94 protein-coding genes (1 of these 94 running past the window's edge) are annotated in these 115,343 nt (G+C 67.8%); 57 read left to right on the top strand and 37 right to left on the bottom strand.

Annotation, left to right across the window (positions count from 1 at the left end):
- The 3 genes from cerR to spt form a co-directional block, all read left to right on the top strand.
- Positions 1-883, top strand: partial view of a ceramide reductase gene (gene cerR / locus ABDW31_RS12635; RefSeq protein ID WP_184718838.1) — the 3' portion only. Its footprint begins 59 nt before the window's first position; only the last 883 of its 942 coding nucleotides appear in the window; its start codon lies beyond the left edge, outside the window; the stop codon is at positions 881-883.
- A gap of 76 nt (positions 884-959) precedes the next feature.
- Positions 960-1,211 carry an acyl carrier protein gene (locus ABDW31_RS12630; protein ID WP_172273350.1) on the top strand — a complete coding sequence of 84 codons (252 nt, stop codon included), beginning with the start codon at positions 960-962 and terminating at the stop codon, positions 1,209-1,211.
- Between the two features lie 4 nt (positions 1,212-1,215).
- Positions 1,216-2,430, top strand: a complete 1,215-nt coding sequence (spt, locus tag ABDW31_RS12625) for a serine palmitoyltransferase (protein WP_184718836.1) — start codon at positions 1,216-1,218, stop codon at positions 2,428-2,430.
- Positions 2,431-2,490: 60 nt separating this feature from the next.
- On the opposite strand, the gene ABDW31_RS12620 is transcribed toward spt, so the two are convergent.
- Genes ABDW31_RS12620 through ABDW31_RS12610 form a run of 3 tightly spaced genes read right to left on the bottom strand, consistent with a single transcriptional unit; the run spans position 2,491 to position 5,413 of the window.
- Positions 2,491-3,378: a hypothetical protein gene (locus ABDW31_RS12620; RefSeq protein WP_184718834.1), complete on the bottom strand. Its 888-nt coding sequence runs from the start codon at positions 3,376-3,378 to the stop codon at positions 2,491-2,493.
- Positions 3,375-4,289 (bottom strand): diacylglycerol kinase family protein, encoded by a 915-nt coding sequence (locus ABDW31_RS12615; RefSeq protein WP_184718832.1) that lies wholly within the window; start codon positions 4,287-4,289, stop codon positions 3,375-3,377. The genes ABDW31_RS12620 and ABDW31_RS12615 overlap by 4 nt, the downstream gene beginning before the upstream one ends.
- Entirely contained in the window at positions 4,286-5,413 is a 1,128-nt protein-coding gene (locus ABDW31_RS12610) for a CDP-alcohol phosphatidyltransferase family protein (protein WP_184718830.1), read from the bottom strand. The genes ABDW31_RS12615 and ABDW31_RS12610 overlap by 4 nt, the downstream gene beginning before the upstream one ends.
- A gap of 77 nt (positions 5,414-5,490) precedes the next feature.
- On the opposite strand from ABDW31_RS12610, the gene ABDW31_RS12605 reads away from it, so the two are divergent.
- On the top strand, positions 5,491-6,375 hold the full coding sequence (locus tag ABDW31_RS12605) for a metallophosphoesterase (RefSeq protein WP_184718828.1): 885 nt from the start codon (positions 5,491-5,493) through the stop codon (positions 6,373-6,375).
- On the opposite strand, the gene ABDW31_RS12600 is transcribed toward ABDW31_RS12605, so the two are convergent.
- Positions 6,368-6,868: a DUF2141 domain-containing protein gene (locus ABDW31_RS12600; RefSeq protein WP_184718826.1), complete on the bottom strand. Its 501-nt coding sequence runs from the start codon at positions 6,866-6,868 to the stop codon at positions 6,368-6,370. The two genes, ABDW31_RS12605 and ABDW31_RS12600, sit on opposite strands and share 8 nt — an antisense overlap.
- A 64-nt stretch (positions 6,869-6,932) precedes the next feature.
- Between ABDW31_RS12600 and ABDW31_RS12595 the strand changes: the two genes are divergently transcribed.
- The 5 genes from ABDW31_RS12595 to ABDW31_RS12575 are packed head-to-tail and all read left to right on the top strand — an operon-like array spanning position 6,933 to position 11,563.
- A complete protein-coding gene (locus tag ABDW31_RS12595) occupies positions 6,933-7,370 on the top strand; it encodes an HIT family protein (RefSeq protein ID WP_184718824.1) in 438 nt (145 codons plus the stop codon).
- A complete protein-coding gene (locus ABDW31_RS12590) occupies positions 7,367-8,587 on the top strand; it encodes an LptF/LptG family permease (RefSeq protein ID WP_184718822.1) in 1,221 nt (406 codons plus the stop codon). The genes ABDW31_RS12595 and ABDW31_RS12590 overlap by 4 nt, the downstream gene beginning before the upstream one ends.
- Positions 8,584-9,645, top strand: a complete 1,062-nt coding sequence (locus tag ABDW31_RS12585; protein WP_184718820.1) for an LptF/LptG family permease — start codon at positions 8,584-8,586, stop codon at positions 9,643-9,645. Before ABDW31_RS12590 ends, ABDW31_RS12585 begins: the two co-directional genes overlap by 4 nt.
- On the top strand, positions 9,645-10,799 hold the full coding sequence (gene bcerS / locus ABDW31_RS12580; protein WP_184718818.1) for a ceramide synthase: 1,155 nt from the start codon (positions 9,645-9,647) through the stop codon (positions 10,797-10,799). Before ABDW31_RS12585 ends, bcerS begins: the two co-directional genes overlap by 1 nt.
- Entirely contained in the window at positions 10,703-11,563 is an 861-nt protein-coding gene (locus ABDW31_RS12575) for a nucleotidyltransferase family protein (protein WP_184718816.1), read from the top strand. The genes bcerS and ABDW31_RS12575 overlap by 97 nt, the downstream gene beginning before the upstream one ends.
- 2 nt (positions 11,564-11,565) lie before the next feature.
- On the opposite strand, the gene ABDW31_RS12570 is transcribed toward ABDW31_RS12575, so the two are convergent.
- The gene (locus tag ABDW31_RS12570) at positions 11,566-12,330 is read right to left on the bottom strand and encodes an NTP transferase domain-containing protein (RefSeq protein ID WP_184718814.1); all 765 of its coding nucleotides are present in this window, start codon (positions 12,328-12,330) and stop codon (positions 11,566-11,568) included.
- Positions 12,331-12,704: 374 nt separating this feature from the next.
- On the opposite strand from ABDW31_RS12570, the gene ABDW31_RS12565 reads away from it, so the two are divergent.
- The 5 genes from ABDW31_RS12565 (at position 12,705) to ABDW31_RS12545 (ending at position 18,805) form a co-directional block, all read left to right on the top strand.
- A complete protein-coding gene (locus ABDW31_RS12565) occupies positions 12,705-13,907 on the top strand; it encodes a glycosyltransferase family 1 protein (RefSeq protein WP_343698894.1) in 1,203 nt (400 codons plus the stop codon).
- Complete coding sequence (locus ABDW31_RS12560; RefSeq protein ID WP_184718810.1) at positions 13,904-14,899, top strand: lysylphosphatidylglycerol synthase domain-containing protein; 996 nt, start codon at positions 13,904-13,906, stop codon at positions 14,897-14,899. The genes ABDW31_RS12565 and ABDW31_RS12560 overlap by 4 nt, the downstream gene beginning before the upstream one ends.
- Before the next feature lie 72 nt (positions 14,900-14,971).
- Positions 14,972-15,940 (top strand): alpha/beta hydrolase, encoded by a 969-nt coding sequence (locus ABDW31_RS12555; RefSeq protein ID WP_184718808.1) that lies wholly within the window; start codon positions 14,972-14,974, stop codon positions 15,938-15,940.
- Positions 15,937-17,325: a glycoside hydrolase family 28 protein gene (locus ABDW31_RS12550; protein WP_343698893.1), complete on the top strand. Its 1,389-nt coding sequence runs from the start codon at positions 15,937-15,939 to the stop codon at positions 17,323-17,325. Before ABDW31_RS12555 ends, ABDW31_RS12550 begins: the two co-directional genes overlap by 4 nt.
- Positions 17,326-17,464: 139 nt before the next feature.
- The gene (locus ABDW31_RS12545; protein ID WP_184718806.1) at positions 17,465-18,805 is read left to right on the top strand and encodes an oligogalacturonate lyase family protein; all 1,341 of its coding nucleotides are present in this window, start codon (positions 17,465-17,467) and stop codon (positions 18,803-18,805) included.
- 42 nt (positions 18,806-18,847) lie between these two features.
- Here the strand turns inward: ABDW31_RS12545 and ABDW31_RS12540 are convergent, their stop codons facing one another.
- The 4 genes from ABDW31_RS12540 to ABDW31_RS12525 are packed head-to-tail and all read right to left on the bottom strand — an operon-like array spanning position 18,848 to position 22,343.
- A complete protein-coding gene (locus ABDW31_RS12540) occupies positions 18,848-19,612 on the bottom strand; it encodes a rhamnogalacturonan acetylesterase (RefSeq protein WP_184718804.1) in 765 nt (254 codons plus the stop codon).
- Positions 19,609-20,751 (bottom strand): FMN-dependent L-lactate dehydrogenase LldD, encoded by a 1,143-nt coding sequence (gene lldD, locus ABDW31_RS12535; protein WP_184718802.1) that lies wholly within the window; start codon positions 20,749-20,751, stop codon positions 19,609-19,611. Before lldD ends, ABDW31_RS12540 begins: the two co-directional genes overlap by 4 nt.
- 4 nt (positions 20,752-20,755) lie before the next feature.
- Complete coding sequence (locus tag ABDW31_RS12530) at positions 20,756-21,517, bottom strand: SDR family NAD(P)-dependent oxidoreductase (RefSeq protein WP_184718800.1); 762 nt, start codon at positions 21,515-21,517, stop codon at positions 20,756-20,758.
- Between the two features lie 22 nt (positions 21,518-21,539).
- Complete coding sequence (locus tag ABDW31_RS12525; RefSeq protein WP_184718798.1) at positions 21,540-22,343, bottom strand: IclR family transcriptional regulator; 804 nt, start codon at positions 22,341-22,343, stop codon at positions 21,540-21,542.
- 255 nt (positions 22,344-22,598) lie between these two features.
- On the opposite strand from ABDW31_RS12525, the gene rhmD reads away from it, so the two are divergent.
- The 11 genes from rhmD (at position 22,599) to ABDW31_RS12470 (ending at position 34,357) form a co-directional block, all read left to right on the top strand.
- Positions 22,599-23,777: an L-rhamnonate dehydratase gene (gene rhmD / locus ABDW31_RS12520; protein WP_184718796.1), complete on the top strand. Its 1,179-nt coding sequence runs from the start codon at positions 22,599-22,601 to the stop codon at positions 23,775-23,777.
- 22 nt (positions 23,778-23,799) lie between these two features.
- Positions 23,800-24,663: a fumarylacetoacetate hydrolase family protein gene (locus ABDW31_RS12515; RefSeq protein ID WP_184718794.1), complete on the top strand. Its 864-nt coding sequence runs from the start codon at positions 23,800-23,802 to the stop codon at positions 24,661-24,663.
- The gene (locus tag ABDW31_RS12510; RefSeq protein ID WP_343698892.1) at positions 24,660-25,409 is read left to right on the top strand and encodes an SDR family NAD(P)-dependent oxidoreductase; all 750 of its coding nucleotides are present in this window, start codon (positions 24,660-24,662) and stop codon (positions 25,407-25,409) included. Before ABDW31_RS12515 ends, ABDW31_RS12510 begins: the two co-directional genes overlap by 4 nt.
- A 13-nt stretch (positions 25,410-25,422) precedes the next feature.
- Complete coding sequence (locus ABDW31_RS12505) at positions 25,423-26,331, top strand: amidohydrolase family protein (RefSeq protein WP_184718790.1); 909 nt, start codon at positions 25,423-25,425, stop codon at positions 26,329-26,331.
- 75 nt (positions 26,332-26,406) lie between these two features.
- Positions 26,407-26,703 carry an L-rhamnose mutarotase gene (locus ABDW31_RS12500; RefSeq protein ID WP_184723834.1) on the top strand — a complete coding sequence of 99 codons (297 nt, stop codon included), beginning with the start codon at positions 26,407-26,409 and terminating at the stop codon, positions 26,701-26,703.
- A gap of 58 nt (positions 26,704-26,761) precedes the next feature.
- Positions 26,762-27,871, top strand: a complete 1,110-nt coding sequence (locus tag ABDW31_RS12495; protein WP_184718788.1) for a glycoside hydrolase family 88 protein — start codon at positions 26,762-26,764, stop codon at positions 27,869-27,871.
- 86 nt (positions 27,872-27,957) lie between these two features.
- Positions 27,958-29,535, top strand: coding sequence for an MFS transporter (locus tag ABDW31_RS12490; RefSeq protein ID WP_184718786.1), 1,578 nt, complete (start codon positions 27,958-27,960; stop codon positions 29,533-29,535).
- A gap of 84 nt (positions 29,536-29,619) precedes the next feature.
- Positions 29,620-31,902, top strand: a complete 2,283-nt coding sequence (locus tag ABDW31_RS12485; RefSeq protein ID WP_184718784.1) for an acyl-CoA dehydrogenase — start codon at positions 29,620-29,622, stop codon at positions 31,900-31,902.
- Positions 31,903-31,984: 82 nt separating this feature from the next.
- Positions 31,985-32,932 carry a UDP-glucuronic acid decarboxylase family protein gene (locus ABDW31_RS12480; RefSeq protein ID WP_184718782.1) on the top strand — a complete coding sequence of 316 codons (948 nt, stop codon included), beginning with the start codon at positions 31,985-31,987 and terminating at the stop codon, positions 32,930-32,932.
- Positions 32,933-33,035: 103 nt separating this feature from the next.
- The gene (locus ABDW31_RS12475; protein WP_184718780.1) at positions 33,036-34,178 is read left to right on the top strand and encodes a PepSY domain-containing protein; all 1,143 of its coding nucleotides are present in this window, start codon (positions 33,036-33,038) and stop codon (positions 34,176-34,178) included.
- Positions 34,175-34,357, top strand: a complete 183-nt coding sequence (locus tag ABDW31_RS12470; protein WP_184718778.1) for a hypothetical protein — start codon at positions 34,175-34,177, stop codon at positions 34,355-34,357. Before ABDW31_RS12475 ends, ABDW31_RS12470 begins: the two co-directional genes overlap by 4 nt.
- A 326-nt stretch (positions 34,358-34,683) precedes the next feature.
- Here ABDW31_RS12470 and ABDW31_RS12465 read toward each other — a convergent pair whose 3' ends face one another.
- Positions 34,684-35,202: a MarR family transcriptional regulator gene (locus ABDW31_RS12465; protein WP_184718776.1), complete on the bottom strand. Its 519-nt coding sequence runs from the start codon at positions 35,200-35,202 to the stop codon at positions 34,684-34,686.
- 546 nt (positions 35,203-35,748) lie between these two features.
- Between ABDW31_RS12465 and ABDW31_RS12460 the strand changes: the two genes are divergently transcribed.
- The 14 genes from ABDW31_RS12460 (at position 35,749) to ABDW31_RS12395 (ending at position 51,797) form a co-directional block, all read left to right on the top strand.
- Complete coding sequence (locus ABDW31_RS12460) at positions 35,749-36,369, top strand: lytic transglycosylase domain-containing protein (protein WP_221444663.1); 621 nt, start codon at positions 35,749-35,751, stop codon at positions 36,367-36,369.
- Positions 36,369-36,689, top strand: coding sequence for a TrbC/VirB2 family protein (locus ABDW31_RS12455; protein WP_184718774.1), 321 nt, complete (start codon positions 36,369-36,371; stop codon positions 36,687-36,689). Before ABDW31_RS12460 ends, ABDW31_RS12455 begins: the two co-directional genes overlap by 1 nt.
- Before the next feature lie 3 nt (positions 36,690-36,692).
- On the top strand, positions 36,693-36,980 hold the full coding sequence (locus tag ABDW31_RS12450) for a type IV secretion system protein VirB3 (protein ID WP_184718772.1): 288 nt from the start codon (positions 36,693-36,695) through the stop codon (positions 36,978-36,980).
- Positions 36,959-39,331, top strand: coding sequence for a VirB4 family type IV secretion/conjugal transfer ATPase (locus tag ABDW31_RS12445; protein ID WP_184718770.1), 2,373 nt, complete (start codon positions 36,959-36,961; stop codon positions 39,329-39,331). The genes ABDW31_RS12450 and ABDW31_RS12445 overlap by 22 nt, the downstream gene beginning before the upstream one ends.
- Before the next feature lie 2 nt (positions 39,332-39,333).
- The gene (locus ABDW31_RS12440; protein WP_184718768.1) at positions 39,334-40,512 is read left to right on the top strand and encodes a type IV secretion system protein; all 1,179 of its coding nucleotides are present in this window, start codon (positions 39,334-39,336) and stop codon (positions 40,510-40,512) included.
- A complete protein-coding gene (locus ABDW31_RS12435) occupies positions 40,509-41,252 on the top strand; it encodes a TrbG/VirB9 family P-type conjugative transfer protein (RefSeq protein ID WP_184718766.1) in 744 nt (247 codons plus the stop codon). The genes ABDW31_RS12440 and ABDW31_RS12435 overlap by 4 nt, the downstream gene beginning before the upstream one ends.
- Complete coding sequence (locus ABDW31_RS12430; protein ID WP_184718764.1) at positions 41,249-42,349, top strand: TrbI/VirB10 family protein; 1,101 nt, start codon at positions 41,249-41,251, stop codon at positions 42,347-42,349. Before ABDW31_RS12435 ends, ABDW31_RS12430 begins: the two co-directional genes overlap by 4 nt.
- On the top strand, positions 42,349-43,332 hold the full coding sequence (virB11, locus tag ABDW31_RS12425) for a P-type DNA transfer ATPase VirB11 (protein ID WP_184718762.1): 984 nt from the start codon (positions 42,349-42,351) through the stop codon (positions 43,330-43,332). Before ABDW31_RS12430 ends, virB11 begins: the two co-directional genes overlap by 1 nt.
- 79 nt (positions 43,333-43,411) lie before the next feature.
- Positions 43,412-45,124 (top strand): DUF1800 domain-containing protein, encoded by a 1,713-nt coding sequence (locus ABDW31_RS12420; RefSeq protein ID WP_184718760.1) that lies wholly within the window; start codon positions 43,412-43,414, stop codon positions 45,122-45,124.
- 8 nt (positions 45,125-45,132) lie between these two features.
- Positions 45,133-46,494, top strand: a complete 1,362-nt coding sequence (locus tag ABDW31_RS12415; protein WP_184718759.1) for a DUF1501 domain-containing protein — start codon at positions 45,133-45,135, stop codon at positions 46,492-46,494.
- 174 nt (positions 46,495-46,668) lie between these two features.
- The gene (gene kdgD, locus ABDW31_RS12410; protein ID WP_343698891.1) at positions 46,669-47,613 is read left to right on the top strand and encodes a 5-dehydro-4-deoxyglucarate dehydratase; all 945 of its coding nucleotides are present in this window, start codon (positions 46,669-46,671) and stop codon (positions 47,611-47,613) included.
- The gene (locus ABDW31_RS12405) at positions 47,597-49,171 is read left to right on the top strand and encodes an aldehyde dehydrogenase (NADP(+)) (protein WP_184718755.1); all 1,575 of its coding nucleotides are present in this window, start codon (positions 47,597-47,599) and stop codon (positions 49,169-49,171) included. The genes kdgD and ABDW31_RS12405 overlap by 17 nt, the downstream gene beginning before the upstream one ends.
- Positions 49,172-49,269: 98 nt before the next feature.
- Positions 49,270-50,175 (top strand): LysR substrate-binding domain-containing protein, encoded by a 906-nt coding sequence (locus ABDW31_RS12400; protein WP_184718753.1) that lies wholly within the window; start codon positions 49,270-49,272, stop codon positions 50,173-50,175.
- Between the two features lie 56 nt (positions 50,176-50,231).
- Positions 50,232-51,797 (top strand): carboxylesterase/lipase family protein, encoded by a 1,566-nt coding sequence (locus tag ABDW31_RS12395; protein WP_184718751.1) that lies wholly within the window; start codon positions 50,232-50,234, stop codon positions 51,795-51,797.
- Here the strand turns inward: ABDW31_RS12395 and ABDW31_RS12390 are convergent.
- From ABDW31_RS12390 to ABDW31_RS12380, 3 genes are read right to left on the bottom strand one after another with little or no spacing between them, the layout of a single operon-like run.
- Positions 51,794-53,317: a right-handed parallel beta-helix repeat-containing protein gene (locus tag ABDW31_RS12390; protein ID WP_184718749.1), complete on the bottom strand. Its 1,524-nt coding sequence runs from the start codon at positions 53,315-53,317 to the stop codon at positions 51,794-51,796. The genes ABDW31_RS12395 and ABDW31_RS12390 overlap by 4 nt on opposite strands.
- A 19-nt stretch (positions 53,318-53,336) precedes the next feature.
- Complete coding sequence (locus ABDW31_RS12385; RefSeq protein ID WP_184718747.1) at positions 53,337-55,184, bottom strand: hypothetical protein; 1,848 nt, start codon at positions 55,182-55,184, stop codon at positions 53,337-53,339.
- A gap of 5 nt (positions 55,185-55,189) precedes the next feature.
- Positions 55,190-56,506: an MFS transporter gene (locus tag ABDW31_RS12380; RefSeq protein ID WP_184718745.1), complete on the bottom strand. Its 1,317-nt coding sequence runs from the start codon at positions 56,504-56,506 to the stop codon at positions 55,190-55,192.
- 371 nt (positions 56,507-56,877) lie between these two features.
- Between ABDW31_RS12380 and ABDW31_RS12375 the strand changes: the two genes are divergently transcribed.
- The 3 genes from ABDW31_RS12375 (at position 56,878) to manD (ending at position 61,479) form a co-directional block, all read left to right on the top strand.
- Positions 56,878-59,664, top strand: coding sequence for a TonB-dependent receptor (locus ABDW31_RS12375; protein WP_184718743.1), 2,787 nt, complete (start codon positions 56,878-56,880; stop codon positions 59,662-59,664).
- Positions 59,665-59,811: 147 nt separating this feature from the next.
- Positions 59,812-60,180, top strand: a complete 369-nt coding sequence (locus tag ABDW31_RS12370; RefSeq protein WP_184718741.1) for a hypothetical protein — start codon at positions 59,812-59,814, stop codon at positions 60,178-60,180.
- A gap of 90 nt (positions 60,181-60,270) precedes the next feature.
- Positions 60,271-61,479, top strand: a complete 1,209-nt coding sequence (manD, locus tag ABDW31_RS12365) for a D-mannonate dehydratase ManD (protein WP_184718739.1) — start codon at positions 60,271-60,273, stop codon at positions 61,477-61,479.
- Between the two features lie 92 nt (positions 61,480-61,571).
- On the opposite strand, the gene ABDW31_RS12360 is transcribed toward manD, so the two are convergent.
- Both ABDW31_RS12360 and ABDW31_RS12355 read right to left on the bottom strand, forming a co-directional pair.
- Positions 61,572-64,994, bottom strand: coding sequence for a TonB-dependent receptor (locus ABDW31_RS12360; protein WP_184718737.1), 3,423 nt, complete (start codon positions 64,992-64,994; stop codon positions 61,572-61,574).
- Positions 64,995-65,143: 149 nt separating this feature from the next.
- Positions 65,144-66,016, bottom strand: a complete 873-nt coding sequence (locus tag ABDW31_RS12355; protein ID WP_184718735.1) for a rhamnogalacturonan acetylesterase — start codon at positions 66,014-66,016, stop codon at positions 65,144-65,146.
- Positions 66,017-66,378: 362 nt separating this feature from the next.
- Between ABDW31_RS12355 and ABDW31_RS12350 the strand changes: the two genes are divergently transcribed.
- Complete coding sequence (locus tag ABDW31_RS12350) at positions 66,379-67,818, top strand: nucleoside hydrolase-like domain-containing protein (RefSeq protein WP_184718733.1); 1,440 nt, start codon at positions 66,379-66,381, stop codon at positions 67,816-67,818.
- Between the two features lie 40 nt (positions 67,819-67,858).
- Here ABDW31_RS12350 and ABDW31_RS12345 read toward each other — a convergent pair whose 3' ends face one another.
- Positions 67,859-70,246 carry a TonB-dependent receptor gene (locus tag ABDW31_RS12345; protein ID WP_184718731.1) on the bottom strand — a complete coding sequence of 796 codons (2,388 nt, stop codon included), beginning with the start codon at positions 70,244-70,246 and terminating at the stop codon, positions 67,859-67,861.
- Between the two features lie 303 nt (positions 70,247-70,549).
- Here ABDW31_RS12345 and ABDW31_RS12340 point away from each other — a divergent pair, with 303 nt between their 5' ends.
- Positions 70,550-72,151, top strand: coding sequence for an MFS transporter (locus ABDW31_RS12340; protein WP_184718728.1), 1,602 nt, complete (start codon positions 70,550-70,552; stop codon positions 72,149-72,151).
- Here ABDW31_RS12340 and ABDW31_RS12335 read toward each other — a convergent pair.
- A complete protein-coding gene (locus ABDW31_RS12335; protein WP_343698890.1) occupies positions 72,148-73,029 on the bottom strand; it encodes an AraC family transcriptional regulator in 882 nt (293 codons plus the stop codon). The two genes, ABDW31_RS12340 and ABDW31_RS12335, sit on opposite strands and share 4 nt — an antisense overlap.
- Before the next feature lie 143 nt (positions 73,030-73,172).
- Here ABDW31_RS12335 and ABDW31_RS12330 point away from each other — a divergent pair, with 143 nt between their 5' ends.
- Positions 73,173-74,045, top strand: coding sequence for an oxidoreductase (locus ABDW31_RS12330; protein WP_184718724.1), 873 nt, complete (start codon positions 73,173-73,175; stop codon positions 74,043-74,045).
- A gap of 28 nt (positions 74,046-74,073) precedes the next feature.
- Here ABDW31_RS12330 and ABDW31_RS12325 read toward each other — a convergent pair whose 3' ends face one another.
- The 3 genes from ABDW31_RS12325 to ABDW31_RS12315 form a co-directional block, all read right to left on the bottom strand.
- Entirely contained in the window at positions 74,074-75,114 is a 1,041-nt protein-coding gene (locus ABDW31_RS12325) for an esterase-like activity of phytase family protein (RefSeq protein WP_343698889.1), read from the bottom strand.
- Positions 75,111-76,124 (bottom strand): LacI family DNA-binding transcriptional regulator, encoded by a 1,014-nt coding sequence (locus tag ABDW31_RS12320; protein ID WP_184718720.1) that lies wholly within the window; start codon positions 76,122-76,124, stop codon positions 75,111-75,113. The genes ABDW31_RS12325 and ABDW31_RS12320 overlap by 4 nt, the downstream gene beginning before the upstream one ends.
- A 126-nt stretch (positions 76,125-76,250) precedes the next feature.
- Positions 76,251-78,620 (bottom strand): TonB-dependent receptor, encoded by a 2,370-nt coding sequence (locus tag ABDW31_RS12315; RefSeq protein WP_184718718.1) that lies wholly within the window; start codon positions 78,618-78,620, stop codon positions 76,251-76,253.
- A 281-nt stretch (positions 78,621-78,901) separates the two neighbouring features.
- Here ABDW31_RS12315 and ABDW31_RS12310 point away from each other — a divergent pair, with 281 nt between their 5' ends.
- Positions 78,902-80,158 carry a nucleoside transporter C-terminal domain-containing protein gene (locus ABDW31_RS12310; RefSeq protein ID WP_184718716.1) on the top strand — a complete coding sequence of 419 codons (1,257 nt, stop codon included), beginning with the start codon at positions 78,902-78,904 and terminating at the stop codon, positions 80,156-80,158.
- On the opposite strand, the gene ABDW31_RS12305 is transcribed toward ABDW31_RS12310, so the two are convergent.
- The gene (locus ABDW31_RS12305; RefSeq protein WP_343698888.1) at positions 80,145-80,987 is read right to left on the bottom strand and encodes a carbohydrate kinase family protein; all 843 of its coding nucleotides are present in this window, start codon (positions 80,985-80,987) and stop codon (positions 80,145-80,147) included. The two genes, ABDW31_RS12310 and ABDW31_RS12305, sit on opposite strands and share 14 nt — an antisense overlap.
- A 75-nt stretch (positions 80,988-81,062) precedes the next feature.
- On the opposite strand from ABDW31_RS12305, the gene ABDW31_RS12300 reads away from it, so the two are divergent.
- Together ABDW31_RS12300 and ABDW31_RS12295 are read left to right on the top strand one after the other, a co-directional pair.
- Positions 81,063-81,719 carry a phosphoribosylanthranilate isomerase gene (locus tag ABDW31_RS12300; RefSeq protein ID WP_184718714.1) on the top strand — a complete coding sequence of 219 codons (657 nt, stop codon included), beginning with the start codon at positions 81,063-81,065 and terminating at the stop codon, positions 81,717-81,719.
- The gene (locus tag ABDW31_RS12295; RefSeq protein ID WP_184718712.1) at positions 81,716-82,630 is read left to right on the top strand and encodes a nucleoside hydrolase; all 915 of its coding nucleotides are present in this window, start codon (positions 81,716-81,718) and stop codon (positions 82,628-82,630) included. The genes ABDW31_RS12300 and ABDW31_RS12295 overlap by 4 nt, the downstream gene beginning before the upstream one ends.
- Here the strand turns inward: ABDW31_RS12295 and ABDW31_RS12290 are convergent.
- The 7 genes from ABDW31_RS12290 to ABDW31_RS12260 form a co-directional block, all read right to left on the bottom strand.
- Positions 82,627-83,322, bottom strand: a complete 696-nt coding sequence (locus ABDW31_RS12290; RefSeq protein WP_184718710.1) for a response regulator — start codon at positions 83,320-83,322, stop codon at positions 82,627-82,629. The genes ABDW31_RS12295 and ABDW31_RS12290 overlap by 4 nt on opposite strands.
- A gap of 7 nt (positions 83,323-83,329) precedes the next feature.
- The gene (locus ABDW31_RS12285) at positions 83,330-85,999 is read right to left on the bottom strand and encodes a sensor histidine kinase KdpD (protein WP_184718708.1); all 2,670 of its coding nucleotides are present in this window, start codon (positions 85,997-85,999) and stop codon (positions 83,330-83,332) included.
- Complete coding sequence (gene kdpC / locus ABDW31_RS12280; RefSeq protein ID WP_184718706.1) at positions 86,000-86,593, bottom strand: potassium-transporting ATPase subunit KdpC; 594 nt, start codon at positions 86,591-86,593, stop codon at positions 86,000-86,002. It abuts the gene before it with no gap.
- Positions 86,594-86,606: 13 nt separating this feature from the next.
- Positions 86,607-87,401 (bottom strand): transporter, encoded by a 795-nt coding sequence (locus ABDW31_RS12275; protein ID WP_221444662.1) that lies wholly within the window; start codon positions 87,399-87,401, stop codon positions 86,607-86,609.
- A 115-nt stretch (positions 87,402-87,516) separates the two neighbouring features.
- Entirely contained in the window at positions 87,517-89,553 is a 2,037-nt protein-coding gene (gene kdpB, locus ABDW31_RS12270) for a potassium-transporting ATPase subunit KdpB (RefSeq protein ID WP_343698887.1), read from the bottom strand.
- A gap of 11 nt (positions 89,554-89,564) precedes the next feature.
- Entirely contained in the window at positions 89,565-91,280 is a 1,716-nt protein-coding gene (gene kdpA, locus ABDW31_RS12265; protein WP_184718700.1) for a potassium-transporting ATPase subunit KdpA, read from the bottom strand.
- 283 nt (positions 91,281-91,563) lie between these two features.
- Entirely contained in the window at positions 91,564-92,496 is a 933-nt protein-coding gene (locus tag ABDW31_RS12260; protein ID WP_184718698.1) for an iron-containing redox enzyme family protein, read from the bottom strand.
- Between the two features lie 193 nt (positions 92,497-92,689).
- Here ABDW31_RS12260 and ABDW31_RS12255 point away from each other — a divergent pair, with 193 nt between their 5' ends.
- Positions 92,690-93,439 carry an exonuclease domain-containing protein gene (locus tag ABDW31_RS12255; protein ID WP_184718696.1) on the top strand — a complete coding sequence of 250 codons (750 nt, stop codon included), beginning with the start codon at positions 92,690-92,692 and terminating at the stop codon, positions 93,437-93,439.
- A gap of 3 nt (positions 93,440-93,442) precedes the next feature.
- Here ABDW31_RS12255 and ABDW31_RS12250 read toward each other — a convergent pair whose 3' ends face one another.
- The gene (locus ABDW31_RS12250; RefSeq protein WP_184718694.1) at positions 93,443-93,889 is read right to left on the bottom strand and encodes a pseudoazurin; all 447 of its coding nucleotides are present in this window, start codon (positions 93,887-93,889) and stop codon (positions 93,443-93,445) included.
- Between the two features lie 204 nt (positions 93,890-94,093).
- Here ABDW31_RS12250 and ABDW31_RS12245 point away from each other — a divergent pair, with 204 nt between their 5' ends.
- Complete coding sequence (locus ABDW31_RS12245) at positions 94,094-94,564, top strand: PAS-domain containing protein (protein ID WP_184718692.1); 471 nt, start codon at positions 94,094-94,096, stop codon at positions 94,562-94,564.
- Positions 94,565-94,568: 4 nt separating this feature from the next.
- On the opposite strand, the gene ABDW31_RS12240 is transcribed toward ABDW31_RS12245, so the two are convergent.
- Positions 94,569-95,903: an MFS transporter gene (locus tag ABDW31_RS12240; protein ID WP_184718690.1), complete on the bottom strand. Its 1,335-nt coding sequence runs from the start codon at positions 95,901-95,903 to the stop codon at positions 94,569-94,571.
- 133 nt (positions 95,904-96,036) lie between these two features.
- Between ABDW31_RS12240 and cyoA the strand changes: the two genes are divergently transcribed.
- The 5 genes from cyoA to ABDW31_RS12215 are packed head-to-tail and all read left to right on the top strand — an operon-like array spanning position 96,037 to position 100,908.
- Positions 96,037-97,170, top strand: a complete 1,134-nt coding sequence (gene cyoA, locus ABDW31_RS12235) for a ubiquinol oxidase subunit II (protein ID WP_184718688.1) — start codon at positions 96,037-96,039, stop codon at positions 97,168-97,170.
- 4 nt (positions 97,171-97,174) lie between these two features.
- Positions 97,175-99,175 carry a cytochrome o ubiquinol oxidase subunit I gene (gene cyoB, locus ABDW31_RS12230; protein ID WP_184718686.1) on the top strand — a complete coding sequence of 667 codons (2,001 nt, stop codon included), beginning with the start codon at positions 97,175-97,177 and terminating at the stop codon, positions 99,173-99,175.
- 1 nt (position 99,176) lies between these two features.
- On the top strand, positions 99,177-99,818 hold the full coding sequence (cyoC, locus tag ABDW31_RS12225) for a cytochrome o ubiquinol oxidase subunit III (protein WP_184718684.1): 642 nt from the start codon (positions 99,177-99,179) through the stop codon (positions 99,816-99,818).
- Positions 99,815-100,213, top strand: a complete 399-nt coding sequence (gene cyoD / locus ABDW31_RS12220; RefSeq protein ID WP_184718682.1) for a cytochrome o ubiquinol oxidase subunit IV — start codon at positions 99,815-99,817, stop codon at positions 100,211-100,213. Before cyoC ends, cyoD begins: the two co-directional genes overlap by 4 nt.
- The gene (locus tag ABDW31_RS12215) at positions 100,210-100,908 is read left to right on the top strand and encodes an SURF1 family protein (protein WP_184718680.1); all 699 of its coding nucleotides are present in this window, start codon (positions 100,210-100,212) and stop codon (positions 100,906-100,908) included. Before cyoD ends, ABDW31_RS12215 begins: the two co-directional genes overlap by 4 nt.
- Here ABDW31_RS12215 and ABDW31_RS12210 read toward each other — a convergent pair.
- The 5 genes from ABDW31_RS12210 to ABDW31_RS12190 form a co-directional block, all read right to left on the bottom strand.
- Positions 100,905-101,249 carry a hypothetical protein gene (locus ABDW31_RS12210; RefSeq protein WP_184718677.1) on the bottom strand — a complete coding sequence of 115 codons (345 nt, stop codon included), beginning with the start codon at positions 101,247-101,249 and terminating at the stop codon, positions 100,905-100,907. The genes ABDW31_RS12215 and ABDW31_RS12210 overlap by 4 nt on opposite strands.
- A 171-nt stretch (positions 101,250-101,420) precedes the next feature.
- The gene (locus tag ABDW31_RS12205) at positions 101,421-103,208 is read right to left on the bottom strand and encodes a CIA30 family protein (RefSeq protein WP_184718675.1); all 1,788 of its coding nucleotides are present in this window, start codon (positions 103,206-103,208) and stop codon (positions 101,421-101,423) included.
- Positions 103,209-103,278: 70 nt separating this feature from the next.
- Positions 103,279-103,824 (bottom strand): RidA family protein, encoded by a 546-nt coding sequence (locus ABDW31_RS12200; RefSeq protein WP_184718673.1) that lies wholly within the window; start codon positions 103,822-103,824, stop codon positions 103,279-103,281.
- Positions 103,821-106,331, bottom strand: coding sequence for a zinc-dependent metalloprotease (locus ABDW31_RS12195; RefSeq protein ID WP_184718672.1), 2,511 nt, complete (start codon positions 106,329-106,331; stop codon positions 103,821-103,823). The genes ABDW31_RS12200 and ABDW31_RS12195 overlap by 4 nt, the downstream gene beginning before the upstream one ends.
- A 22-nt stretch (positions 106,332-106,353) precedes the next feature.
- Positions 106,354-107,673 carry an MFS transporter gene (locus ABDW31_RS12190; protein WP_184718670.1) on the bottom strand — a complete coding sequence of 440 codons (1,320 nt, stop codon included), beginning with the start codon at positions 107,671-107,673 and terminating at the stop codon, positions 106,354-106,356.
- Between the two features lie 380 nt (positions 107,674-108,053).
- Between ABDW31_RS12190 and ABDW31_RS12185 the strand changes: the two genes are divergently transcribed.
- Positions 108,054-108,974 carry a LysR substrate-binding domain-containing protein gene (locus tag ABDW31_RS12185; protein WP_184718668.1) on the top strand — a complete coding sequence of 307 codons (921 nt, stop codon included), beginning with the start codon at positions 108,054-108,056 and terminating at the stop codon, positions 108,972-108,974.
- A 38-nt stretch (positions 108,975-109,012) separates the two neighbouring features.
- Here the strand turns inward: ABDW31_RS12185 and ggt are convergent, their stop codons facing one another.
- Positions 109,013-110,794: a gamma-glutamyltransferase gene (gene ggt, locus ABDW31_RS12180; protein ID WP_184718666.1), complete on the bottom strand. Its 1,782-nt coding sequence runs from the start codon at positions 110,792-110,794 to the stop codon at positions 109,013-109,015.
- A 61-nt stretch (positions 110,795-110,855) separates the two neighbouring features.
- Complete coding sequence (locus ABDW31_RS12175; protein WP_184718664.1) at positions 110,856-113,915, bottom strand: TonB-dependent receptor; 3,060 nt, start codon at positions 113,913-113,915, stop codon at positions 110,856-110,858.
- Positions 113,916-114,416: 501 nt separating this feature from the next.
- On the opposite strand from ABDW31_RS12175, the gene ABDW31_RS12170 reads away from it, so the two are divergent.
- A complete protein-coding gene (locus tag ABDW31_RS12170; RefSeq protein WP_184718662.1) occupies positions 114,417-115,205 on the top strand; it encodes an IclR family transcriptional regulator in 789 nt (262 codons plus the stop codon).
- The last annotated feature ends 138 nt before the right edge of the window (positions 115,206-115,343 follow it).

Here is a 115,343-nt window from a genome sequence, read left to right as displayed (position 1 = left end):
AGCTCTGGCCCAGGACGGCTGGACGCCCCGGTTGCTGGTGCGCCGCGACCCCATCCACCCGCTGTGGCGGGACATCGATCTGGAAGTCGTCACCGGCGACCTCAAGACCCCCGGGGCGCTGGATCGCCTGTGCCGGGGCGCCAAGGTCGTCATCCACGTGGCCGGCCTGATCAAGGCCGCCACACTGGAGGGCTTCAACGTCGTCAATCGCGACGGCGCCCGGGCCGCCGCCCTGGCCGCGAAAGCGGCAGGCGCGCGCTTCATCCTCGTTTCGAGCTTGGCCGCCCGCGAGCCGCAACTCTCTAACTACGCCGCCAGCAAGCGCGCCGGCGAGGACGCGGTCCTAGAGGTCTTGCCCGAAGCGCTGATCGTGCGCCCGCCGGCGATCTACGGCCCCGGCGACACTGAAACCCTGGCCCTGTTCGAGCTTGCGGCTAAAAGTCCGATCCTGCCCGTGCTGTCGCCAGACTCGCGAATAGCGATGATTCACGTGCAGGACGCCGCGGCCAAGCTTGTGGACTATTGCAAAAGACACTCTACGGGGGTCATCGAGCTCTCGGATGTGCGGCGCGACGGATACACTTGGACGGAAATCATGCGCGCCGCGGGGGTGGCGATGGGCCGAAATCCAAGCCTGGTAAGGCTTCCCGACGCCGCCATCAGGGCCGCCGGAGCCCTTGCGGATACTTGGTCTTCAGCGACCCGGACGCCCCTGGTGTTCGGCTCGGGCAAGGCCAGGGAATTGATTCACGCCGATTGGACCCTATCTAGCGCTCCGATGGCGGAGGGAGTACCCAGCGTGTTCGGTCTGACCGACGGGTTTCAGAACACCGTCGACTGGTACCGAGCAGAGGGTTGGTTGCCAAAAAACATCGCCGCCTGAGCGAATTGGGCGGATATCTGACAGACTCGCCGTTACAGTAGTGTCACGGGTGGGGCTCCCGGAGGTTTGATTTAGTATGGAAACGGTGACGGATCTCAGCTTGCGCGAGATCGGGGTTGCGACGAGCAAGGTTCTGGGTCGCCCGGTCGAGGTGCACGCAGAGTCGCATATCGGTCGTGATCTCGCCGTGGATTCGCTGGCCCTCATGAACATCATCATGGAGCTCGAAGACACCTTCGATATCTCCATTCCGCTGGATCGCCTGGCCTCTGTCGAGACCGTCGGCGACCTTTCCAAACTGATCAACGATCTCCGGACTAGGGCTTAACTTAATGGGGCTGTTTGATAAGCACCTGGCCTATCGCGATGCGTACAAGGCCATTCAGGACGCCGGGGCCGACCCGTTCAAGGTCCGCTTCGACGCCGTGACCTCGCCGACCGAAGGCGTCGTCGAAGGCCGTCCGACGATCCTGCTCGGCACTAACAACTATCTGGGCCTGACTTTTGACGAAGAAGCGATCGCCGCTTCGGTCAAAGCTGTACAGGAACGCGGCACCGGCACGACCGGTTCCCGCATCGCCAACGGTTCGTTCGAGGCTCACGTCGAGCTCGAACAGGAACTGGCCAAGTTCTATGGCCGCAAGCACGCCATGGTCTTCACGACCGGCTACCAGGCCAATCTGGGCGTGCTGTCGACCCTGGTGGGTCGCGGCGACCACCTGATCCTGGACGCCGACAGCCACGCCTCGATCTACGACGGCTCGCGCCTGGGCCACGCCGAGGTCATCCGCTTCCGCCACAACGACCCCGAAGACCTGGCCAAGCGCCTGCGTCGCCTGGGCGATGCGCCCGGTGAGCGCCTGATCGTCGTCGAAGGCGTCTATTCGATGATCGGCGACGTTGCGCCGCTGAAGGAAATCGCCGCCGTGAAGCGCGAGCTGGGCGGCTACCTGCTGGTCGACGAGGCCCACTCGATGGGCGTCCTGGGCGCCACGGGCCGCGGCCTGGCCGAAGCGGCCGGCGTCGAAGACGACGTCGACTTCATCGTCGGCACCTTCTCCAAGAGCCTGGGCGCCATCGGCGGCTTCTGCGTCTCGAACATGGACGACTTCGACGTCATGCGCGTCGTCTGCCGTCCGTACATGTTCACCGCCTCGCTGCCGCCGGCTGTTGTGGCCTCGACGGTCACGGCCCTGCGCCGCATGGTCGAGCAACCCGAACTGCGCGACCGCCTGAACCGCAACGCCCAGCGCCTGTACGACGGCCTGACCGCCATGGGCTTCCACACCGGCCCGACGGCCAGCCCGGTGGTCGCCACGACCATCCCGGACCAGGAACGCGCCATCGCCATGTGGAACGGCCTTCTGCAGGCCGGCGTCTACCTGAACCTGGCCCTGCCGCCCGCCACGCCGGACAGCCGTCCGCTGCTGCGCGCCAGCGTCAGCGCCGCCCACACCGACGAGCAGATCGACGCCGTCCTGAACGCCTTCGCCGAAATCGGCGCGGCCTTCGGCGTCATCGAGCCCCTGAAGCGCGCCCGCGCCTAAGGCTTCCGCTCCGCTGGAAACAGAAACGCCCGGACCGAAAGGTCCGGGCGTTTTCGTTTGTCAGGTCCGCAAGGCTTTTCGCCGGGCGCTCCAGATCTGGAACAGCACCCCCGGCGCCGCCAGCACCGGGAAGCGCTCCTTCCACGGCGTCAGCTGCACCTCGACACCGGTGTGGCGCTGGATCTTCCAGACGGCGTAGCGCGCCGCGCCCTGGAAGGTGAAGGACGCCTTGATCAGCCGGGCCACGTTCAACGGCTTGCCCAGGGCCTTGCGGACGCTCCAGGCCTTCCTGAGGCGGGTTTGCTCCCCCTGCCCCATCGCCGCGCCTTCGTCGCGCTGGACGGCCTCCATGACGCGCTCATAGCGGCCCGGGTCGTAGGTCAGGATCGAGACCTCGCGGCCGGCCTTCTCGACCCGCAGCTCGGCCTTGTAGGTCTCCTGGAACAGCGCCGTCCACAGGGTCAAGGGCGCGCCGTCGACGGGGCCCAGAGCGATGGCGAAACGGGCGGCGGTGCGGCAGGCGCTGGTCACCGCGTCGATCACGCTGTCACGCGCGCCATCGGCGGCCCAGATCAGGGCGCAGGGCTGGACGAAGCGGGCCCAGATCGTGGTGTCGATCCCCGCCCCGCTCGTGGCCTTCTGGAACTGCGCCAGGGTCATGGAGGCGACCTTGGCGCGCAGCACCGTGCCGTCATGCTCCAGCTCGTGATAGCTGACGTCCGGCCACAGGATGCGGGTGAACAGGCCCCGCCAGCCGGCCGGCGGCCGCTCGGTCAGGACGTAGTAGTCCAGCACGCCCGACAGGTCGCCGGTGCGCAGGATCGAGCCATAGAACAGCACCCCCTGGGCGCCGGGAAACAGCGTCGTCAGATGCTGGGCGAAGGCGGTGATCGGCGCGGGGGTCGGCGTGGAGAGCTCGGCCGCGACCAGGTCGCGAAGGCCGTTCATCCGACTAGGAACCGCAGCGAGGGGCCCAGGCCGATCGTCAACTCGCCGCCGTCAAAGATCTCGCCGTCCAGCACGAACGGCGCGCCTCCGGCCAGGGTCACCGTGCGCGGGTCGCGGCGGCGATAGCCCATGCTCTCCAGCTTGGGCTCGGCCTTGCCACTCAGCACCAGCGGTAGGGCCTTCAGGAGGCGCTTGGGCGGGGCGTCGACGTCCAGGATCTTCAGACCCTCGCGCGGCGCGCCGAAGGGCTTGAGGCCGAACGGCAGGCGCTTCAGCGCCGTGGCGACCACCGCGAAACGCTCGCCGCCAGGCTGGGTTTCGCCGTCCAGAGCCAGGCGGGCCGGCACGCCTTCGCGCCATTCGTCCCGCGCGCCGCCGAACAGCGCGCCCAGGGTGGCGGTAAAGATGGTCACGGCCACCGCCAGATTATGGAAAAAGCCGACCTTGTGGACCCGCTGCGACAGGCTGGTGGCCTTCACCGGCGCCCCGACGCCGAAGAAGAAGCCCTGCAGGCACGGGCGCTCGTCGGCCCAGGAGACCCGCAGCGGCGGCCGCGATTTGATGCGCGGCTCCAGCTGGCGAGCGGCGACCAGGGCCTCCTCCAGCCGCCAGTCGTTGGGCGTGCCCAGGTCGATGGCCAGCACGTTGGTCTTGCCCGACGGCAGCACCGCCAGCAGCGGCAGGTCCTCGCCGAAGGTGTGCGGCAGCAGGCTGATGACGTCGCGCACCGTGCCGTCGCCGCCGTCTATGATGAGCAGGTCCAGGCCGTCCTTGGCGAAGTCGTCCAGGGCCGTCTTCAAGGCCTCGCGTCCGAAGGGCTCGACCAGGCGCACGCCGTCGGGCGTGGGCCCGGGCGGGTGCACACGGTTGCCGTGGCTCTTCGGATTGCGGACGACCCCGATGCGCGTCATTTCGCCAGCCAGGACTGGATGGAGCCCTTGGGCGCGAACAGGCCTTGCACGATCTGCACGGCGTGGACCACCAGACACAGGCCCGTCCAGATCGCCACCAGGGTGAAGCCCACATCCGGACGGCCGACCAACGCGGCGCCGGTCAGCAGGATCAGGTTCGGGTTCCGGCGGGCGGTGATCAGGCGGAAGAAGCTGTCGAAGGGCCGCCAGGCGTGCACTTCCAGCTTGAACAGCGCCAGGAAGATGCCCTCCTCCACCCGCTGCAGGACGTAGCCGGCCAGAACCACCGCCAGGCTCAGGCCCGCATAGGGAATGTCCTGGCCGACCGCATAGACGCCGACGAACCAGGCCCACCACCAGAACGGCGGATGGACCAGGTCGATGCCGTGGTCGAAGACGTTGCCCCACTTGGACGAGGTCAGGGTCACGCGGGCCAGCTTGCCGTCGACTGTGTCCAGGAAGGTCATGATCCAGGCGCAGACCAGGCCCCAGCCGAAGTGGCCGGTCCAGAAAAGGTACATGGCCGCCAGCACCAGCAGGAAGCCGATGCCGGTCACCTGGTTGGGGGTCATCTTGGCGATGGCGCACCAGCGCGTCACGACCCGGGCCGGCGCGGGCCAGACGTACTTGGTGACCAGGTCGGTCACGCCTTTATACGAGCCTTGGAACAGGCGCTTTTCGACGGCGCGAACGGTATCTGGCGTCAGGCGCTCCAGCACCGGCGGCTCGCGCTTGCGCAGGGCGCTGTTGTAGGCCGAGCCCAGCTCCAGCGCGGTCAGGCGCACCAGGCGCGGGTCCAGGCCCGACGGGTCCTGGCCGGCGTTCAGCGAGTCGGCGGCGGCCTGGGCCAGCCCGGCCGGCGCATGGACGGCCACGGCGCGGCCGGAGTCGTCGACCAGCACAGCGCCCTCGCGGCCCGCCAGCGCCTTGATCAGCGACTCGTCGAACACCCAGCCGGCGTCGACCGCGACCACGGCGTGCGACAGGTCGACCGTCGGCGTCTCGACCAGGCCGATACGGCGATAGATGCGCGACAGGCGCTCGGCCGAGGTCATGCCCCAGATGCGGCCGCCACCCTGGCCGACTGTGACCGCGCGCGGTCCGCTTTGCATTTCGCTACTCAAAGACAGATAAACCCCTTGAAACCCGAGCCGCTTGATAAGCGGCTTCGCCCGCTTCGACCAGAACGACCCGAACCGCCTTGTCCATATACCGTATCGCGCATCTCTCCGACCCCCACCTGCCGCCGCCCGCGGGGGCTTTCGGCTGGAAGGACGTCTTCACCAAGCGTCTCTTGAGCCGGATCGCCTGGCGCAAGAAGCGCAAGGTCCATCGGCCCGAGGTTCTGGCGGCCCTGATCGCCGACCTGAAGGCCGCCGCGCCCGACCATGTGGTGATCAGTGGCGATCTCACCAACTTTGCTTCGCACACGGAAATTGCCGCCGCCACGGCGTGGCTCAAATCCCTGGGCTCCGAGCGCGATTTCACCGTCAGCCCCGGCAATCACGACGCCCTGGCCGGCGCTGGCGGGCCTGAGCGCTTCGCCCCCTGGACGCCCTGGCTGGGCGACGCCGGCGAGACCGTGTTCCCCCAGGTGCGCCTGCGCGGCCCGGCGGCGATCTTCAACCTGTGCTCGGCCGTGCCGACCGCCCCCCACCTGGCCACCGGCCGCCTGGGCAACGACCAGCTGCAGCGCCTGGACGCTGCCCTGGCCGATCCGGCCTATGCCGACCGCTTCCGCATCGTCGTGCTGCACCACCCGCCGCACAAGGGCGCGGTGTCCAAGCGCAAGGCCCTGGACGACCAGGAGGCCCTGCGCGCGGTCCTCGCCAAGCACGGCGCCGACCTGATCCTGCACGGCCACGCCCACGAGGCGCTGGTCGGCTCGGTGCCGGGTCCGAACGGCTCGGCCATTCCGGTGCTGGGCGTGCCGTCGGCCTCGGCCAAGCCCAGCGGCCACTCGCCGGCGCGCTGGCATTCCATCGAGATCGAAGATCATCAGGCGCGGATCGTGGTGCGCGGCATAGAGCCCGGCCGCGAAGGCCTGGCTGAGTTGGGCCGCTACAGCCTGGCCGACCTCACCTAGCGGGGTAGCGGACCTTCACGCGGATCGTGGTCTCGCCGGGCTTTACCCCGAAGCGGACCGCGTCAAAGGCCGGCGCGCCGAACTTGGTCGGGGCGTCGTTCGAGAAGCCGTAGCCCTCGGTCGGCATGCCGTCGGGGCTGCGGGTCAGGTCGCCGTTGCCGTCGGCGTCATGGTAGATGACCACCGCATAGGCGTCGGTCTGCGACGGCAGGAAGAAACAGGCTTGGCTCATCGGGGCCGAGGTCTTGATCTTGGCCCGCCCCACCTTGCCCTTGGCGGTCATGAAGCGGCTGGGATCGCCCGGATAGACGGTGATGATGACGCTGCCGGCGTTCGAGCGCAGCGCGCCCACCTGCACGTTCAGGCGCGTCGGGGTCTTGCGACCCACGCATTCCTTGTCCGTCAACGCGCGGGCGACGCCCTCCGCATGGGCCCCCTGCGCCGTCGCGACCGTCGCGAACATCGCGGCGACGAGAACGGATCGTGCTTTCATCTAAAACGCCGCATCCCTATTGTTACGCGTGGGGCAATCTCTGCCCGAAATTCCCGGCTTTCTCATGACCAATCCTACCGCCCTGGCGTTCGGCTACCCCGCTTCGAAAGTCGCGGAAACCGATCACTGGCTGATTCTGGTTCGTCCGAAGCAACCGACATTTGGGTCCTTGGTGCTGGTGTGCAAGGAAGCTGTCCAGGCGTTCTCCGAAGTGAGTCCCGCCGCCTTCGCCGACCTGCAGGTCGCCGTGGCGGGGATCGAACGTCTATTGAAAGCCCAAGTCGACTACGAAAAGATCAATTACCTGATGCTGATGATGGTCGATAAGGACGTCCACTTCCATGTGCTGCCCCGCTACGAGGGCGCGCGTGAGGATGATGGCGTCAGCTTCCCCGACGCCGGCTGGCCCGCCGCCCCGGCCTTGGGGACCGCTGTCGAACTGTCTTCCGAAGCCGTCGCGCGCCTGGCCGGCCGCTTCGCCCAGGCCTGGACCCAAGCGTGAGCGCCAAGGACCTGACCGCCGGCCCCGTGCGGCTGCTCGACCGCTACCTGCTGCGTCTGCTGATGTGGCCGCTGGTCGGCTGCCTGGGCGCGACCGTGGTGGCGCTGTTGCTGGAACGAATCCTGCGTCTGCTGGACGTGCTGTCGCAAAGCAGCGCCCGCTTCGGCTATGTCGCCCAGCTGGCCGCCAACCTGGTGCCGCACTATCTGGGCCTGGCCCTGCCGGTGGCGTTCTTCGTGGCGCTGTTCATCGTCATCGTGCGCCTGTCGGACGGCTCCGAGATCGACGCCCTGCTGGCCAGCGGCCAGTCGCTGGAGCGCATCGCCGCGCCGTTCCTGGCCGTGGGCCTGTTCCTCAGCGTCTTCAGCATCGTCGTGTTCGGCTACATGCAGCCCTACAGCCGCTACGCCTATCGCGCCGTGATGCACGCGGCCGTCAACGCCGGCTGGAACGGACGCCTGGCCGGCGGTGCGTTCATCGACGACAAGGGCTCGCTGCTGACCGCCGACAGCGCCGACATGGCCGGCCAGCGCCTGACGCGCGTGTTCATCCGTCGCCTGGACGCGCGCGGCCGGGAAGAGATCATCACCGCCGCCTCGGCCGACCTGAAGATGGACGCCGGCGGCAAGACCATCACCATGGACCTGAAGGACGGCCGCCGCATCGGTCACGACTCCACCGGGGCCTACCGCAACCTGGCCTTCGACAGCCTGACCACCCAGACGCCGCTGGCGGCCGCCGCGGTCCTGCTGCGCGATCGCGGCGGCGACGAGCGCGAGCTGACCCTGGCCGAACTGGCCCAGCAGGCCAAGTCGCCCAATCCCGTCGTCTCCAAGGCCACGCTGGAGAGCGAGCTGTACGGCCGCCTGGCGCGGGCCCTGTTCCTGCCGTTCCTGCCGCTGCTGGCCTTCCCGCTGGGCCTGGCCTCCAAGCGCGGCAACCGGGCGCCGGGCCTGATCATGGCCGGGGTCATGCTGCTGGCCTTCCAGCACTCGCTGCTGCTGGGCCAGAGCCTGGCCAAGGCCGGCAAGATCGCCGCCCTGCCCGCCATCTGGATCCCGTTCTCGATCTTCGCGGGGCTGGGCGTCTGGCTGTTCATGGGCAGCCGCACGCGTCCCGGCGACACGCCGGTCTCGCGCACCGTGCGGCGCATCAACCATCTGGTCGCGCGCATCGTCCGCGCCCTGCCCCTGCCCAAGAAGCGACAAGCCGCATGAAGTTGCAGCTCTACGTCATGAAGACCGTCGCCACCCGCATCATCGGGGCGGCGCTGATCCTGATGTCCATCCTGCAGATCCTGGACCTGCTGGACGTCACCACCGACATCCTGGACCGCGGCCTGGGCGTGGCAGGCGTGTTCTTCTACGCCGGCCTGCGCCTGCCGCGCCTCTTCGAGCAGGTGGCGCCGATCGCCGTCCTGGCCGGCGGCCTGTTCGCCTTCTCGCAGCTGGCCCGCGAGAGCGCGGTCGTGGCCATGCGCGCCAGCGGCGTGTCGGGCTATCGCATCATCGGCATGGCCATCCCGGCGGTGCTGGGCGTGATGCTGCTGGACGCCCTGTGCGGCCAGGTGCTGGCGCCGCGCGCCGACCCGGCCCTGGCCGACTGGTGGAAGAACACCACCCCGGTCGCCGAGCGCAAGGAAGTCAGGCCCCGCACCTTCCGCGTGGGCGCCGACCTGATCATGGCGACCACGGCCTCGGCCGACGGCCGCCAGATCAACGCCATCACCATCTTCCGGCGCAACGACAAGGGCATCCTGATCGAGAAGGTCGAGAGCCCGGTCGCCCGCTATGACGGTCGCGCTTGGGTGCTGGACCAGCCCAAGACCACCCGCTTCACCGGCGATCTGGCCCAGACCTCGACGGCGGCCTCGAACACCTGGTCCACGGCCCTGCGCCCCAACGACGTCCAGGGCCTGCTGGGCGACGACACCGCGCCAACCGCCGCCTCGGCCCAGCGGGCGCTGCAGGACGGCGGCTCGGACCGTCCCGAGAGCTTCTACGCCACGCATCTGCAGGCGGCCTTCGCCGGCCCGTTCGTGTCGCTGGTCATGCTGCTGCTGAGCGCGCCCGTCGCCTTGGCCAATTTCCGCAGTGGCCAAGGCGCGATCCTGCTGACCGGCGGCCTGGCGGCCGGCCTTCTGTTCCTGGTGGCCAACGGCATGATGACCGCCCTGGGCGAGTCCGGCGCCCTGTCGCCATTCCTGGCCGTCTGGGCCGCTCCCGCGATCTTCGGCGCCCTGGCCGTCCGCACGTTCCTTGCCCTGGAGGGGTGATGGCCTTCGATTCCACCAATGCCGACCTGTCGGTCATACCGGTCAAGACGCCCCAGGAGCTGAAGCGCTTCATCGCCCTGCCCGCCCGCCTGAACGCCAAGGATCCCAACTGGATCACGCCACTGTTCATGGAGCGCACCGAGGCCCTGACGCCCAAGACCAACCCGTTCTTCGCCCACGCCGAGGTCCAGCTGTTCCTGGCCACGCGCGGCGGCCGCGACGTGGGCCGGATCAGCGCCCAGATCGACCAGCTGACGCCGCAGCCGACGCCCGGCCGCCTGGACGGTCACTTCGGCATGATCGCCGCCGAGGATGACCCGGCCGTGTTCCAGGTGCTGTTCCGCGCCGCCGAGGACTGGCTCCGCGCCCGCGAACGCACCCACGTGGTCGGGCCGTTCAACCTGTCGATCAACGAAGAGGTCGGCCTGCTGGTCGAGGGCTTCGACACCCCGCCGATGATCCTGATGGGCCACGACCCCGCCTATACCGGCAAGCGGGTCGAGGAGCAGGGCTACGCCAAGGCCCAGGACATGTTCGCCTACATCGCCGACGAGAACGGCGACATTCCCGAGATCGCCCGACGCCGGGTTGCGCGCGGCCTGCCGTCCGGCGTGGTGCTGCGCCAGCTGGACATGAGCCGCTACGACGCCGAGGTGCAGACGCTCACTGAGATCCTCAATGACGCCTGGTCGGACAACTGGGGCTTCACCCCGACCACCGAGGCCGAGACCGCCCAGCTGGGCAAGGCGCTGAAGCAGGTCATCGACAAGCGCCTGATCTGGTTCGCCGAGATCGACGGCGAGGCGGCCGGCGTCGTGGTCTTCCTGCCCAACGTCAACGAGGCCATCAGCGACCTGGGCGGCAAGCTGCTGCCGTTCGGCTGGGCCAAGCTGCTGTGGCGCCTGAAGGTCAAGGGCGTGAAGTCGGCTCGCATCCCGCTGATGGGCGTGCGCAAGAAGTTCCAGACCACCCAGCGCGGCCGCATGCTGCCGTTCTGGATGATGAAGGCCAGTCGCGATATGGCGATGAGCCTGGGCTACAACAGGTTCGAGATCTCGTGGGTGCTCGAGGCCAACAAGGCCATGTGCCACATCGCCGAGAACGTCGGCGGCACACACTACAAGACCTATCGCGTCTACGAGAAGGCGCTTTGACCTCGTTCAAGGCGCTGGTGCTCGCCGGCTCGCGTGGCGGCGAGACCGATCCGGCCGCCGCCTATGCCGGGGTCTCGCAGAAGGGCCTGATCGTCCTGCAGGGCCAGACCCTGCTCAGCCGCGTGCTGGGCGCGATCGAGGCGGCGGGTCCGGAGACCATCGGCGTCTCGGCCAATGACGAGGCCATCAAGGCCGCCCTGGCCGGTGCGAAGGTGGTGCTACTGCCCACCGCCTCGGGTCCCAGCCAGAGCGTCGAGCAGGCCGCACATCAGCTGGGCTTCCCGCTGATCGTCACCACGGTCGACCATGCGCTGCTGAAGGCCGAGTGGATCACCCAGTTCCTGGCCGACACGCCGCCGTCCGCCGACGTCGCCGTACTGCTGGCTTCCGAGGAAAAGGTCCAGGCCGCCGCGCCGCAGACCAAGCGGACTTATCTGCGCTTCCAGGACGGTCGCTTCTCGGGCTGCAATCTCTTCCTGCTGCGCAACGAGAACGCCCTGAAGGTGGTCGAGACCTGGCGCAAGGTCGAGGCGCTGCGCAAGCAGCCCTGGAAGATCGCCGCCATGCTGGGGCCGTCGTTCCTGATCCGCTATCTGCTGAACTGGCTGACCCTGGACCAGGCCGTCGCCAAGCTGGGCAAGCTGGCCGGCGTCAACGCCGCCGCCGTTCGCGCCCACGACGGTCTGGCGGCCATCGACGTCGACAAGCCGTCGGACCTGGATCTGGTGCGGGCGTTGGTGGGCGAGACGCCGCCCACCGCCTGAAGTCAGGCCGAGACCGCTTCCTTGGCGGCCCACTTCGCCGTCAGTTCCCGGTTGCCCACCAGGTCCTCGGGGAAGTCCATCTCGGCCCAGTCCAGGCCCTGGATCGAGCGCACGCGGACGGCGTCGTGGTTCTGGGCGATCTCGTTGATCACGCTGAGGTACCAGCGCTTCAGGCCTTCCGGCGTGCGCATGATCGCTTCCAGCGTCCGGATGAACAGCGCCGAGCCTTCTTCGTTGAAGCGCAGGAAGCCGATCGACTCCGCGTCGTACTCGGTGATGGTCTTGCCGATGGCGCGCAGGGCGTCGCCCTCGGTCAGCACCTTCATGTCGTCGCTGTCGTAGACGCCGTCGTCCTTGCGGTCGACCGTCACAGTGATCGGCGCGTCCGGCGCGCTGATCAGGCGCTCGGCGATGCCCGGCTCGAACAGGGTGTCGCCGTTGAGGATCATGAAGGGCCCACCGCGCATCTCCTCTCGCGCCAGCCAGCAGGTCGCGAGATTGTCGGTCACGCTGTAGAACGGGTTGTAGAGCGTACGAACGGTCATGCCCGGCAGGCTCAGACGCGCGACCTCGGCCTCGACGAGATCGGCGCGGAAGCCGGTGACGACCACCGCCTCGGTGACGCCGGCCTGATGCAGGTGACGCAGCTGCCATTCCAGGACCGTGCGCCCGGCCAGCTCGACCAGGCACTTGGGCCGGTCGTCGGTCAGGGGCGACAGGCGCTTGCCCTGGCCGGCGCTGAGGATGAGGGTCTTGACCGGCTGCATGACGTTTTACAAATCTCGCTGGATCGGGGCGACTTCGCCCCTCTAGGAATCGCTTCATCGCGACCAAGTCGGCCGCGCGCCGCATAACTGCGCACGAAGGCGCCTCACGGCAAGTGGCCGCGCCGTGTCAAAGCCGCGCATAGCGCCGCAACGCAAGCCCCCGCCCGCGCTTTTTCCGCCGCTGCGACCAAACGGTGACGGTCGCGCCACGCTAGGCACGCCCGTCGCCATGGTTCAGCTTGGGTTCAGCTTCACCGGAAAATTGTCGCCCCCTCGACATGACGGTCTTCCGTAAACTGAACCATTCCACCATATGGCCATTGTCATACGGAGGATTGGGCGGGGGCCTCGGAACGTAGATTTACGGAGGCGTTGTGCAGTTCGCGGAAAGATCGATTCGTCAGGCCACTGAGGAAAAGTCCGCCGAAGGCCTGCGCCTGGCGCTGTTCTCCGGCAACTACAATTACACGCGCGACGGCTCCAACCAGGCCCTGAATCGACTGGCGGCTTACCTGATCGACGCCGGCGCTCAGGTCCGGGTCTATTCGCCGACCACCGACACGCCCGCCTTCGAGCCGGCCGGCCAGCTGGTCTCCGCCCCGTCGGTCGCCCTGCCCGGCCGCGGCGAGTATCGCCTGGCCCTGGGCCTGACCCGCGCCCTGCGCGCCGACCTCGCCCAGTTCCAGCCGACCGCCGTCCACCTGTCCGCGCCAGACATCCTGGGCAACCAGGCCGGTCGCTGGGGCCGCCGCCAGGGCCTGCCGGTCGTGGCCAGCCTGCACACGCGGTTCGAGACCTATCTGACCTACTACGGCCTGGACTGGCTGCGCCCCAGCGCCGAGCGTTATCTGGACAGCTTCTATCGCGGCTGCGACCGGGTGCTCGCCCCCAATGCGCCTCTGGCTGAACTGCTGCGCGAGCAGGGCCTGGGCGAGCGCGTGCGCGTCTGGGGCCGCGGCGTAGACCGCGATCGCTTCGCCCCGGCTCGCAAGGACATGGCCTGGCGCCGGTCGCTGGGCGTGGCCGACAACGATATCGTCGTCGCCTTCCTGGGCCGCCTCGTCATGGAAAAGGGCCTGGACGTCCTGGCCGAGACCTTCGCGCGCCTGCGCGGTCAGCCGATCCGTCCCTTGATCATCGGCGAAGGCCCTGCCCACGGGTTCCTCGCGGACAAGCTGCCTGAGGCCATCTTTACCGGCCACCTGGACGGCGAAGCCCTGGGCCGCGCGGTGTCCAGCGCCGACATCCTGTTCAATCCCAGCGTCACCGAGGCCTTCGGCAACGCCACGCTGGAAGGCATGGCGGCGGGCCTGGCCGTGGTCTGCCCGCTGGCCCCCAGCACCAGCGCCCTGGTCGTCGACGGCCAGGACGGGGTGCTGACCGCGCGCGCCGACGCGGCCGCCTATGCCGACGCGATCGCCGGCCTGGTGGCCGAGCCGATGCGTCGCCTGCGGCTGGCGCGCGCCGCCCGGATCTCCAGCGCCCGCTACGACTGGAACACGATCTGCGCTGCCGTCCTGGACGTCTATCGCGACCTGGGCGCCGCGCCCGCCCAGCGCGCCCGCTCGGCCGCATGACGACCGAGGCTCCGGCCAAACCGTCCCCCTGGAAGGGTTGGCTGCTGACGCTCGGCATTGGCCTGCTGGCCGTGTTCCTGGCCACCCACGGGGCCGGGGCGGTCCGCGCCCTGGTGCTGGAGGTCGGCTGGCAGGCGGTGTTCGTCATCCTGGCCCACCTGCCGGTGACCTTCCTGGCTGGCGTGGGCTGGTGGGTGCTGATGCCGCCCGAGCGCCGGCCGTCCCTGCCCTTCATCTTCCGCCTTCGCCTGATCAAGGAAGGCGTCAACGCGCTGCTGCCCGTGGCCCAGGTCGGCGGCGAGGTGGTGCGCGCCAAGCTGGCCGTCCGCAACGGCCTGACGATGGCCGAGTCCACCGCCAGCTGCGTGGTCGACGTGCTGGCCGGCACGGTCGGCCTGTTCATGATCATCCTGGCCAGCCTGATCGTAGCCATGGTCACGCTGAACAACCCGGACCTGGCCATCGCCGGCCTGGCCATGCTGGGCGTGATCGCCGCGCTGGCCGGCGGCTTGTTCCTGGCTCACAAGGCGGGCGTCGGTCGGCGGATTGGCCAGTTCTCGCAGCGCTGGACCGCCATCGCCAGCCGGGTCGGCGAACTGGGCGAGGCCTTCCGCGGCATCGGCCGCCAGCGCGCCAACATCATCGCCTCCTGGGCCTGGCACATGGCGGCCTGGCTGGGCGGCGCTTTCGAGACCTATGTCGCCATGTGGGCCCTGGGCCTGCACCCAACCCTGCTACAGGCGCTGATCGTCGAAGGCCTGGCCCAGGCGGCCAAGGTCGTCGGCTTCGCCATCCCGGGCGCCCTGGGCGTACAGGAAGGCGGCTACCTCCTGATGGGCGGCGCCTTGGGTCTGACGCCGGACCAGGCTTTGGCTCTGTCGCTGCTGCGCCGGATGCGGGAGCTGGTTCTGGGCAGTCTCGGCCTCATCCTGTGGCGTACGACCCGCAGCGCGCCGGCTCCGCAAACTCAAACTCCCATATTGCAGGATTAATTCCCGTATTTTGACATTGAAAGCCATCAACGGCGTCGCTACCACTTTGCCCAAACGAAGTGGGAGGCGTTCATGGCGATCGAACCTAACCGTCGGGCCCTGCTGGGTCTGGCCGCCGGCCTGGCGACTACTCCCGCCCTGGCGCGCGCTGCGCAGCCACCAGCGCCCGCCTTGGACATCGTCGACCTGTGGCCCGGTCCCGCTCCCGGCGGCGAAAAGGTCACCGTCACCGAGACGGTGATCGCCCGCACGCCCAACGACCCGACCGACACCGCCTTCCTCAACATCACCAAGCCTTGGCTGACCATGCGCCGCCCTGCCAAGCCCAATGGCGCGGCCGTGCTGCTGATCCCGGGGGGCGGCTATCGGCGGGTAGCCACGCGCAAGGAAGGCGGGCCGATCGACGCCTGGCTGGCTGACCAGGGCCTGACCGTCTTCGCCATGGACTACCGCCTACCCGCCGACGGCTGGGCGGCGGGTCCGGATGTCGCCCTGCAGGACGCCCAGCGGGCCATGCGCCTGATCCGCGCTCGCGCTCCCTCGATCGGCGTGGATCCGGCCAAGGTCGCGGCCCTGGGCTTCTCGGCCGGCGGCCACGTCGCCGCGCGCCTGGCCACCCAGTTCGCCCGCGAAACCTATGCCCCCGTCGACGCCGCCGACACGCTGCCCACCCGGCCGTTCGCGGCGGGCCTGTTCTACCCCGTCATCACCATGACCGAGCCCTACGCCCACGCCGGCTCGGCCAAGGAGTTGCTGGGCGCCTCGCCCACCCAGGCCCAGCGCCTCGACCAGTCGGCCGAGCGCCACGTGCCCGCCGATACGCCCCCGACCTTCATCATGGCCCCCGCCGACGACGCCACCGTGCCGGTGGAGAACAGCGTGCTGATGTGGCAGGCCCTGCGCGAGAAGAAGGTCCCGGTCGAGGCTCACCTGTTCGAGGTGGGCGGCCACGGCATGGGCCTGACCGGCCCGGACGGCAAGGTGCTGGCCTGGACCGGCCTGCTGGACGCCTTCTTCAAGCGCCACGGCCTCTACGCATGACCTTGGGCATGAAGCTGGCCACCGACGCGATCAACGCGGCCATCGTCCACGCCAACGCCCGGGGCGGCGGCGAGGTCGTGCTGCCGGCCGGCCGCCACCTGTCCTTCTCGATCCGCCTGCTCAGCGGCGTGACCCTGAAGCTGGAGGAAGGCTGCGTGCTGGAGGCCGCCGATCCGGCCCTGCACGGCGGGACCTATGACCCCGCCGAGCCCAATCCGCACGACCTGTGGCAGGACTTCGGCCACAGCCACTGGCGCAACAGCCTGATCTGGGCGGACGAGGCGGAAGACATCGCCATCGTCGGCCCCGGCCGCATCGACGGCGCGGGCCTGACCCGCGAAGGCCCCGGCTCGCGCTGGAGCAAACAGGCCGGCGAGTTTCCGCTCAGCATGGCGGGCCTGTCGGCCGAGGTCATGGCCGAGCTGTCGCCGCAAGTTGAGGCCATGGCCAGCCTCGGCAACAAGGCCATCGCGCTCAAGCGGGTCAAGCGCGCCCGCATTGAGGGCCTGACCATATTCCAGGGCGGCCACTTCGCCGTGCTGGCCACCGGCTGCGAGGACCTGATCCTGCGCGACCTGATCGTCGACACCAACCGCGACGGCCTGGACATCGACGCCTGCCGCGACGTGCTGGTGACCGGCTGCCGGCTCAACACGCCCAATGACGACGCCATCGTGCTGAAGAGCTCCCTGGCCCTGGGCGAGGTCATCCCCACCGAGCGCGTGGTGATCGAGCACTGCGAAGTCAGCGGCTTCGACCCCGGCACGATGCTGGATGGCACGTTCGGACGTACGCAACTGATCTCGCCCGACCAGGACCGCGTCACCGGCCGCATCAAGCTGGGCACCGAGTCCAATGGCGGCTTCAAGGACATCACCATCCGCGACTGCCGCTTCGTACGCTCGCGCGGCCTGGCCCTGGAGACGGTCGACGGCGGCGTTCTGGAGAACGTCGTGGCCGAGCGTCTGACCCTCACCGAGGTCACCACCGCCCCGATCTTCCTGCGGGTCGGCGGTCGGCGGCGCGGGCCGGAAGGCACGCCGCTCAGCGCCATGCGCAACATCGTGCTGCGCGACATTGAGGCCACCGACATCCTGGCCGACTACGCCGCCACGATCGCCGGCCTGCCGGACTCGCCGATCGAGAACGTCACCCTGTCGAACATCCGCCTGAGCTATCGCGGCGGCGGCCCCGCCGAGTGGGCGCAGCGCCTGCCTGGCGATCTTCCCGACGCCTATCCCGAGCCCAGCATGTTCGGCCCCTCCCCGGTTCACGGCCTGTGGGCGCGGCATGTGCGGGGGCTGCGGGTGGAAAACCTGATCGTTGAGACGACCGAGCCGGACGCCCGTCCCGAGCGCCTGTATGAGAATGTCGAAGAGCTCTAAATTCTCATATGTTGAGATGATTTCTCGATTTATGGGAAGACAACGCGGCGGTTCCATGATGTAAAAGTCGCGATCCCTACCGGCGCGACCGGGAGAGCGGGCAAGCCGTCCAGGGGTCCTTCCAGGGAGGCCTCGCCAGATGACCTATCTTCTCGCCCGCCGCACCGTGACGGCTCTGCTGCTGGGCGCCGCCCTCACCAGCGCCGCCAGCGCTCAAGACGTCATGACCGCCGCCAAGCCCGGCGCGCCCGAGCCGCCGTTGGAGTGGATCGACAAGTCCACCGGCCACCGCTTGGTGCGCCTGTCGCGCGAGGCCGGCAGCTCCAGCCTCTATTTCAACTACAACGGCTACACGCCCAAGGGCGACCGGCTGGTGTTCTCGTCGCCGAACGGGATCACGGTCATGGACCTGAAGACCCGGGCCCTGACCAAGATCGTCGAGGGCAAGGTCCGGCTGCTGTTCGTCGGCCGCAAGACCGGCGCGGTCTACTACGAGAAGGCTCTGACCGACGATCCGGCCGGCCCCAAGGCGGTGATGGCCACCGATCCCTACACCAAGGCCACGCGCCAGGTGGCCAGGATGGATCGCGGCAGCTTGCAGACCCTCAACGCCGACGAGACCCTGCTGGCCGGCGTGGCGGTGCGCACCGACGTGCCGATCCCGCCGAACATGATGGAGGCCCTGCCCAAGAACCCTGACGACGTGAAGAGCGCCGACGGCAAGGAGCTGTCCTATGCCGAAGGCCGCGAGGTGCAGCTGAACGCCCGCCTGGACAGCCGCATCCCGATGGAGATCTTCACGATCGACACCAAGACCGGCGAGCGCAAGATCGTCCACCAGGCCACCGACTGGCTGAACCACCTGCAGTTCTCGCCGACCGATCCGGGCCTGCTGATGTTCTGCCACGAGGGTCCCTGGCACAAGGTCGACCGCCTGTGGCTGATCCGGACCGACAAGGCTGGTGATACGCCGGTCAAGATCCACACCCGGACCATGAACATGGAGATCGCCGGCCACGAGTGGTTCAGCGCCGACGGCAAGACCGTCTGGTACGACCTGCAGACCCCGCGCGGCGAGGACTTCTGGGTCGCCGGCTATGAGATCGCCACCGGCAAGCGGGACTGGCTGCACGTCAACCGCAACGACTGGTCGGTGCACTTCAACTCATCGCCGGACGGCAAGTGGTTCGCCGGCGACGGCGGCGACAGCGAGATGGTCGCCCATGCCCCGGACGGCAAATGGATCGTCCTGCTCAAGCCGCGCGCCATCCCCGACGTCGCCGGCATCCATGCCCCGGGCGCCGAGCACCTGACCCGTCCGGGCGTGCTGGACTCCGAGCGCCTCGTGGACATGCGCGATCACGACTACCGCCTGGAGCCGAACGTGACCTTCACGCCGGACCAGAAGTGGCTGGTGTTCCGCTCCAACATGCACGGCCCGAGCCACGTGTACGCGGTGGAGATCGCCAAGGCGAAGTAGGCGCAGTGCGTCCTTCGAGGCTCGCCTCGAAGGACGTAAGCCCTAAGGACAGCTAGGCCCGCCCAGCTTGGGCTGGTTATCCAGCGGCGCCGGCCGCACATGGCGCGAGATCGGCAGTTTCAGCTTGGCCAGGCTGGTGGCCACCAGGGCCGCGCCCAGGCGGGCCCCACGTTCGTTGACGTGGGTGTCGTCAGTGATGCCGTCCGGGAAGCGGGCCACGCCGTCATAGGGCGCGTAGAGCAGGTAGAAGCCGCGCGAAGCCAGGGGGCCCCTCGCCTGCATCGCCTTCATCATGTCGCCGTCCAGGTCGACCAGCGGGACCTTCAGGTCGGTCGCCACCCGGTGGATGGTCGCCGCATAGGCCGCATGAGCGTCCTTCAGTTGGCCGTCTTCCCACAGCCAGCGAGCGATCGGCGTGACCAGCACCGGCGTAGCCTTGGCAGCGCGGACGTCGGCCACGAAGCGGCGCAGATTGACCTCGTAGGCGCCGTTCGGATCGGTGAAGCGGACGATCTTCTTGGTGTCGGCGTCGTTGTGGCCGAACTGGATCAGGACCGTGTCGCCGGGCTGGAGCTGGGCCAGCAGCTGATTCCACAGCCCTTCCTCGATGAAGGTCTTGGTCGAGCGGCCGCCGCGCGCCAGGTTCACGACCTGGACATCCGGGGTCAGCGAGCACTTCAGCACCATACCCCAGCCCATCTGCGGATAGCTGGCCGGCTCGTAGTTGGCGGCCGTCGAGTCGCTGGCGATGACGATCCGCGGCGGGGTTGCGGCGACCGCGGCCGCCATTGCCAGCGCCTCGATCACGCCTTGAGCTCCGCCAGGATCGAACGGTCGATGCTGGCGACGTCGCGCACGCCCGTCAGGGCCATGGCCACGCGCATCTCCTTCTCGATCAGGTCCAGCAGCTGGGTGACGCCGGCTTCGCCGTTGGTGGCCAGGGCGTAGACGGCCGCGCGCCCCAGCAGGACGCCCTTGGCGCCTAGGGCCAGCATCCGCACGACGTCCAGGCCCGAGCGCACGCCGCTGTCGGCCAGCACGGTCAGGCGATCACCCACCGCGTCGGCGATCGCCGGCAGCGCGCGAGCCGAGGACAACACGCCGTCCAGCTGGCGGCCGCCGTGGTTGGAAACCACCACGCCATCCGCGCCGATGTCGGCGGCGGCCTTGGCGTCCTCGGGATCCAGCACGCCCTTGATGATCAGCGGGCCCTTCCAGAGGTCGCGGATCCACTCCAGGTCCTTCCACTGGATGGAGGGGTCGAAGTTCGCCCCCAGCCAGCCCATGAAGTCTTCCAGGCCCGAATTCTCGCCCAGCACCGGGGCGACATTGCCCAGGGTGTGCGGACGGCCCATGACCCCGACGTCCCAGGCCCATTGCGGCTTGAGCATCGCCTGGATCATGCGGCGGGCGGCGGCGTTGGGGCCGCTCATGCCTGAGTGGGCGTCGCGGTAGCGGGCGCCGGGCACGGGCATGTCGACCGTGAACACCAGGGCCGTGGCCCCGGCCTCGCGGGCGCGTATCAGCAGATCGCGCATGAAGGCCCGGTCGCGCAGCACGTAGAGCTGGAACCAGATCGGATTGGTCGAGGCCTTGCTGACCTCGTCGACATCGCAGACCGAGACGGTCGACAGGCAGTACGGCACGCCTTTCTTGGCCGCCGCGCGGGCGGCCTGGCACTCGCCGCGACGGGCGTACATGCCCGTCAGACCGACCGGGGCCAGGGCCACCGGCAAGGCCTGCTTGACGCCGAACAGGGTGGTCGAAGGATCGCCCGCCGAGACGTCCTTCAGCACCCGCTGGCGCAGGGCGATGTCGGCCAGGTCGGACACGTTGCGGCCGAGCGTGCGCTCGGCATAGGCGCCGCCGTCGATATAGTCGAACAGGAAGCGCGGCAGCTTGCGCCGCGCCGCCTCGCGGAAGTCCGTCGTCGAGGAAACGATCACCGGACTACTGCAGGTTCACGAAGGCGCCGCCGTCGACCAGCAGGGCCGCGCCGGTGACGTACTTGGCCAGGTCCGAGGCCAGGAACACGATCGGCCCGGCCAGGTCGTCGGGCTCGCCCAGGCGGCCCAGCGGGATGCGACCGGCCATGTATTCGCGCTTGGCGACGTCGGCCAGGTCTTCCTTGTTGATCGCCGTCTCGATGGTGCCGGGCAGCACCGAGTTGCAGCGGATGCCATACTTGCCCAGGGCGATGGCGGTCGATTGCATCAGGCTGTGCACGCCGGCCTTGGTCGGGGTGTAGTGGGTCTGCATGCCGCCGCCGACCAGGGCGCTGATCGACGAGACGGCGATGATCGCGCCGCCGTTGCCTTGGCGGACCATCTGGTTGGCCGCGGCCTGGACCATGTAGTAGGCGCCGAACAGATTGACCTTCATCGTCCGCTCCATGACCTCGGGCGGCATGTCGAGGAAGGCGTGGAACGGGCAGATGCCGGCGTTGTTGACGAACACGTCGACCTTGCCGAACGCCTCGACGGCGGACTGCACGAAGGCCGTGGCCGTCTCGACATTCGCCACGTCGCCCTTGATGGCGATGGCGCGGCGGCCCAGGGCCTCGATCTGGGCGACGGCGTCAGCGGCCCCGGCCTCGTCGGAGTGGTAGTTGATCGCCACGTCTGCGCCGTGCTGGGCGCAGCCGATCGCAGCCGCCTTGCCGATCCCCTGCGAGGCGCCGGTCACCAGCACCACCTTATCCTTCAGCAGCATGTCGTCCCTCTACTCTTAAGCCTCAGCGCGCTTGGCGCTTGCCGTTCCAACCCAGGTCACGGCCGATCGCATTGGCCGTGTCGCGGACGTCATCGACCAGTGCCGCCAGGCGCTCGTCGTCCATGTACTGGGCTGCGCCCGAGACGCTGATGGCGCCGACGATCTGGCCCGACGCGCCCCGGATCGGGGCGGCGACGCAGCGGATGCGGTCCTCGTTCTCTTCCAGGTCGAAGGCCACGCCGCGCTTGGCGTAGTCGCGCATCCAGTCGATCCAGCGCTTCTCGTCCGGCGCGCCCGGGGCCGGCGGGCCTTCCGAGCGGTACAGCGAGCGCCAGCGCTCCTCGTCGTCATCCAGCACCAGGGCCTTGCCCAGGCCCGTCGAGCGAACCGGCTGACGATCGCCGACGCGCGAGCTGATGTTGATGCGGCGACGGCCGGTCAGCTTGTCGAGATAGAGCGCCCGGTCGGCGTCCAGCACGCCCAGGTGGACGGTGTCCTCGGTGTCGTCCCACAGCTTTTCCAGGTGCGGGCGGGCCACGCGCGGCAAGTCCATCTGCTGGCTGGCCAGATAGCCCAGCTCCAGGAGCTTGCTGCCCAGGCTGTAGCCTTCGCGCGGCGCCTGCGAGAGCAGCCGGCGCTCGACCAGGGCGGTGGCCAGGCGGTGGGTGGTGCTGCGCGTCAGGCCCAGCTGCTTGGCCAGGGCCGGCAGCGCGATCGTCCCCGACTCGGCCACCACATCCAGCAGGTCGAGACCCCGAAACAGGGTCTGGCTGCCGCTGGGGGTCTTGGCCACCGCGGTGTCGTCATTGCTATCGGCGGCGCTCACCCGTTCCGTCCCCTTGACGCTGATCGTTTCATTTTGTAGCACTACCTCTCATATTGTGGAACGCAACGCAAGCGGACAGACGCCGACTCTAAACGTTGGCCGACACCCAGCGATAGCGTGTCACAGGTTGTGTTGGGGAGGTAGGCGCGGCCGACGGCGGCGCCAGGACATGGCGGAGCGGTCCGCCCTGCTCGCGCCTCTCCTTGTCCCGAACGTCGCCTGGGCGACGTCCTAAAGGTTGGAGCCTCGTCGCCCATGGCGTTTCCGGTCATCAAGCATGTTCGCGCCTTCGTGGTCCGTGGCGGCGGCGCCGACTATCACGACCAGGGCGACGGCCACTGGATCGACGACCACATCGCCACGCCGATGTCGCGCTATCCGGAATATCGCCAGAGCCGCCAGTCGTTCGGCATCAACGTGCTGGGCACGCTGGTCGTCGAGATCGAGGCCGCCGACGGCACGATCGGTTTTGCGGTGACCACCGGCGGCGAGCCGGCCGCCTATATCGTCGAAAAGCACCTGGCCCGCTTCCTGGAAGGCCGCGACCCGACCGAGGTCGAGAAGATCTGGGACCAGATGTACTTCTCCACCCAGTATTACGGCCGCAAGGGCCTGGTGGTGAACGCCATCTCAGGCGTCGACTTGGCGCTGTACGACCTGCTGGGCAAGCTGCGCCAGGAGCCGGTCTACGCCCTGCTGGGCGGTAAGGTGCGCGACGAGCTGACCTTCTACGCCACCGGCGCGCGTCCGGACCTGGCCAAGGAAATGGGCTTCATCGGCGGCAAGATGCCCCTGCACCACGGTCCGGCCGAGGGCGAGGAAGGCCTGCGCAAGAACCTCGAAGAACTGGCCACCATGCGCGAGCGCTGTGGCGAGGACTTCTGGCTGATGTTCGACTGCTGGATGTCGCTGGACCTCAACTACGCCACCAAGCTGGCCCACAAGGCCCACGAATATGGCCTGAAGTGGATCGAGGAAGCCCTCAGCCCCGACGACTACTGGGGCTATCGCGACCTGAAGAAGAACGCGCCCAAGGGCATGCTGGTCACTACCGGCGAGCACGAAGCCACCCGCTGGGGCTTCCGCATGCTGCTGGAGATGGAATGCTGCGACATCATCCAGCCGGACGTGGGCTGGTGCGGCGGCGTCACCGAACTGATCAAGATCGCCAACCTGGCCGACAGCAAGGGCGTGATGATGATCCCGCACGGCTCGTCGGTGTACAGCTACCACTTCGTCATCACGCGCCATAACAGCCCGTTCGCCGAGTTCCTGATGATGGCCCCGAAGACCGACGAGGTGGTGCCGATGTTCCACCCGCAGCTGATCGGCGAACCCGTGCCGGTGAACGGCAAACTCAAGCTCTCAGACGCGCCGGGCTTCGGCGTCGAACTCAATCGCGAGGTCGGTCTGCACCGTCCTTACGCCCGCTGATCCCTATCGAAAGCGTATCCCCATGAAACTGCTCCGCTACGGCCCGAAGGGCTCCGAGAAGCCCGGCCTGCTCGACGCGCAAGGCCAGATCCGCGACCTGTCGGGCCACGTAGCCGACATCACCGGCGCCCAGCTGTCGCCAGCAAGCCTGAAGGCCCTGGCCGCGATCGACCCCGCCACCCTCCCGGTGGTCGAGGGCTCGCCCCGCTACGGCGTGCCGGTGAACGGCGTCAGCAAGTTCATCGCCGTGGGCCTGAACTTCGCCGACCATGCCGCCGAGTCGAACCTGCCGATCCCCGAAGAGCCCGTGCTGTTCACCAAGGCCGTCAGCTGCCTGACCGGCCCGAACGACAACGTCATGATCCCGCGCGGCTCGGAAAAGACCGACTGGGAAGTCGAGTTGGGCGTCGTGATCGGTTCGCGCGCGTCCTACGTCACCGAAGCCGAGGCCCTGGACCACGTGGCCGGCTACGTGCTGATCAACGACGTCTCGGAACGCGCCTTCCAGATCGAGCGCGGCGGCACCTGGGACAAGGGCAAGGGCTGCGACACCTTTGGCCCCGTGGGCCCCTGGCTGGTCACCTCGGACGAGGTGGGCGACCCGCAGAACCTGGGCATGTGGCTGGACGTCAACGGCGATCGCAAGCAGGACGGTTCGTCCAAGACCATGATCTTCCCGATCAGCAAGCTGGTTTCGTACATCAGCGAGTTCATGACGCTGGAGCCGGGCGACCTGATCACCACCGGCACCCCGCCCGGCGTCGGCATGGGTCAGAAGCCCTCGCCCGTCTATCTGAAGGCCGGCGACGAAATCCGCCTGGGCATCGAGAAGCTGGGCGAACAGCGCCAGATCGTCGTGGCCTGGTCGAAGGACGGCGCCCAATGACCGTCTACGCAGAGCGCTTCGCCGGCCGCACGGCCGTCATCACCGGCGGCGCCTCGGGCCTGGGCAAGGACACCGCCAAGCGCCTGGTCGCCGAAGGCGCCAAGGTCGCCCTGTGGGACCTGAACGCCGACGCGCTGAAGGCCGCCGCCGAGGAGGTGGGCGCCAGCTTCACCTACGCCCTCGACGTCTCGGACCAAGCCGCGGTCGCCGCCGCGACCAAGGCCAGCCTGGACACGCTCGGCAAGATCGACGTCCTGGTCAACTCGGCCGGCATCACCGGCGCGACCGTTCCGGTGCACGAGTTTCCGCTCGACAGCTGGCAGCGCGTGATCGACATCAACCTGAACGGCCTGTTCTACTGCTGCCGTGAAGTGGTGCCGCACATGCTGGCGGCCGGCTACGGCCGGATCGTCAACGTCGCCTCGGTGGCCGGCAAGGAAGGCAATCCCAACGCCAGCGCCTATTCGGCGTCGAAGGCCGGTGTGATCGGCCTGACCAAGTCGCTGGGCAAGGAACTGGCCGGCAAGGGCGTGATCGCCAACGCCCTGACCCCGGCCACCTTCGAAAGCCCGATCCTGGCCCAGCTGCCGCAGAGCCAGGTCGACTACATGCGGGGCAAGATCCCGATGGGCCGCCTGGGCGAGATCCACGAGAGCACCGCCATGGTCTGCTTCATGGCGTCGGAGGAATGCAGCTTCACCACCGCTGCGACCTTCGACACCTCGGGCGGCCGGACCACCTTCTAGGGATACTGGAGCCATGGCGTACACCGGCCCCATCGTCGATCCCCACATGCACCTGTGGGATCTGGATCGGCACTACTACGCCTGGCTCCAGGACACCCCGCTGCCGAACAATCCGGCCGGCGACATGTCCGGGATCGCCTACAAGTCCTATGGCCTGTCGGACTATCTGGCCGACGCCAAGGGCTGGAACGTCGTGCAGACCGTGCATGTCGAATGCGGCCTGCCGCCCAAGGACCAGCTGTCGGAAACCGACTGGCTGCAAGAGATCGCCGACACGCGCGGCGTGGTGGCCGGTATCGTGGCCGGCGCCAACCTGGACGATCCCGATGTTGAGTCCATGCTGGCCGACCACGCGACGCGCCGGAGCGTTCGGGGCATCCGCCAGATCGTCAACTGGCACGAGGACCCGACAAAGACCTACGGGCCTTCCGACAAGCTGCTCGACACCCGTTGGAGGACGGGTTTCGCGCTGCTGGCCAAGTACGGCCTGTCGTTCGACCTGCAGCTCTACGCCTCGCAGATGGCCATGGCCGCCGAACTGGCCGACGCCCATCCGGACATCCCGCTGATCGTCAATCACGCCGGCATGCCGACCGATCGCGACGAGGCGGGGCTTCAAGCCTGGCGCGAAGGCCTGACCGTCCTGGCTCAGCGCCCGAACGTGACCTGCAAGATCTCGGGCCTGGCCATGGTCGATCGCGCTTGGAGCATGGAGAGCTTCAAGCCTTTCGTCCTGCGGGTCATCGAGACCTTCGGCGTCGAGCGCTGCATGTTCGCCAGCAACTTCCCGGTCGAGCGCGTGCATGGCAGCTTTGGCGCGTTCTACGCGGCCTATGATGCGATCACGGCGAGCTTCAGCGACGAAGAGCGCGAAGCCCTGTTCGCCGGCAACGCCCGGCGCGTGTACCGACTACCCCAATAAAAAGACAATAAGAACAATCGCCTACAGGAGGACTTTGTGAGCACGACACCCGAGGACCGTCCCCTCGCCTTCCGCATGCAGCTCAAGGCCGGCGTCGCCGCCGAGTATGAGCGCCGCCACGACGAACTGTGGCCGGACCTGGCGGAAGCCCTGCGCGACGCGGGGATCTACGATTATTCGATCTTCCTGGACGAGGAGACCATGAGCCTTTTCGCCGTGCTGCGCCTGCGTTCCGACCACAACAAGGACGCCCTGCCGCTGCAGCCGGTGATGAAGCGCTGGTGGGACTTCATGGCCGACCTCATGGAAGTCCATCCGGACAATAAGCCGGTCGAATGGCCGCTGAAGCCGGTCTTCCACTTCGCGGGCTAAAGCCCCGCCCCCTTTCGGCGCTCGCCGCCCTACCTGACTTTCTTTCGGAGACTTCCCCGTGCCCAATCTCGCCCATGGCCTGGACGCCAAGGACATCAAGGCCAAGATCGCCTCGCTGATCAGCAACCTCGTGGACATCACCGACGAGACCGGCGAGTTTCTGCTGCGCCTGGACGATGGCCGCGTCATCGACACCAAGGGCTGGAACGACTGGGAGTGGACCCACGGCGTGGGCCTGTACGGCCTGTGGAAGCAGTACGAGATGCACGGCGACGAGCGCGCCTTCGACATCATGACGAAGTGGTTCGAGGACCGCTTCGCGGCCGGCACCCCGACCAAGAACATCAACACGGTCTCGCCGTTCCTGACCCTGGCCTATCTGTACGAGGCTACCGGCGACCACACCTACATCCCCTATCTCGAGACGTGGGCCGACTACGTCATGTACGAGGGCCCGCGCACCGAGGAAGGCGGCTTCCAGCACATCGTCTTCAACAGCGAGAACCCGCAGCAGCTGTGGGACGACACCCTGATGATGAGCGTGCTGCCGCTGGCCAAGATCGGCTTGCTGCTCGACCGCCCCGACTTCGTCGAGGAGGCCAAGCGCCAGTTCATGGTCCACATCAAGTACCTGGCCGACCGCAAGACCGGCCTGTGGTTCCACGGCTGGACCTTCGAGGGCCGTCACAACTTCGCCGACGCCCTGTGGGCGCGCGGCAACTGCTGGGTGACGATCGCCATCCCCGAGTTCATCGAGCTGCTGGACCTGAAGCCCGGCGACGGCCTGCGCGCCTTCCTGATCGACGCGCTGGAAGCCCAGATCAAGGCGCTGGCTCAGTTCCAGGACCAGGAGTCGGGCCTGTGGCACACGATCATCGACGACAAGACCTCGTACCTGGAAGCCTCGGCCACGGCCGGCTTCGCCTACGGCGTCCTCAAAGCCGTGCGTAAGCGCTACATCAGCAAGGACTACGAGGCCGTCGCCATCCGCGCCATCAAGGGCGTGCTGGCCAATATCGATGAGGCGGGCGAGCTGCAGCAGGTCTCGTTCGGCACCCCGGTGTTCGACACGATCCAGGGCTATAAGGACATCCCGCTGACCTCGATGCCTTACGGCCAGTCCCTGGCCATGCTGGCCCTGGGCGAGTTCCAGCGCGCCTTCATCTAACGACGACCGCACAGTAGCCGGTCCGCCCAGGGGGACGGACCGGCGAAGGGGCGCAAAGACCCCGCCTCAAAGGGAAAGACACGCACATGGCCTCGTCGGACGCTCGCACGCCCACCTGGATCAACTACTGGGGCTGGGGGTCTGGCGACATGCTGGGGGCCGGCGCGCAGGCGGTGATCACCGGCTGGCTGGCCTATTTCTTCATCACCTTCTGCGGGCTGTCGCCGGTTGAGGCGGGCCTGATCCTGGGTTTGCCGCGCCTGCTGGAAGCGATCACCTGCCCGCTGATCGGCTACATCTCCGACAACCTGCGCCACACCTGGATCGGGCGGAAGATCGGCCGGCGCAAGGTGTTCCTGATCGCCACCATTCCGCTGTTGCCGGCCTTCGCCCTGATCTTCGTCAGCGGCCAGACCTTCACCTACTACCTGGTGACGTTCATCTTCTTCGAGTTCGTCTACACGATGTTCCTGATCCCGTGGGAGACACTGGCCGCGGAGATGACCAAGAAGTACGAGGAGAAGGCCAAGTTCGCCGGCGCGCGGATGATGGTCGCCCAGAGCTCGGCGATCCTGGCCTCGTATCTGCCGACGCTGATCATCAACAATTTCGGCGGCAAGGACTCGCCCAACACCTTCCTGATCATGGCCGCCATCTTCGGCGTGCTGTTCAGCTTGGTCGTGACCCTGGTGGTTTTCCTGTCGTGGGAGCGCCCCTACACCGAGGACGAAAAGCTGATCCAGCCCGAGCCGATGGACTGGAACAAGGCGGCGATGATTCCGGTCAACATGTTCCGCGACCTGTTCTCGACCCTGAAGATCAAGGCCTTCCGCCAGCACCTGTCGCTGTATCTGGGCGGCTATATCAGCCAGGACATCTTCAACACCGCCTTCCCGCTGTTTGTGGCCACGGTGATGATGGGCGCGACCCTGGTGATCTCGCAGCTGATGACGACCATGTACGTGGCGCAGCTGATCTCGGTGATGGTCGCCGTCAATGTCGTGATCCGCACCGGCCCGGTTGTGGCCTATCGCATCGCCATCAGCTTCTTTGGCGCGGCCCTGGCGCTGTACCTGGCCTTCTACCTGACCAAGCCGGCAGGCTTCGCCGAGGGGCTGTCGGCCCTGGGCGGCAATCTGCTGGGCGGCGGCGCCAGCCCGTTCCTGCTGTTCTGGCTGTTCGTGCCGATCATCCTGGCGGGCCTGGGCCGCGGGACGCTGAACTTCGTGCCGTGGAGCGTCTACAACTACCTGCCCGACGTCGACGAGGCCGTCACCGGCCAGCGCCGTGAAGGCATCTTCGCCGGCGTCATGACTCTGACCCGCAAGGTCGCCCAGTCCGGCGCGATCGTGCTGACCACCAGCCTAATCGGCCTGGGCGGCTTCGTCGCCGCCGACAAGGCCCACCCCGGCGCGGTGATCGTCCAGACGCCGCAGGCCGTGCTTGTGCTGGTGCTGGTCATGGTCGGCGGACCGGCCCTGGTCATGCTGGCGGGCCTGGCCGCGTCGTGGTCGTTCCGCCTCAACGCCCGCACCCACGCGGTGCTGGTGCACGAGGTCGAACGCCTGCGCGCCGGCGAGACCGAGGCCGAGACGCCGGAGTCCAAGAAGATCGTCGAGGACCTGACCGGCTGGCGCTTCGAACGCTTGTGGGGGCGCGGCTGATCCCACGCCCTTAAGGCGAAGTTTCGTCGGAGCCTGAGCGGCCGACCGGCGTTTGACACCTCGAGTAACTATCGAGGCAGCGTCATGACCAGCAGCTCTTCCTTCCGCCGGGACACGATCACCCGCCCCATCTACCAGTGGGCCAAGGGCGTCCTGCCCGCCCTGTCGGACACCGAGCGCGACGCCATCGAGGCCGGCGACACCTGGTGGGACGCGGCGCTGTTCACCGGCGATCCGGACTGGAACGAGCTTCTCTCGTTCCCGAAGCCGCAGCTGACGCCTGAAGAGCAGGCCTTCTTCGACGGCCCGGTCGATACGCTGTGCGCCATGCTCGACGACTGGAAGATAACCTGGGAGACGCGCGACCTGCCGCCCGAGGCCTGGGATTTCCTGAAGCGCGAGAAGTTCTTCGGCATGATCATTCCGAAGGAGTACGGAGGCCTTGGCTTCTCGGCCTTTGGCCACGCCGAGATCGTCCGTAAGATCGCCACCCGCTCGACCTCCGCGGCGGTGACGGCGATGGTCCCCAACTCGCTCGGCCCGGGCGAACTGATCGTCAAGTTCGGCACGAAAGAGCAGCAGGACTACTGGCTGCCGCGCCTGGCCGACGGAACCGAAATCCCCGCCTTCGGCCTGACCAGCCCCGAGGCCGGTTCCGACGCCGGGGCCATGGTCGACGAGGGCGTGGTTGTACGCGGGACCTGGAAGGGCGAGCAGGTGCTGGGCATCCGCCTGAACTGGCACAAGCGCTACATCACCCTCGGCCCCGTCTGTACGGTGCTGGGCCTGGCCTTCAAGCTGCGTGATCCCGACGGCCTGTTGGGCGGTAAGGAAGACATCGGCATCACCTGCGCCCTGGTCCCGACCGACACCCCCGGGGTCAAGATCGGCCGCCGCCACCTGCCCGCCTTCCAGACCTTCCAGAACGGGCCCAACTGGGGCGAAGACGTCTTCATTCCGCTGGACCTGGTCATCGGCGGCGCTGACCGCGTCGGCCAGGGCTGGAAGATGCTGATGACGGCGCTGGCGGCCGGCCGCGGCATCTCGCTGCCGGCCATGTCGGGCGCGGCGGCGGCGTTCAGCGCCCTGACCACCGGCTCTTACGCCCGCGTGCGCCAGCAGTTCGGCCTGCCGGTCGGCAAGTTCGAGGGCGTGCAGGAGCGCCTGGCCCGCATCGCCGGCAACGCCTATCTCGTCGACGGGGCGCGTCGTCTGACCTGCGCCGGCTTGGACATGGGCAAGCACCCGTCGGTGATCTCGGCCCTGCTGAAGTCGGGCGCCACCGAGCGGATGCGGGTGGTGATCAACGACGCGATGGACGTGCACGGCGGCAAGGCGATCATCGAGGGCCCCCGCAACTACATGGGCAGTCAGTACCGCGCCATTCCGGTCGGCATCACGGTCGAGGGCGCCAACATCCTGACCCGCAGCCTGATGGTGTTCGGTCAGGGCGCGATCCGCGCGCACCCGTACATGCTCAAGGAAATCCTGGCTCTGGGCGAAGAGGACGAGGCCAAGGGCCTGGCTGAGTTCGACGAGGTGTTCTGGACCCACGTCGCCCACGCCCTGCGCAACGGCATCCGCGCCACGGCCCGCGCTTGGACGGGCGGCGCCCTGTCCCCCGCCCCGGACGCCGGCCGGGCCAGCGGCTTCTACCGCCAACTGGGCCGTTACAGCGCCGCCTTCGCCCTGACCTCGGATATCGCCCTGCTGACCCTGGGCGGCGAGCTGAAGCGCAAGGAGATGCTGTCGGCGCGCCTGGGCGACATTCTGTCGGAGATGTACTTCCTGTCCGGCGCTCTCAAGCGCTGGGAGGACGAGGGCCGCCAGGACGACGACTTCCCGCTGTTGCGCTGGAGCGCCGAGACCGCGTTCGCCACCATCGAGAAGCGCTTCGACGAGGTGTTCGCCAACCTGCCCAACCGCATCGCCGGCTGGCTGCTGCGCGCGGCTGTGCTGCCGTTCGGCGCCCGTCGCCGCGGTCCGCCGGACCACGTCACCCGTGCCTGCGCCGAACTCTTGATGCATCCCTCGCCCACCCGCGACCGCCTGATCGAGGGTGTCTATGTCGGCGGCAAGGACGAGGCGATCGGCCAGCTGATCGACGCCTTCGACCGCGTCGTGGCCACCCAGCCGATCCACGACCGCCTGAAGGAGCAAGGCGTGCGCCAGTGGAAGGACGGCCTGGCCAAGGGCCTGCTGAGCCCTGACGAGATCGCCGCCCTGAGCGCCGCCGATGACGCGGTGGCGGCCGTGGTCGCGGTCGACGACTTCAGCCAGGAAGAGCTGTCGCCCACCGCGCCTCAGCCCGCCCTGCCGGCCAAGCGCGCCCGGGCCAAGCCGATCGCTGAGCCCTCGCTCGGCTAAGCGAAAACACGACCTTGGAGCGAGGACCGGCGCCGCTGTACAAGCAGACAGCGGCGCTGAGTCCCTGAAGGTCTGTCGGTCGATGCATAACCAGAGAATTCTCGTCACCGGCGGCGCCGGCTTCGTCGGTTCGCACCTGTGCGACCGCCTGCTGGAGACCGGCGCGGAGGTGCTCTGCGTCGACAACTACTACACCGGCTCGCGCCTCAACGTGGCGCAGAATCTGGCCAACCCGCGCTTCGAGCTGCTGCGTCACGACGTGACGATGCCGCTGTATGTCGAGGTGGACCAGATCTACAACCTGGCCTGCCCGGCCAGCCCGGTGCACTACCAGTTCGACCCCGTGCAGACGACCAAGACCAGCGTCCACGGCGCCATCAACATGCTGGGCCTGGCCAAGCGGGTGAAGGCCAAGATCCTGCAGGCCTCGACCTCGGAAGTGTACGGCGACCCGACCATCCATCCGCAGGTCGAGAGCTACTGGGGCAACGTCAATCCGATCGGCATCCGCTCGTGCTACGACGAGGGCAAGCGCTGCGCCGAGACCCTGTTCTTTGACTACTGGCGCCAGCACAAGCTGCGCATCAAGGTGGCGCGGATCTTCAACACCTACGGCCCGCGCATGCACCCCAATGACGGGCGCGTGGTGTCGAACTTCATCGTCCAGGCGCTGCGGGGCGAGGACATCACCCTGTATGGCGACGGCAACCAGACGCGCTCGTTCTGCTATGTCGACGATCTGGTCGACGGCCTGATGCGGCTGATGAACACCGGCGACGAGGTCACCGGCCCGATCAACCTGGGCAACCCGGTCGAGTTCACCATGAAGCAGCTGGCCGACCTAGTTCTGGAGCTGACCGGTAGCCGCTCGGGCCTGGTGCATCGCCCCCTGCCCTCCGACGACCCGCGCCAGCGCCAGCCTGACATCACCCTGGCCAAGGAGATCCTGGACTGGACCCCGACCGCGCCGCTGAAGGTCGGGCTGATGAAGACGATCGAATATTTCGACGGCCTGCTGAAGGCGGCCTAGCGGCCGCTTCACGCGACGAAACCCCGGTGCGGTGTTGTGGCGACCGCGTTAAGCGGCTACGCGAACAAGTCTCACTCTCAAGGGCTTCGAGTTCGCCTTGTCGATGTCGCGCAAAGCCGTCCGCGCCTGGTCGCTGGTTCACAAATGGACCAGCCTGATCTGCACGGTCTTCCTGCTGATGCTGTGCGTGACCGGCCTGCCCCTGGTCTTCCATGACGAGATCGACGGTCTGACCCGCCGCGAGGCCCCGATCGTCGCCCAGCCCGGCCAGCCGGTGCTGAACCTGGACCAGGTGCTGGACACCGCCCTGAAGGCCCGCTCCGGCGAGGTCGGCCTGTTCATGAGCTTCGACATCGACCGGCCGGTGGTCAATGTCACCAGCGGCCCGCGCCCCGACGCGCCCGAAACACAGATGCACTTCGCGTCGATCAACCAGACCAACGGACAGATCCTGACGCCCGCCGCCGCCGGTCCGGTCGGCCAGGTGATGGACGTCATCCTGCGCCTGCACACCGACATGTTTCTGGGCCTGCCCGGCTACCTGTTTCTCGGCTTCATGGGCTTGCTGTTCTTCATCGCCATCGTCTCGGGCCTGGTGATCTACGCCCCGTTCATGCGCAAGATCGCCTTCGGTACGGTGCGCGCCTCGCGCTCCACCCGCTTGAAATGGCTGGACTATCACAACCTCCTGGGCGTGGTGACGGCCGCCTGGGTGGTCGTCGTGGGCCTGACGGGCGTGATCAACACCCTGTCGACGCCGATCCTGCAGATTTGGAAGGCTGATCAGTTGGCGGCCATGACCGCGCCCTACAAGGGCAAGCCGGTCCCCACGCGCCTGGCGTCCATCGACGCGGCGGTGAAGACGGCCCAGGCCGCGGCCCCGGGCATGCGTGTGCAGTTCGTGGCCTTCCCTGGCGGCTCGTTCTCCAGCAATCACCACTATGCGGTGTTCCTGCAGGGCGCGACGCCGGCCACCCAGCGCCTGCTGACCCCGGCCTTGATCGACGCTGAGACCGGCCAGCTGACCGCCATCCGCCGCATGCCCTGGTACGCCCAAGCCCTACTGCTGTCGCAACCACTGCACTTCGGCGACTACGGCGCCCTGCCCCTGAAGCTGCTGTGGGCGATCCTGGACATCGTGACGATCATCGTGCTGGGCAGCGGCCTCTATCTGTGGCTGGCCCGCCGCCGCACGCCGGCCCATGACGCGGTGATCCCGCCGCCCGAAGCGCCGGAGGCCGCATGAGCAAGACCTCCTCCAGCTTCCGCCGCGTGTGGACCATCCCCATCGTCGTCGCGATCGCCAGCCTGGTCGGCCTGATCGCCGGCCTGATGGGCGACGACATGCTGGACTGGATCGCCTGGATCGGCCTGGGCGCGGCTGTCGCCGTACTGGCCTGGGCCCTAGTCGTTCGCCGCGCATAATCCACAGGCGCGAGCGAGCGGCGCGCGCCGTTTCAACTTTCCCTTGCTCAATTGCGGCGCCTTTTGGGCCGATGCGCGTTCAACTCTGTGGCGACCCAGGACGTCGCGGCAGGGGTACCATGCGCAGGTTTCGGTTCGAGGTCATCGCACCAGAGCACTTTCCGGATCCGGAGGGCGTGCTGCTGCGCAGTCTGGACGAGGCCAAGCTGGAAGCCGTCAAGCTGGGAGCCGCTCTGATCCGGGACTATCCGGAAGTCTTCGCCAAGCCGGGTCCGTGGACGATGGCGATCCTGGACGAGAGCGGCCAACTGCTGGCCGAGGTCGATCTAAGGACGCAGACGCGAGCCAGCCTTCGACTGGCCCATGACGGCGCGGCCACGTTCAAGCCGGATGGCCACGGGCCTGGGACCTTCGGCGACGGCCAGCTTTATCTGCGCCAGGGAGCGCGCAAGAAGGACCGATAGCGCGTCCAGATCGTCGCGCGAGAAGTCGGCGAAGACGCTGGCGTGCACCGTCTCCAGCGACGCCAGGATGGACTCGACCAGCGCGCGGCCGCTGTCGGTCAACTCGACCAGCACCAGGCGGCGGTCTTTGAGCGGGGTGGCGCGGGCGACATGCTTGGCGGCCACTAGTCCGTCGATGGTCCGCGTCAGGGTCGTACGGTCCGCACCGATCACGCCGGCCAGCATCGACATCGACGACGCGCCCTCCTTGTGCAGGGCGTCCAGGACCAGCCACTGCCCCAGGACGATCCCGTGCCGCCCGAGCTTCTCCCCCACGAGCAGCCGGCGGGCCTGTTCGGTCTGGTAGAGCAGTCGGTTGAGGTCGTCGATATTGAGCGGCAAGGCTGGATTCCGTTGCTGGTCCTAGACCTTGAACGCGGAACTGCGCCCGAAGATGGCGACGGCGCGGCGCTTTGTGGCGCCGATGAGTCCTGAGCGAGTCCTAGTGAAGAGCCGTCCAGGCGACGGCGACGATCATCACCCATCCGCTCACCAGGCTGAAGGCGAAATTACGGACCAGCAGGTCCCGGGTCTTGATGAACGGCAACATGAAACGCCCCGACTGAACTTGAACGCAGGCTGCCGACCGATTCCATCCACAGGCAAGTGTGTATCGAAGACTCAAAGGAGATTCTTTTGTGACCCTACAAAACGCCCGATGTACTCACTCAGTACTTCTTGGAGCACTTCAGTAAATTAACCATCATTTAACGATTTGAAAGAGTTCAAAACCCGACATTCGCGTAAGGCCAAGCTGAGATCAGGACTTCAAAACATCATTTTTGACATCCCGATCAAATCATTATGCGCCAACCTGCCGCATTACACTCATCGATCGCTCCCGTTACACAGTTAACCAAGTTGATTTGATCGTATGAGGGGGCGTCATTGACGTTCGACATCGTTCGCCAGGCCTTGCTGGCGGCGGCCGCGGTCGGCTGCCTCTTCGCCAGCCCTGTCGCGGCCCAAGTGCTGGAGATCGGGGACGAGGGCCAGGTCTCGACCTATGACGGTCCGGCCGTCTTCACCGCCGAGGGCGCGACGCGCCTGGCGCCCGCCGTCGCGGCCCCTGCCCTGCTGGTCGCCAGCAGCGCGCCGGACGCCGTGCGTCGCGAACTGTCCTCGGCCGCCGACGCCTATGCCCTGGATCGCGGTCTGGTCGAGGCCGTGGCCTGGCGCGAGAGCCGCTTTCGCCCCGCCGCCCGCTCGTCCAAGGGTGCGATCGGCGTCATGCAGCTGATGCCCGACACCGCCCGCGACCTGGGCGTCGATCCGTTCGATCCCGCCCAGAACATCCGCGGCGGCGCGCTCTATCTGCGCCGCATGCTCACAACCTTCGGCGGCGACGTGCGCCTGGCCCTGGCCGCCTACAACGCCGGCCCCGGCGCGGTGCGCAAGCATGGCGGCGTGCCGCCCTACGCCGAAACCCAAGCCTACGTCACCTCCATCCTCGGCCGCATGGCCGCTACCGGCGCCGCCTTCGCCGTCCCCGCCCTCGGAGCCCAGTAATGCGTAAGTTCATCGCCTCTAAAACCGCCACGCTCACCACCGTCCTGACGGCCGCCGCCAGCCAGGCCCAGGCCCAGGTCGTCCAGGCCGATCCGCAAGGCTCCAGCGCTCTGTTGGCCGGCGTCACCTGGCTGCAGGGCAGCCTAATGGGCAATGTCGCCACCGCCGTGGCGGTGATGGCCGTGGCCGCTGTCGGCTTCATGATGCTGACCGGCCGCCTCAACTGGCGCTACGGCGCGACCGTGATCCTGGGCTGCTTCATCCTGTTCGGCGCCACCACGATCGTCAGCGGCATCCGCGCCGCCTCGGGCGCGGCCTAAGCCATGGTCGCCCCGCTGGATCGCGACGTGGTGTTCGGCGCCCTGACGCGCCCGCAGATGTTCGCGGGCGTGACCTACAGCTACTTCGTAGTCAACGGGGTGGTCACCGCCGAACTCTTCCTGATCACCAAGTCGTTCTGGGCCATCGCCGCCGCCCTGGTGATCCACGCGATCGGCTACGCGGCCTGCCTGCGCGAGCCCCGCATCTTCGATCTCTGGCTGACCAAGGTCAGCCGCTGGCCCCGCGTACCCAATTTCCGAGCCTGGCGATGCAACAGCTACAGCGCGTGAACCCGCGCAAAGAGATGACGGCCGGCAAGCGCCTGCCGTACGCCCGCCACCTGGACGACGTCACGATCCAGACGCGCGACGGCCTGCTGATGCAGGTGATCCATCTGGCCGGCCTGCCGTTCGAGACGGCCGACAGCGAAGAGCTGAACTATCGCAAGGCCGTGCGCGACGTGATGCTGCGTGGCCTGTCGAGCTCGCGATTCGCCATCTACCACCACATCGTCCGCCGCCAGGTCGACGCCCGGACCGAAGGCGCGTTCGACGACGCCTTCAGCGCCGACCTCGACGCCGCCTGGAGCGAGCGCCTGGCCGCTCGCAAGCTCTACGTCAACGACCTGTTCCTGACGATCGTCCGTCGCCCGCTGCAGGGCCATGGGGGCGTCATCGACGGCTTCCTGCGCGCCCTCAAGGGGACCGACAAGGCCGAGGCCGCCGCCACCCTGGCCGCCGACCGCCGCGAACTGGACAGCGCCCGCGATAGCCTGATCTCGGCTCTCGCCCCGTACGGCGCGCGCCTGCTGAGCGGTTATGACGGTCCTGGCGGCCGCTGCTCGGAACCTCTGGAATTCCTGTCCTGCCTCTACAACGGCGAGATGCGCCCGGTGCTGACGCCGCAAGGCGACGCCGGCGAGTACCTGCCCTATCGCCGCGCCAGCTTCGGCCACGAGACCCTGGAACTGTCCCGCGCCGGCGCCCTGGCGCGCGGCTTCGGCTCGATGGTCTCGGTCAAGGACTACCCCGCCCAGACCACGCCGGGGATGCTGGACGACCTACTGCGACTGCCGTGCGAGATGGTGGTCAGCCAGAGCTTCGGCTTCGTCGATCGCCAGCCGACCCTGGAGCGCATGAACCTAGCCTTGCGCCGCATGAAGGCCGCCGATGACGACGGCCTGTCGCTGCGCGCCGACCTGACCCGCGCCAAGGACGACGTCGTCTCGGGCCGCGCCGCCTTCGGCGAGCATCACCTGACCGTCCTGGTGCGCGGCGAAAGCCTCGACGGTCTGGACCGCTCAACGGCCGAAGTGATGTCGGCCTTCACCGAGATGGGCGCCATCGCCGTGCGCGAGGACATCAATCTGGAGCCGGCGTTCTGGGCCCAGTTCCCGGGCAACTTCAAGGACATCGCTCGAAAAGCTCTGATCTCGACCGCCAACTTCGCCGGCTTCGCCAGCGGCCACAACTTCCCGGTCGGCCAGGCCGGCGGCAACCACTGGGGCCACGCGGTGACCCTGCTGGAGACCACCTCGGCCGGTCCGTACCACTTCAACTTCCACAAGGGCGACCTGGGCAACTTCACGGTCATCGGCCCGTCGGGTTCGGGCAAGACGGTGGTGCTGAACTTCCTGCTGGCCCAGGCCCGCAAATACAGCCCGCGCATCGTGTTCTTCGACAAGGATCGCGGCGCGGAGATCTTCCTGCGCGCCATCGGCGGCCGCTACGAGACCCTGCGCCCCGGTCAGCCGACCGACTTCAACCCGCTGGCGCTGGAAGACACCGCCGCCAACCGCCGCTTCCTGACCGAGTGGGTCGCCAAGCTGGTCTCGATCCCGGGCGAGACGCTCTCGGCCGACGACGCCGCGCGGATCAAGGACGCCGTCGACGCCAGCTACGATCAGGCCCCGGGCCTGCGCCGCTTGCGCTACTTCGCCGAGCTGTTCCGGGGCGCGCGCCGTCCCGACGCCGCCGATCTGGCCGCCCGCCTGGCCCCTTGGCACGGCGCGGGCGAGCACGCCTGGCTGTTCGACAACGAGACCGACGGCCTGGACCTGGACCAGCCGACCCTGGGCTTCGACATGACCCAGCTGCTGGACGACCCGGCGCTGCGCACCCCGGCCATGATGTACCTGTTCCACCGCGTGGAGCAGCGCCTGGACGGCCACCCGACCCTGATCGTCATCGACGAGGGCTGGAAGGCCCTGGACGACGACGCCTTCGTGGCGCGGATCAAGGACTGGGAAAAGACCCTGCGCAAGCGCAACGGCGTGGTCGGCTTCGCCACCCAGAGCGCCCAGGACGCCCTGGAGAGCCGCATCGCCAGCGCCATCATCGAGCAGGCCGCGACCCAGATCTTCATGGCCAATCCAAAGGCCCAGGCGAAGGACTATTGCGACGGCTTCGGCCTGACCCCGCACGAGTTCGAGCTGGTGAAGACCCTGCCCGACACCTCGCGCTGCTTCCTGATCAAGCACGGGACCGACAGTGTCGTGGCCCGCCTGAACCTGGCCGGCGCGCCGGAGTTGCTGACGGTCCTGTCGGGCCGCGAGAGCACCGTGCGCAAGCTGGACACCCTTCGCGAGCAACTGGGCGACGACCCCGCCGCCTGGATGTCGAAACTGCAGGAGGCCGCATAACCATGGCCAATGCTTGCGCCCCCACGGACGCCGGAATGGTCCAGGGCCTGATCGGCTCGGTCGACTGCCGCGTCCACGACCTCGCCCAAACTGGCTACGCCGCTCTCGCCGGCCCCGGCTCGCCGGTCGGCCTGCTGCTGACCGGTCTGCTGACCCTGTATGTCGTCTTCATCGGCTATCGGTTGCTACTGGGCAGAGGGACCTTGCGGGTCGGCGACGCCACTCTGCAGGTGATCAAGGTCGGGCTGATCCTGGCCCTGGCCACCAACTGGAACCTGTTCCAGACCCTGGTCTACAACACCCTGACCCGGGGTCCGACCGAGGTCGGCAGCCTGCTTCTGGGTGGTCTGCAAGGCCAGCCCAGCAATCCGTTCGCCCTGCTGCAGGACGCCTTCGACGGCCTCCAGCAGTCCGCCACGCTGATGGCCAGCCGGGCCAGCGCCGGCGCTGCGGCCATGCAAGGCGGTCCGGGCTTCGGCGCCTTCGCTGTCAACACCGGCGGCATGACCCTGGTCCTGTCGACGCTGGGCGTGCTGCTGGCCAGCAAGGTGGTCCTGGCGATACTCCTGGCCCTGGCACCGCTGATCGGCGGCCTGGCCCTGTTCGAGGCCACCCGCGGCCTGGTCGAGGGCTGGCTGAAGGCGATGATCGCCCTGGCCCTCATCCCGCTGATGACGACCCTGGCCCTGTCGCTGGAACTGGCCATGCTGGCCCCGTCGCTGAAGGCCCTGGCCGAAGCGCGCGCGGCCCAGCAGTTCGCCGCATTCGAGATTGATCCGGCCATCACCGTGCTGGTCCTGACCCTGGTCTTCGCCTTGGTCATGGTGCTGGCGGTCATCGCCTTGGCAGTCATCGCCGCGGGCCTGCGCCTGCCGCGCGGCCTGGCGGGCTCGCCGCTGGCCGACCAAGCCGCCGCTTCGAACGCCCCGCGCTACGCCGCCTCGCAGGTCGAGCCGATGAGCCGGGCCGTAACCATCGCCGCCGCGGCCGCCGCCATGGACCGCCGCGACGTCGCCCCCGCCGCCGACCCGATCGGTCCGCGTCTGCTGACCGTCGTCTCGGACCGCAGCCACACCGCCGGCCAAGCCGCCTACGCCGCGCCTAGCGCTCCGCTGGGCCAGACCTATCGCCGTACCCCCGCCCCCCGCCGCGCCGCCTCAGGCGCCCGGAGAGACCAGTGACCTTCGCTTACCCCCGTACGCTTCTCGCCGCCCTGGCCGTCGCCACGGCCCTGACCGGCCCTGCCCTGGCGGCCGACACCCCGCGTCCCGGCGCCGTGGACTCCCGCATCCGCACCGTCGCCTATGACCCCGACCAGGTCGTGCGCCTGACCGGCTATTTCGGAATCCAGACCATGCTGGAGTTCGCCCCTGACGAGCGCATCGAGAACGTCTCGATCGGCGACGCCCTGGGCTGGCAGGTCACGCCGAACAAGAAGGCCAACCTGCTGTTCCTGAAGCCGCTGGACCGTACGGCCGCCACCAACATGACCGTGGTGACCGACCGTCGGCGCTATGTGTTCGAGCTAGTCGTCGCAGGCCCCAAGGCCACAACCAAGGACCTGGCCTATGTGGTCCGCTTCCTGGTCCCCGCGCCCACACCGGCGTTCGTCGCCGCGCCCCCGACGCCGCCTGCCGCGCCGGTGGAGCGCAACAGCGCCTATAGCGTGAAGGGCGACGCGGCCATCCGCCCGTCCAAGATCTTCGACGACGGCGCGGCCACCTATTTCGCCTGGCCGGCCCAGGCCGACTTGCCGGCCGTGTTTGTGGTCGGCGCCGACGGCGTCGAGGGCTTGGCCAACGCCGTGGTCCGCGACGGCTACCTCGTCGTAGACCAACTGGCCCCGCGCTTCGTGCTGCGCTCGGGCAAGGCCAGCCTGACCGTCGCCAACGCCGCCTTCGCTTCAGGAGCGGCCCAATGACCGATCCCCGCCAGAACGCCCAGGTGCAGGAAGATCTCGCCGCCGCCGACGCCAAGGCCCTGCCGGCCGTCGCCCGCGCCCATGCCGGCGTGCCCACGCCCGTCATCATGGCCGGCTTCGGCCTGATGGGGGTCGGCGTGTTCATGTGGATGGCCAGCCACCGCGCCGACGCTCAACCGCGCCCGCAGCGCACGACGGTCGCCGCCGTTGCGACCCAGGCCGTTGCGACGACCGCACCGCCCGCACCAGTCGCCAGCATTCCCGGCCCGCAGTTCACCGAGAACAACAGCCTGGCCGCGACGCCGGCCCAGATCACCGCCATGAGCGCCGAGCCGCTGCCGCCCGTGCCGGCCGTGGACATGGACCAGCGCCGCCGCGCCCCGACCCTGGTGGTCGACTTCGGCGGCGCCCCGATCCTGGTCAAGGTCAATGCCGAGACCGCTGCGCCGATGACCAAGGCTGCCACCGAGACCGGCCTGAACCCGGACGAGAAGTTCGCCGACCGCCTGTCGGCCGGTGACGCTTCGCCCGCCAAGGCCACCGCCATGCGCGACCTCGACGCCGTCATCCCGCAAGGCGCGGTGATCCCGGCAGTGATGGAGACGGCGATCAATTCCGACCTGCCGGGCCTGGCCCGCGCCATGGTCACCCGTGACATCAAGAGCTTCGACGGCTCCACCGTGCTGATCCCGCGCGGCAGCCGGGTGATCGGCCAGTACAAGTCGGGCGTGGCCCAAGGCGCCTCGCGCGTCTTCGTGATCTGGACCCGGGTGATCCGTCCCGACGGTGTCTCCATCCAGATCGCCTCGCCCGCGGCCGACCCGCTGGGTCGCGGCGGCATCGAGGGCAAGGTCGATCGCCACTTCTTCGGCCGCTTCGGCGGGTCGATCCTGATGTCGGTGCTGAACGCCGGCGTTGCCGCGGTCGGCAACGCCCGCTCGACCTCGCAGATCTATATCGGCTCGGCGGCGCAGGCGGCCAACATGGCCGGCACGGTGATGAAGAGCGACCAGATCGCCCCGACCATCAAGACCGCTCAAGGCGCGCCGGTGACCATCTTCGTGGCCCGCGACCTCGACTTCTCGGACGCCCGCTGATGAGCGTCCACGCACCGAAGCTCGGGGTCTATCTGGAGGCCTATCTGGCGCCGCTGGCGCCGTGGCTGGCTGATCCGGCGGTGACGGACCTCTACGTCAACCGTCCCGGCGAACTGTGGGTCGAGCGCCTCGGCGGCGCCGCTGAACGGGTCGAGGTCCCGGCCCTGGACGAGACCAACCTGTGGCGACTGGCCCGCCAGGTCGCCAGCCTGTCCAGCCAGGGCGTCAGCCGCGAACATCCGCTGCTCTCGGCCGTGCTGCCCGACGGCGCGCGCGTGCAGGTCGTTGCCGCGCCGGCGACGCGCGAGGGCTTGGCCCTGGCCATCCGCAAGCACGTGGTCAGCGACCTGTCATTGACCGACTACGCCGCCACCGGGGCCTTCGATCAGGTGATGGCGCCGAAGACCAATTCCGACGCCATCCTGCGCGCCTTCCTGGACGCGGGCGACGTGCGCAACTTCCTGGCCGCCGCCGTGCGGGCGGGCAAGAACATCGTCGTCAGCGGCGGCACCTCGACCGGCAAGACCACCTTCCTCAACGCCCTTCTCAAGGAAGTGCCGCTGGACCAGCGTCTGGTCTTGATCGAGGACGCCCCGGAAATCCGCCTGGCCCACCCGAACGCCGTCGGTCTGGTGGCCGTGCGCGGCGATCAAGGCGAGGCCCGGGTCAGCGCCGAGGACCTGTTGCAGGCCTCGCTGCGCCTGCGGCCCGACCGGATCATCCTGGGCGAGCTGCGCGGAGCCGAGGCCTTCTCGTTCTTGCGCGCCGTGTCCAGCGGCCACCCCGGCTCGATGACCACCATCCATGCCGACGATCCGGCCGGCGCGGTCGATCAGCTGGCGCTGATGGCTCTGCAGGCCGGGGCCAATCTGCGCCGCGCCGACGTCGTCGACCACGTCCGGCGCGTCGTCGACATCTTCGTCCAACTTCACCGCCAAAACGGCGTCCGCGCGGTCAAGGAGATCCTCTTCCAGGACCGCTAACCCCTCTCAAATCCTCAGTTTTCTCTGGTTTTCCAGCTTAAGGCGCGCCGCCTGCTCTCGGCGCGTCAGGGACCCTGTCATGCGTAAACAATACTTTGGCTCGGCCGCCGCGCTGAGCTTGTCACTCTTCCTCTCCGCCTGTGGCGGCGGCGGTTCGGACAGCGCCAGCGCCCCCAGCGCGCCTGTGGGCGGCGGCGCCATCGGCGTTCCCGACATCGCCGTGGCGCCCACCGGCGACATCCTGCCCGACGAGGCCGCGCGCCTGGCCAAGCAGGCCAGCTTCGGCCCGACGCCGGAGCTGATCGCCGCCATCGTCGCCAAGAAGTCAGCCGCCGCCTGGCTGGACGAGCAGCTGTCGATGGCGTCCAGCTCCTATGCTGATCTCGCCAAGCCCGTGCCGAGCAACTTCTGCTCGAGCCAGTTCGCCTCCGGCACCACCGAGCTCAATGTCTGCAACCGCGACAACTTCTCGGCCACGCCGATGCAGCTGCGGTTCTATACGAACGCCATCCGCCAGGACGATCAGGTGCGCCAGCGCGTCGCCTTCGCCCTGTCGCAGATCGTCGTCGCCTCGGCGGTCGAGGTCGGCAACACGGCGGGCCTGGCGACCTTCGACCAGATCCTGCTGAGCAACGCCTTCGGCAACTACCGCGACATCCTGCAGGCCGTCACCCTGAACCCGTACATGGGCGACTATCTGGACATGGCGGACAGCAACAAGACCCAGCCCAACGAGAACTACGCTCGCGAGCTGATGCAGCTGTTCGCCATCGGCACCGTCCTGCTTAATCCCGACGGCACGCCGCAGACCGACACGACGGGCGCGACCATCGCCGCCTACAGCAACACCGACGTCAAGGAAGTGGCCCGCGCCCTCACCGGCTGGACCTGGGCCCGCCTGAACGGCGCGCCGCTCAGCGACTACACCAATCGCGACTGGACCAAGCCGATGGTGATGAACGCCGCGCGCTTCGACACCGGCTCCAAGACCTTCCTGGGCAGGACGATCGCCGCCGGCACGAGCCAACAGGCCAATGTCGACACTGTGGTCGACACCATGTTCAACCACCCCAATACCGCGCCCTACATCTGCAAACGCCTGATCCAGCAGCTGACCGTCGCCAACCCCACTCCGGCCTATGTCGGGCGCGTTGCGGCCGTGTTCGCCAACAACGGCGCGGGCGTGCGCGGCGACATGAAGGCCGTCGTGCGGGCGATCTATCTGGACAGCGAAGCGCGCGTCGTCTCGCAACTGCCGGGCAAGGTAAAGGAGCCGGTCCTGCTGGCCACCTCGCTGGCCCGCGCCATCGGCTACACGACCGACGGCTACGCCTTCACCACGCGCGACGCTGGCATGGGCCAAGCCCCGTTCCGGGCGCCCTCGGTGTTCAACTACTATCCCTACGACTTCCCGCTGCCGCAGGGCGCTGGCCTGCTCAGCCCGGTCACCAAGCTAATGACCACCTCGACGGTCATGGCCCGCCACAACTTCCTGTATGACTGGACGGTCGGCGGCGACTCCACGCGCGGCGAGTTCAAACCGACCCTGGGCCCGACAGGCACGGTGCCCAACTGGGCCTCGTGGGAGGCTAACGGGACGGACGACGGCAAGACCATCGACCGGATCAATCTCGTCCTGCTGAACGGCACGATGACCGCCGCCCAGCGCCAGTCGATCGCCACAGCCATGGCCGCCATCAAGAACAACGACCCCGCCCTGCAGGCCCGACGTCGCGCGCAGGTCGCGCTGTACATCGTCGCTTCTTCCCCCCTCTTCCAAGTCGATCGGTAAGCGTACCCATGACCGTCTCTCGTCGTGAAATGATGCAGCTGATGGCCGGCGGCTCGGCCGCTGCGGCCCTCGGCCAGCTGGGCCTCTCCAGCGCTCTGGCCGCCGACAGCGGCAACTACCGCGCCATGGTCGGCGTGTTCCTGTTCGGCGGCAACGACGCCTGGAACATGGTCGTGCCCAATGACAGCCGCTTTACAGACTACGCCAAGCAGCGCGGCACGGTGGCCCTGCAGCAGTCCAGCCTGATGCCGCTGACCGGCACCGCCTTCGCCCTGCACGGCGCCTTCGCGCCGCTGAAGGCCGCCTGGGACGAAGGGGCCCTCGGCGCGGTGCTTAACACGGGCACGCTGTTCGCCCCGCTGACCAAGGCGCTTTACACCAGCCGCCCGGACCTGCGGCCGCTGAACCTGATGTCCCACGAGGACCAGCAGAACCAGTGGCAGGGCATGCGCACCCGCGCGGTCAACAACAACGGCTTCATGGGCCGGATCAACGACCGCGCTCCGACGGCCGACCTGCCGCCGCTGATCTCGATCGCCGGCTCGAACCTGTGCTTGATCGGAGACCGCACCGCGCCGCTGATCCTTCCGTCCAGCGGATCGATCGTGCGCAATGGCTACAACGCCGCCTCGACCGATGCGGCGGTGAAGGCTCGCCAAGCCGCGCTCTCGGTCTTCGCCGACGCCTCGTCCTACGGCGCGATCACCGACCTGACCGGCAAGGGCATGTCGACTGCCTACGCCCAGGCCGTGCAGGCCAACAGCGTCATCACCTCGACGGCCTCGGCGGTAGACAAGTTCTTCGTCAACCCGACCACCGGCGCGGCCCTGACCTCGGACATCTCCCGCCAGCTGCTGCGCGCGGCCCGGATGATCGAGGCCCGCAACACCCTGGGTCACGCCAAGCAGACCTTCTTCGTCAGCCAGGGCGGCTACGACACCCACACCAACCAGCTGGGCAGCCACAACACGCTCTATGGCGACCTGGCCCTGGCCCTGGCCGGCTTCTACAACGCCATGAAGGCCCTGGGCCTGCAGGACAACGTCACCGCCTTCACGATGTCGGACTTCGGTCGCGTGTTCAAAGGCAACGCCAGCAACGGCACCGACCACGCCTGGGGCTCCAACCACCTGGTGCTGGGCGGCGCCCTGGCCAACGGCAAGGTCCATGGCCGCTATCCGGACATGACCTTCGGCGGCTCGGAGGACACCTCCAACGACGGCCGCTGGATCCCCTCCATCGCCACCGAGGAATATGTCGGGGCCATCGCCCAGTGGTACGGCGTCAGCCCCGCGGACATGCCCTACATCTTCCCCAACTGGGCCAACTGGAACGGCGGAGGACGCGGGCCGGTCCCGCTGTTCGGCTAGGCGCTTCGGCGACGGGCGGACCCACAAGGTCCGCCCGTTTTGCATCAAGCCAAATTCTGTATCGGTCCATAGCGCCTTTGGCTTAGACCCCACGGGGCCTGCTCTCTACCGTGACGATCAAGAAGCGGCCTCCCGGAACGACCCGAGATGATGGCCGCCGCTCGGAGGATCATCATGAGCCGAATGACGCCGACGGAAATGGCCCGCCACCTCGGCGGCGGCCTGCTGTCCTTCCCTGTCACCCATTTCGACGCCCAGCATCAGTTCCTGGAAGCGCCCTATCGCGAGCACTGCGCGTGGATGCTGCAGCATGAGCTGACCGGCCTGTTCGCCGCCGGCGGCACCGGCGAGTTCTTCTCGCTTCGCCCGGAAGAAGTCGGCCAGGTGGTTCGCGCCGCCGTCGCCGAGACCGCCGGCAAGACGCCGGTCATCGCTGGCGTCGGTTACGGCACGGCCATCGCCACGGACCTGGCGCGTGACGCCGAAGCCGCTGGCGCCGACGGCGTGCTGCTGCTGCCGCCGTACCTGACCAACGCCACCCAGGAGGGCCTCGCCGCCCACATCGAGGCGGTCTGCCGCTCCACCAAGCTGGGCGTCATCGTCTACAACCGCGACAACGCGATCATCAACGAGGACACCCTCGAGAAGATCTGCGAGCGCAACCCGAACCTCGTCGGCTTCAAGGACGGCGTCGGCGACCTGGAACTGATGATGCGCGTCTATGCCTGCATGGGCGACCGCCTGACCTATATCGGGGGTCTGCCGACGGCCGAGACCTTCGCCCTGCCCTATCTGGAAATGGGCGTGACGACCTATTCGTCGGCGATCTTCAACTTCATGCCGGAATGGGCCCTGTCGTTCTACAAGGCTGTGCGCGCCCGCGACCGCGAAACGGTCATGAACGGCCTGCGCGACTTCGTGCTGCCCTATATCACCCTGCGTAACCGCGGCAAAGGCTATGCCGTCTCGATCGTGAAGGCCGGCATGAAGGCCGTGGGTCGCGACGCCGGTCCGGTCCGCCTGCCGCTGACCGACCTGACGCCTGCCGAGCTGAACGAACTGAAGGGCCTGATCGCCCGCGTGCAAACCAGCGACGCGCCCCGTGCCGCTAACGGGTGATCTCCTGATCGCCGGCGTCGCCCGCAAAGGTGACTCCGGCGTCGTCCATGCCTTCGACGCATCGACCGGCGAACGCATGGACCCGCCCTTCAGCGGCGCAACGCCCGCCGATCTCGACGAGGCCTGCGCCGCCGCTCACGCGGCCTTCCAGCCCTATCGCGCCCTGCCCTACGCTGCGCGCGCCGCGTTCCTGGAGGCGATCGCCGCCCAGATCGAGGCGATCGGCGACGAGCTCATCGTGCGCGCCATGGCCGAGACCGGCCTGCCCCGCGCCCGTCTGGAAGGCGAACGCGGCCGCACCTGCGGCCAGCTGCGCCTGTTCGCCGGCGTGGTCCGCGACGGTGGTTTCCTGGAGACGCGCGTCGATCCGGCCATGCCCGATCGCCAGCCGCTTCCCCGTCCGGACCTGCGTCTGCGCAATGTACCGCTCGGTCCCGTGGCCGTGTTCGGCGCCAGCAACTTCCCGCTGGCCTTCTCGGTGGCCGGCGGCGACACCGCCTCGGCCCTGGCGGCCGGTTGCCCGGTGATCGTCAAGGCCCACTCGGCCCACCCCGGCACCTCCGAACTGATCGGCCGCGCCGTCCAGGCGGCGGTGGCGCAATGCGGCCTGCCGGTCGGCGTCTTCGCCATGCTGCATGGCGGTGGCCGCACGATCGGCCAAGGCCTGGTCGCCGACCACCGGATCAAGGCCGTGGGCTTCACCGGTTCGCGCGCCGGCGGCCTGGCCCTCATCGAAACCGCTCAGGCCCGCAAGGTCCCGATCCCGGTCTATGCCGAGATGGCCAGCATCAATCCGGTGATCCTGCTGCCTGCCGCCCTGGCGGAACGGGCCGAGGCGATCGCGACCGGCTTCGTCGGCGCCCTGACCCTGGGCGCAGGCCAGTTCTGCACCAATCCCGGCCTGATCCTGGCGATCGACGGTCCTGACCTGGACACGTTCCTGCAAGCGGCCGCCACGGCCGTCGGCGGCGCGCCGGCTCAGGTCATGCTGACCGCCGGCATCCGTTCGGCGTTCGAGGAAGGCGTCGCCCGTGTCGCTTCGGGTCGCGGCGTCACCCTGCTGGCCAGCGGCGAGACCGCCGGTGGCAAGGCCTCCCCGGCCCTGTTCAGCGTCTCGGGCGCCGACTTCCGCGCCCAGCACGAACTGGCCGAGGAAGTGTTCGGCGCCGCCAGCCTGGTGGTGCGCTGCGCCGACCTTTCCGAGCTGCAGGCCATCCTGAGCGAGCTGGAAGGCCAGCTGACCGTCGCCGTCCATCTGGCCGACGCCGACCAGCCCGCCTTCGCCGAGCTTCTGCCGGAACTGGAACTGCTGGCCGGCCGCGTGCTGGTCAACGGCTTTGGCACCGGCGTCGAGGTGGCCCACGCTATGGTCCACGGGGGTCCGTTCCCGTCGACCAGCGATGGCCGCGCGACCTCGGTCGGCAGCCTGGCGATCGCCCGCTTCCTGCGTCCCGTCAGCTACCAGAACCTGCCCGACGCCGTCCTGCCGGACGAGCTAAAGGCGGCCAATCCTCTGGGCCTGACCCGCCGGGTGAACGGAGTGCTGGCGGCCGAATGAACGCCTTCTCGCCCCTCCCCGGCAAGAAGACGTTGGCCATCGGACCGAACGAGCGTCTAGCTTCACGCCTGCAGGGTGTTGTCGATGGACGCTTTCCGATGTTCGAACTGAGCCAGCTGCGCTGTTTCGTGGCCACGGCCGAAGAACTCCACTTCGGCCGGGCCGCCCAGCGCCTGAACATGACCCAGCCGCCACTGAGCCGCCAGGTGCAGCTTCTGGAGCGGATCCTGGGGGTCACGCTCCTGGACCGCACCAGCCGCTCGGTGCGGCTGACCCCGGCCGGTCGCGCCTTCCTCTTGGAAGCGCGCCGGATCCTGCGCCTGGCCGAGAGCGCCGCGCTCGCCACCCGCCGCATCGCCAGCGGGGAGGCCGGCCAGATCGCCATCGGCTTCACGGCGGCGTCCGGCTACAATTTTCTGCCGCAGCTGGTGATCCTGTCCAAGGCCCGCCTGCCCAACGCCGACCTGACCCTTCGTGAGATGGTCACCCGCGAGCAGGTCGAGGCGCTGCTGACCGGCCGCATCGACATCGGCCTGGTCCGCCCGCCGATGGAACGGGTCGAGTTCGCCACCGCTCGCGTGCTGTCCGAGCCCCTGGTCGCGGCCCTGCCGACCGGCGATCCGCGCCTGGCCAAGGCCTCGCTGACCCTGGCCGACTTCGACGGCGCGCCGCTGATCATGTATTCGCCCGAAGGCGCGGGCTATTTCTACAACATGCTGACGACACTGTTCGACGCCAACGGCGTGGCCCCGAACTACATCCAGCACGTCACCCAGATCCACTCGATGCTGGCCCTGGTCCATGCGGGCCTGGGCGCGGCGATCGTGCCCGAAGCGGCCATGAGCCTTCATTTCGACGACGTGCAGTTCCGCCCCGTGGCGACGACGCCCGACCGGCCGGTCGAGCTCTACATGGCCTGGCGCAAGGACAACGAGAGCCCGATCCTGCAGGCCTTCATCGATCTATGCCTGGCCGAGGCCTCGCCGACGGAGTCGGGGCGGTAACACGCCTTCTCCCTCGGCGGGCCACGGCCCAACGACAAGACCTTGGGAGAGACCTCATGATCCTGGATCGCCGCGCCGTGCTGGCCACAGCCGCCGCCCTCGCCGCCACCACGCGGGTCAACGCCGCCGGCCGCGCCGCCCCCGTGGCGACCACCACGGCCGGCCGGGTACGCGGCGCTGAGGTCGAGGGGATCAAGGTCTTCAAGGGCGTGCGCTACGGCGCTGACACCGGCCCGCGCCGCTTCCAGGCCCCGCAGGCGGCCCAGCCCTGGAAGGGGATCACCGACGCCCTGGCCTATGGCGCGTCCAGCCCGCAGCTGAAGGCCGACGAGGCGACCAGCGAGGACTGCCTGTTCCTCAATGTCTGGACGCCCGGCCTGGTCGACGGGAAGAAGCGGCCGGTGATGTTCTATGTCCACGGCGGCGCGCACGCCAACGGCTCGGGCTCCAGCCCACTGTATGACGGGACCTGGCTGGCCGAGACCTATGACGTGGTCGTGGTGACCGTGAACCATCGCCTCAACGCCTTCGGCTACGCGTTCCTGGCGCGGCTGGGCGGGCCGGAACTGGCCGACAGCGGCAATGTCGGCAATCTCGACCTGATCCTGGCCCTGCAGTGGGTGCGCGACAACATCGCCGCGTTCGGCGGAGACCCCGGCAACGTCATGACCTTCGGCCAGTCGGGCGGCGGGGCCAAGCTGGTGACCCTGATGGCCATGCCGCAGGCGGCGGGCCTCTACCACAAGGTCGCGACCATGAGCGGCCAGCACGTCACCGCCATGGGCCCGATCCACGCCACGATCCGCGCTCGCGCCTTCATGGAAAAGCTGGGCCTCAAGCCGGATCAGACCGAGGCGCTGAAGACCCTGCCCGCCGCCCAGCTGGTCGAGGCGCTGAAGATGCGCGATCCGTTGGAGCGCAAGGGTGGTGTCGTCTTCTGGTCCGTGGTCGACCACAACGTTCTCAAGCGCCACCCGTTCTATCCGGACGCCCCGCGCGAGAGCGGCCATATCCCGATGATCATCGGCAACACCCACGACGAGACGAAAGCCTTCCTGGGCGGCAATCCCAAGAACTTCGCCCTGACCTGGGAGGAGCTGCCGGCCCAGATGGAGAATGAGCTCGTCCTGGACGTCGCGCCCGAGCACATCGTCGCGCGCTATCGCGAGCTCTATCCGAACTATAGCCCCTCGGACGTGTTCTTCGCCGCCACCACGGCCGGCCGCTCGTGGCCGGGCCACCTGGTCCAGGCCGAGCAACGGGCCCGCATCGACGCGCCAGCCTGGATGTACCAGCTGGACTTCGGGGCCCAGACCGATCCGAAGATGGGCGCCTACCATAGCTACGACATCGCCCTGGTGTTCGGCACGCTGGCGGCCAAGGGCTCGATGACCGGCACGGGGCCAGCGGCCCAGAAGGTACGCGATCAGATGAGCGCGGCGTTCGTGTCGTTCGCGCGCACGGGCGATCCGAACTGCGCGGCGATCCCGACGTGGGAGAAGTACACCCTGCCCAAGCGCGCGACCCTGGTGATCAACGAGACCTCAGCGATGGTCGACGATCCCCGCAAGGAAGAGCGCGAACTGTTCGCCGTGGCGCCGTTCATGAAGGAAGGGACCTAGCGTCCCAGCGGCGCGGGCTTCGAGAACGCCGAGCTCGCGCCGGCCACCGTCGTGGTAGTGGCGGTGATGGCCGAGCCGGCCGCCGCGCTGTCCACCTCGCCCGCGAAAGCCGCGCGGCCTTGGGCGTTGGCGACGGCCTGGACCGTACCGAGATAGCGTTCGCCCTCAGCGGTCCCGGCCTTGCCGGCGAACAGCTCGACGAACACCACGGTGTCGGCCGGACCGGTCGCCTCGCCCTTCACCGCCGTCCTGCCGCCGGCCGCGCGAGCCGAGGTCAGGCTGGGCGGCTGCAAGCCGAACTGCGGCGTGTCGTGGCACTTGGCCGGCTCGTTCGGTCCCGTGCAGGTGACCGCCGCACCGGCCTTGTCGAACACCACGCCCATGCCGCGCGAGCCGACGAAGTGAGCGTGCTCCAGGCCCGGCGGGCCGACGACGATGCCGCCGCGCGACATCTTCGGATCGCAAGAACCACCGGCCGAGCAGTGGGTGAACGGGACGCCGTTGCCGGCCATGACGTTACGGCTGATGCGGTTGGCGGCGACCTTGGCCTCGGGACGCACGGCGATGCCGATGCCGTTGCCGCGGATGTCGTTGCCCTCGATCATGTTGTCGGCGCCCGACACGCTGATGCCGAAGCTGTTCTGGCTGAAGGTGTTGGCGGCGATGTAGTTGCGCGCGCCCCAGTTCAGCTGCAGGCCGTCGGAGTAGCGATAGAAGCGGTTGCGCACGACGGTGTTGTCGTTGCCCCACAGGATCTCGATACCCTGCGAGGGCTCCAGATTGTCGGTCCCGCCGTCGAAGGTGTTGTCGGCGATCAGGTTGAAGGCCGCGCCACGCGTCAGCTCCAGGCCATCGCCGTTCTCGAGGAAGGTGTTGCGGACGACCTTGTTGTCCAGGGTGGTGTGCGAGGTCGAGCCGCCATTGCCATCGTCGCCGCTGAGCATCACCCCTGCCCCGCCGATGTTGCGGGTGATCAGGTTGTCGGCGATCACGGCGTTGGAGGTGCGCAGGATCAGCACGCCAATGCAGAAGCCGCGGATCTCCAGGCCTCGCAGCGTCACGCCCTTGGTGTCGACCAGGGCAAAGCCGGGGTTACTGGCGGTGCGGACATTGGTGCCGTACTGGCCCTGGACCATGCCCGGGCAGGACTTCAGGTCCCGCGGCAGATAGCCCGATCCGTCGACGACGTTGTGGCCGCCCGAACGGGCAAAGGCCGCGCCCTCAATGGTCACCGGCCCCTTGATCGGCGGCAGGGCTGACTTCAGCACGATACGCGGCGCGGAGACCTCGATGCGGTAGCGGCCGGGCTCGGCGTTGCTGGTGGCGATGGCCCAGCGCAGCGAGCCCTGGGCGTCGTCGTCGGCCTCGCGGTCGACCTTCAGCACCGTGACCTCGGGACCGGTGGCGGACGGGCCGCCCGCCGCAACGGCGGCGATCGGGGCGGGCGTCTGGGTTTGCGCCATCACCGGGCCAGCCGCCAAGGCAGCCAGCATCGCTAAGCGGGACACCGAACCGATCATCCGTCTCTCTCCTAGGAAACTAGGCGCGATCCCACGGGAAGTTGAGGGTCGGCGCATTGACGTGGCGCTTCATCTTCAAGGTCAACTTGGCGCCAGCGCCCGGACCCAGGCGAACGGTGAATGCCGAAGAATTCACCGCAGCAGCCGGTCCCTCAGCAATCGCCGCGCTCAGGATCTGGTGCTCGCCATAGGCCCCGCCCTGCACCGTCACGGTGCGCGCGGCGACCTGGCTGAGATTGACCAGGCTGACCACGGTCTCGTCGTCGGTCAGCTTCTCGACCAGCGCGCCGACGTCCTGGGGCACACCGGCGCGGCGGCGCTCGGGATCGAAATAGCGCAGGCGGGCATAGTGCAGCGCTCCGCCCTGCGGCGGCGAACTGGGCGACCAGGCCGGGCGGGCGATATTGATGCCGCCCTCCATCAGGTGGATCAGCGCCGTGACGTGGGCCGGGGTGATGTCCAGCGTCGCGTCGGCCAGACGCGTGTCGGTCGTGCTCTTGTCTTCGCGCTGCAGTTGGGCGCGGGCGCGGACCTTCTCCAGGTCGGCGCGCAGAGCCTTGGCCGGGAAGCCGTCGTTTTTGCCTTCCAGGAAGTCGACCCACGGGTGGTCGGGCGCGCGGGCTCGGTCCGAGGCCTTCTGCGACATGTACCAGATGTCGAGATTGTTCAGCCGGTACTCGCCGGGCGCATAGCCGTACCAGCCCTTGGGGCCGTACATGCGCGGGGCCGAGACCTTGCCGTCGATCGTCTTCTTCTGGGCGTTGATCACATCGTTCTGGCGGCGCCAGACGTCCAGGTACTTGTCGTCGCCGGTCAGCAGATAGGCGTTGAGGAAGCCGACCACGGCGCGCGGCGTGCGGTTGCGGTCCTCGCGCTTGCCGGTGTGCGGGGCCACGGGCGAGAAGCCCCAACCATAGGTGCCGCTCCACCACTGGCCCTTGGGGCCGCCGATCTTGCCGTCCAGCCCGACCTTGCTGGGGATGATGTCGCCATTGGCCTTGGCCCGCTCGGCCCAGGCGTCGACATAGGTGAGGATCCAGTCGCGGTACTTGGGCTCCTGGTCCAGCATGTAGGCGTTCATGACCAGGCTGGTGGCCTGCAGGTTCAGCGGCGCGTCGCCCACTACGTCGCCATAGTCGGCGTAGTGGTCCAGGGTCTCCTGGTACGAGCTTTCGCCGTGCTCCATGAAGTAGTGGCTGACGTCGAAGGGGTCGCCGGCCCAGTCCAGGGGCGTGGCCTTGCGCAGCATCGGCCCCTTGCTGCCGGTGATCATGCTGCGGATGATCTTCAGCTTGGGATCGTAGTTCGGCGTGGTGGGATCCTCGCCGGTGTAGAAGCCCGAAAAGCGCTTCACCCGGTCGCGATACCGGGCGTCGTACGGGTCGGCCAGGCCTAGCAGGTTGAACATCGACAGCCCCTCGGAGAGGTGCTGCCAGTCGCTCATGACCGGGAATTCCTTGAAGTACATGCCGTCGCGGGCGAACGGCACGTCCTTGGTCTTGGCCTCGGTATATTGCCGGACGTTGCCCTCGAAGGCCTTCTTGGCCATGGCTAGGACGCGGTCGTCGGCGCCCAGGGCGTGCAGGGTCGGCCAGTCGTTGACGTTCTCGATGGCGTCGTCGGGACCGTCATTGGCGCCCCAGCGCGCGAAGGCCAGCAGATAGCCGCGCTCGTCGAAATAGCGCTCGAAGAAGGCCGTGCAGGCCTCTTCGTTGGCCTTCAGCAGCTCGCGTTCCAGCAACGCCCATTCAGGCGGCGCCATCGGCGTGCTGACGGTCAGGGTCGGCGCAGCGGCAAGGGCGGGACGGGCCAGGGCGGCGAAGACCAGCGCGGAAGCGCCGGCCAGGATGGAACGTCGAGTCGTCATGGTCCTCACGCCGCCTTCAGTTCGAGACGGTGGATTTTCCCGACAATCAGGAAGTAGGCCAGGATGCAGATCACGCAGTGGGCGCCGACGAAGATCAGGGCCCCGTCGAACGAGCCGGTCGCCTGGACGATGTAGCCGATGACGATCGGGGTGACGATGCCGGCCACGTTGCCGAAGGTGTTGAAGATGCCGCCAGTGACGCCGGCCATCTCCTTGGGCGAGGTGTCGGACACCACGGCCCAGCCCAGCGACGCCACGCCCTTGCCGAAGAAGGCTGCGGCCATGATCACGATGACCAGCCACTCCTGCTCGACGTAGTTGCAGATGATGATGCTGGTGGCCAGCACCATGCCCAGCAGCAGCGGGGTCTTGCGGGCGATGTCGAGGTTGCCCGTCTTCTTCAGCAGGGCGTCGGAGATCATGCCGCCCAGCAGCCCCCCGGCGAAGCCGCACAGGGCCGGCAAGGCCGCGGTGAAACCGGCCTGCAGGATCGACAGGCCACGCTCCTTGACCAGGTAGATCGGGAACCAGGTGACGAAGAAGTAGGTCAGCACGTTGATGCAGTACTGGCCCAGATAGACGCCCAGCAGCATGCGATTGGTCAGCACCTGCTTGACGTTGGCCCAGGTGAACGACGCGCCGCTGCTGGCCGAGGCCTCTTCCATACGCACCAGGCCGCCGCCGTTCTCGATGTAGTCGACCTCGGCCTTGTTGACCCAAGGGTGCAGCAGCGGGCTGTGGATCAGCTTGACGAAGAACACCGCGGCGATGACGCCGACGACGCCCATCACCCAGAACACCGAGCGCCAGCCGAACTCGTGGACCAGCCAGCCCATCAGCGGGGCGAAGGCGACCAGCGAAAAGTACTGGGCCGAGTTGAAGATCGCCGAAGCCGTGCCGCGCTCCGATCCCGGGAACCAGGCGGCGACGATGCGGGCGTTGGCGGGGAAGGACGGCGACTCCGCTAAACCGACTGCGAAGCGCATGACGAACAGCACGCTGGCGGCCATCAGGCCGGTGAAGAAACCGGCGAAGCCCTGCAGGGCCGTGAAGCCCGACCAGATCACCAAGGCCATCAGGTAGATCTTCTTGGAACCGAACTTGTCCAGCAACGCGCCGCCGGGAATCTGGCCCAGGACATAGGCCCAGGCGAAGGCCGACATGATGTAGCCCATGGCCACCGCGTCGAGGCCCAATTCCTTGGACGCCGATTGGCCGGCGATCGAGAAGGTCGCGCGGTCGGCGTAGTTGATCGTGGTGATGATGAAGAGCACCGCAATGATCAGCCAGCGGACCCGAGTCCGCTTGGTGGAGTCTGTCATTCGCGTCCCTTCCCTGATGGCGCCGATCTGACGTCGACGACTATTCCGGCGACGCTAGAACCGCCCGCGCCACAGGTCTAAGTCAATTCGCCTATCGACCAATCCACTTGCAACATGGATCAAGACGCCCCGTGTATCGAAGTGTGTCTGAAACGCCCCACAAGACGTTCAAAATCGGGGATTAAGGACCGAAATCGGAGCCAGAAACGACGCTAGATCGCCGTTTCGCGTCGATCCGTGCCCAAAGCGCATAGGTCGATACCGGATTGAGATTGGCCCTGGCGAAAATCCCGTCCGTATCTTCCAGGCAACGAAGAGGGGCTTAGCACCCTCGCCATCAAGGACCCGCGAACGCGGGCACGGGAGGGACGATGACGACCAACCACAAGTTCACTGCGCGCTCTGTTCTGGCGCTGAGCGCCTCGGCTCTGGCCCTGACGCTGGCCGGCGCCGCCGCCGCGCAGGACGCCACCCCTGCCGCCGGCGCGGACGAAGTCGAGGCCGTCGTCGTCACCGGCTTCCGCGCCTCGCTGCAGAGCGCGATGAACCTCAAGCGCAACGAGACCGGCGTCGTGGACGCCATCAAGGCCGAGGACATCGCCCAGTTCCCCGACCTGAACCTGGCGGAGTCGCTGCAGCGCATCCCCGGCGTCTCGATCTCGCGCATCAACGGCGAAGGCCGTCAGATCACCGTCCGCGGCCTGGGTTCGGAATACACCCGCGTCCGTATCAACGGCATGGAAGCCATCTCCACGACCGGCGGCACCGCCAACAGCGGCGGCACCAACCGCGGCCGTGGCTTCGACTTCAACGTCTTCGCCTCGGATCTCTTCAACAGCATCGCCGTGCGCAAGACCGCCTCTTCGGACATCGAGGAAGGCTCGCTGGGCGGCACCGTCGACCTGCAGACCGCCCGCCCCTTCGACAGCCGCAAGCCGCAGCTCGTGCTGTCGGCGGGCGCCAGCTACAACACCCTGGCCGAGAAGACGACGCCGCGCCTGTCGGCCCTGGCCAGCCGCACCTTCTTTGACGGCAAGTTCGGCGCCCTGATCTCGGTGGCCTACGAAGAGCGCCGCCTGAAGGAAGAAGGCGCCAACATCAGCCGTTGGGCCGTCGGCGGCAGCAACGGCGCCTTCAACGCCGCCTCGACGGTCCCGGGCTACACCCTCGCCCAGATCAACAGCACCGACACGACCAACGGCATCTTCGCCCCGCGCATCCCGGCGTTCGTCAGCTACGACATCGAGAACAAGCGCCTGGGCGTCAGCGGCGCGTTCCAGTTCAAGCCGGACGACAACACCGAGATCACGCTCGACACCCTATACGCCTATCTGGCCGGCACCCGTAAGGAAGCCCAGCTGCAGGCCATCGGCCTGTCGCGCAGCGGCGTCGGCAAGCCGCAGACGATCATTCGCGACGGCGTCGTGCAGAACGGCAACCTGGTCTATGCGCGCATGGACAATGTGGATCTGCGCACCCAGTCGGCCTATGACGAGCTGAACACCGAGTTCAAGCAGTTCACCCTGTCGGCCAAGCGCAACATCGGCGATCGCCTGGTGATCGGCGCCCTGGCCGGTTATTCGGACTCGACCTTCACCCAGCCGATCTCGACGATCGTCACCTTCGACCGCGCCAACAGCGGCAACTACGTCTACGACTTCCGCGGCGGCGGCGCGCCCAAGATCGACCTGGGCTTCGACGCCACCAACCCGGCCAACTGGTCGGCCATCAACGGCACGTCGGAAGTCCGCATTCGTCCGCAGTTCGTCGAGAACCAGTTCTCGACCGCCAAGATCTATGGTGAGTGGGAAGCCAGCGAAAACCTCAAGCTCAAGGCCGGCGTCGACTGGCGCAAGTTCGAGTATGACAGCTACGGCCTGTATCGCGCCAGCGAAACGGTCAGCCAGACCCTGACGGCCGACCAGCTGGCCTCGGTGTCGAAGGTGTTCAGCGGCTTCGGCAAGGGCCTGGACATGCCGGCCGGCAACGCCACCTCGTGGCTGACGCCTGACATCGACAAGTACAACGCCCTGCTGAACATCTACAGCAACACCGGCATCTACGCGATCGACAAGACCACCAACAGCTCGGCCCGCGGCCAGTACGGCGCGGTGGAGGAAGACGACCGCGGCGTCTACGCCCAGGCGGAGTTCCGCTTCAGCGCGTTCGGCCTGCCCTTCCGCGGTGACGCCGGCATCCGTCACGTCACGACCCGCCAGGAGTCGGCCGGTTACGCCGCCGTCGGCGCCTCGTTCCAGGTCGTCGACGTCGAGCGCAAGTACAGCAACACCCTGCCCTCGTTTAACCTGGCCGCCGACGTCACCGACAACTTCGTGGCCCGCTTCGCCGCCGCCAAGACCATCTCGCGTCCGGGCATCGGCTCGCTGTCGCCGGGCGGCGACGTCTCGGTGCAGGGCACCAACCGCAACTACAGCTCGGGCAACCCCTATCTGAACCCGACGCAGTCCAAGAACCTGGACCTGTCGTTGGAATGGTACCCGTCGCAGGGCTCCATGCTGGCCGCCAGCTTCTTCTTCAAGCGCATCGACACCTTCGTGGCGACGGCGCGTGAGCAAGCGGTCTACAACACGCTGGGCCTGCCGGACTCGCTGCTAAACGGCACCGGCGCCCTGCCGACCGAAGTGTTCCAGGTCACCAAGCCGCTCAACTCGGACGGCGGCGACCTGAAGGGCTTCGAGCTGAACGTCCAGCAGCCCTTCACCTTCCTGCCGGGCTTCTGGAGCCACTTCGGCGTCATCGCCAACTACACCTACGTCCAGTCGAACATCGACTATCCGACGTCGACGGCTCCGGGCGCGCCGACCGTCAATGGTCCGCTGGTCGGCCTGTCGAAGAACGCCGCCAACCTGACCCTCTACTACGAGGCCCCGACCTGGAGCGTCCGCGGTTCGCTGGCGCATCGCGACGGCTACCTGACCCAGATCCCGGGCAGCGACGGCAACAGCGTCCAGGGCACCAAGAAGACCCTGAACGTCGATATGCAGGCCAGCTGGAACATCCGTGAAAACGTTCGCCTGTCGGTCGAAGGCGTGAACCTGACCGACCAGTTCAACGAGCAGTACGTCGGTAACGATCGTCTGAACGTCTACACCCACAGCGGCCGTCAATTCATCGTCGGCCTCCGCTACAACTTCTAGGCGTCCTTCCTTCTTACCCCGCCTAGGAACTCTGCGCCGGCCCTTCCTCCCAAGGGCCGGCGTCTTCTTGTCTTCATGCCCGCAGGACGCGGCCGGAACCTCGGACGCCAGGATGGGTTGCTTCTCCACACCCGCTTGGAGAGCCCCATGAAAGTCGCTGTACTTGGACTGTCCCTGACCGCCGCCAGCCTGGTCCTGGGCGCCTGCGCCACCTCGGGCGCGCCGGCCACCCGCGCCGCCACCGACGAGAAGGCCTTCGCCTCGACCTTCGCATCATGCCGGACCGAAGTACGATCCGGTAAGACCACTGGCTTCAAGCTGGCCCCGATGAGCCCAGCCGCTACCGGCGCGACGCCGGGCGACACGCGACTGACGCTGAAGGCCCCATACGACAAGAGCATGGCGCGCTCGAAGATGGCCCGCCGCGGCCACGACCAGGCCTTCCGGACGGCCATGGACCAATGTCTTGGGGACAATGGTTACGACACCCGCCCCTTCAACGCGGCGCGCAGCTGACAAAATAGGCCTGACCAATTTTCGCGAATTGACAGACCAATTATCGTGGCCCAAGGGAGGGGTGTCGTTACTCCTCCCGCAGGTCCGTTCATGAAGATCGTCTCCGCCAAGGTCATCGTCACCTGCCCCGGCCGGAACTTCGTCACGCTGAAGATCCAGACCGACCAGGGCGTCTACGGGATCGGCGACGCCACCCTGAACGGCCGCGAACTGTCGGTGGTCTCGTATCTTGAGGACCACGTCGTGCCTTGCCTGATCGGCAAGGATCCGCGCCGCATCGAGGACATCTGGCAGTACCTATACCGCGGGGCCTACTGGCGTCGGGGTCCGGTGACCATGCGCGCCATCGCCGCCGTCGACGTGGCGTTGTGGGACATCAAGGCCAAGATGGCCGGCATGCCGCTGTACGACCTACTGGGCGGCAAGAGCCGTGACGGCGTCATGGTTTACGGCCACGCCAACGGTGCGGACATGGAAGAAACGGTCGACGCCGTCGGCCGCTATGTCGACATGGGCTACAAGGCCATCCGCGCCCAGTCGGGTGTGCCCGGCATCGAGATGGCCTATGGCGTGGGCCGCGGCACCCTGCACTACGAACCAGCCGACGCCGCCCTGCCGACCGAGACGGTCTGGGACACCCGCAAGTACTTGAACTTTGCCCCCAAGCTGTTCGAGCGCCTGCGCGAGGTCTACGGCCCCGAGCCGCGCCTGCTGCACGACGTCCACCACCGCCTCACCCCGATCGAGGCGGGCCGCCTGGGCAAGTCGCTAGAGCCGTTCGACCTCTTCTGGATGGAAGACGCCACCCCGGCCGAGAACCAGGAGGCCTTCGGCCTGATCCGCCAGCACACCACCACCCCGCTGGCCGTGGGCGAGATCTTCAACACGATCTGGGACTGCAAGGACCTGATCCAGAACCAGCTGATCGACTACATCCGCGCCACGATCGTCGGTGCCGGCGGGGTCACGCATCTGCGCCGCATCGCCGACTTCGCCGCCCTCTATCAGGTGCGCACCGGCTGCCACGGCGCCACGGACCTGTCGCCGGTGACCATGGGGACCGCCCTGCATTTCGACACCTGGGTCCCGAACTTCGGCATCCAGGAATACATGCGCCACACCGAGGAGACCGACGCGGTCTTCCCCCACGCCTACACGTTCGCGGACGGCTTCCTGCACCCGGGCGACGCGCCGGGCCACGGCGTCGACATCGACGAGGATCTGGCCGCCAAGTATCCCTACAAGCCCGCATACCTGCCGGTGGCGCGCCTGACCGACGGGACGATGTGGAACTGGTGAGGCCCCGGCGCTTTCGCCTCCCCCTCTCCGTCAAATGAAAAGGCCGCGCCGGTTTCCCGGCGCGGCCCTTTCTTTGCGGTGTGCGCCCTGGCTTAGAACACAGCCCGCAGACCGACGAAGAATTGTCGGCCGGTGCTGCTGTAAGACGTCACCGTCGGGTCGTTCTCGTGGCCGTAGCGGAAGTCCGTCTGGTTGGTGAGGTTCAGGGCCTCGACCGTCAGGGTGATCTGCTTGTTGACCTTGTACGAGAACGAGGCGTCCACGTTGAACGTCGCGTCGCTGGAGATGAAGTCGTTGATCAGCGGCGAGTCGCAGAGACCCGGATCGCAGCTGCCGGCCGCCAGCGGATAGGTAGTCTTGTAGGCCGAGCGATAGGCCGTCGAAACGCGGCCGGTGAACTTGCTGGTCTCATAGTAGACCGTGGCGTTCAGCGACTTGGGCGAGGCCCCCAGGAACGGCGCGGTGCCCGTGATGTTGGCCACCGGGTCCAGGATGTAGTTCAGCTCGGAGTCGATGTAGGTGTAGTTGGCCTGGATGCCGAAGTTCTTGGTCCAGTCCGGCAGGAAGGTGAAGCGTTCCGGCAGGAACGTCAGGTTCTGCTGGTAGTTCAGTTCGAAGCCTTGCAGGTAACCGCCGGGCGCGTCGCTGTACTGACGGATCTGGAACGGGCGATCGGCGTCGATATAGGCCCGGCGGCTGTCGGAGGCGACGTCGACGAGACCGTCATAGGCTGCGCGGATGTTGGCGATACCGGCGGCGTCGAAGACCGAGCTCAGCGGTCCTTCGCGAATGACCACCTGCGGGAAGCTCGAGATCTCCTTGCGGAACACCGCGGCCGACAGCACCGCGCCCTGACCGAAGTACCATTCCAGGCTGGCGTCGTAGTTGGTGGCGCGGAACGGCTTCAGGTCCGGGTTGCCGAGGGTGATGGCCGCATTGGCGCCGTCGAAGTCGGCCGGCGCGGTGCCCACGCCGGTGGGCACGGTCAGGCCGCTGATGCCCGGCGACAGGGCGACTAGCTGCGGACGCGACATCACCTTGGCCGCGCCGAGACGCAGCATCAGTCGGTCGGTGATCTCGTAGGCTGCGTTGAAGGCCGGCAGGGTGTCGTTGTACTCGTTGTCGCCCGAGACCGGACGGCCGCTGGGCGTGCGGCCCAGGGCGTTGATCTCGGTCTTGACCTGACGGACGCCGGCGTTGCCGCGCAGGGTGCGACCCAGGAACTGCAGGTCGTAGTCGATCTGGCCGAAGAAGCCGGTGTCGGTCTCGTCGACCCAGAAGGTGTTCACGCCGCCGTTGCGCAGGTCCGAAACGCGCCAGTCGCCGAACTTGTTGATGCAGTTACAGTCGAAGCCGAAGCGCTCGCGGAAGGCGTCGATGTTCGGCACGAAGAAGGCGTTCGGCGTGCCCTCGGGCAGCTTCAGTCCCTGGCCGAAGTCGACCACCTGACCCATCTGAGCGACGCTCGTCGCCTGGACGAGACCGCTACGCACCCCTTCCAGCAGGCTGGGGTTCATGGTGTCGCCGATCAGGCGCTCGTAGCGGGTGTAGTAGAAGCTGAACTTCCGCTGGCCGCCGCCGAACTTGAACGTGAAGTTCGGGTTCAGTTCGTAGGCGATGTCGATGCGACCGCCGTCGTAGTTGTTGCGGGACTCGGTGACGTAGTGGCGCAGGGCCGAGTAGCCCTTCACGAAATCCCAGCTGGCCGGGTTGGCGACGTCGAAGCCCCAGTTGATCGAGGGGATCTTGCCGCCCTTGCGGTCGTCATAGACGAAGTAGTCGTTGCCGGGGACGCCCTGGCCCGAGTCCAGGCGGATGAAGTCGGCCAGCAGGCCGTCGTTCTTCGAGACCGAACGCGAACGGCCGTACAGAGCATGGACCTTCAGGCGGTCGGTGACCTCGAAGTCGACGTCGATGGAGTTCTGGTTGAAGTAGGTGGTGAAGGCGCCCCGGTCGACGGCAGAGCGGAAGTCCATATTGCCCAGCACCAGATAGTTGACGCTGTCGCCGGCCGAGGTCAGGCCCGCGTCGATCAGACGGGTCGACGGACGGCCCAGGAACTGGGCGCGCATGGCCTGGCCCTGCGGGTGGGCGACGTAGCCGACCGAGCCGGGCTGGTTGTAATAGTCGTAGACTTCCAGGTTGTTGGGATTGAAGCTGCCGGTGCCCGCCGTCAGGCCGCCCGCGCCATAGATGGTCGAGCCGAAGACCGGCGTCGTGCCGTACATCATTTGACCGCAGTCGATGGCGCCACGGAACTCGGTGGCCGTCTGGGACGCGCAGTTGGCGTAGGCCGCACGACGATTGGCGTAGGTGTTCTGCGCCGCCGAGGCCGTGGTGGCGGTCTGGTAGCTGAAGTTGGTGGTGGTGCGGTTGCCGTTGGTGTTGTTGCGGTTCGTGCCGATGGCGCCGATCTGGTAGTTGTTGGCCGACTGGTCCAGCTGCGACAGCAGGCCGTCGAACGTCACGGTCAGGCGATCGATCGGACGCCATTGCGCCGAATAGGTGACGCCCAGACGCTCCTGCTCCAGCTCGCGATGGTTCAGGCCGACCAGGGCCGGGATCCGCACCTGCGAGCCGCGATAGTTGTTGGGCCCGTACAGCAGCTCATAGGCCTTCGGGTTCGAGCCGATCAGATAGGCCAGAGCTTCGGGATTGGTGACGCGCGGCAGCACGGTGGCGGCGTTGACATTGGTCGGCAGGGCGAAGCCCTGCGGGTCCCCGGACGCTGCGGCCGCGGCGTTGTTGAAGGTCGAGCCGCGGTAGGTATAGTCCGACTGCCCCAGCTGGCGCTGGTAGTTGTCGATGACCTGGTTGCGCTTGTTATAGGCCACCGAAGCCAGCAGGCCGAAAGTGCCCAGCTTGGTGTCCCAGCGGTCGGAGATCAGGGCCGCGATGCGCGGGTTATGCTTGCCGCCGTTCTCGTAATAGGCGTCCTGCAGCGACAGGGCCATTCGGCGGTCCTTGAAGTTGAACGGACGCCCCGAGATGAGGTCGACCGTCGCCCCAAGTGACCCTTCGTCGGTCTCGGCCGACGCGGTCTTCTGCACCTTCAGCGAGTTGAAGAGCTCCGAGGCGAAGGCGTTGAACTGGAAGCCGCGGTCGCGGCGCAGCGCGCCGTCGGCGGTGCTGGCGCCCGAGGTCGACAGGGTCTCCAGGCCGTTCAAGCGAACGCGGGTGAAGTCGCCGCCCAGGCCGCGGACCGAGATGGTGTTACCTTCGCCGTTCTCACGGTCGATCGAGACGCCCGGCAGGCGCTGCAGCGACTCCGCCAGGTTGGCGTCCGGAAAATCCGCGATGTCTTCGGCGTTGATGACGTCGACCATGACATTGGCCTGACGCTTCTGATTGAGCGCGCTGTTGAGCGAGGCGCGATAGCCGGTGACGACTACCTCTGCGACGGTGGAGTCCGACCCTTGGTCCTGGGCGACCGCTTGAGCCGTGAAGCCGAAGGCCGCCATCAACGCGATACCGGAGACAGCCGCAGCACTGCGGCGATTGAAATCGCTGAACATCCTATTCCCTCCCCCACCGCGATCATTTGTGTCGCGGTTGTGGTTTCTAGAAAGCCGCGCTTCTGGCGAGCGCTGGCCGATTTGACGCCAGGTTTCCACCGCTGGCGGCGTCTCACGACGCGCGCCGGCGAGGCACTAGAAAGCGCGCCTCAAGGGATGAGGTAGCGCCGCAACGCGGGGACCGCTTCCGCCAGTTCGGCGGTCACCATGCTCGCGAAATAGTCAGCCCCGACATCGCCGATGTGGGTGTAGTCGAAGGCCAGCTTGGCCTGCCCCATCGGCTCGACGGCGGCGTTGTTCTGCGTGTTCGCGGGCGCGTTCGGCGCAGGCGCCACGCCCGTCGAGGCCGGGATCGTCGTGCCGGTCTTCGCGGCGGCCAGCACCTCATCCGAGGGCGGGCGCTGAGCGAAGCGGGTCGCCTCGGCCGCGCCCATGGCTTGCACCGCCGCGGTGCTGCGGGCGGCCAGGTCGACCAGCGGGGTCTTGGTCTCGGCGGCGACCTTGCGCACCGCCTCGGACCAGGGCGCCAGGTCGTCGATCAGCTTGCCGTCCTTGAACTGGCGACGGGTCAGCGGCGTCAGCAGGACCGGCTTGCCGCCCGCGGCGCGGATCTCGTCGACATAGGCCTTCAGATTGGCCGGAAACTCGGTGGCGAGGTCCGTCGAGCGTCCCGGCTTGCCCGGCTGGTCGTTGTGGCCGAACTGGACCAGGACGTAGGTGTCGTTGAAGCCGCCCGACTTGATCTCGTGCAGGGCCAGGGCCCATGAGCCCTCGGTGCGGTAGTTGCCGCTGGAGCGGCCGCCGCGGGCCAGGTTGATGCAGGCCGCGAACGAGGTCAGGTGCTTGCCGCAGAAGCTGGGGCCCCAACCGCCCTGCACCGCCGTGGTCGAATCTCCGATCAGCACCACCTTCACCGCATTGAAGTGCGGCGGCGGATTGGGAACCGGCGTCTGCTGGGCCAGCGCCGGCGCGGTGGCGGCCAGGGCAAGGAGCGGTCCCAAAAGCGGTCGAAGAATACGCATGATCGCCTCGTCAAACTGGATACGAAACACAAGGGTCGGCCCGGCGACGCGGATGCGCCGGGGTCGGCAGGTCAGAGTTTGGGGAAGCCCTTCAAGGTCGCCCTGGCGTCGGCGCGGCGCGATAATTCGGCTCGCCGTTGAAGGCTCTCAATCATGTTTCCCCCGCCCTTTTCGGCTTAACGCCGGGCTTCCGGTGATCAATAGCCACCGGTGTCATAAATACATACCCACGTTCTGCCGTGATGGGGAAGAGGGAAGCTACCGGTAACATCGCTTTTTCGACACAATTGGCGCACGGACCGAACGGACGGTGCGCGACTCTCGAATCCGACTAGGCCCGACAAAACGACAGGGAGAGACCGATGTTGATCTTGCGCGTGGTGCTGGCCGCCGCGGTTCTGTTGGGCGCAGACAGTGCGATGGCTCAGGCCAAGCCCTCCCCCGAGCGCCCCCGCGTCCTGGTCCTGACCGACATCGAGAACGAGCCCGACGACGCCCAGTCCCTGGTGCGCTTCCTGGTCTACTCCAACCAATGGGACGTCGAGGGCCTGGTCGCCACCACCTCGATCCACAAGCGCGACCACACCGCCGCCTGGCGTATCCGCGAGATCCTGGGCGCCTACGCCAAGGTCCGCGACAACTTGGAAAAGCACGAGAAGGGCTTTCCAAAGGCCGACCGGCTGATGGCGCTGGTGCGTGAAGGCCAGCCAGCCTACGGCCTGGCCGCCATCGGCGCGGGCAAGGACACCACCGGCTCCAAGCAGATCATCGACATGGCGGACCGCGCCGACGACCGGCCGCTGTGGGTGCTGGTCTGGGGCGGCCCCAACACCCTGGCCCAGGCGCTGTGGACCGTGCGCGACACCCGCTCGCCGGAAGAGCTGCGCCGCTTCGTCTCGCGGCTGCGCGTCTATGCGATCTCGGACCAGGACGATACCGGCCCGTGGATCCGCAGCAACTTCCCGGACCTGTTCTACATCGCCAGCCCCGGCATGCACGCCGGCGGGGCCTATCACGCCGCGACCTGGTCGGGGATCAGCGGCGACAAGTTCCACGGCCGCTTCGACGGCGCGGATTACGCCATCGTCGACAATCCCTGGCTGGACACGCACGTCCGCGCCCTGGGCCCGCTGGGCGCCCAGTATCCGCACACCGAGTTCATCATGGAAGGCGACACGCCCAGCTTCCTGAACCTGATCGCCAACGGGCTGAGCAATCCCGAGCGTCCGGACCTGGGCGGCTGGGGCGGTCGCTACGAGCTCTACACCCCGCGCACCCGCGCCTGGTTCCTGCAGCCGGAGACCCGGCCGTTCTGGACCGACGCCGAGGACGAGGTTCAGGGCGTCGACGGCAACTGGCACACCGGCAACAAGCCGACGATCTGGCGCTGGCGCGAGGCCTATCAGAACGACTTCGCCGCGCGCATGCAGTGGACCGTGAAGTCGTATGCCGAGGCCAACCACCCGCCGGTGGCGCGCCTGGCCACGGCCGATCGCCTGACCGCCGCCCAGGGCGATGTCGTCACCCTCAGCGCCGAGGGCTCCTCGGACCCCGATGGTGACCCCCTCACCTATCGCTGGTTCGTCTACAACGAGGCCGGCACGTTCGTGACCTCGCAGGGCAAGACCGGCTATCCGATCCAGATCGCCGACGCCGACAAGGCCGTCGCCAAGCTGACGGTGCCGAACAGCCGCGTCTTCCGCTCGGGCGAGATGCAGGTGATCCTGGCCGTGACCGACGCGCCGGCGGGCAAGCCGCCGATCACCCGCTATCGCCGCCTCGTCATCGACGTGCGGCCTTAAGGCTGGCAGGGGACAGCGCAGGCGGCCCCCTGCCCTTTCCCTAGTAGCTGGCGCGCAGGGTGAAGAAGACCGCCCGAGCGTCGCCCGGCGTGCCGACCACCAGACCCGAATTGCCCGACACCACCGTGATGTTCTGGATGTACTTCTCGTCGAGAGCGTTGCGCACCGACACGAAGGCCTCCCAGCCGGCGTCGGCCTGGAAGCCGGCCCGCAGGTTGACGATCTCGTAGGCCTTGATGCGCGTGTAGATCGAGTCCGAGCTGTCGGCGAAATAGGCCGAGCGGAAGCTGGCGTCCACACCAGCATAGGCCTCGCCGCTGAGGCGGCCAAGGCTGGTCTTCTGGCGATATTCGCCGCCCAGCGAGCCGGCCCATTTCGACAGACCCGGCAGCGCCTTGCCCGACAGGTCACAGGCCGCCGTCGACGTGCCGATCCGCTCCAGCGGGCACGGACCGTTCTTGAAGCTGGCGTACTTGCCGTCGGTGTAGGCCAGGTTGCCGTAGAACTTGAAGCCGCCGATCGAGCGGGTGGTGGTGTCCAGCTCGACGCCGCGCACCTCGACCTTCTCGACATTGGCGAGATATCCGCGCAGGGCGCCCGGGCCGCTGTCGACGACATTGGCCTGGAAGTTGTCCACGTCGGTAGCGAACACCGCCAGGTTGGCCGTCAGCAGACGGTCGAACCACTGGGTCTTCACGCCCAGGTCAATGGTCGAGACCTTCTCGGGACGGATGACCGCGGCGGCCAGCGAAGGCTGGCCCGCACTGTTCAGCGGCAGGGCCGTCATGTTGATGCCGCCCGACTTGAAGCCGCGCGAATAGGTCCCGTAGACGTTGAAGTTCTCGTTGACCGCATAGACCGCTGCGATCTGGCCCGACAGCGAGCCGTCGCTGGTCTCGGCCGAGAAATTCTGCGCCCGGGCGATGCCCAGCCGGCGGTTGATCAGGGTGGTGTCGGTGGTGTTCGAGCCGCCCGCAACACGCTGGGCATAGACGCCGTCCTTCTTCTCCTTGGTGTAGCGCAGGCCCGGCGTCAGGCTGAGGCGGTCATTGACCTTCCAGGTCAGCTGGCCGAAGGCGGCGTAGCTGGTGGTGTCGATGCTGCTGTCGTTGAACACCGTGTAGCCCGACAGCAGCGAGTCCGGCGAATTGGTGCCCGGCAGCAGCCAGTACGAAGCGTCATTGCCATATTCGGTCACGCCATGGGTGGTGACGTTCTGGTCGAACCAGTAGAGGCCGACGGTCCAGTCGACCTTGCGGGCGCCGTTCGAGGACAGTCGGAACTCCTGGCTGTCCTGCTTCTGGTGCGAAGGGTTGGCCGAGCGACGGGTGACGTCCAGAGCGGTGTAGTCGCGGTCGTTGCGCGGCTCCCAGTCCCAGTTCCGGTGCGCGGTGACCGAGGTCAGGGTCACGTTGCCGAAGTCGTAGTCGACGATCACCGAGCCGCCGCCGGCGAACTGGTCGGCCTGGATGTCGTCGTCCACGTCCGACAGGCGGTCATAGGGGTTGGTGCTGGCGACCTTGTAGTTCCGCCCCGCGGCCAGGGCGGCGTACTGCTGGGCGGCCGGCTTCAGGGTCGTGCCGACCGTGACATAGACCTGGGTGCAGCACTCGGGATGCTGGGCCGCGTAGTCGCCGGCCAGCTTGATGGTCAGCTTGTCGGTCGGGGTGAACTTCAGCTGGCCGCGGACGCCGACGCTGTCGCGGGCGTTCTGATGCAGCTTGCTGATCGGATTGTAGAGGTCACCGTCGCGCCAGGTGCCAACGACCGACAGGCGCGCGGCCAGCTTGTCGGCGACGATGGGACCGGCGGCCGTGGCCTTCAGCTGACGGAAGTTCAAGCTGCCGACCGTCGCTTCGGCGTCGGCCTCGAAGGTGTTGGTGGCGTCGCGGGTCGTGATGTTCAGCGCGCCGGCCGTAGTATTCTTGCCAAACAGCGTGCCCTGCGGACCGCGCAGCACCTCGACCTGCTGGATGTCGACGAAGTCCAGGGTCGCGGCCCCCGGGCGCGAGACATAGACCTGGTCGACATAGATGCCGACGCCCTGCTCCAGGCCGTCATTGGCCAGGCCGTAGGAGGCGCCCAGACCGCGGATGGTCAGGGCGGTGTTGCGGGCGTTGGGCGACAGCACCTGCAGGGTCGGCACCAGTTGGGTCAGCGAGACGATATTGTTGACGCCGGTCTGGGTCAGGGTCTCGGCCGAGGTCACACTGAGAGCGATGGGCACCGACTGGGCGCTCTCCTCGCGGCGGCGGGCTGTCACGAAGACCTGGCCAACCGAGGTGGAGTCCGAGGCGGCGCTGGCGACCTGGTCCGGCGGCGTGGCGACGGCGACCTCGTCCGCCCAGGCTACGCCGGCTGTCGTGGAGAGGAGCGCGCCCAGCAAGGCGGCGCGGCGGCGGGTCAGGCCCGAAAGACGAGTGGTCACGTGTTGCCCCCAGTTCAAGAACGGCGTTCGTCGTTGGGGTGGACAAAACTATAGATACTCGATCGGCTAAATCGAGATTGGATCGGCGCTTACCCAGATTTTCTATCGCGACGAAGCGGGCCTTCGTTGGCATCGCGCGCTTCGAAAGCGTCGATTTTCGAAACTCTGAATTTTCTTAGTTTCCATTTTCGATACGTAAAAACCGATGCAAAATTCCTCTCAGCCCCCTCCAAATCCTTTCTTCTTCAAGGCTGGCGGACGCGGCCCTGGCATGATGGTCCACTCTTTCCGAAAGTCTCTTCCATGACCGCTTCACCACCCCAGACGCAGACAAGGACAGCCCGCGCGCCCCTGGCCACGCCGCTGTTCCGCGCCCTGTGGATCGCGACCATCGTCTCGAACATCGGCACCTGGATGAACGACGTCGGCGCCTCGTGGCTGATGACCTCGCTGTCGCCCAGCCCCTTGTGGGTGGCGATGGTCCAGGCAGCCACCACCTTGCCGATGTTCCTCTTCGCCCTGCCCGGCGGGGCTCTGGCCGACGTCGTCGACCGCCGCAAACTGCTGCTGGCCTCGCAGGTGCTGATCCTGCTGGGCGCGGCCGGCCTGGCGACCTCCACCGCCCTCGGACAGACCACGCCGCTGGTGCTGCTGTCGCTGACCGCCGTCATGGGCCTTGGCGCGGCGCTCAGCGCCCCGGCCTTCCAGGCCATCGTGCCCGAGCTGGTCGAGAAGCCGGCCCTGGCAGACGCGATCGCCCTCAACAGCCTGGGCGTCAACATCGCCCGCGCCATCGGCCCGGCCCTGGGCGGGGTGATCGTCGCCCTGGCTGGCCCCGTGGCCGTGTTCAGCCTCAACGCCGTCTCGATCCTGGCCGTGCTGGGCGTGCTGTATGCCTGGCGTCGCCAGCCGACGGTCGGAACCCTGCCGTCCGAGCACTTCTTCGGCGCGCTGAAGGCCGGCTATCGCTATGCCCGCCACGCCCCGGCCCTGCAATTGGTCCTGATCCGCTCCATCGCCTTCTTCCTGTTCTCCAGCGCCCTGTGGGCCCTGCTGCCGCTGGTCGGTCGCCGGGAGCTGGGTCTGGACGCGGCCGGCTACGGCGCCCTGCTGGGCTGCATGGGCCTGGGCGCGGTGGGCGGCGCGGTCGTGCTGGCCAAGGTCCGCAAGCGCGTCAGCGCCAACACCCTGTCGATCGTCGCCTCGCTGCTGTTCGCCGCCGCCACGTTCGCGCTGGCCCATGCTGGCAGCGCCTGGATCGCCGGCCTGGTGATGGTCGTGGCCGGCCTGGCCTGGATCACCATGCTGTCGGGCCTGAACGTCGCCGCCCAGATGGCCGTGCCGGCCTGGGTCAAGGCCCGCGCTCTCGCCGTCTACCTGTTGGTCTTCCAAGGCGCGATGACCGCCGGCAGCCTGATCTGGGGCACGCTGGCCAGCCGCACCGACATCGCCACCGCCCTGACCGTGGCCGCCGTCGCCCTGGCCGTGATGACCGCCGTCGCCCTGCGCTTCCGCCTGCCGGCCGCCAACGCCGTCGACCTGACGCCTTCGGGCCACTGGGCCGAGCCGGCGATCGCTGGTCCGCACGCCGCCGACCGCGGCCCAGTGATGATCCAGGTCGAGTACCATGTCGCCCCGGCCGACGTTCCGGCCTTCGCCAAGGCGCTGCACGGCTTCAAGTCGATCCGCAAGCGCGACGGCGCCCTGACCTGGCACGTGTTCGAGGACTCCGAACAGCCGGGCCTGGTGGTCGAGACCTTCGTGGTCGCCTCCTGGCTGGAGCACCTGCGCCAGCACGAACGGGCCACCCACGACGACCGCCTGAACCAGGAAGCCCTGCACCGCTTCCACATCGGCGACGAACCGCCGAAGGTCCGCCACCTGATCGCGCCGTCGCTCGGTTAGGAGGCGGCGACCAGTCCCTGGCGCATCCGCACCGCGTCCCGCGCGGGCGGTGCGCCGAACTGGCGGGCATATTCGCGGCTGAACTGCGAGGCGCTGTCGTAGCCCACCGCGAAGCCCGCCTGAGCCGCGCCCTCGCCACCCGCCAACAGACGCGCGCGAGCCTCCTGCAGCCGGACATGTTTCTGGAACTGCAGGGGGCTCATCGTCGTCACGGTGCGGAAGTGACGGTGGAAGGTCGAGAGACTCATGCCCGCCATGTCGGCCAGATCTTCCACCCGCATCGGCTCGGCGAAGTGCGCGCGCACCCAGCGGATGGTCTTGGCCACCCCCGCCAAGCGGCTGGCGCCCGAGCCGATCTGGCGCAGGGTCGGGCCGTGGGCGCTGTTCAGCAGCCGCCAGATCAGCTCGCGCTGGATCATCGGGGCCATGACCGGGATCTCACGCTGACGGTCCATCAGGCGCACCAGCCGAGCGATAGGATCCAACAGGTCCTCGGGCAGCGGGCCCAACTGGATGCCGGACGGCGGGGCCTGCTCGGCGATCTCGGCCTCGCCGTTCTCCAGCATGATCCGCGAGACGGTCGCCGGGTCCAGGTCGACGCTGACCGCCCGATACGGCGCTTCGGTGACGCTGCCGCAGACCGGCAGTTCGGCCGACACCACCAGGCAGTCGCCCTTGCCGTAGGTGAACAACCGCTCGCCCAGAAGGGTCTGCTTGGCGCCCGAGACCACCAGACACAGCATCGGCCGATAGGCGGCCCCGACCATCAGGGTGGGTTCATCACTGCGATAGAGGCCAAGGCCTGGCACCGGATGGACAGTGTCCAGCTCCTGGGCGTGGCGTTCGACGATATCGGTCATTTCGGGCAAGAGCGACATGACCACATCCAACGCTCACTGACGCGCGAGCGCAAGCGCGTGAGAGCGCATTGACAGGATCGTGCAAGTTTCCGACTGGATCGCCCTAACGCCCCAGGCTCCAAAAGGCGTCTCTTCTCCTCACCCCAACGAGGAGTTCCCCCATGAGCAAGACCTGGTTCATCACTGGCGCCGCCCGCGGTCTGGGCGCCGCCATCGCCCGCGCCGCCCTCGAAGCCGGCGACCGCATCGTCGTCACCGGCCGCAACCGCGCCGCCCTGGTCGAGACCTTCGGCGAGGATAACGACGCCGTCCTGTCGCTGGCGATGGACGTCACCGACGCGACCCAGATCCAGGCCGCCGTCGACGCCGCCAAGGCCCGCTTCGGCGGCATCGACGTACTGGTTAACAACGCCGGCTACGGCCACCTGGGCATCTTCGAGGAGATCCGCCCCGAAGACATCCGCCCGCAGTTCGACACCAACGTCTTCGGCCTGATCGACGTCACCCGCGCCGTGCTGCCGGTGATGCGCGCCCAGCGCTCGGGTCAGGTGTTCAACATCTCGTCGATCGGCGGCATGCTGGGCGGCGCCAGTAGCGCGATCTACTGCGCGTCCAAGTTCGCGGTCGAGGGCTTCTCGGAGTCGCTGGCCGACGAGGTCAAGGGCTTTGGCATCCACGTCACGGTTGTCGAGCCGGGCTTCTTCCGCACCGACTTCCTCGACGGCTCCTCCGTCCGCCACGCCGATGCGCCGGTCGCCGACTACGCGGAGGTCTCGGCCGCGATCCGCGCCTTCTACGACGCTCGCAGCCACAACCAGGCGGGCGATCCGGTCAAGCTGGGCCAAGCGCTGGTCGTCCTCGCCAACAGCGACGCCCCGCCTATCCGCTGGTCGGCCGGAACCGACGCCATCGGTGTCGTCGAAGCCAAGATCGCTCTGCTGAACAAGGAGCTGGAAGCCTGGCGGGCCCTGTCGGCCTCGACAGACGGCGACTTCGCCTTCCGCGAAGAGCCCAAGACTGCCATGGCCTGGTAGGTCAGTCCCGGAAGCCGAACACCAGCACCTAGCCGCGCTGGTGCGGATCGAAGTTGTCGTCGGCGAACAGCACCAGCGAACGCTCGCCGGTCGACAGCTTCGGTCCCCAGGCCATGGCTTCCAGATTGGTCGCCGGCGTGTCCGGCAGCCGATCGAAATTGACCAGCAGTTGCTTGCTCAGCGGTCGCACGTCGCCGGCGGCCAGGCTCTGGCGGCCGGCGATGTCCTGCGCCCCGGCCAGTTCGACCAGATAGAGCCGGCAGTGGAAGGCGAAACGCCCCTCGCCGTCCTCGACGCCGGACCGCTCCAGCACCAGCAGGCGATGGTCATCGATGGCCAGGATCTCGCTCACGCCATTGTCGCTGCGCTTGACCGGCGCGGCCTGCACCGGATCCAGGCGATAGGCGAACTGGGCCGAGACCTTGCCGTCACGGTCCAGGCGGGTGATCCGGGTCAGGCCGCCGCTCGAAACGCTGGGCGCGGGTCCGTCCTGGATCAGCGGCGCCTCCATGGCGAGCCACAGCCAGCGGCCGTCGGGCGAGAAGCTCAAGCCCTCGAAGGTCTGGTTGATGCGCGCGCCGCTGGCCTTGGCCGGATCGAAACGCAAGGCGTCCGGCGTCGGGATCGCGCTCTTGGCCGCGCCGTCGCGGTCCATCCAGCGGATCGACGGGTCGAAGCCGCGCGGCTGGTCGCCCTCGCTGCTCCAGACCAGGTCGCCGGTTTTCGGATCGATCCGCAGCGCCTCGGCGTCGGCGCGTTCGCCCTCGCCGGCAGTCGAGGGGAAGGGCGAACCGTCCTCGCGCCGCAGCGGGACCGGCTTCTCCACCCGAAGGCCGCGCACGCCGCGCGCGTCGTACCCCAGGCGGCCGACAAAGAACCGCGCCGGCGCCTTGTCCGAACGGTCGTCGGAGATCATCAGCCAGCGATCGGCCTTGCGGTCGTAGTCGACGCCCGAGATACCGCCGAACGGCGCGCCGTCGACGACGATGTCCTTGGGCACATCCAGTGCGCCCACGAGCCGGAGATCTGGCGTGGCGAGAAGCGCCGCCGCGAGCAGCGCTGCGATCATGCCTTGGGCCCCGTCACGGACTCGCGCGCCACCAACTCAACATTGAACACCACCCGCCGGCGCGGCTCGCTGCGGTTGGTGATGCGGCGGACCAGGGTCTCGACGGCGGCGGCGGCCATGTCCTCGACCGGCATGTCGATCGTGGTCAGGGCCGGCGTATGCAGCTGCGCCCACGGGATATCGTCAAAGCCGATCACCGAGACATCCTCGGGCACCGACAAGCCCATCGACCGGATATGGCGCATGGCCCCGATGGCGATCAGGTCGGCGCCGGCGATCACGGCGGTGGCCTGCCGAGTCTCCAGCGCCGCCGCCACGGCCGGTTCCAGGTCCAGCGAGAAGGCGTTTTGGACGTGCCAGGTCAGGTTGGCCTTCTCGCGCACCGTGGCGATCGCGCCTTCGGCCCGCTGACGAGCGCTGGAGGCGGCGTAAGGGCCGGAGATGACGCCGATGTTGACGTGGCCGGCGGCGATCAGGTGCTCGGCCGCCAGGCGACCGCCGTCGGCATAGTCGGCCTGGATGACGTCATAGGCCGGCAGGTTGCGGTCCAGCACCACTGTCGGCACGCCCTCGATCAGGCGGCCCACCGGGCTGTCGTCGGCGATCGGGAACCAGATCACCCCGTCGACGCCGTGATCGACCATCAGGCCCACGGCCTGCTGCTCGGCCTCCGGCGAGCCCTCGGTGTCGGTCAGGAAGACACTGTAGCCGGCGGTCCGCGCGGCCTGGATCACCACCTGGGCCAGGCTGGGGAAGAACGGGTTGGTCAGGTCGGGCACGATCAGGCCGATGGCCCCGGTGCGCCCGGTCTTCATCGCCTTGGCGCTCTGGTTGGGGCGATAGCCCAGCTGGGCCGCGACCTTCAGGATGTGCTCGCGCGTGGCCTCGCCCACCGAGCCGGCCCCGTTGATCGCATAGGACGCGCTGGCCAGCGACACGCCGGCGGCCTTGGCCACCTCCTTGAGGGTAGCGCGCCGCGGCGGCTCGTTCGGCGTGTCAGTCTTGGCCATGCGTCGGATTCCGTGTGTCCTCAGGACGTGAAACCTTTCATGGCGGGCGTCAAGACAGGATGGGGCGGACCCGAAGGTCCGCCCCGCTCAGGACGCCGAACAAGGGGATGACGGCGTCCGAGTTTCTTAGAACCGGGCCCGCACCGAGACGGTGTAGGTGCGCGGCATGCCGACGAAGTAGCGGTCCAGAGTCCGGGCGTTCGGCGTCGCGGCCGTGTAGCCGAACTCCGGCTGGGTCGCGGTCGAGCCGCTGACCGCGCCGATGTATTCCTCGTCCAGCAGGTTATCGACGTTGAACTGGAACCGCAGGTCCGGCGCCCAACCCTTTGAATTATTGGCCCGCTTCCAGTCATAGGTCGCGGTCAGGCCGACCAGGGCGTAGCTGTCGATCTTCTCGACACCCAGTTCCTGGAAGGTGGTCGGGGCCACCAGATGGCCGCCGACGCGCTCGCCGACATAGCGGACATTGGCGTCCAGCTTCACGCCCGCCAACGGCTTCCAGCCGATCTGGCCGAAGAAGCTGTCCTTGGGAATGTCGCGCACGCCCGCGCCGCCGATGATCGCCACCGAGGCCAGGGCCTTGCGCGCGTCGCTACCCACGGCCGGGTTGTCGTGCTTGGCGTCCTGGCGCGAGTACGAGCCGTAGAGGTCGACCGGACCGAAGTCGTAATAGCCGGTCAGCTCGACGCCGCGGGTCTTGATGCCGGCAATGTTGACGGCCTTGGTCGCGACGTTGCCGCGGATCACTTCCTGCGGGTCCAGAACCGCCGTCGGGTCGCGGGTGACGATGCCGACATTGTTTTTCAGGTCGACGTCATAGGCCTGGATCGAGAAGGCCATGTTCGGCTTCACATACCTCAGGCCGATGTCCAGGTTCTCGGTCGAGACCGGCGTCAAGTCCTTGGGATTGATCACTGCAGTCGAGCCCAGGAAGGCGTCCTCGGGGATGCCGGCAAAGTTCTTGGCGTAGCCGCCGAACAGTTCCAGCGCCGGGGCCAGCTGGTAGGTCGCGCCGATCTTGGGATTGAGGTCCGAGTGCTGCGAGAACTTGACGTTGGCGCGGTACTCCAGCGGCGACTTGGCGTCGTACTTGACGTTGTACCAGGTGACACCCAGGGCGACCTTCAGCTTGTCGTCCAGGGCCCGGAACTCGTCCTGGGCGTACAGCATGGTGGTCTCGACCGTGGCCGAGCGCTCATACTCGACATAGTTCAGCTTCGAGCGGTCATAGGCCGTGCTCTGGGCCGAGTTGAGGATCGGGTAGAAGTTGCGCTTCTCGGTGGAGTCGCCGCCTTCCCACCAGCCGCCGAAGCGCAGGTTGTGGGCGCCGAAGCGGGCCTTCATCTCGCCGGTGACGCCATAGCGGTCACGGTCGCGCGGGGTCACCCGCATGTCGGCCGGACCGCCGACCACGTTGCTGTTGCGCAGGGTGGTCAGGGTCGGACGCACCGCCCCGCCATTGGCGTTATAGCCGGTCACCGCGCGCGGATCGCCGCCGGTCAAGATGCGCTGGCGGTCCTGGTAGCGGAACGACTCGCCCTTGAGGTTCTGGTAGTAGGGATTGACGTCGAAGCTGACCGTATCGCTCAGCACGATGTGGGCGTTGGCATAGCCCAGCCAGTCCTTGCGCCAGCCGCCCAGAGCGCCGCCGAAATCGATGTCGCGGGCCGGGATGCCGGTCAGGGCGTCCAGCGCCCGGTCGCTGCGCGGCGCGGCCTCGAACTCGCCCTTGGTGACGATATTGAAGTCGTTGTCAGTCTGATCGTTGTAGGAGACGCGGCCCTTCAGGAACGAACCGTTGTCGAAGTCCTTCACGACCTTCAGCTCGTAGTGGTCACGCTCGCTGCCCCGGCTGTTGCGGCCGGCCCAGACATCGTTCTCCTGGTGCGAATAGGTGAAGTAGCCCGACAGGCCGGGCGCGATCTCGCCGCTGTCGATGCGGCCATAGATGCGGCGGAAGTCGAACGAGCCGACGCCGGCCTCGATCGTCGCGCCGAAGTCCTTGCGCGGGGCGTCGGTGACGAAGTCGATGAAGCCGCCCAGGGCGAAGCGCGACGGCGCGCCGATGTCGCCCGCGCTCTGCGAGACGTTGATGCGGCCGATGTTGCTGCTTTCGATGAAGCGTTGCGGCGGAGAGCCGCCGTTGAAACGGCTGTCGCCGGTGGGGATGCCGTCCAGGGTCAGGCCGATCTGCTCGTCACCCAGGCCGCGCATATAGATCTCGAACGAGAAGCTGCCGCCGCGGGCGTCGCCGGTCGAGACCTGCACGCCGGGCACCTTGACCAGGGCCTGGGTGATCTCCGCGCCCAGCGGGCGCTCTTGGATGTCCTCGGCCCCGACCGCGAAGGTGGCGCGGGTCAGGCCCGAGCCGAAGCGGACGGCGGTGACGACGACTTCGTCGAGAGTGTCGGCGGCCGGCGCGGCCTGCTGCGCCATGGCGGGCGCGGCCATGACCAGGAACAACGCGCTCGAAACCAGCCAGGTGGACGTCTTCATGCTCAAGCCCCCTTAAGGCGGATCCGCCGTGGCGGATGTCGGTACTGATTTAGTGAAACGTTTCATATTCGAGTTCAATGACAATTTCATCACAGACCGCAGGGATATGCACGGCGCCTAATCGCGCATCCGACCTTGCTATCATGAGACATTTTGAGGCGAAGCGCTGCTCGCGCTCCGCGCAGCCCAGAGCGATAAGGCCCACCGAGATCGGAAATTTCGCCATATTTCCTTGAAACGTTTCACTCTATATCCTGGCGTCGAACGTCGTCGGAGGGGACATGCTGGTCAACGAAACCGCGCGGGCGCTATTGGGCCTGGTCGTGTTCTTGGCTCTGGGCTGGTTGCTGTCGGAGAACAAGCGCGCCCTACCCTGGCGGGCCGTGCTCGTCGGCCTCTCCTGCCAGATTGGCCTGGCGTTGCTGCTGACCAAGGTCCCGGCGATCACCGCCACCTTCGCCGCCGCCACCCACGCCGTCGACGCCCTGCAGGCGGCCTCGCGCGCCGGCTCCAGCTTCATGTTCGGCTATCTGGGCGGCGGCCGTGCGCCATTCAGCGTTCAGGACCCCGGCGCGGCCTTCATCTTCGCCTTCCAGGCCCTGCCGGCCATCCTGCTGGTCGGTGCGCTATCGGCGCTTCTGTGGCACTGGAAGGTGCTGATCTGGATCGTGCGCGGCGCGGCCTGGGCGTTCGGCAAGCTGTTCGGCGTCAGCGGTCCGGTCGGGGTCTCGACCTCGGCCTGCGTGTTCCTCGGCATGGTCGAGGCCCCGCTGCTGATCAAGCCGTTCCTGCCGCGCCTGTCGCGGGCCGAGGTCTTCATCATCATGGTCGACGGCCTGTCTGTGATCGGCGGCTCGATGATGATCGTGCTGGGCTCGCTTATCGCAGCCAAGGTGCCCAACGCCTTCAGTCATCTCTTGATCGCCTCGCTGATCAGCACGCCCATGGCGATCGGCATGGCCAGGTTGATCATCCCCAGCGCCGCGTCGTCCGAGACCCACGAGCCGATCGTCCTGGCCAGCCCCTATCGCAGCAGCCTGGAGGCCATCACCTTCGGCACGCTGGACGCGGTGAAGATGGTGCTGAACATCGCCGGCCTCCTGGTGGTGTTCGTCGGCCTGATCGCCCTGATCAACATGGGCCTGGGCGCCCTGCCTCACGCCGGCGCGCCGCTGACGCTCGGCGGCATCCTCGGCTGGCTCCTGACCCCGATCGTGTGGCTGACCGGCGCGCCGCTGGGCGAACTGCAGACCGTCGGCGCGATTCTGGGCACCAAGGTCGCCGCCAACGAGGTCGTGGCCTACAGCGACATGATGGCTCTGCCGCCGGGCGCGCTCAGCGAAAAGAGCCTGCTGATCCTAACCTACGCCCTGGGCAGCTTCGGTAATGTCGGCAGCGTGGCCATCCTGATCGGCAGCCTGTCGGCCATGGCCCCGGAAAAGGTCGGCGAGGTGGTCGAACTGGGCTTCAAGGCCCTGGCCGCCTCGTTCCTGACCATCTGCATGACGGCCACGATCATGGGGATCATTGGCGGCTAGCCAGCAAGGCTCCTGCCGCCGCGATCCCGGCCTCGGCCGCCGCTTTGGGCGAGCCGCCGGCAATCAAAGCCGCCAGGGCCGCGCCGGCGAAGGTGTCGCCCGCGCCGGTGGCGTCGTCGATGTCGAGCGCCTCGACGGGCAGGTCCTGGACTTCACTGCCGACCTCGATCCGGACGCCGTCGGCGCCGCGGGTTTCGAACAGGATCTGACCGGCCGGCGCAGGACCAGCGCGGCCCGCTTCCAGCCAGGCGCGTTCGCCGGCGTTGCAGAACACCACCTCGGCCCGGGCAGTCAGCTGATCGACGAGGTCGGACGGGAAACAGGCCGGGTCGCCCTTGGCGATCCACGCCAGGCGCGCAGATGGCGGCAGCACATGGAGCAGCCGCCGCAGCAGGTCCGCTGGTCCAGCCGCGATGACCAACCACGCCGCCGCATGGGCCAGCCGCACCTGGGCCTCGGTCAGCTCGGCGGGACCCGGCCGCAGCAGGCAGCCATAGGTCCCGTCGGCGTTGTAGATCAGCAGGCAGCGAGTCGAGGGCGCGCCCGACTGGACCGCGACACCGTCCAGCAACACTCCGGCTTCGCGACAGGTGGCGGCATAGGCCTGGCCGTCGGCGTCGTCGCCGATCCAGGTCAGCGGCGCGGCGGCGACGCCCGCCTTGGCCAGGGCCGCCCCAGCGTAAAGCGCCGCCCCGCCCGCGCGCGGCCAGGCTTCGTCCGCGCCCTGACGCATCAGCAGCGTGCCGCGGCCGGTGAAGTCGCCCTCAACCCGCACCACGTAGTCGATCGTCGCGAACCCCGCGACCGCGACCGATCCCGCCATGCTCATCAATCCCTTCAAGCTTGCTTGACTGAAACGTTTCACTTGCTAATTTGCAAGGACAATTTGAGCCTTGGACCCGCCATGCAGCCTCCCGTTTTCATCGCGTTCACCGGCGTCGACCGGATCGACCTGCTGCCGGGGATGAAGGCGCTGTCGGCGCGCTATCCGATTGAATGGGGCGTGCTGGTCGACGCGGCGCAGGACGGTGAAAGCCCGCTCTTCCCGGAGAAAGCCGTCCGCGACGCGCTGCTGGCCGAACGCGACCTGCGCTGGGCCGCCCATGTCTGCGGCGACGCGGCCCGGGCCATCGTCGCCGATCCCATGACCGCCCCGCTCGCCCCCCGCGGCGTCCAGCGGGTGCAGGTCAATCACAGCTTCAAGGGCAGCACCCCGGCCCAGGCCGCCGCCTCGCGCGACTACGGTCGCCGGATCGGCGCGCGGACGGTGCTGCAGTGCTCGGCCGCCTTCCCGCTGGCCCAGACCGGCGTCGACTGGCTGTATGACGTCTCGTTCGGCACCGGCATGCGCCCCGACCGGTGGCCCGCCCCGCCGCCGGCCGATGGACCGTTCTGCGGCTATTCCGGCGGCATCGGCCCGGACACCGTCGGCGACGTCCTGTCCCGCATCGCCGCCCCGACCGGCGCGCTCTACTGGATCGACATGGAGTCGGGCGTCCGTACCGACGGCGCCTTCGACCTCGCCAAGTGCGAAGCCGTCTGCCGCGCGGTCTACGGATGAGCCACACGCCCCGGCTGGTTATCCTCGACACCGATCCGGGCGTCGATGACGCCCTGGCCCTGCTCTATCTGCGCGCCCGGCCCGAACTGAAGCTGCTGGCGATCACCACGGTGTTCGGCAATGCCGACGTCGAGACCACCACCCGGAACGCTCTCTATCTGCGCCAGCGCCTGGGGCTTGAGGTTCCGGTGCATTGCGGCGCCGCCGGGCCGCTACATGGACCGCGCGGTCCCTCGCCGGTGCATGTCCACGGCCAGAACGGCTTGGGCGATCTCGATCTGGGCGGCTTCGTCGCGCCGCCCGCCGATCCCGGCGCGGCGCACGAATGCATCGTCGAAGCCATCCGCACCCATCCTGGCGCCATCACCCTGGTCGCCATCGGCCCGCTGACCAACCTGGCCCTGGCGCTGCAGGCCGCGCCGGACATCGTCGGACAAACCGCCGAGGTCGTGATCATGGGCGGCGCGTTCGGACGGGGGAACGTCACCCCCTATGCCGAGGCCAACATCCACAACGACCCGGAAGCCGCCGCCCGGGTGCTGACCGCCGGCTGGCCAGTGACCCTGATCCCGCTGGACGCCACGATGTCGTGCGTACTGTCGAACGCGGCCGCCGCCTCGCTGGCCGAGACCGCCGGCGACGGCGGGCGGCTGGCCCATGACGTCTCGCGCGGCTACGCGGCCGCCTATGCTCAGCACGAGGGCCTGGACGGCTGCGTGCTGCACGACGTCACCGCGCTGGCCTGGCTGGTGAGGCCTGATCTCTTCACGACGCACGAGGGCCCGGTGGCGATCGCGCTGGACGGCAAACGTCGAGGCCAGACAACCCGCACAGACGTTCCCTCGCCCACCAGGACCGCGCTGACCGCCGACGGCGCGGCGGTGGCGGCGCACTTCTGCGAGACGCTCTAGGGTTCGACCAGCCGATAGCCGATCCCCGGCTCAGTCAGGATCAGGCGCGGATGCGAGGGCTCGGCCTCGAGCTTCTGGCGCAGCTGGCCGACGAAGACCCGCAGGTACTGCGAGTCCTGGGCGTGCGAAGGACCCCAGACCGCGACCAGCAGCTCCTTCTGGGTCAGCACCTTGCCCACGCTCGTCGCCAGGCGCGCCAGCAGAGCGTACTCCTTGGGCGACAGACCGACCTTCTCGCCGCCGCGCGTCACCAAGCGCTTGTCCAGGTCGATCTCGACCTTGCCCAGGCGGATCGGGCCCTGCGGCGCAGCCGCCTTGCCGGCATGGCGTAGGGCCGCGCGCAGGCGGGCCAGCAGCTCGCCAACCCCGAAAGGCTTCTCGACATAGTCGTTGGCGCCCTTGTCCAGGGCCTCGATCTTCTCGACCTCACGGTCGCGGGCCGACAGGATCAGGATCGGGCCGTCATAGAAGGCCCGGGCCTTCTCCAGCACTTGCTTGCCGTCCATGTCGGGCAGGCCCAGGTCCAGCACCACCGCGTCGGGCGACCACAGGGCGATGCCGCGCAGCCCCTCCTGGCCGCTGTCGGCGCGCAGCGGCTCGTAACCCGCCGCGTCCAGGGCCGGCCCCAGGAAGCGGTGGATCTGCGGTTCGTCGTCGATGACGAGGATGCGCTGGCGCGGGTCGCTGCTCATGGAGCGCTCATAGCAGATCGTGCGGGGTGGCGATGGTCTTGGGCAGGCTGATCAACATCCGCGTGCCCCGGCCGTCGTGGATCGGGCTGGCGGCGGCGATGCGGCCGCCCATGGCGTCGACGAAGCCCTTGGCGATGGCCAGACCCAGGCCCGCCCCCTGGCTGCGGTCGCTGGGCTCCTCCATCCGGCGGAACTTGTCGAAAATCCGCTCCAGCTCGGCCGGCGGCACACCCCGCCCCTCGTCCTCGATGCTGATCACGACATTGCCGCGATCCTCGTAGGCCGCCAGCTCGATCCGGCTGCCGTCGGCGCTGTAGGCGATGGCGTTTTCCAAAATGTTGACAACGACTTGCTCCAGAAGGCTCGCATCGATGCGGACCAGGCTGAGGCGATCGGGATAGTCGCGTGATAGCGGGCGTTCACCCAGTCGGCGGGTCACCCGTTCGGCGGCGGCGTTGAGCACATCGCGCACGTCGGTCCAGTCGGTGCGCAGGCGCAGACCCCCGCCTTCCAGCCGGGTCATGTCCAGCAGGTTGGCGACGTAGCGGCTCAGGCGCTCGGCCTCCTCGCGGATGCTGACCAGGAGGTCCTGGCGCACCGCCTTGCTCATCTTCTCGCCCAGTTCGAGCAAGGTGCTCGACGCCCCCAGCACCGTCGACAACGGCGTGCGCAGGTCGTGGCTGACCGAGTTCATCAGGGCCGAGCGGAAACGATCGGCGCGGCGCAGGGTCTCGGTCTCCAGCGCCTCGGTCGCCAGTTGCGAGCGCTCCAGGGCCACCGCCCCCTGCTCCAGCAGCGCCAGGATCAGCCGCTCCTGGTCGGCGCCCGCGCCGGCCTCGACGGCGGCGACGCCGGTGCGGGCCCGCACGCCCTCCAGCGGCCAGAAGGTCCACCGCGCCTGAGGCAGCGTACCGGTTCCGAAGCCGGCGACCTCGCCCTTCTCCCAGGCCCAGCGCGCGGCGGCCATCTGAGCGGCGTCGAGGACTTCCAGGCTTGGCGAGCCGGCCAGCGGCGCGATCTCGTCGCCTTCCGGCAGCAGGACCAGCGCCCGGCCTCCGGCGGCGGCGGCCACCTGTTCGGCCAGGGCCGAGGCGACGGCCTCGCGGCCCGTGGCGGCCGACAGGGTGCGGCTCGCGGCCAGCAGCGTCGCCACGGCGGCGGCGCGACGCTGCGAGCCCAGGGCCTGATCCCGCACCCGACCCGCCAGTCCGCCCGAGGCCAGGGCCACGGCCCAGAACACCACCAAGGTGATGAAGTCGGTCGGCGCCCCGATCGCCAGGCTGTAGCGGGGGGCCAGGAACAGATAGTTGTAGACGAGGAAGGCTACGGTCGCCGCCGCCATGGCGGGCCGCAAGCCATGCAGCACCCCCGCCGCCAGCACCGCAGCCAGGAAGATCATCCCCAGGTCGACGCGGTCGAAGGCCAGGTCCAGGCCCCACGCCGCCAGGGTCGCGGCCAGCACGAACAGCGCCCCGACCGCATAGCCCTGCCAGCGGCCCAGGCTGAGCGGCTGGGCGGGCTTGGGCTCGCGCTCGTGGACGGCTTCGGTCACAACGTGGACTGCCACGCCGCGCGCCTCGCGCAGCAGGGCGGCGGCCAGAGAGCGGCCAAGGATCTCGCGCCAGCGGCTCTCGACCGACTTGCCTAACACGATCTGGGTGACGTTGTTGCGGCGGGCATAGGCCATCACCGTCGCAACGATGTCGCCGCCCGTCAGCGCCACGGTCGAACCGCCCAGCTGCTCGGCCAGGCGATAGGCCTCGCGCACGCGGGCGGCGCTGCCCTCCCCGGCCGCCGGACGGTCGGTGCGCTCGACATGGGCGACGATCCAGGGGGCGTCCATCATCATGTCCGACAGGCGCCGGCCGGTCCGCACCAGGGCGCCGGCCATGGCGTCGCCGCCGACCAGGACCAGGATCCGTTCGCCGGCCGCCCAAGGCCCCTCGACGCCCTTCTCGCGCATGGCGGCGACCAACTGGTCGTCCACGGTCTGGGCCGCGCGGCGCAGGGCCAGCTCGCGCAGGGCCGTCAGGTTCTCGACCTTGAAGAAGCTTTCCGAGGCCAGGCGCGCCGTCTCGGGGACATAGACCTTGCCGGCCGCCATCCGCTCGCGCAGCTCGTCGGGGGTGATGTCAACGAACTCGATGGCGTCGGCCCGCGACAGGGCGCTGTCGGGCACGGTCTCACGCTGGCGCACGCCGGTGATGCGCTGGACGACGTCGACCAGGCTCTCCAGGTGCTGGACGTTCAGGGTGGTCCAGACGTCGACGCCGGCCGCCAGCAGTTCCTCGACATCCTGCCAGCGCTTGGGGTGGCGCGAGCCCACCGCATTGGAGTGGGCGTACTCGTCGACCAGCAGGATCTTGGGCCGGCGCTCCAGGGCCGCGTCGATGTCGAATTCCATCTGCACGCGGCCGCGATGCTCGATAGGCTTGCGGGGCAGCACGTCCATGCCGCGCAGCAGGCTCTCGGTCTCGCGGCGACCATGGGTCTCGACGACGCCGATCAGCACGTCGACGCCCTCAGCCTTTCGGCGGCGAGCGGCGCGCAGCATCTCGTACGTCTTGCCCACGCCCGGGGCCATGCCCAGAAACACCTTGAGGCGCCCCCGGCCTGCCTTGTTGGCGGCGGCCAGGAGCGCCTCTGGGTCGGGACGTTTCGGTTCGTCCGTCGGCAATTATCCGCCCTTGTTGTTGCTATTTGGCGGGAAGCGGGCGTCGAGCGCTCGGTTCAGGGCCAGGACGTTGACGCGCGGCTGGCCGATGAAGCCCAGCAGCGGCGGCAAGACCTGGGCCTCGACCACCGCCGACACCTGCCCTTCCGGCACGCCGCGCGCCTCGGCGACGCGCGGGATCTGGAAGCGGGCGTTGGCCGGCGAGATGTCCGGATCCAGGCCCGAGCCCGAGGTGGTCACCGCGTCGGCCGGGATGACCGCGCCAGGGTTCTCGGCCCGCAGCGCAGCGGCGTCGGCCTTTTCACGCTCGATCAGCTTGTCGTTTAGGGGCCCCATGTTGGAGCCGCTGGAGGCGCTGGCGTCGTAGCCGTTCCCCGCCGCCGAGGGACGGCCATGGAAGTAGGCGGGTGCGATGAAGGCCTGGCCGATCAGGGCCGAGCCGATGACCTGACCGCCGGCGTCACGGACGAGGCTGCCATTGGCCTGAGCCGGGAACGCCGCCTGGGCGACGCCGGTGACGGCCAGCGGATAGGCCACGCCCAGCAGCGCGGTCAGCAGGCCCATTGAGACCAGGGCCGGACGCAGGTGAGAGAGCATGTTCGAATCGTCCTTAGAAGCGCTTCGAAACGCCGACGTACAGCTGCACGTCGGGCGTGTTCCGGTTCAAGCCGAAGTTGGCTCCGCCGTCCAGTTGCAGCGTCGGGGTGACGAGATAGGCGGCGGCGATGTCGGCCGAAAACTGGGTGATGGTGTCGGCCGGGTCGAAGTTGGTGAACGTCCACAACTCGCCGATCAGGGTCAGCTTGGAGGTCACCGGGCGCGCCAGGTTGATGGTGTTGGTCACCCCGGCGTGGCGGCCGCTGCCGTCGCTGTCCAGCAGCAGATCGACCTGCGGGTTGAAGGTCAACGTGGCGCCGTCCAGGGCGAAGCTGACCGGCACGGCGACACCGCCCTCGACCTTGTCGTTGCCCAGGCCGCGGCTGGCGGTCGGGACCTTCACATAGGGAATCAGCGCGACGGTCGCCTTACCTTGAGCGTAGGCCTGGACCTTGTAACGCACCCAGACGTCGCCCACGCCGTCGAGCTTGTCGTCGACGCCAGGACCGCGCGTGCGGGCCTCGACATAGGGCGTCCAGGTCAGTTGCAGGTCGCTGGTGTCGGTCAGGCCGACCTTCAGGGTCGTGGCGGCGACGGCGGTCGTGTCGGCCTTGACGCCGGCGACCTTGCTACGGGTCCAGTTGACGCCGTCGGCCTCGACCTGCCAGGCGCCTTTGGGGACCGTGCAGACCGCGTTCGATTTGGTCGGACGGTCCGTACAGATCTGAGTCTCCTGAGCCGAGGCGACGCCGTGGAAGGCCAGGACCGAGACGGTGGTCAGGGCCAGAGATGCGAACTTGAAGTTCATGGAAATCAAGACTTTCAGAGGAAAAGTTCGGCGGACCATGCCGCCAGGAAGACGATCCCAATCGCCACGAGACCGAAGAGCGTGTCCTTGACGATCGCGGCGATCGGGCGGGGCATCAGGCCAGCCCCAGGGCCGACACCACGAGGTCGATCAGCTTGATGCCCACGAAGGGGGCCACTAGGCCGCCGATCCCGTAGAGGGTCAGGTTGCGCGACAAGAGCTTGCCGGCGCCGATGGCGCGGTATTTCACGCCCTTCAGGGCCAGCGGGATCAGGGCGACGATCACCAGGGCGTTGAAGATCACCGCCGACAGGATGGCGCTCTGCGGGCTGTGCAGGTTCATGATGTTCAGCGCGCCCAGCGCCGGCAGCGAGGCCACGAACATCGCCGGGATGATGGCGAAGTACTTGGCCACGTCGTTGGCGATCGAGAAGGTCGTCAGCGCGCCGCGGGTGATCAGCATCTGCTTGCCGACCTCGACGATCTCGATGACCTTGGTCGGGTCACTGTCCAGGTCGACCATGTTGCCGGCCTCGCGGGCGGCCTGGGCGCCGGTCTGCATGGCTACGCCGACATCGGCCTGGGCGAGCGCGGGCGCGTCGTTGGCGCCGTCGCCGCACATGGCCACCAGACGACCCTTGCCCTGCTCTTCCCGGATCAGCCGCAGCTTGTCCTCGGGCGTGGCTTCGGCGAGGAAGTCATCGACGCCGGCTTCCGAAGCTATGGCCGCGGCGGTCACCGGGTTGTCGCCGGTGATCATTACCGTGCGCAGGCCCATGCGGCGCAGGTCGGCGAAGCGCTCTTTAACGCCCGGCTTCACGACGTCCTTCAGGTGGATGATCCCGACCAGGACGCCGTCCTCGCTGACCGCCAGCGGCGTGCCGCCCGAGCGGGCGATACGGTCGACGGCGGCGGCGATCTCGGCCGGCACGCTCTTGGGCTCCAGGGCCAGCGAGCGATAGACGGCGTCGACCGCGCCCTTGCGCCAGCTGCGCCCCTCGTGGTCCAGACCCGACTGACGGGTCTGGGCCGTGAACGGGATCGCCGTGGCGTCGGCCGGCTGCTCGACGATCAGGCCGCGATTGCGGGCCAGTTCGACGATCGAGCGGCCTTCCGGCGTCTCGTCGGCCAGCGAGGCGACCAGGGCCGCCTTCAGGGCGACGTCCGGACGCACGCCGGGGGCCGGGACCACCTCGACCGCCATGCGGTTGCCGAAGGTGATGGTGCCGGTCTTGTCCAGCAGCAGGGTGTCGACGTCGCCGGCGGCTTCCACGGCCCGACCCGAGGTGGCCAGGACGTTGACCTTCAGCAGACGGTCCATGCCGGCGATGCCGACGGCGCTGAGCAGGCCGCCGATGGTCGTGGGAATGAGCGTGATGAACAGCGCGCCCAGCACCAGCGGATCCAGCACCACGCCCGAGAACTTGCCCAGGCCCAGCAGGGTGACGACCGCGATCAGGAAGATCAGGGTCAGGCCGGCCAGCAGCACGGCCAGGGCGATCTCGTTGGGCGTCTTGCGACGGTCCGCGCCTTCGACCATGGCGATCATGCGGTCGAGGAAGGTGTTGCCCGCCTCGGCCGTGACGCGGATCTTCAGCCAGTCGGAGACGACCGTGGTGCCGCCGGTGACGGCCGAGCGGTCGCCGCCGCTCTCGCGGATCACCGGAGCGCTTTCGCCGGTGATGGCGGCCTCGTTGACGCTGGCCATGCCCTCGATGATCTCGCCATCGGTGGGGATGACGTCACCGGCCTCGACCAGGATCACCTCGCCCACGCCCAGCTTGTGGGCCGGGGTCGGGACCCAGGTCCCGGTCACGGGATCGACCAGCAGCTTGGCCTTGGTGGTCACGCGGGTGGCGCGCAGGCTGTCGGCCGCGGCCTTGCCGCGCCCTTCGGCGACGGCTTCGGCCAGGTTGGCGAACAGCACTGTCGCCCAAAGCCACAGGGCGATCTGGATGGCGAAGCCCGACGGCTGGGCCGTCGCCACCGCCGCGACCGCCGAGACGGTCGACAACAGAGCCACGATCCAGGTGGCGAAGATCACCGGATTGCCGGTCAGCTTGCGCGGGTCGAGCTTGAGGAAACTGTCCTTGGCCGCGCGGGCCAGGACGGCGCTGGAGAGACCTCCAGCGCGGATATCTATGGCGCTCATGATGTCACCGCTCAGCGGAGGGCCGCGACCGCGCCGAGCACCTGGAAGTGCTCGACGATCGGTCCCAGCGCCATCGCGGGGAAGAATTGCAGGCCGCCCAGGATCAGGATCACCCCGACCAGGAGGCCGACGAACAGGCCGCCATCGGTCGGCAGCGTGCCGGCGGTAGGGGCCAGCTTGGGCTTGACGACCAGGGCGCCGGCGATGGCCAGCACGGCCGCGATCGGCAGGAAGCGGCCCATGGCCATGGCCAGGCCCAGGGTGACGTTCCACCAGGGCGCGTTGGCGGTCAGACCGGCGAAGGCCGAGCCGTTGTTGGCGGTGCCGGAGACATAGGCGTAGAGGATCTCCGACAGGCCGTGCGGCCCCTCGTGCATCAGGCCCTTCAGCGCTTCGGGCAGCACGGCCGAGATGGCCGAGAAGCCCAGCATCGACAGCGGGATGATGATCACGGCCAGGATCGCGAACTGGATCTCGCGGGCCTCGATCTTCTTGCCCAGATATTCCGGCGTGCGGCCGACCATCAGACCGGCCACGAACACAGCCAGCAGGGCCATGACGACCATGATCGCGATGCCCGAGCCGATGCCGCCCGGCAGGATCTCGCCCAGCTGCATCAGGAACATCGCGATGCCGCCGCCCAGCGGCATCAGGCTGGAGTGCATGCCGTTGACCGAACCGTTCGAGGCGCCGGTCGTCGCGGCGGCCCAGGCGGCGGTGGCGGGCGCGCCGAAGCGGACCTCCTTGCCTTCCATGTTGACCGACGTGTCGACCCGGGCCGCGACCTGCGCGGGCGGGGCCGGTTGCGTCTCGGTGGCGTAGATGCCCGCCGCGCCGGCGAACAGCAGCACGAAGGCGGCGGTCACCAGGGCGCGCACCTCCTTTTTGGCCATGACCATCCGGCCAAAGGCGAAGAAGGCGGCCCAGCCCAGCACGTTGATCGAGATCGCCGTAATCAGGTTGGTCAGCGGCGTGGGGTTCTCGAACGGGTGCGCCGAGTTGGCGTTGAAGACGCCGCCGCCGTTGATGCCCAGCATCTTGATGGCTTCCTGCGAGGCCACGGCGTAGAGCGAGATGTTCTGCTCGGCGCCTTCCAGCGTGTGAGCGGTGACGCCGGCCGACAGGGTCTGCGGAACGCCCAGCGCCACCAGCAACACGGCCACGACGAACGAGACCGGCAGCAGCACGTAGAGCGTGGCGCGGATCAGGTCGGCCCAGAAGTTACCGACGCCCTCGCCCCGGTTGGCGACGAACGCCCGCGCCAGGGCCGCGGCCACGGTCGCGCCGGTGGCGGCCGAGACGAAGTTCTGCACCGTCAGCACCAGCATCTGGCTGAGCGTCGACATGGTCGTCTCGCCCGCATAGCTCTGCCAGTTGGTGTTGGTGACGAAGCTGATGGCGGTGTTGAACGCCAGATGCCCCGACAGGCCGGGGAAGCCCTGCGGGTTCAGCGGCAGCACGCCCTGCAGGCGCAGGACGGCATAGGTCAGCACGAAGCCGACCAGATTGAAGGCCAGCAGCGCCAGGGCGTAGCCGTGCCAGCTCTGGCTCTTCTTCGGATCAATGCCGCAGGCGGTGTAGAGAAGCGCCTCGACCGGACGCATCAGGGGATCGAGGAAGGTCCGCTCGCCTTTCCAGACGCGCGACATGAAAACGCCCAGCGGCCAACCGATGGCGACCGCCAGGCCCAGGGTCAGGGCGATTTCCGCCCATCCTTGCCAAGTCATTTGAGGAGGTCCGTCAGAACTTGTCAGGCCGCAGCATCGCCGCGACCATGTATCCGGCGACGACAATCGCGCCGGCCGCCCACAAGAGGTTCACGAGCATCGTCAGACGCGCCTCAGGGCGCCGACGAAGCCCGCGAACAGGGCGAAGAGGACGAAACCTCCTCCTAGGAACATCAGATCAGCCATCTCGGCCTCCGTTTCATTGGAGGCGGATGGACCATGGGGCCGCGTAAGGGCTCCATGTGGAAGCGCGACCCTGGTGTAAGGGCCGCGTAAAGATCGCCTATTCGGCGGCGTAGACCACCGGGTGGACGTGAGCCCACAGGTGGGCGCGGTAGGTGTCGAAGCACTGCTCGCCGCAGATCAGGCGCATCACCGCGCCCTCTGCAATGAAGCGCGCCCGCGACGGGTCCTCGGTGACCAGTGGGATCAGCGCCTCGGCGTTCCAGGCCTTGGAGTGCTCGATGTCGAGCTGGGCGTGCAGGGCGAAATACTTGCGGGCCTCAGGCGAGACGCCGACCCGCTTGAGGCCGGCGTCGACGCAGGCCACCCGGGTCGGGGCCGTCAGCTCGACCACGCCCAGAGCGCCGATAGACTGCCAGACATAGCGGCGGGTGGTGGCGAAGGCGGTCATGGTGTTGGCCAGACACAGCGACTGCCACAGCGTGCAGTCGATGGTCGGCGTCAGGCCCAGGGTCTGTGTCGTGCGCGACAGCATCGGACCATGCATGCCGCGGGCGCTGCCCCGGCCCATCTCGTCCCAGTAGTTGCGGGCCAGCTCCAGCTTGGCGCGGTCGGGCACCTTGACCTGGGTCATGGCCACTAGGTCATCGAAGCCGGCCTCGCCCGCGGCCTCCTGGGTCAGGAACCACTTCAGGTCGTCCAGCGAGGCCGCGCCTTCCAGCCAGTCGAACAGAGGATCCCATTGGCCGGGGCCGTGCTCCTTCAACGCCTCGAACCAGGCGATGAAGCCTTCCGGATCGGTCGGCGTGTCGGCGACCAGCGGCGCGACCTGCGCGCGGAAAGCCTCGATGAACTCGCCCTCAAGCCGGAGCATGCGGGCGTTCTCATCCAATTCGCGCCGCCAGTCGTCGCCCGGCTCGGCCGGGGCCAGACGCTGGTGGTTCCAATGGGCCAAACCCCGGTGCAACGCCTCGGCATCGGGGAACCGCGGGCTGAACACGCCCAGACGGGAAAGACGCTCGCCACCAAACACGTCATGCTCTCCATCACATCGCCGGCCTGCGCTCCGGCGAGGGTCAAACGAGGTTCAGGCGCGGCCGTTCCAGTGTCGGGCGGTCGACAACAAAGCCGCTTAAGCAATTGAGTTCGATCAGGAACCCGGCGCACGTATGCGAGTTCGCGGCGCCATCTTGGGATCGGGCAAAAGGCGGACCATATTGAAGATCATGCCCCTACCCCGCGTCCGCGTCATCGATCTGGAGACTGCTGGAACGGCGTCACACGAGGTCTGCGAGATCGGCTGGCAGGACGTCGTTCAAGGCGATGACGGCCGCTGGGCCCTCACCAAGGAACGCGGCGCGAAATTCGTCAATCCGGGCGGGCCGATCTCGCCGCAGACCATGGCCGTGCACCACATCCGCGACGAGGACGTCGTCGGCGCCGGCTTCTGGAAAGATGTCGCGCCGGGTGTGCTGCGGCCCGACGACGGGGTCCTGGCTCTGGCCGCACACCGGGCGGCGTTCGAGCAGCGGTTCTGCACGCCCCGGTTATCTGGCGGCGCGGCGTGGATCTGCACCTGGAAGTGCGCGCTTCGCCTCTGGCCGCAGCTGCCCAGCTTCTCGAACCAGATGCTGCGCTACACGCGCAAGCCCGAGGGGTTAGACCACGCGATCGGCCTGCCGGCGCACCGGGCCATGCCCGACGCCTATGTCACCGCCCATCACCTGCGCGACATGCTGAACGCGGTCTCGGTCGAGCAACTGCTGGCCTGGAGCCGTGAGCCCGGCCTGTTGCCCCGCGTGCCCAGCGGGGCCGAGCGCGGCAAGCCTTGGAGCGATGTGGGAAACGAAGCGCTGCAGGCGCTGGCCCGCGACCGCGATCTCGACGTGCGCTTCAGCGCCGAGACCGAACTACGGCGTCGCAACCAGCTTCCCAGTGTGGCCGCGACGCCGCCGGCTCAGCAGCGTCTGCTGTGAGCGTTAGCGGATCGCGTTGAAAGCTGCGGTCAGGCGCTTCTTCACCAGCCCCGGCGTGGTGGCGACGCTGGCCTCGGCGGCCGCGGCGTTGGGCTTGCCGTCACCGACCTTGGCCACGAACACCATGCCCATGCCCCAGTGCGGTGTGCACTTGAAGCCGTAGACGCCCGACTTGGCCAAGGTGACCACGACTTCCTTGTTCAGCGCGCCCTTCACCGGCGTAAAACCCGGAGGGGCCATGCCGGGGATCGACGCCACGTCGTGACCCGGATCGGTCGGAATGAAGCGGATGGTGTCGCCCGGCTTCAGCTTGGCGCTGGACGGTTCGAAGACCATCATGCCTTCCGCACCGCGGTTCAGCATCTTGACCTTGAGTTCGGCGGCTCCCGCCACGTTCGCGAACGTGAGGACCCCGGCGATCGCGCCGAGCGCGAGAACGGACTTCAACATTGGAGTTCCTGGGTTATGCGATCGGGCCAAAGCCGCCCGGTGGCATGGTTCTAGGATCTCGCGCCGAGGCGAACTTTGCGCAGGCGCAAACCCGCGCGCCATAAACGTCATTTCCACCTGACTGCGACGGAACGCCACGCAGGTTAAGCTACGCCCTATTAGGTACGTTGCGCGCAGGTTGCCCCCGTCGCAGGGACCCGTGTCATGACGCACTCCAACATCATCGCCTTCGAGCCCAGAAACCCCGTCCTGGCCTATGAGAACGAGGAGCTAGACGACGGCGACCGGGAACTGCTGGAAGAGCTGGCCGAGACCCTGGCCAGCATGCCGCGCGGCATGTGCATGATCGACGATGAGGCTCGGCTGATCTTCTGCAACGCCGCGTTCGCGGCGATGTATGGCCTGCCTACCAGCCTGACCCGGCCGGGGACCACGCGCGCCGAGATCGTCGCCTTCTGTGTCCCCCGCTTTGCCGCAGCGACGGTCAATGTCCGCGACCAGCTGGCGCTGGACGACAAGGCCGGCCCCGAGGACACGGTCGTGGCCGAGTACTGGATCAACGAGACGCGCCGCGTGCGCGTCTCGCACACCAAGATCGCCGGCGGCGGCTACGTGGCCCTGCACGAGGAGATCGAGGTCGCCGCTCTCCTCGCGCTGGACCTGGAACAGGCCTGACGGCCTATTCGCCGGATTTTGGCGCCCAGTCCTTGTTGATGACCAGGGCCGCCAGGGTGCAGGCCACACCCGACAGCAGATAGGCGCCGACCGACCACAGGCCAAAGCGCGTCGCCAGGAACAGCGCCACCAGCGGGGCGAAGCCCGCGCCGATCAGCCAGGCCGAGTTGGCGACGATGGCCGCGCCCGTATAGCGGTGATGGGCCGGGAAGCTGCTGTTGACCACGCCCGACGACTGACCAAACGCAAGGCCCAGCAGGGCGAAGCCGGCGATCATGTAGATCGCCTCCCCCACGCCGCCGGCGTTCAGCAGCTGGGGCGCAAAGCCGCTGTAGGCGCCGATCATCACGGCCGAAACGCCCAGCACGGCGCGGCGGCCGACACGGTCGGCGATCACGCCCGAGGCCAGCATGGCCAGAACGCCGATCACCGCGCCGACAGCCTCGATGGCCAGGAAGCGGATCGGCTCCTCGCCCACGCGCAGGGTCACCCACGACAGCGGGAAAACGGTGACGAGGTGGAACAGCGCGAAGCTGGCCAGCGGCGCCAGGGCGCCCAGCGCGATCGTGCGCCACTCGACGGCGACGGTCTTGAACGGCGGCGACGGCTGCAGTTCCTGGCTCTCGAACAGGCGCTCGAACTCCGGCGTGGCCACCAGGCGCAGGCGGGCGAACAGGGCCACGACGTTGATGGCCAGGGCCACGAAGAACGGATAGCGCCAGCCCCACGACAGGAAGTCGGCCGGCGACAGGATCGAGATGAAGTAGGCGAACAGACCGGTGGCGACCAGCAGGCCCAGCGGCGCGCCCAGCTGCGGAATCATCGCGTACCAACCGCGGCGATCCTTGGGCGCATTGAGCGAGAGCAATGACGGCAGGCCATCCCAGGCGCCGCCCAACGCAATCCCCTGGGTGAAACGGAACACGGCGAGCAGCACGGCCGACCAAACGCCGATCGTCTCGAAGCCCGGCAGCAGAGCCAGGGCCATGGTCGAACCACCCAGCAGGAACAGGGCGATCGTCAGCTTCACGCCCCGTCCGTGCTTGCGGTCGATGGCGGTGAACAGCAGCGTCCCGAACGGGCGACCGATGAACGCCAGGGCAAAGACCGCGAACGAGAAGAGCGTACCGGTAACTGCGTCTACGTAAGGGAACACGACGGCGGGGAACACCAACACCGACGCCAGGGCGTAGACGAAGAAGTCGAAGAACTCGCTCGTACGCCCGATAATCACGCCAATAGCGATCTCTCCGGGGGCGACGCGGTGGTCATCCGCGGTCACCAGACGGGCGTCGCGCTCAAGCTGAGTCGAGTTCGAGGCGGCGATCGTTTCAGTCATGCGTCCCGTCCTGGGGTTGGCTCACGGCCCGGATCGTGCAATCCACCGGTTCAAGTGATCGCTACATATTGCGCTAGCGAAAAGATTGTACAACTCTCAAAGCAGCCGGAATGAGCAGCCTGATGGTCCCCTCATGCGCTTAAGCTTCCCAGGTCTTGGGCGACATGCCCGCGTTATCCCAATCGCGCTCCTCGTTCTCTTGTCGGGATGCGAGCGGGCTGTCCTGGATCCTGCCGGGGACATTGCGCTGCAACAGCGTAATCTGATCTACATTTCAACGGGGCTGATGCTGTTGATCATCGTCCCGGTGATGATCCTGATCGTCGTCTTCGCCTGGCGCTACCGCAAAGGTGGCGACGGAACGTACGACAAGCAGTTCCACCACTCGACCTCTCTGGAGCTGGTGATCTGGTCGGCGCCGCTGCTGATCATTATCGCCCTGGGCGCCCTGACGTGGTCCAGCACCCACCTTCTGGACCCCTTCCGCCCCCTGGACCGTATCTCGGCCGAGAAGCCGATCGACCGCAACGTCGCCCCGCTGCGGGTGCAGGTCGTGGCCCTGGATTGGAAGTGGCTGTTCATCTACCCCGAGCAGGGCGTGGCCACCGTCAATGAGCTGGTGCTGCCGGTCGATCGCCAGGTGCGGTTTGACATCACGTCCACCAACATGATGAACACCTTCTACGCCCCCACCCTGGCCGGCATGATCTACGCTATGCCCGGGATGCAGAGCACGCTGCACGCGGTGCTGAACAAGCAGGGCGAGTACGAAGGCTTCTCGGCCAACTACAGCGGCGCAGGCTTCTCGGACATGCGCTTCAAGCTGCGCGGCGTCGACCAGGCCGGCTTCGACCGCTGGATCAGCGAGACCAAGGGCAGCACCAAGACGCTGCAGACCCCGCAGTATCTGGCGCTGGAAAAGCCCAGCGAGAAGGTCCCGGTCGCACACTACGGCAGCGTCGAGGCCGGCATCTTCAACCGCATCGTCAATCGCTGCATCACGCCGGGCACCACCTGCATGAGCGCGACGATGAAGCACGACGGCAAGCAGCATGGCCTGGTCCCGCCGCGCGGCGGCGAGCACCAGCACGGCGCTCCGCCCGAAGGCGCGGTGTTCAAGGAGCCCGAGGACATCGCACCCGGTACGAACGTGACCAAGCCACGCGATCCCAAGCCCCCCGGCAACCAGGCGCCCGCCTCGCCGAAGAACCGCGACATGTCTGCTATCTCGCCCGCCCTGGCGCGCGACGGATCGATCGGAGCCTAAGCCAATGTTCGATCAGACCCTCGCGAAGACCATTTTCGGACGGCTGTCCTGGGAGTCCTTCCCGGTCCACGAGCCGATCCTGCTGGTCACCTTCGCCGTCGTGGTCCTGCTGGGCCTGGGCATCCTGGCCGCGGTGACCAAGTACAAGCTCTGGGGCTATCTCTGGACCGAGTGGTTCACCACGGTGGACCACAAGAAGATCGGGATCATGTACATGATCCTGGGCATCATCATGCTGCTGCGCGGCTTCGCCGACGCCGTCATGATGCGTCTGCAACAGGCCATCGCCTTCGGGGCCAATGAGGGCTACCTCAACGCCCACCACTACGATCAGATCTTCACCGCCCACGGGACGATCATGATCTTCTTCGTGGCCATCCCGCTGGTGGTGGGCCTGATCAACTACGTCATGCCGCTGCAGATTGGCGCGCGCGATGTGGCCTTCCCCTTCCTGAACAATCTCAGCTTCTGGCTGACGGTCGCCGGCGCGGGCCTGGTCATGGTCTCGCTGTTCGTCGGCGAGTTCTCGCGCGCCGGCTGGCTGAACTACGTCCCCGTCGCCAACCTGCAGAACAGTCCGGACACCGGGCCTGACTACTATCTATGGGCCCTGCAGATCGCCGGCGTCGGCACGACGCTGTCGGCCATCAACATGGTCGCAACCATCCTGAAGATGCGCGCGCCCGGCATGACCATGATGAAGATGCCGGTGTTCGTCTGGACGGCGCTGTGCAGCAACGTCCTGGCCATCGCCATCTTCCCGGTGCTGACCGCCGCCTTCGCCCTGCTGATGGCCGACCGCTATCTAGGCATGAACTTCTTCACCAATGATCTCGGGGGCAACCCGATGATGTATTGGAACCTGGTGTGGATCTGGGGTCACCCAGAGGTCTACGTGCTGGTCCTGCCGGTCTTCGGGATCTATTCGGAGATCACCTCGACCTTCTCGGGCAAGCGCCTGTTCGGCTATTCGTCGATGGTCTACGCCACGGTGGTCATCACCATCCTGTCGTACCTCGTCTGGCTGCACCACTTCTTCACCATGGGTTCGGGCGCCAGCGTGAACTCGTTCTTCGGCATCGCCACGATGGTGATCTCGATCCCGACCGGGGCCAAGATCTTCAACTGGCTGTTCACGATGTACCGCGGCAACATCCGCTACGAGCTGCCGATGATGTGGGTCGTGGCGTTCATGCTGACCTTTGTCGTGGGCGGCATGACCGGCGTGCTGCTGGCCGTTCCGCCGGCCGACTTCGTGCTGCACAACTCGCTGTTCCTGGTCGCCCACTTCCACAACGTCATCATCGGCGGCGTGGTGTTCGGCCTGTTCGCGGGCATGACCTACTGGTTCCCCAAGGCCTTCGGCTTCAAGCTGGATCCGTTCTGGGGCAAGGTCTCGTTCTGGGGCTGGGTCGTCGGCTACTGGCTGGCCTGGACGCCGATCTACGTGGTCGGCCTGATGGGCACCACGCGCCGCGTCCGCCACTTCGACGACCCCAGCCTGCAGCCCTGGTTCGTGCTGGCCGCCATCGGCGCGCTGATCATCGGCGTCGGCATCGTGGCGTTCGTCATCCAGATCGCGGTCAGCATCAAGAACCGCGACAAGCTGCGCGACACCACCGGCGATCCCTGGGATGGCCGCACCCTGGAGTGGGCCACCTCGTCCCCGCCCCCGAACTACAACTTCGCGTTCTCGCCCGTCGTCCATGACCTGGACGCCTGGTACGACATGAAGGATCGCGGGGCCCAGCGTCCGACCACCGGCTTCCAGCCTATCCACATGCCGCGCAATACCGGCATGGGGGTAATCCTGTCGGGCCTGGCGATGGTCATGGGCTTCGCCATGGTCTGGTATATCTGGTGGCTGGCGATCGTCAGCTTCGTGGCGCTGGTGGTGCTCAGCATCGCCCACACGTTCAACTACGACCGCGACTACCACATCCCCGCCGACGTGGTGACCGACACCGAGAACCAGCGCACGCGCCTGCTGGCGGAGGAAGCGTAAGATGTCGACCGCGACCGACAAGGCCGAGACCTCGCCGACCTTCTATCTCATCGAGGAAGCCGGGCACGACCACGGCCATGGAGCCAGCGGCGGCAGCACGCTGCTGGGCTTCTGGATCTATCTGATGAGCGATGCCCTCATCTTCGCGACGCTGTTCGCGACGTATGGGGTGCTGTCCACCGCCTATGCCGGCGGTCCCGGGCCGGCCGAATTGTTCGAGCTGCCGCTGGTGGCCTTGAACACGGCCTTCCTGCTGTTCTCGTCGATCACCTACGGCATGGCCATGATCGACATGGAGGCGGGCAACAAGCGCGCCACCCAGATCTGGCTGGCGGTCACCGGCCTCCTGGGCGCGGCCTTTATCGGGGTGGAGCTCTATGAGTTCACCACCCTGATCCATGAAGGCGCCACACCACAGACCAGCGCCTTCCTGTCGGCCTTCTTCACCCTGGTCGGCACCCACGGCCTGCACGTGACCTTCGGCCTGATCTGGCTGGTGGTCATGCTGGTCCAGGTCGGCCAGCGCGGCCTGAACGCCGACAACCGTCGTCGCCTGGTGTGCCTGGGCATGTTCTGGCACCTGCTGGACGTCGTCTGGATCGGCGTCTTCACGTTCGTCTATCTGCTGGGAGTGCTGCGATGAGCGCCCACGACGCTTCCCACGATCACGCGGGTCACGACGACCACGCCCATGACGACGGCCACAGCCACGGCACGCGCCGCGGCTATCTGATCGGCTTTGCGCTGTCGGCGGTGCTGACGGCCCTGCCCTTCTGGCTGGTCATGAGCGGCGCGATCGCCAACGCCCAGACGACCGCGGCGATCGTGGTCGCCCTGGCCTTCATCCAGATCGTGGTCCACACGATCTTCTTCCTGCACATCAACACCAAGTCCGAGGGCGGCTGGACGCTGCTGGCCCTGATCTTCACCGTCATTATCGTGGCGATCGTGATCAGCGGCTCGCTGTGGATCATGTTCCACCTGAACAGCAACATGATGATGCCGATGAACCCGGCGAGCGCGCCGCCAGCCCCTTGACCAAGTGGTGGCTCGCGTTCGGCTGCCTGCTCTTGGCGCTCGTCTTCGGCGCGCTGGGAGCCTGGCAGGTCGAGCGCCGGGCCTGGAAGCTGGACCTGATCGCCCGCGTCGACGCCCGGGTCCACACCGCCCCCGTCGCGCCGCCCGCGCCTGGCGCCTGGGCCAAGGTCAACGCCCGCGACGATGAGTACCGCCGCGTCCGCGTCGACGGCGAGTTCCTGCATGAGCAAGAAACCCTGGTGCAGGCCGTCACGGAACTCGGCCCCGGCTACTGGCTGATGACGCCGCTACGCACGCGGCAGGGCCTGATCATGATCAACCGCGGCTTCGTGCCACCGCAGTGGCGCGATCCGGCCACCCGCACCCGCTGCATCCCGGGCGAACATGTCGTCATCACCGGCCTGATGCGGATGAGCGAACCGCGCGGCGGCTTCCTGCGCTCGAACAAGCCCACCCTGGATCGCTGGTACTCGCGCGACGTTGACATGATCGCCAAGGCGCATGGCATCGAGGAAAAGGTCGCGCCGTTCTTCATCGACGCCGAGGCCGATCCCAAGCCGGGCGACTTCCCGATTGGCGGACTGACGGTGATCGCCTTCCGCAACAGCCACCTGGTCTATGCCCTGACCTGGTTCGCGCTGTGCGGGCTGTCTCTGCTGGGCGTGGCTCTGGCCCTGCGGCCGAGGAAGGCCTAGCCGGCGCGGCGCAGCGGCTCAGCCGAAGCGGCGGGTAGTTGGGTGTAGAACCAGGCCAGTTCCGGGTGGCGCTCGACCAGATCGGCGAACGCACGGCGGATACGCGGCGTCAGGGTTGGGTCCTTCACGCACATGGCCACCACCAGGGCCGCCGTCGTCCGCAGGGTCGGATTGCGCAGGCTGGTCTTCTGCTCCTGCAGGCGCTTCAGCCAGCGCGAGCCGCCGGCGTCGGCCGGCAAGTCGGCCATGGCGCGGTCGATATCCCGCAGCGTCTCGGCGATGGTCTCGGCCAAGCCGATCTCCAGCGCCAACTCGACGAAAGTCCCCTCGATACGCGACACAGATACGCCCCAGAACAGATCCGCAGCCCGACACCGCAGAACTGAGGATTTAGCGTTCGAAGGGGATGGCGCGCAAGCCCAGGTTCCGATTTTGTTCACAGATCGAAACCCGGTTCTGCACAGGGCGATTTGGGCCGGAGCGAGCATCCGCCCTCCCCGGCCCGAAGCCGCCTAGTAGAAGGTCACGTCGTCCAGCTCGAACCACAGCTTGGCGCGCGCGGCGCGTTCGCCGTCGACACCGACTTCCAGCAGATCCGCGCCCGTCCAGGTCGGGGTCTGGCCGCGCATCGTCACCGGCTTGAAGGCCGAGAACGGCAGCTCGACGGTCTTCCAGGCCGAACCGGCTTCGACCTCGGCGCGGAACAGGCCGCCCACGCTGCGGATCGTCACCTGGTACGGGCCGCCATCGCCGCGCACGGCTAGCTTCACGCCCTTGAACGCCGTGGCGTCGACCGGCTCGACCGAGCCGCGGCTCAACGGCAGCAGCACGCCGGCCGAGGCGTCGGACTTGCTGGCCATGCGCGCGCCGACGCTCAGCACCTTGCCGCCGCCCTCGCGCTCGATCACCTGCGAGACTTCCAGGCTGCGGTCGTGACCGCCGTCGAAGTCGTCCAGCCGCTTGGTGTCGAGGCTGGTGCGGCCCACCGCGCCCTCGAAGTCGTCGATCAGGGCCTTGGCCTTCAGGGCCGGCATGGTCATGCGGTCGTTGGCCGGCTTGCGCACCGAGCCGGGACCGAACACCGCCTGGCCGTCCAGGAACACCCGGTCGATGCGGCGCACGTCGCCGATGGTCTCCCACGGCTTGCCGTTGACCAGCACGAAGTCGGCCCGCTTGCCGGCCTCCAGCGTGCCGCGATCGGCCAGCAGGTTCATGGCCTTGGCGCTGATGGCCGAGCCCGCGATCAACGCCTGGCTGGGCGTCAGGCCGGCCTGCACCAGCAGCTCCATCTCGCGCAGGCTGGACGGGCCGTGCGGCGTGCCGGGCATGCCGGCGTCGGTGCCCAGGGCCACCGGCACGCCGGCGTCGAACAGGGCCTTGGTGTTGCCCAGGGCATAGCCGAACTTCAGTTGCGACTGCTTGGCGCGCGGGCTGTCGGGATCGGCCGGCGGCTTCTGGCCCGGCTTGACCGGCTCGTACACCGCCAGGGTGGGCGCATAGTACAAGCCCGAGGCCTTGATCTTGGCGACCGTGGCCGCATCCAGCGGCTTGTCCTGCAGGCTGTGGGCGATGACGTCGACGCCGCTCTCGGCCGCGGCCGCGCCGCGCTCGACGGTCACCGTGTGGGTCAGCACCTTGAGGCCGTGCTTGTGCGCCGTGTCGGTCAGCGCCTTCAGCGTCCAGGGGTCCATGCTGGTGTTGTCGGCCATCGCGCCGTAGCGCCAGCCGTCATGGAAGGCCTTGATGGCGTCGGGCTTGTACTTGGCGATCTCATCGACGGCCAGGCGAGCGCTCTCGGGCGTATCGACCCAGCGGGTGGTGTTCTCGTCGGCCCAGTCGGCGCCGTGGCCGCCGGGCGTGCTCATGCGGGCGACAAAGTTGACGTGCGGCGCGGTCAGGGTCGCCAGCCAGCGACGACGCGGCTCGAATGACTCCGGCTGCTGGTGGAAGTCGTTGACCGTGGTGATCCCCGCCGCGAGGTAGGCGTCGGCGATCTTCGGCGTCACGGCCGGCGCGCCGCTGGGCGTCCAGTGGGTGTGGACGTCGATGAAGCCCGGGACCACAGCCTTGCCGGCCGCGTCGATCACGGTCGCCCCCTTGGGCGCCTTCACCTTGGCCCCGACGGCGATGATGCGGCCGCCCTTGACCACCAGCGTCCCGCGATAGGGCGCGGCGCCCGTGGCGTCAAAGATCTCGGCGTTGGTGATCGCCAGCGGCTTGGTCTGGGCCAGGGCCAGCGAGGTCGAGAGCGCGGCGACCGCGACGCCTCCGGCCAGGATGCGAAGGATGGATGCGGACATGCGAGCGTACTCCTGGAATGAAACTGGGCGGGCCGTTCGACGGCTCACCTCATGACGACGAACGACGGCGCTAAATCCGGACGCTGAAAATGGCCTCGACCTCGACCGGCGCGCCCATGGGCAGCGAGGCGACGCCAACGGCCGCGCGGGCGTGCTGGCCACGCTCGCCCAGCACCGCCTTGATCAGGTCCGAGGCGCCGTTGACGACCTTGGGATGGTCGGTGAAGCCAGGATCGCAGGCCACGAAGCCGGTCAGCTTCAGGCAGGCGGTGATCTTCTCCAGATCGCCGCCGACCGCGGCCGCCGCCGCGCCAAGCACGTTCAACGCGCATTGGCGGGCTGCGGCCTGAGCCTCTTCCAGGCTGACCTCGGCAGGCACACGCCCCTTGGCGATCAGGCTGCCATTCTTCAGCGGCAGCTGGCCCGAGACGAAGACCAGATCGCCATGCCGGACGAAAGGCGCATAGCTGCCGATCGAAACCGCGACCTTGGGCAACTCCAGCCCCTGGACCTTCAGGGCTGCGGCGGCGTCGGCGCGCGCCGCACTCACACCGCAGGCCAGCGACAGGGCGGCTCCGCTGAAGCCGATCAGGGCTTTTCGACGGTCGGCGATCATCGGGTGAACTCCGTGGCTTGCAGCGCCGCAGCGCGGGTCTGGTCGGAAGGGGCGCAGAACCAGCAGTCCTCGATCGGGCTGCCGGGCGGTGTCTTGGGCGCGGGGGCCTGGTCGGAGGCGAAGCGGGCCAGGGCCTCGCGATCGCTCTCGGCCAGCAGACGCGCCAGGTAGAGGTCGTAGACACCGGCGCCGGAGGCCAAGGCCTTGCCGGTGGCGGCCAGCTTGGCCTCGATGACCGCCGCCACGGTCGGCGACAGCGACTTGTCGCCCAGGGTGTCGACCAGATCGCCGATCAGCCGCGCCTGCTGGCGGCGGCGGATCTCGGCGAAGCGCGCGGACTCGCCGGGCTTGGCCTGGACCTGGGTGAACAAGGCGTCCAGCAGCTCGCTGACGGTCAGCTGGCCCGGATCGCGGCGGGCCTGTTCCTGCACACGGTTCAGGCGCGGGGCCTCGACCAGTTGGCGCAGGGCCATGTCCGAGGCCACGATGGCCGCACCCACAGGGTCGAACACCGGCCCGCCCAGGGTGTCGAACAGCTCGATCTCGAACTGCCGGTCCGGCGTGCCCGAGGCGGCCTGGGACAGCAGGGCCACCAGGTCGTCGGGGGTGTCCAGCAGCGCCGGATCCAGGGTCTCCAGCACGGCCTTCAGCGCGCGGCGCTGAGCGCCGGCGTCGATGATCTTGGCGCGCTCGCGCCCCTCGCCGTTCACCGCGTAGCTGAAGTCGACGCCGCCAACCTGCTTCACAGCGCCGTCGACCTGATAGCGGTGGAACAGATAGATCGGCACGAACACCCGGCGCAGGTCGGCGACCGGCGCGCCGGGTGCGATATTGCCCAGGCCAAAGCGCGACAGGGCGATCTTGCGCACCGCCAGGGTGTCCTTCAGCCCGTCGACCGGATCGCTGCCGTTATCCCACTGGGTGCTGGCCGGATGCTCGTCGTCGGCGATGAACATCATGCCCTGGCCAGCGACCTCGCGGGCGATCTTGTCCAGCGCCTTGGCGGTGTCCGTGCCGGGCGGGAACTGGCTGTACAGCCACTTGACCGTGAACTTGTCCCACGCGCCCGCGCCTTTCACGTAGGCGTCGCTGAAGTCGAGCTTGTCGCCCTTCACGTGGATCAGCGGCGCGGGGTAATCCAGCGTCGAGGCCCGGCCGAAGGTCGAGCCCGCAAAGTTGTGCGAGAAGCCCAGGGCGTGGCCGGTCTCGTGCATGCCCAGCTGGCGGATGCGCTGCAGGGCGATCTGCACCGGGTCGTTGACCCCGCCCTTGCCCGTGCCCGCCGCGCCCAGAAGGCCCTCGAAGATCATCTTGTCCTGGCGGACGCGCAGCGACTCCAGCTGCACCACGCCGCGCACGATCTCGCCGGTGCGCGGATCGACGATGGTCTGCCCCGTGGACCAGCCGCGCGTCTGGCGATTGATCCAGAAGATGACGTTGTAGCGGGCGTCCATCGGATCGACGCCCTCGGGCAGCACCTCGACCTTGAAGCCGTCGATGAAGCCGGCCGCGTCGAACGCCTGGCCCCACCAGTTGGCGCCCTCGACCAGGGCCGTGCGGATCGGCTCGGGCGCCGCGCGATCGACATAGAAGACGATCGACTTCTTGACCCGCGAGCGGGCGGCGCTCGGATCGGTCTTCTCCAGCCGGAACCGGCGGGCCAGGCGGTAGACGATCGCCGAGTCCAGCGGCGCGGCGAAGTCGACGACCGGCACCTGCACCGAGGTGCCAGTGCGGGGATCAAAGCGACGCGTCTCGAAGCCAGCCTCGGGCAGCTTCACGAACGAGTGGTGCACCGTCAGGGTGATCGATCGCGCGTCCGGCGCGATGGCGCGGACCTCGACGCCGGGGTCGTCGGCGGTGAAGGTCTGGACCGCCTCGAACTCCAGGTTCGTGGGGAAGACGCCGCTGCGGGGCGCGTCCACATAGGTCAGGTTGGCGGCGGGCCGATAGACGCCCTGCTTGCGCATGCGGATGCGGCCAGCGACGTCCAGCGTGTCCTGGGTCAGGAAGCTGGTGATGTCGACCAGGGCTGCGCCGTCGGGGCCCTCGGCGATGGCGTCGCCGCTCCAGAGGTTGGAGACCGCGAACGAGCTGCGCACCGCGCCCGCCTCGAGCTCGCCGGCGCCGTTGGCGCGGTACTCGGGGTTCTCGGCCTGGATGATCACCTTCTTGCCGGCGCGGCGGAAGGCCAGCAGCTGGGCGCGGCCGGTGGCGGCGCGGTCCAGGCCCAGCGAGGTCGAGCCCAGGCCGGTGGCCAGGCTGGCCTGATAGATCACCCGCAGCGAGACGCCGTCGGCGCCGGCCGGCGGCACCTGGACCAGCACCTTGCCCGTCTTGGCGTCGACGAAGGTGCGCAGCAGGCCGTCACGCGGCTGAGCGGCGCCGGCGGCGGTCTGCGCCCAATCGGCTGCGTAAGACGCCGACGGCAGGACCGAGGATGACAGAGCCAGCGCCGCGATGGCGGCTGCGTAGACCAGGCTCTGGCGCTTGAGCGAACGCCGCATGAAAGATCCCCTCGATTGCATTCTAATGGACAAAGGCCCCTCGCCCGCGCGGCCAGGCCAGCACGCCCAGGCTCACCGCCGCGCACAGCGCGACATAGAAGCTGGGGGCGATCGCCAGGCCGGTCTCCCGGACGAGGACGGTGGAAATGAAGGGCGCAAAGCCGCCGAAGACCATCACCGCGCCGTTGTAGCCGACCGACAGCGCCGTATAGCGGACGGCGGTCGGGAACAGCGTGCACAGCAGGGCCGGCGCTGCGCCGTTGTAGAGGCCATAGAGCACGCCGGCGACCACCGCGACCAAGGCCAGGGCGGTGAGGTTCTGGGCGTGGGCCAGGGACGCGAACAGGGGCGCGCTCAGCAAGGCGAAGCCGGCGGCCGACGCCATCAGCAAGCCGCGCCCGCCCCAGCGGTCATAGGCCAGACCCGCCCACGGAATGACGGCGAGATTGACCAGAACGGCGCAAATGGTCCCTGCCAGCGCGTTCGCCGGCGCCATGCCCAGCGTGTGCACCGCGAAGGTCGGCATGAAGGTGATGAACACATAGCCGGACACCGTCCAGATCATGGTCAGGCCGAAGCAGGTCAGCACCGCGCCGCGATGGACTGTCAGGGCGCTGCGCAACGGCGCTGGCGCGGTCCGCTTCTGGTTCGAGACCGCGGCGAACTCCGGCGACTCCTCGACCCGGGCCCGCAGATAGTAGCCGATCGGCGCCAGCACGAAGCCCAGCAGGAACGGCAGCCGCCAACCCCAGGCCTGCAGGTCGTCGGCGCTCAGAATGGTGTTGAGCAGCAGGGCCGAGCTGATCGACAGGATCTGGGCCAGGCCGGTGCTGACCTGCTGCAGGCTGCCATAGAAGCCGCGGCGACCGGCCGGGGCGTGCTCGACCAGGAAGGTGGTCGCCCCACCCCACTCGCCGCCGGTCGAGAAACCCTGCACCAGCCGGAAGACCAGCAGCAGGACCGGCGCCCAGAGCCCGGCTTGGGCGTAGGTAGGGACCAGTCCGGTCAGACCCGTGGCGATCGCCATCAGTGTGATGGTCAGGGCCAGGGCCGCCTTGCGCCCATGACGGTCGCCATAGCTGCCGATCACCATCGCCCCGACGGGCCGCATCAGGAAGCCGACGCCATAGGTCGCGAAGCTGGCCAGCACCGAGGCGATCGGGTCGGCGGACGGAAACACCGCCCGACCGATCTGGACGGCGAAGTAGCCGTAGACGCCGAAGTCGAAGATCTCGAACAGATTGCCGGCCAGGCAGGCGGTGATCGCACGCCGACGCGTCGCAGGGCCGAGCGCGAGGCGCTCCGCCGCCGGCGACAAGCGCTCGACACAATCCAACGCCATTCGCCCCAAAAGCCCCACGCCACCAATACAGTGATGATGACCGAACACGACTTGGCCATCAACAGTCGAGCAACCCACAAATATTCACGAGCCGCGCTGTTTACTTCAACAAGCCGACCTCATGATCACCAACAACCGCGCCGATCGAACACGCCGATGCGAGTCAGCAAGCCCTACCCCTTTCGACGTCCGCCAGACCGCCCTGACGCGCCGCGCGGCCCTGAAAGAAACCGCAGGAGGAATAAATTGCCCCAAGCAGGGCGCCCGACGATGGTACCGGGAACATCGCTAGGCGTTCTATACGCTGAACGACATTTTCTTTGCTGAACGCGTGTTCGTTGTGCCTAAGTTGGCTTCGCGGGAAAAAGCGGGGTTTCACCATGACACTGGAGCAGCTGAGGATCTTCGTCTGCGTCGCTGAGCGGTTGAACATGACGCGCGCCGCCGAAGCGTTGCACATCACCCAGTCGGGCGTCAGCGCGTCGATCGGCGCTCTGGAAAACACCTACGGCACGGCGCTGTTCGACCGGGTCGGTCGGCGCATCGAACTGTCCGTCGCCGGACGAGCCTTCCTGGACGAGGCGCGCAAGATCCTGAACCAGGTCCGCGAAGCCCAGCGCACGCTGATGGACATGTCGAACCTGCGCCGCGGCACGGTGACGATCTATGCCAGCCAGACGATCGGCAACTATTGGCTGCCCCGTGTGATCGGCGAGTTCAGCAACCGCTTTCCGCACCTGAGCATCGACCTGCACATCGCCAATACCGAGGAAGCCGCCCGCATGGTGCTGGACGGCGCGGCGGACATCGGCTTCGTCGCCGCCCCGCACGTGGATCCCGACCTGGACGGCGTCGACGTCGAGGGCGACCAGCTGTGCATCCTGGTGCGCCCCGACCACGCCTGGGCCCATCGCCCGCCGCGTCCGGAAGAGTTGGTGCGCGGCGCCTGGGTGCTGCGCGAGGAAGGCTCGGCCACGCGGTCGGAGTTCGAGCGCGCCTTGCGCGGCCTGGGCGCCGACGTGAAGAAGCTGGACGTGCGCCTGGAGCTGCCGACCAACGAGGCGATCCTGTCGGCCGTGGTCGCGGGCCTGGGCCCCAGCGCCCTCTCCGACCTGGTGGCGCGCGAGGCCCTGGCGTCAGGCGCCCTGGTGCGGGCGGTCAACCTGCCGCGCCGAACCTTCCGCGTGCTGCGCCACTCGGAACGCAAGCTCAGCCTGGCCGCCGAGATGTTCCTGAAGTGTCTGCCGGGCGCCGAACAGGACGCCGAGCCCCTGCCCTTCCGCCGTCGCGCCACGGCCTAACGAAAAAGGGCCGCCTCGCGGCGGCCCTTCCTGTTCCCTCAGTACTGCTTGACCCCGACCGCGGCCGAGTCCGGCCGGCGGGTGTCGGCCGCGCCGTAGAAGGTCTTGCCGTCAGGCCCGATCATGATCGACTGGGTGCTGCCGATGATCTGCGAGCGCTCGACCTTGTGGCCCTTAGCCTCCAGGCCGGCGACCAGATCCTCGGGGATCGACTCTTCCAGCTGCAGCGGACCATCGACGCCTGCCTGGTAGATCCGCGGCCGCTGGGCGGCCTCGGCCATGTTCAACTTGAAGTCGATTAGGTTGACCAGCACCTGCACCATGGTGCCCAGGATGGTGCCGCCACCGGGCGTGCCGGTGGCCACCCAGGGCTTGTCGTCCTTGAACACGATGACCGGCGAGATCGTCGACTGGGCGCGCTTGCCCGGCTCGATCTTGTTGCCCAAGCTGGTCGGCTTGGGGTTCCAGTCGAAATTGCCCAGCGAGTTGTTGAGCAGGAAGCCGGTGCCTGGCGCCACGACGTGGGCCCCGAACGACGCGGTGAGGGTGTAGGTGTTGGACACCACGTTCCCCTCCTTGTCGGCGATCGAATAGTGCGTCGTGTCCGGCCCCTCGAAGTTGTGCGGGTCCAGGCCCGGCAGCGACTTCGAATCCAGCGACTTGTCCATCGTGATCAGCTTCGCGCGCTCGGCCGCGAAGGCCTTGCTGGCGATGCCCTTGGCCGGCGTCTTCCATTGCGGCCCGCCGCCCGAATAGCGCCGGTCGACCGTGACGATCTTCAGGGCCTCGGCGATGACGTGCATGGTGGCGACGTTGCCGGCGCCCAGCTTGTCCATCGGGAAGTGCTCGAGGATGTTCATGGCCTCGGCGACGCTGGACGCGGCCGAAGTCGGCGGCATGTAGGCGATCTTGTAGCCGCGGTAGTCCGACCAGATCGGCTCCAGCACGTTGGCCTTGTACGACTCCAGGTCCTTCAAGCTGATGATGCCGCCGCCGGCCTTGATGCCGGCCACCAGCTTCTCGGCCACGGGGCCCTTGTAGAAGCCGTCCGCGCCGCGCGCCTGGATCTGGCGCAGCGTCCAGGCCAGATCGGGGTTCTTGTAGACCTCGCCCGGACCGTAGGGCGAGCCGTCCGGCTTGAAGAACACCTTCAGCGCGCCGTTCGGATCCTGGGACATCGCCGACTTGCGCTTGGCCAGGGCGTCGGCCTCGTCGTCGCTCATCACCAGGCCATTGACGGCGAGATCGATCGCCGGCTGGACCAGATCGGCCCAGGGCAGCTTGCCGAAACGCTTGTGCGCCTCATAGAGGCCCGCGACGGTGCCCGGCACGGTGACGCCCTTGAAGGACTGCACCTTGTCGCCAGCGACCCGGCCCTTGTCGTCCAGCAGGAAGTCGGGCTTCACGGCCAGCGGGGCCTGGCCGTAGTACTCGATGGCCACCGTCTTCTTCGAGGCGGCGTCATAGACCAGCATGTAGCCACCGCCGCCCAGATTGCCGGCGCGCGGCAGGGTCAGGGTCTCGGCGATGCCCACGGCCACGGCAGCGTCGACGGCGTTGCCGCCCTTGGCCAGGATGTCGGCGCCGATCTTCGAGGCGATCTTGCTCTGGCTGACGACCATGCCGTCGCGGCCAATGGTGGGATGGTGGATCGAGCCGTAGCCGATCAGGTCGCCGCCCGTTTGGGCCAGCGCCCGCGTGGGCGCTTCTTCCTGGAACGCGTAGGCCGGCGTGAGCGGCGCCAGGCTGGACGTAACGAGCGCGCCGGCGAGGACGGCGCACAACAAGGCCGAGCGGCCTAGGAGATTCGATTTACGCATGGTGCTCCCCGATCGGCGCCGCCCCCTCGTTTCATGGGGGACGGCGCCGTGGTTACGACAGTTAGAAGGTCTTCCGGATGTTGAAGTACCAGTAACGGGCATAGGGGTTGTAGACCGAACCCGTGTAGCCGCCGGGCGTCAGCGGCGGATCCTTGTCGAACACGTTCCGGGCGCCGACCCGCAGGCGGGTGCCGGCCAGGCGGCCATCTTCGAAGGCGTAGTTGACCGCCACGTTGTGGAACGTGGTCGAGGGCACGTCATAGAACTCGCCGGTCGCCGCATAGGTCAGGCCGGTGTTGTAGAATGCGCCCACATAGCTGGCGAACCAGTCTGCGCTGAAGTTGCCCTTCTTCCAGGTCAGGGTACCCGACCAGCGCCACTCGGGCGTGCCGTTCTGGCCGACCAGGTCCGAGGCGCCGGTGATGACGGTGTTGGCGTTGATCTTGCCGGCCGCGCGCGCCGCCAGCAGTTCCTGGATCTGGGTGGTCGGCTGCTGGTACAGCTTGTCGATCCGGGCGGCGTCGACGCTGAGCGAGAAGTCGCCGAAGCGTTCGGTGTTCAGGCGATACTGGAACCCGATGTCGATGCCCTGGGCCACCTGCGGCAGCTGGTTGACGTACTGGTCGTCGACATAGAGCACTTCACCGACGGCGGTCAGGCCGGTGCCGGCGAAGGCGGCGATCTCTTCCGGCGTCGGGGCGGCGCGGTGAACCTTCGGGTTCGAGCTGCCCTGGGTGCGCAGGAAGTAGTCGAGGATCACACCGTTTCCTTCGCCGAAGACGCCGATGATGCCCTGCTGCTTGATCTTCCAGACGTCGACCGTGAGGGTCGCGCGGCCAAACTGCGACGGAATGAACTGCGGCTCGAACACGAAGCCGTAGGACAGGCTGGTCGAGGTTTCCGGCTTCAGGTCGGGGTTGCCGGCCCGCACGGCGCGGGTGGCCTTGCCACGGGCGCAGGCGTTGAAGCTGGTGATCCGGCCGGCGCGCAGGTCGGCTTCACAGAAGATGTAGTCGGTGCGGGTGTTGCTGCGGCTGACCTGGGTGACGTTGATCTGTTCCAGGTTCGGCGCGCGGAAGCCTTCAGAGTACGACCCCCGCAGGCGAATGCCGGGGATGATGTCCCAGGCGCCGGCGATCTTCGGCTTGGCGACGCTGCCGACGTCGTCATAGTCCTCGGCGCGACCCGCGAGCTGCAGTTCCAGCTTGTTGACCAGCGGGATGTTCATTTCCGGCGAGACCAGCGGAATGGCCAGTTCGGCGAAGGCCGACATGACCGTGCGCTTGCCGTAGACGTCCGGCGAGGTGCTGGTGCCGGGGATGTCCGACCCCGTCACCGTGCCGGTCACTGCGTCGGTGTAGACGATGGTGCCGTCGATACGGGAGTCGCGGTCATCGCGATAGGTTTCCTTGCGGACCTCGACGCCCAAGGCGATGCCGATGTCGTTGTCGGCCCACAGGTGCATCAGGTCCGGACGGTTCACCTTGAAGTCCCACAGGGCCATGGTGGTCTTGTTCTTCCGGAGGATCGGAACCGTCAGGCCGGCCAGGGTGGCGCTGTTCGAGGGCGTGCCGTCGCCATAGCTCAGGCTGCCCAGATTGCCGCCGTTGAAGGGGTTGTAGGCCTCAGGCGTGCTCAGCGACAGCGCCGCCTGCAGCTTGGTCGCGCTGACAGCCACCGACTCGTCCTTCACCTGGGCAGCGGAGTAGAGCGCGGCGCTCTCCCAGTTCCAGCCCCAGCGTTGGCCGCGCAGGCCGCCCAGGACGCGGTACTGGTCATTGGTCACGTCGACGGGCGTGGCCCCAACATCGACCAGGCCGTAGGTGTTGATCGTCACTGGCACGCCGGCGGCGGAGATGTTCAGGCCCGGCAGGCGGTTCGGATTGACTTGGCCGTTCGGCAGGACGGCGGCGCCGAACGGGTTGTAGTAGCCCGTCGTCGGGATCGTGATCGAGCCCGAGGTCGCGACCGCGCTCGGTCCTTGCAGGCCGTGGGTCTTGGCGCGGTAGTAGCCAAGTTCCGAGAAGAAGGTGACGTCGTCGGTCAGGTCGTAGTGGGCCGTGCCGAAGAAGTTGTAACGCTCGACTTCCGGCACCGTGTAGGTCTTCACCGCCGCGGACTCCTGACGGAGGTTACGGTCGGTGGTGGTGTTCAGCGCACCGCTGGTGATGCAGAGACCCGGGCTCAGCGTCAGGCCGCAGCCGTTGGCGGTCGGCACGATCTTGAAGATGCCGGTCGCGCCGGTGACGGCCACGCCGTTCGAGCGGATCGCCGTCGTCGTGTTGCGGGCGGTGAACTGGCCCCACGGCGACGAGGTGCTGCGGCCGTCCAGGCTGGTGGCGGTCTCGAACTCGGTGCCCGCGAACAGCGGACGCTTATCGGCGAAGGCGGTGTATTCCTGATCGGAATCCAGCAGCGCGGCGCGGCGCTCGGTCGAGGCGAAGATCGTGAAGTTGCCGCGGCCTTCCTTGAAGTCGCGACCATACAGGCCGGTCAGGCGGCCTTCCTTCATGCTGGTGCCTTCGGCGAAGCCGTACTGGGCTTCGATCTGGCCACCGTTGTAGTCCTCGCGCAGCACGGTGTTGATGACGCCGGCCACGGCGTCCGAACCGTAGATGGCGGCGGCGCCATCACGCAGCACTTCGACGCGCTGCAGGCCAGCCACCGGAATGGCGTTGGTGTTGTAGGTGAACACCGGCACCAGGGACTCGGCCTGGGTGGTGGGGTGGACGACCGTGCGGCGACCGTTCAGCAGCACCAGGGTGTTGCCGGTGCCAAGGTTGCGCAGGCTGATCGAGTTGACGTCGCCACGGGCGGAGTTGCTGGAGCCCGGCAGAAAGCTTGAATTGAACTGGACGTTGCCGGCCTGCGGAATGGTGCGGAACAGCTCATCGCCCGAACCGGCGGCGGCGGCGGCGATCTGCTCGGCGCCGACCAGCGTCACGGGCAAAGCGGCGGTGACCTTGGCGCCCTTGATCTGCGAACCGACGACGACGATTTCCTCGACCGAGGTCTCCGGCGAAGCGTCCTGGGCCTGCGCCATCGAGGCGAAACCGGCGACGGCGCAAAGCGCACTTGTCGCCAGCATGGCGGCGCGGCTGCGCGACCACGTGTTACTCATGTCTAATTCCCCTGCTCTACTTTACCCCTCCGGCGGATTGAGGTTCCGCCCGGCGTTTCTGAGTGTGGACAGGGAAACCGCTGCGCGTCCAACAACGGTTCGTGGACCTTTCAACAATGCAGGGTAATGGTCCGGAGCGGGCTGACCGTTTTCAGGCACACCACCGCTGAATACGAGCGCACAGGGCGCATCCATCAGGAAAGTTCACGCCGCCCGCAAATATTCTATTGCGAGTTGCGCGATATCCAAGCTTCAAGCGCTCCCCGCATCCAGCTAATCGACATGATCGACTTGTCGATATCACGAAGAGATTTCGTTTTTAGGCTGGCTCGGAGCAATGCTACGTCCGATATCGCCGGTCGCAGAAGCGCCCGTCTTCGTGACAGTTCCGCGTAAACCGCCGCATCCCTAGTGACTTTTACTTCCAGAATCGTCGCGTCAGCGGCGAGGCGGCCTGGAAACTTCCATACAACGCTCAAGCATCGGAACGTCGTTCGAGCCATGACTGCCAATGTTCCTTCGGCCGCGCGGGTGCTCGAACTGATCGAGCTGATCGCCGAGGCCGATCACGGGGTGCTGCTCCGCGAGGCGACGCTGCGCCTGAACGTCCCCAAAAGCAGTACATTGATGCTGCTCCGCACCCTGGTGAACCGGGGCTATGTCGAGCGCGACCCGGTCAGCGATCGCTATGCGCTGTCCGCCCAGTACCGGACCGGCGGCTTCGGATGGAAGATCGCGCCGCATGGCCGTCTGCTGGCCGCCGCCCGGCCGATCATGGAAGAGCTGATGCTAGCCCTGGGCGAGACCGTGATCCTGGGTGGGTTCGGCTCGCACGGCCACGCCCGGGCGCTGGCCCAGGTGGTGGCGGATCTGGAGGTCCGCTACGCCACCAATATCGAGCGGCCCATCCCCTTCTACTGCTCGGCGATCGGTCGCGTGCTGGTCTCGCGTCAGCCCGAGCGCGACTGGCCCCGGCTGCTGGGCGAGGAGCCGCTCGCCCCCCTGACGCGGCACACAGTGACCGACAAGGCCGAGCTTCTCAGGATCGTCGGCCAGGTCCGCGACCAGGGCTACTGCGTCGTCACCGAAGAGTTCGCCTTGGGCGGCACAGGCGTGGCCGCCCCCGTCCTCGACTCAGAAGACCGGGTGGTCGCCGCGCTGGACGTCGGCTGCGTGACGGGTCGGTTCGACGAAAAGCGAGAGCGCGTCATCAGGGCGGTCGTGAGCGCTGCAAACGCTCTTGGCCAGGCTCTCCGTTCGGAGCCCCCGTTCCTGGCCAAGAGCGCCTGAGTTCGCCGGACCGTCGAACCCGGCGGGGGCTCGACGGCCACTCATCGCACGCCCTGCAACCCCGAAGGGAAACCCCACCGGCGTGCGGGGCAAGCGTTCTTGTCGCGCCGCGCCGCGCGCCTGTCATTGACCGACGAT

This window comes from Caulobacter sp., from assembly GCF_039596335.1.
Taxonomy (GTDB): domain Bacteria; phylum Pseudomonadota; class Alphaproteobacteria; order Caulobacterales; family Caulobacteraceae; genus Caulobacter.
The sequence above is the reverse complement of the archived record's forward strand: the minus strand, read 5'-3'. Positions and strand labels throughout refer to the sequence as shown.

Coding starts and splice junctions, on each gene's coding strand:
- ABDW31_RS12630 (WP_172273350.1), top strand. CDS start 960: ATGGAAACGGTGACGGATCTCAGCTTGCGCGAGATCGGGGTTGCGACG.
- spt (WP_184718836.1), top strand. CDS start 1,216: ATGGGGCTGTTTGATAAGCACCTGGCCTATCGCGATGCGTACAAGGCC.
- ABDW31_RS12620 (WP_184718834.1), bottom strand. CDS start 3,378: ATGAACGGCCTTCGCGACCTGGTCGCGGCCGAGCTCTCCACGCCGACC.
- ABDW31_RS12615 (WP_184718832.1), bottom strand. CDS start 4,289: ATGACGCGCATCGGGGTCGTCCGCAATCCGAAGAGCCACGGCAACCGT.
- ABDW31_RS12600 (WP_184718826.1), bottom strand. CDS start 6,868: ATGAAAGCACGATCCGTTCTCGTCGCCGCGATGTTCGCGACGGTCGCG.
- ABDW31_RS12595 (WP_184718824.1), top strand. CDS start 6,933: ATGACCAATCCTACCGCCCTGGCGTTCGGCTACCCCGCTTCGAAAGTC.
- ABDW31_RS12585 (WP_184718820.1), top strand. CDS start 8,584: ATGAAGTTGCAGCTCTACGTCATGAAGACCGTCGCCACCCGCATCATC.
- bcerS (WP_184718818.1), top strand. CDS start 9,645: ATGGCCTTCGATTCCACCAATGCCGACCTGTCGGTCATACCGGTCAAG.
- ABDW31_RS12570 (WP_184718814.1), bottom strand. CDS start 12,330: ATGCAGCCGGTCAAGACCCTCATCCTCAGCGCCGGCCAGGGCAAGCGC.
- ABDW31_RS12560 (WP_184718810.1), top strand. CDS start 13,904: ATGACGACCGAGGCTCCGGCCAAACCGTCCCCCTGGAAGGGTTGGCTG.
- ABDW31_RS12555 (WP_184718808.1), top strand. CDS start 14,972: ATGGCGATCGAACCTAACCGTCGGGCCCTGCTGGGTCTGGCCGCCGGC.
- ABDW31_RS12550 (WP_343698893.1), top strand. CDS start 15,937: ATGACCTTGGGCATGAAGCTGGCCACCGACGCGATCAACGCGGCCATC.
- ABDW31_RS12545 (WP_184718806.1), top strand. CDS start 17,465: ATGACCTATCTTCTCGCCCGCCGCACCGTGACGGCTCTGCTGCTGGGC.
- ABDW31_RS12530 (WP_184718800.1), bottom strand. CDS start 21,517: ATGCTGCTGAAGGATAAGGTGGTGCTGGTGACCGGCGCCTCGCAGGGG.
- rhmD (WP_184718796.1), top strand. CDS start 22,599: ATGGCGTTTCCGGTCATCAAGCATGTTCGCGCCTTCGTGGTCCGTGGC.
- ABDW31_RS12515 (WP_184718794.1), top strand. CDS start 23,800: ATGAAACTGCTCCGCTACGGCCCGAAGGGCTCCGAGAAGCCCGGCCTG.
- ABDW31_RS12510 (WP_343698892.1), top strand. CDS start 24,660: ATGACCGTCTACGCAGAGCGCTTCGCCGGCCGCACGGCCGTCATCACC.
- ABDW31_RS12505 (WP_184718790.1), top strand. CDS start 25,423: ATGGCGTACACCGGCCCCATCGTCGATCCCCACATGCACCTGTGGGAT.
- ABDW31_RS12500 (WP_184723834.1), top strand. CDS start 26,407: ATGCAGCTCAAGGCCGGCGTCGCCGCCGAGTATGAGCGCCGCCACGAC.
- ABDW31_RS12490 (WP_184718786.1), top strand. CDS start 27,958: ATGGCCTCGTCGGACGCTCGCACGCCCACCTGGATCAACTACTGGGGC.
- ABDW31_RS12485 (WP_184718784.1), top strand. CDS start 29,620: ATGACCAGCAGCTCTTCCTTCCGCCGGGACACGATCACCCGCCCCATC.
- ABDW31_RS12480 (WP_184718782.1), top strand. CDS start 31,985: ATGCATAACCAGAGAATTCTCGTCACCGGCGGCGCCGGCTTCGTCGGT.
- ABDW31_RS12475 (WP_184718780.1), top strand. CDS start 33,036: ATGTCGCGCAAAGCCGTCCGCGCCTGGTCGCTGGTTCACAAATGGACC.
- ABDW31_RS12470 (WP_184718778.1), top strand. CDS start 34,175: ATGAGCAAGACCTCCTCCAGCTTCCGCCGCGTGTGGACCATCCCCATC.
- ABDW31_RS12455 (WP_184718774.1), top strand. CDS start 36,369: ATGCGTAAGTTCATCGCCTCTAAAACCGCCACGCTCACCACCGTCCTG.
- ABDW31_RS12450 (WP_184718772.1), top strand. CDS start 36,693: ATGGTCGCCCCGCTGGATCGCGACGTGGTGTTCGGCGCCCTGACGCGC.
- ABDW31_RS12445 (WP_184718770.1), top strand. CDS start 36,959: ATGCAACAGCTACAGCGCGTGAACCCGCGCAAAGAGATGACGGCCGGC.
- ABDW31_RS12440 (WP_184718768.1), top strand. CDS start 39,334: ATGGCCAATGCTTGCGCCCCCACGGACGCCGGAATGGTCCAGGGCCTG.
- ABDW31_RS12430 (WP_184718764.1), top strand. CDS start 41,249: ATGACCGATCCCCGCCAGAACGCCCAGGTGCAGGAAGATCTCGCCGCC.
- virB11 (WP_184718762.1), top strand. CDS start 42,349: ATGAGCGTCCACGCACCGAAGCTCGGGGTCTATCTGGAGGCCTATCTG.
- ABDW31_RS12420 (WP_184718760.1), top strand. CDS start 43,412: ATGCGTAAACAATACTTTGGCTCGGCCGCCGCGCTGAGCTTGTCACTC.
- ABDW31_RS12415 (WP_184718759.1), top strand. CDS start 45,133: ATGACCGTCTCTCGTCGTGAAATGATGCAGCTGATGGCCGGCGGCTCG.
- kdgD (WP_343698891.1), top strand. CDS start 46,669: ATGAGCCGAATGACGCCGACGGAAATGGCCCGCCACCTCGGCGGCGGC.
- ABDW31_RS12400 (WP_184718753.1), top strand. CDS start 49,270: ATGTTCGAACTGAGCCAGCTGCGCTGTTTCGTGGCCACGGCCGAAGAA.
- ABDW31_RS12395 (WP_184718751.1), top strand. CDS start 50,232: ATGATCCTGGATCGCCGCGCCGTGCTGGCCACAGCCGCCGCCCTCGCC.
- ABDW31_RS12390 (WP_184718749.1), bottom strand. CDS start 53,317: ATGATCGGTTCGGTGTCCCGCTTAGCGATGCTGGCTGCCTTGGCGGCT.
- ABDW31_RS12385 (WP_184718747.1), bottom strand. CDS start 55,184: ATGACGACTCGACGTTCCATCCTGGCCGGCGCTTCCGCGCTGGTCTTC.
- ABDW31_RS12380 (WP_184718745.1), bottom strand. CDS start 56,506: ATGACAGACTCCACCAAGCGGACTCGGGTCCGCTGGCTGATCATTGCG.
- ABDW31_RS12375 (WP_184718743.1), top strand. CDS start 56,878: ATGACGACCAACCACAAGTTCACTGCGCGCTCTGTTCTGGCGCTGAGC.
- ABDW31_RS12370 (WP_184718741.1), top strand. CDS start 59,812: ATGAAAGTCGCTGTACTTGGACTGTCCCTGACCGCCGCCAGCCTGGTC.
- manD (WP_184718739.1), top strand. CDS start 60,271: ATGAAGATCGTCTCCGCCAAGGTCATCGTCACCTGCCCCGGCCGGAAC.
- ABDW31_RS12360 (WP_184718737.1), bottom strand. CDS start 64,994: ATGTTCAGCGATTTCAATCGCCGCAGTGCTGCGGCTGTCTCCGGTATC.
- ABDW31_RS12355 (WP_184718735.1), bottom strand. CDS start 66,016: ATGCGTATTCTTCGACCGCTTTTGGGACCGCTCCTTGCCCTGGCCGCC.
- ABDW31_RS12350 (WP_184718733.1), top strand. CDS start 66,379: ATGTTGATCTTGCGCGTGGTGCTGGCCGCCGCGGTTCTGTTGGGCGCA.
- ABDW31_RS12340 (WP_184718728.1), top strand. CDS start 70,550: ATGACCGCTTCACCACCCCAGACGCAGACAAGGACAGCCCGCGCGCCC.
- ABDW31_RS12335 (WP_343698890.1), bottom strand. CDS start 73,029: ATGTCGCTCTTGCCCGAAATGACCGATATCGTCGAACGCCACGCCCAG.
- ABDW31_RS12330 (WP_184718724.1), top strand. CDS start 73,173: ATGAGCAAGACCTGGTTCATCACTGGCGCCGCCCGCGGTCTGGGCGCC.
- ABDW31_RS12325 (WP_343698889.1), bottom strand. CDS start 75,114: ATGATCGCAGCGCTGCTCGCGGCGGCGCTTCTCGCCACGCCAGATCTC.
- ABDW31_RS12320 (WP_184718720.1), bottom strand. CDS start 76,124: ATGGCCAAGACTGACACGCCGAACGAGCCGCCGCGGCGCGCTACCCTC.
- ABDW31_RS12315 (WP_184718718.1), bottom strand. CDS start 78,620: ATGAAGACGTCCACCTGGCTGGTTTCGAGCGCGTTGTTCCTGGTCATG.
- ABDW31_RS12310 (WP_184718716.1), top strand. CDS start 78,902: ATGCTGGTCAACGAAACCGCGCGGGCGCTATTGGGCCTGGTCGTGTTC.
- ABDW31_RS12305 (WP_343698888.1), bottom strand. CDS start 80,987: ATGAGCATGGCGGGATCGGTCGCGGTCGCGGGGTTCGCGACGATCGAC.
- ABDW31_RS12300 (WP_184718714.1), top strand. CDS start 81,063: ATGCAGCCTCCCGTTTTCATCGCGTTCACCGGCGTCGACCGGATCGAC.
- ABDW31_RS12295 (WP_184718712.1), top strand. CDS start 81,716: ATGAGCCACACGCCCCGGCTGGTTATCCTCGACACCGATCCGGGCGTC.
- ABDW31_RS12290 (WP_184718710.1), bottom strand. CDS start 83,322: ATGAGCAGCGACCCGCGCCAGCGCATCCTCGTCATCGACGACGAACCG.
- kdpC (WP_184718706.1), bottom strand. CDS start 86,593: ATGCTCTCTCACCTGCGTCCGGCCCTGGTCTCAATGGGCCTGCTGACC.
- ABDW31_RS12275 (WP_221444662.1), bottom strand. CDS start 87,401: ATGAACTTCAAGTTCGCATCTCTGGCCCTGACCACCGTCTCGGTCCTG.
- kdpB (WP_343698887.1), bottom strand. CDS start 89,553: ATGAGCGCCATAGATATCCGCGCTGGAGGTCTCTCCAGCGCCGTCCTG.
- kdpA (WP_184718700.1), bottom strand. CDS start 91,280: ATGACTTGGCAAGGATGGGCGGAAATCGCCCTGACCCTGGGCCTGGCG.
- ABDW31_RS12255 (WP_184718696.1), top strand. CDS start 92,690: ATGCCCCTACCCCGCGTCCGCGTCATCGATCTGGAGACTGCTGGAACG.
- ABDW31_RS12250 (WP_184718694.1), bottom strand. CDS start 93,889: ATGTTGAAGTCCGTTCTCGCGCTCGGCGCGATCGCCGGGGTCCTCACG.
- ABDW31_RS12245 (WP_184718692.1), top strand. CDS start 94,094: ATGACGCACTCCAACATCATCGCCTTCGAGCCCAGAAACCCCGTCCTG.
- ABDW31_RS12240 (WP_184718690.1), bottom strand. CDS start 95,903: ATGACTGAAACGATCGCCGCCTCGAACTCGACTCAGCTTGAGCGCGAC.
- cyoA (WP_184718688.1), top strand. CDS start 96,037: ATGCGCTTAAGCTTCCCAGGTCTTGGGCGACATGCCCGCGTTATCCCA.
- cyoB (WP_184718686.1), top strand. CDS start 97,175: ATGTTCGATCAGACCCTCGCGAAGACCATTTTCGGACGGCTGTCCTGG.
- cyoC (WP_184718684.1), top strand. CDS start 99,177: ATGTCGACCGCGACCGACAAGGCCGAGACCTCGCCGACCTTCTATCTC.
- cyoD (WP_184718682.1), top strand. CDS start 99,815: ATGAGCGCCCACGACGCTTCCCACGATCACGCGGGTCACGACGACCAC.
- ABDW31_RS12205 (WP_184718675.1), bottom strand. CDS start 103,208: ATGTCCGCATCCATCCTTCGCATCCTGGCCGGAGGCGTCGCGGTCGCC.
- ABDW31_RS12200 (WP_184718673.1), bottom strand. CDS start 103,824: ATGATCGCCGACCGTCGAAAAGCCCTGATCGGCTTCAGCGGAGCCGCC.
- ABDW31_RS12195 (WP_184718672.1), bottom strand. CDS start 106,331: ATGCGGCGTTCGCTCAAGCGCCAGAGCCTGGTCTACGCAGCCGCCATC.
- ABDW31_RS12190 (WP_184718670.1), bottom strand. CDS start 107,673: ATGGCGTTGGATTGTGTCGAGCGCTTGTCGCCGGCGGCGGAGCGCCTC.
- ABDW31_RS12185 (WP_184718668.1), top strand. CDS start 108,054: ATGACACTGGAGCAGCTGAGGATCTTCGTCTGCGTCGCTGAGCGGTTG.
- ggt (WP_184718666.1), bottom strand. CDS start 110,794: ATGCGTAAATCGAATCTCCTAGGCCGCTCGGCCTTGTTGTGCGCCGTC.
- ABDW31_RS12175 (WP_184718664.1), bottom strand. CDS start 113,915: ATGAGTAACACGTGGTCGCGCAGCCGCGCCGCCATGCTGGCGACAAGT.
- ABDW31_RS12170 (WP_184718662.1), top strand. CDS start 114,417: ATGACTGCCAATGTTCCTTCGGCCGCGCGGGTGCTCGAACTGATCGAG.